This is a genomic window from Mycolicibacterium insubricum (assembly GCF_010731615.1).
In the GTDB taxonomy this organism is placed as follows: domain Bacteria; phylum Actinomycetota; class Actinomycetes; order Mycobacteriales; family Mycobacteriaceae; genus Mycobacterium; species Mycobacterium insubricum.
In genome coordinates, this window is the sequence record NZ_AP022618.1 from 4,003,640 (window position 1) to 4,118,982 (window position 115,343).

The window sequence follows — 115,343 nt, forward strand, 5'->3', positions numbered from 1 at the left end:
CGACAACGAATCCCCACCCAGGTCGAAGAACGAGTCATCCACACCGACGCGCTCCACACCCAAAACCTGAGCGAAAATCCCAGCCAACAACTCCTCAGTCGCCGACGACGGCCCCCGATACCCCAGAGACCCGCCATAATCCGGCGCCGGCAACGCCCGCTTATCCAACTTCCCATTCACCGTCAACGGCAAAACATCAAGCACCACAACAGCAGAAGGCACCATATAACCGGGCAACCGCTCACCCAACACCGACCGAACACCAACCGGATCCACCACACCCGGGGCCGACTCAGTCACATAACCCACCAGGCGCTTATCCCCGGGCCGATCCTCCCGAACAATCACCGCAACCTGATCAACCCCATCACAAGCCGACAGCGCAGCCTCAATCTCCCCCAACTCAATCCGATACCCACGAACCTTCACCTGCTCATCGGCACGCCCCACATACTCCAACTCACCGGCCGCATTCCACCGAACCAAATCCCCCGTCCGATACATCCGCAACCCAGACCCAACACCCTCACCACCAAACGGGCACGCCACAAACCGCGACCCCGTCAACCCCGAACGACCCACATAACCCACACCAACACCAGCACCAGCCACATACAACTCACCAACCACACCCACCGGCACCGGACGCAACCAACCATCCAACACAAACGCACTCAAGTGAGTCAGCGGAACACCGACCGGGCTAACCACACTGTCGGTATCAGCAGCCACCACCTCCCGGAAAGTGACATGCACCGTCGTCTCGGTGATGCCATACATGTTGATCAGCCGCGGCGATTCCGGATGACGCTGCATCCAGCCACCCAATTTCTGTGGATCCAGCGCCTCCCCACCGAAGACCACCGCCTCCAACGCCAACTGCGTCCCCCTCTCGGGATGGGCAGCATCCACCGCCTGCAACGCATAAAACGCCGACGGCGTCTGGCTCAAAACATTGACCCGCTCAGCCACCAACAACGAGTACAGATCCTCAGGAGCACGAACCACCTCGTCAGGGGCCACCACGACCTGGCCCCCGCACAACAACGCACCCCAGATCTCCCACACCGAAAAGTCAAACGCCAGCGAATGGCACTGCGACCACACCTGCCCCGACCCCGAACCCAACTCCGCCTGCAGCGGACCAAGCAACTCCACCACACTGCGATGAGTAATCGCACAACCCTTAGGTTTACCCGTAGTCCCCGACGTGTAAATCAGATACGCCACATCATCGACAACCGGACCACCCTCAACCGGAGTCACCGGTTGCTCGGCGATAACCGGGTCCTCGATATCGATGATCGGCACATCGAACCCAGCGACCCGATCCCGCAACCCAGCAGTAGTCACCACCGCCACCGGACCCGCATCACCAAACACAAACCCGACCCGCTCATCCGGGTGCCCCGGATCAACAGGCACATACGCCGCACCGGTCTTCAAAACAGCCAGAATCGCAGTGATCGCATCAGCCGAACGCGGCAACAACAACCCCACCCGCGCACCCGGACCAGCACCACGAGCAATCAGCACATGCGCCAACCGATTCGACGCCTCATCAAGGCCCCGATACGACACCGACACACCGTCAAAACGCAACGCCACCGCATCCGGACCCGCCACAACCTGACGGGCAAACAACCCCGGAATCGACACCCCACTAGAAGAAACCGGGGTGCCCAACACCGCCCGATTACCGACCTCGTCGAGCCACGAGTACTCAACGTCATCGAGGACATCGATCGCCGAAACCGCCACCGCAGTATCGGCGGTCATCTCCTCCAAAACCCGCCGTAGGCGGTCGATCAGCGTTTCAACGGTCGTTCGGTCGAACACATCCGTGCGGAACTCCACCGACCCGAAAAGTCCCACCGGAGCGCCCGAGGCGCTCCAGTTCTCCTCCAACGAGAAGGTCAGATCAGCACGCGCAGAATGAGTCTCAGCCGTCAACGGCTCGATACCCACATCCCCCAACGCCAGACCTGCAGCCGGCAGATCCCCACCACGCTGCCAGGCCAACATCACCTGCACTAGGGGGTGATGGGCCAGGCTGCGGACTGGATTCAGGTCCTCAACGACGGCCTCAAACGGCACGTCCTGATGCTCAAAGGCCTCCAGGCTGCGAGCCCGGACCCGATCCAGCACCTCGGCCACATCCGGATCACCGGACAAATCAACTCGCAACACCAACGTGTTGACGAAAAACCCGATCAACTCCTCCAGCGCCGGATCCTGGCGACCCGCAATAGCCACACCCACAGCCACATCCGTGGTCCCGGCCAACTTCGCCAACAACACCGACAACCCGGCCTGAACCACCATAAAACTGGTCACACCACGCTCACGCGCCACCCGAGCGATCTGCTCCTGCAACGCCGCCGGCCACTCCACCGCAACACTGGCACCCCGATAATCAGCAACCGCCGGATACGGCCGATCCGCCGGCAACTCCAACCGCTCCGGCAACCCCGCCAACGCCTGACGCCAATACCCCAACTGACGAGAAATCACACTGCCAGGATCAGATTCAGACCCCAACCAGTGGCGCTGCCACAACGTGTAATCGGCATACTGCACCCCCAACGGAGCCCACCCCGGCGCCTGCCCAGCACTGCGCGCCGCATATGCCACACCCAGATCACGCACCAACGGCGCAATCGAAGACCCATCACCGGCAATGTGATGCAACACCGCCGCCAACACAAACTCACCATCACCGACATCAAAAACCTGCGCCCGCAACGGAACCTCAGCAGCGACATCAAACCGATACCCCACGATATCGGCAATCACCTCACCAAGACGCTCCTGCGACCACCCCGAGGCATCAACAACCCGCCAACCGAAATCAACATCCTCCGGCGAAAGCACCACCTGACGCGGCACCCCATCGACCATCGGGAACACCGTGCGCACACTCTCATGACGAGCAACCACATCACCAAGCGCCAACCCCAACGCCGCAGTATCCAAACCACCCGAGAGCCGCAACACCACCGGCATGTTGTAAACCGCAGACGGCCCCTGCAACTGCCCCACAAACCACAACCGCTGCTGGGCAAACGACAACGGCACCACATCCGGACGCTCAACAGCCATCAACGCCGGACGCCCACCCGAACCCACACCAATACGCGGCGCCAACAACGCCACCGACGGCGCCTCAAACAACGTCCGCACCGCAAGCTGAGTATCAAAAGCAGCACTCACCGCCGCCGCAACACGCATCGCCGACAACGAATCCCCACCCAGGTCGAAGAACGAGTCATCCACACCAACGCGCTCCACACCCAAAACCTGAGCGAAAATCCCAGCCAACAACTCCTCAGTCGCCGACGACGGCCCCCGATACCCCAGCCCCCCACCATAATCCGGCGCCGGCAACGCCCGCTTATCCAACTTCCCATTCACCGTCAACGGCAAAACATCCAAAACCACAACAGCAGAAGGCACCATATAACCCGGCAACCGCTGCCCAAGCGCCGCACGCACACCAACCGGATCCACCACACCCGCAGCCGACTCAGTCACATAACCCACCAAGCGCTTATCCCCCGGCCGATCCTCCCGAACAATCACCGCAACCTGATCAACCCCATCACAAGCCGACAGCGCAGCCTCAATCTCCCCCAACTCAATCCGATACCCACGAACCTTCACCTGCTCATCGGCACGCCCCACATACTCCAACTCACCGGCCGCATTCCACCGAACCAAATCCCCCGTCCGATACATCCGCAACCCAGACCCAACACCCTCACCACCAAACGGGCACGCCACAAACCGCGACCCCGTCAACCCCGAACGACCCACATAACCCACACCAACACCAGCACCAGCCACATACAACTCACCAACCACACCCACCGGCACCGGACGCAACCAACCATCCAACACAAACAACGCCGCGCCCGGCGGTGGGCTGCCGATCGGTACCGTGGCCGATACAGCCCCTGCAGTTAGAGGTGCGCTGATCGCTCCCAGAATCGTCGCTTCAGTCGGTCCATAAGCGTTCAGCATCGTGCGGCCCGGTGTCGCCCATCGGTCAACCAGCTCCGGAGGGCAGGCTTCGGCTGCTGCCACCAAAGTGATCGACTCGAGCCCTTCTGGGGACAATGCCCCTGCTGCCGACGGCGTCTGCGTAAGCACGTCGACTTGCTCTGTTACCAGCAACGCGTGGAGTTCTTCTGGAGAAGCGGTCACATCTTCAGGCACCACAACCAAACGCCCACCGTGCAGCAGAGCGTTAAATATCTCCCACGTTGATGCGTCGAAGGCCAGTGAGTGGCACATTGCCCAGACCCCGGGCCGCGGCCATCCTGGATCCAGCGCGACAACTAACTGGGCAAGGTTCCGATGCGCGATTGCCACACCTTTTGGGGTGCCGGTAGTGCCCGAGGTGTAAATCAGATACGCCACATCGTCTGCGGCCGGTCCATTTTTCGGCGGGGTCGCAGGCGCCTGTGCGACTGCCTGGTCGTCGATGTCGATGATCTCGACGTTTCTTCCGGCCAGCCGGTCCCTCTGGTCGGCGGTGGTGATCACGGCGATGGGTTCGGCGTCGTCGAAGACGAAGGCCACCCGCTCATCCGGGTGCGCGGGATCCACCGGCACATAGGCAGCGCCGGTCTTGAGCACCGCCAGGATCGCGATCACCCCGCCGGCCGTACGCGACAGCAACATGCCCACCCGCGCACCAGGCCGCGCACCGAGTCCCGCGAGGATGTTCGCGAGCCGATTCGACGCCTCGTCCAACTCCCGATACGACACCGACGCACCGTTGTAGCGCAATGCCACCACATCTGGGATCGCCGCCACTTGACGTGCAAACAACTCCGGAATCGACACCCCAGCATCAGCACCGGAGACAACCCCGTCGAACAGCACATCCCGGTTACCGATCTCGTCAAGCCACGAGCACTCAATATCATCGAGCAAGTCAATTGACGACAACGCCTGGCTGGTGTCGGCCGCCATCTCAGACAGCACCCGCGCCAATCGCTGTGCGAGCGACGTGACAACTGTGCCGTTGAATTGGGTGGTGTCGTATTCGAATCGGAGGCCGAGTTGAGGTCCGGGTAGGACGGCCAGGGTCAACGGGTAATGGTTGTACTCGGTACCGGTGAATCCGGTGACGGTGAGGTCGGTGGTGGCGCCAGTGAAGGCGCCGGGGTCCAGGGGATAGTTCTCGTAGACGAACAGCGTGTCGAACAGTTCATCGTGGCCGGTGGCGCGATGGACGTCAGTCAGCGCCAGGTACTGATGCTCCAGGGTGTCGTTGCGGGTGGCCTGTAGTTGCTCGAGCAGACCCGCGACGGTGGTGTCGGTATCGACGGTGGCCCGGGCGGGCACCGTGTTGATCATCAAACCGACGATCACATCGGCACCGGGTAGATCCGTCGGTCGACCCGAGACCACGGTCCCGAACGCGACGTCGCGCTGCCCGGTCAAACCCATCAGGATCTGTGACCACGCGGCCTGCAGCACCGTACTCACGGTGGTGTGATGGGTGCGCGCCAACTCGGTGACCGCCTGGGTGGTCTCGGCCGAGACCTGGAAATGCTCCACCCCACGCGGGCCCACACCCATCTTTCTCGACGAGGCGACCAAGGTCGGAGTTTCGAACCCATCGAGCACCGAGCGCCATGCATCCCGCGCGCCCTCATGGTCCTGCTCAGCCAGCCAAGTCACAAACCGTCGGTACGGCACCGGGGGCGGCAGCGGATGGCCGAAGTAGACCGCGAAGATCTCCTGCATCAACACCGGCAGCGACCAGCCATCCATCAGGATGTGGTGGTTGGTCATGATGAACCGGTACCGGTCACCGGGAATGGTCAGCAAAGCGACCCGGAACAACGCCGGGCCACCAAGATCACAGACCGCAACCCTCTCGGCAACGCAGATCCGCTGGACCTGATCCTCCACCTCGGAGTCCGTCCCGGCATCGATATCCATGTCCTGCCAAACGATTTCAGGGTCAGCAGGAATGACCTGTACGGGCTGGTCGTACTCATCGATGAACCGAGCCGCCAAGTTCGGGTGCCGGGCGATCACCGCTTGCACGGCATCGCGAAGGCGTCCGGTGTCGAGGTTCCCGGCAAAACCGACATCCAGCTGCACCGAGTACAGGTCCTCAAGCCCACCCTCGGCACCATCGGTGAGGACCGTGTGGAACAGCAGTCCCTGTTGCAGCGGAGTCAACGGCAGAATATCGGCCACACCGTAGCGACGGTCCAGATCATCGATCTGAGACTGGGTCAGCTGCGCCGGAGCGATGTCCGACGCGGTCAACCCGCCACCGCCACGACGAACCAGGCCGCAGATACCGGTCAACGCCTCGAACCACAGCTGCGACAGTCTGCCGACCTGATCCCCGGTGAGCGCCGAGGGCGCCCAGGACCAGTTCGCCTGCAGGCGCGGACCGGCCTCGGTCTCCAACGTTCCGGCATTGAGTTCCACGGTATGTGCCAACGACATCGGAATCGCCGCAGCCGTCTCCGCAATCGCAAAACTCTGCGGATCGATATCCCACAGACCATCGGCCACTTCACCGCCGCCGAGGCGGCCCAGATAGTTGAACCCGATCACCGGATCAGGACCGCAAAGATCAACATCAGCATTCAGGTAACGAGCCAACCCATAGGTCAACCCATCGGGCAACCCACGCAACTGTTCCTTGAGTCCCTTGACGATCGACCCCAACACCAGATCACCGGCGACCACCCGATCCCAGGCAACCGCATCGACATCCAACGCCACCGGATACTTCGTGGTGAACCACCCCACCGTGCGGGACAGGTCCACACCGGCGAACAGTTCCTCGTTGCGTCCGTGACCCTCGACATCAATGCCCACCGGCCCGACATGACCGGCCAAAAACTCCCGGCACGCCAACCCGAACGCGATCAACAAAATGTCCTGAACCCCGGCGTGGAAAGCCGCCGGGACCACCGTCAGCACCTGCCGGGTCGTCTCGGCATCCAGCGACACCGACAACCGGCCCTCGCTGACAAACGTGTCACGATCAGGATCGACTGCCGGCAACGCCACCGGCACCGCGGCAACACGACGCCACCGCTCAACCTGCCCGACCACCGCATCGGATTCCGCATACTCTGCAAGCAATTCCGACCAGCGAGCGAACGACGTCCCCACCGCCGGCAACACCACCGGCTCACCGTTGCCGTGCTGCACCCACGCAATATTGAGATCCTCAAGCAGGATCCGCCACGACACCCATCAACCACCAGGTGATGGATCATCAGCACCAACTGCCGCGTAGCAGTAGCCCACACCCCCGACACCATCACCCCGGCGCCCGGGTTCAACCGGGACCGAGCCCCAACCACAGCCTCATCAGACAACACCTCGACCGTGCTCACGCACTCCCGGGCATCAACAGCACCCGCCTCGGGAACCCACAACGACCCAGCACCGCCCTCGGTGGCGTTCTCACCGTCGACAACACGGGCCCGCAACATCGGGTGATGATCAATCAAAGCCTGCAACACCGACACCACATCGGCCTCACCCACCCCAGCCGGAGCCTCAATCACCAAAGCCTGATTGAACTCCCGCGACGAACCCTCAACATCGTTGAACCACCGAATGATCGGCGTCGCAACCACCGATCCCAAACCACCATCATCCACACCACCGGAGCCACCAACAGTGGCCACCAGCGCCAACCGCGCCACCGTCTGCTCCACAAACACATCACGGGGCCGAAACACCACACCCGCGGAACGCGCACGAGACACCATCTGCATCGACAAGATACTGTCCCCACCCAGGTCGAAGAACGAGTCATCCACACCGACGCGCTCCACACCCAAAACCTGAGCGAAAATCCCAGCCAACAACTCCTCAGTCGCCGACGACGGCCCCCGATACCCCAGAGACCCACCATAATCCGGCGCAACGCCCGCTTATCCAACTTCCCATTCACCGTCAACGGCAAAACATCAAGCACCACAACAGCAGAAGGCACCATATAACCGGGCAACCGCTCACCCAACACCGACCGAACACCAACCGGATCCACCACACCCGGGGCCGACTCAGTCACATAACCCACCAGGCGCTTATCCCCGGGCCGATCCTCCCGAACAATCACCGCAACCTGATCAACCCCATCACAAGCCGACAGCGCAGCCTCAATCTCCCCCAACTCAATCCGATACCCACGAACCTTCACCTGCTCATCGGCACGCCCCACATACTCCAACTCACCGGCCGCATTCCACCGAACCAAATCCCCCGTCCGATACATCCGCAAACCAGAAGCAACACCCTCACCACCAAACGGGCACGCCACAAACCGCGACCCCGTCAACCCCGAACGACCCACATAACCCACACCAACACCAGCACCAGCCACATACAACTCACCAACCACACCCACCGGCACCGGACGCAACCAACCATCCAACACAAACAACGCCGACCCAGGCAGCGCCGTACCGATCGGCACCGTGGCCGACCCCGCAGACAACGGCGCACTCAGGGTGCTGTAGATGGTTGCTTCGGTCGGTCCGTAGACATTGAGCATCACCCGGCCCGGTGTCGCCCATCGGTCAACCAGTTCCGGCGGGCACGCCTCGGCGCCGACTACCAACGCCATCGACTCCAAGCCCTCCGGGGACAATGCCCCCACTGCCGACGGCGTCTGGTTGAGTCCAGTGACCTTCTCCGCCACCAACAGCGCGTGGAACTCCTCCGGGGAAGTGGTCACCTCCTCGGGCACCACCACCAAACGCCCACCGTGCAGCAGGGCACCCCAGATTTCAGCAACCGACCAGTCGAATGCCAACGAGTGGCACAGCGCCCACACCCCGGGCCGCGGAAGACCCGAATCGAGGCCCTCGAGCAGCCGGGTCACATTGTGGTGCGTAACAGCACAGCCCTTGGGCTTGCCCGTGGTACCCGAGGTGTAAATAATGTGGGCAATATCGTCCTGAGCCGGTCCATTTTTCAGCGGGGTCGCAGGCGCCTGTGCGACTGCCTGGTCGTCGATGTCGATGATCTCGACGTTTCTTCCGGCCAGCCGGTCCCTCTGGTCGGCGGTGGTGATCACGGCGATGGGTTCGGCGTCGTCGAAGACGAAGGCCACCCGCTCATCCGGGTGCGCGGGATCCACCGGCACATAGGCAGCCCCGGTCTTGAGCACCGCCAGTATGGCAATCACACCGTCGGCTGTGCGGGGCAGCAACAACCCCACCCGCGCACCCGGACCAGCACCACGGCTCACAAGAACATAAGCCAACCGGTTCGAGGCCTCATCCAACTCCCGATACGACACCGACGCACCGTTGTAGCGCAACGCCACCACATCCGGGATCACTGCCACCTGGCGTGCAAACAACTCCGGAATCGACACCCCAGCTTCAGCACCGGAGACAACCCCGTCGAACAACACATCCCGGTTGCCCCAGTCATACAGCTCGTCGAATTCGTCGTCTCCCAGCAGATCCAACGCCAGCAGGCGCTGGTCCGAATCAGTGCTCATTGTTCTCCCCCTGCTTGGTGCTCAAAATGCCCAACGCCCGCTGGAATCGTTGTGCGAGTCGCGTGATCGTCTTCGTAGTGAATTGGGTGGTGTCGTATTCGAATCGGAGGCCGAGTTGTGTTCCGGGTAGGACGGCCAGGGTCAACGGATAGTGATTACGCTCCCGAATATTGAATCCGGTGACGGTGAGGTCGGTGGTGGCGCCAGTGAAGGCGCCGGGGTCCAGGGGATAGTTCTCGTAGACGAACAGCGTGTCGAACAGTTCATCGTGGCCGGTGGCGCGATGGACGTCAGTCAGCGCCAGGTACTGATGCTCCAGGGTGTCGTTGCGGGTGGCCTGTAGTTGCTCGAGCAGACCCGCGACGGTGGTGTCGGTATCGACGGTGGCCCGGGCGGGCACCGTGTTGATCATCAAACCGACGATCACATCGGCACCGGGTAGATCCGTCGGTCGACCCGAGACCACGGTCCCGAACGCGACGTCGCGCTGCCCGGTCAAACCCATCAGGATCTGTGACCACGCGGCCTGCAGCACCGTACTCACGGTGGTGTGATGGGTGCGCGCCAACTCGGTGACCGCCTGGGTGGTCTCGGCCGAGACCTGGAAATGCTCCACCCCACGCGGGCCCACACCCATCTTTCTCGACGAGGCGACCAAGGTCGGAGTTTCGAACCCATCGAGCACCGAGCGCCATGCATCCCGCGCGCCCTCATGGTCCTGCTCAGCCAGCCAAGTCACAAACCGTCGGTACGGCACCGGGGGCGGCAGCGGGTGACCGAAGTAGACCGCGAAGATCTCCTGCATCAACACCGGTAGTGACCAGCCATCCATCAGGATGTGGTGGTTGGTCATGATGAACCGGTACCGGTCACCGGGAATGGTCAGCAAAGCGACCCGGAACAACGCCGGGCCACCAAGATCACAGACCGCAACCCTCTCGGCAACGCAGATCCGCTGGACCTGATCCTCCACCTCGGAGTCCGTCCCGGCATCGATATCCATGTCCTGCCAAACGATTTCAGGGTCAGCAGGAATGACCTGTACGGGCTGGTCGTACTCATCGATGAACCGAGCCGCCAAGTTCGGGTGCCGGGCGATCACCGCTTGCACGGCATCGCGAAGGCGTCCGGTGTCGAGGTTCCCGGCAAAACCGACATCCAGCTGCACCGAGTACAGGTCCTCAAGCCCACCCTCGGCACCATCGGTGAGGACCGTGTGGAACAGCAGTCCCTGTTGCAGCGGAGTCAACGGCAGAATATCGGCCACACCGTAGCGACGGTCCAGATCATCGATCTGAGACTGGGTCAGCTGCGCCGGAGCGATGTCCGACGCGGTCAACCCGCCACCGCCACGACGAACCAGGCCGCAGATACCGGTCAACGCCTCGAACCACAGCTGCGACAGTCTGCCGACCTGATCCCCGGTGAGCGCCGAGGGCGCCCAGGACCAGTTCGCCTGCAGGCGCGGACCGGCCTCGGTCTCCAACGTTCCGGCATTGAGTTCCACGGTATGTGCCAACGACATCGGAATCGCCGCAGCCGTCTCCGCAATCGCAAAACTCTGCGGATCGATATCCCACAGACCATCGGCCACTTCACCGCCGCCGAGGCGGCCCAGATAGTTGAACCCGATCACCGGATCAGGACCGCAAAGATCAACATCAGCATTCAGGTAACGAGCCAACCCATAGGTCAACCCATCGGGCAACCCACGCAACTGTTCCTTGAGTCCCTTGACGATCGACCCCAACACCAGATCACCGGCGACCACCCGATCCCAGGCAACCGCATCGACATCCAACGCCACCGGATACTTCGTGGTGAACCACCCCACCGTGCGGGACAGGTCCACACCGGCGAACAGTTCCTCGTTGCGTCCGTGACCCTCGACATCAATGCCCACCGGCCCGACATGACCGGCCAAAAACTCCCGGCACGCCAACCCGAACGCGATCAACAAAATGTCCTGAACCCCGGCGTGGAAAGCCGCCGGGACCACCGTCAGCACCTGCCGGGTCGTCTCGGCATCCAGCGACACCGACAACCGGCCCTCGCTGACAAACGTGTCACGATCAGGATCGACTGCCGGCAACGCCACCGGCACCGCGGCAACACGACGCCACCGCTCAACCTGCCCGACCACCGCATCGGATTCCGCATACTCTGCAAGCAATTCCGACCAGCGAGCGAACGACGTCCCCACCGCCGGCAACACCACCGGCTCACCGTTGCCGTGCTGCACCCACGCAATATTGAGATCCTCAAGCAGGATCCGCCACGACACCCCATCAACCACCAGGTGATGGATCATCAGCACCAACTGCCGCGTAGCAGTAGCCCACACCCCCGACACCATCACCCCGGCGCCCGGGTTCAACCGGGACCGAGCCCCAACCACAGCCTCATCAGACAACACCTCGACCGTGCTCACGCACTCCCGGGCATCAACAGCACCCGCCTCGGGAACCCACAACGACCCAGCACCGCCCTCGGTGGCGTTCTCACCGTCGACAACACGGGCCCGCAACATCGGGTGATGATCAATCAAAGCCTGCAACACCGACACCACATCGGCCTCACCCACCCCAGCCGGAGCCTCAATCACCAAAGCCTGATTGAACTCCCGCGACGAACCCTCAACATCGTTGAACCACCGAATGATCGGCGTCGCAACCACCGATCCCAAACCACCATCATCCACACCACCGGAGCCACCAACAGTGGCCACCAGCGCCAACCGCGCCACCGTCTGCTCCACAAACACATCACGGGGCCGAAACACCACACCCGCGGAACGCGCACGAGACACCATCTGCATCGACAAGATACTGTCCCCACCCAGGTCGAAGAACGAGTCATCCACACCGACGCGCTCCACACCCAAAACCTGAGCGAAAATCCCAGCCAACAACTCCTCAGTCGCCGACGACGGCCCCCGATACCCCAGAGACCCACCATAATCCGGCGCCGGCAACGCCCGCTTATCCAACTTCCCATTCACCGTCAACGGCAAAACATCAAGCACCACAACAGCAGAAGGCACCATATAACCGGGCAACCGCTCACCCAACACCGACCGAACACCAACCGGATCCACCACACCCGGGGCCGACTCAGTCACATAACCCACCAGGCGCTTATCCCCGGGCCGATCCTCCCGAACAATCACCGCAACCTGATCAACCCCATCACAAGCCGACAGCGCAGCCTCAATCTCCCCCCAACTCAATCCGATACCCACGAACCTTCACCTGCTCATCGGCACGCCCCACATACTCCAACTCACCGGCCGCATTCCACCGAACCAAATCCCCCGTCCGATACATCCGCAACCCAGACCCAACACCCTCACCACCAAACGGGCACGCCACAAACCGCGACCCCGTCAACCCCGAACGACCCACATAACCCACACCAACACCAGCACCAGCCACATACAACTCACCAACCACACCCACCGGCACCGGACGCAACCAACCATCCAACACAAACGCACTCAAGTGAGTCAGCGGAACACCGACCGGGCTAACCACACTGTCGGTATCAGCAGCCACCACCTCCCGGAAAGTGACATGCACCGTCGTCTCGGTGATGCCATACATGTTGATCAGCCGCGGCGATTCCGGATGACGCTGCATCCAGCCACCCAATTTCTGTGGATCCAGCGCCTCCCCACCGAAGACCACCGCCTCCAACGCCAACTGCGTCCCCCTCTCGGGATGGGCAGCATCCACCGCCTGCAACGCATAAAACGCCGACGGCGTCTGGCTCAAAACATTGACCCGCTCAGCCACCAACAACGAGTACAGATCCTCAGGAGCACGAACCACCTCGTCAGGGGCCACCACGACCTGGCCCCCGCACAACAACGCACCCCAGATCTCCCACACCGAAAAGTCAAACGCCAGCGAATGGCACTGCGACCACACCTGCCCCGACCCCGAACCCAACTCCGCCTGCAGCGGACCAAGCAACTCCACCACACTGCGATGAGTAATCGCACAACCCTTAGGTTTACCCGTAGTCCCCGACGTGTAAATCAGATACGCCACATCATCGACAACCGGACCACCCTCAACCGGAGTCACCGGTTGCTCGGCGATAACCGGGTCCTCGATATCGATGATCGGCACATCGAACCCAGCGACCCGATCCCGCAACCCAGCAGTAGTCACCACCGCCACCGGACCCGCATCACCAAACACAAACCCGACCCGCTCATCCGGGTGCCCCGGATCAACAGGCACATACGCCGCACCGGTCTTCAAAACAGCCAGAATCGCAGTGATCGCATCAGCCGAACGCGGCAACAACAACCCCACCCGCGCACCCGGACCAGCACCACGAGCAATCAGCACATGCGCCAACCGATTCGACGCCTCATCAAGGCCCCGATACGACACCGACACACCGTCAAAACGCAACGCCACCGCATCCGGACCCGCCACAACCTGACGGGCAAACAACCCCGGAATCGACACCCCACTAGAAGAAACCGGGGTGCCCAACACCGCCCGATTACCGACCTCGTCGAGCCACGAGTACTCAACGTCATCGAGGACATCGATCGCCGAAACCGCCACCGCAGTATCGGCGGTCATCTCCTCCAAAACCCGCCGTAGGCGGTCGATCAGCGTTTCAACGGTCGTTCGGTCGAACACATCCGTGCGGAACTCCACCGACCCGAAAAGTCCCACCGGAGCGCCCGAGGCGCTCCAGTTCTCCTCCAACGAGAAGGTCAGATCAGCACGCGCAGAATGAGTCTCAGCCGTCAACGGCTCGATACCCACATCCCCCAACGCCAGACCTGCAGCCGGCAGATCCCCACCACGCTGCCAGGCCAACATCACCTGCACTAGGGGGTGATGAGCCAGGCTGCGGACTGGATTCAGGTCCTCAACGACGGCCTCAAACGGCACGTCCTGATGCTCAAAGGCCTCCAGGCTGCGAGCCCGGACCCGATCCAGCACCTCGGCCACATCCGGATCACCGGACAAATCAACTCGCAACACCAACGTGTTGACGAAAAACCCGATCAACTCCTCCAGCGCCGGATCCTGGCGACCCGCAATAGCCACACCCACAGCCACATCCGTGGTCCCGGCCAACTTCGCCAACAACACCGACAACCCGGCCTGAACCACCATAAAACTGGTCACACCACGCTCACGCGCCACCCGAGCGATCTGCTCCTGCAACGCCGCTTACCACTCCACCGCAACACTGGCACCCCGATAATCAGCAACCGCCGGATACGGCCGATCCGTAACTCCAACCGCTCCGGCAACCCGCCAACGCCTGACGCCAATACCCCAACTGACGAGAAATCACACTGCCAGGATCAGATTCAGACCCCAACCAGTGGCGCTGCCACAACGTGTAATCGGCATACTGCACCCCCAACGGAGCCCACCCCGGCGCCTGCCCAGCACTGCGCGCCGCATATGCCACACCCAGATCACGCACCAACGGCGCAATCGAAGACCCATCACCGGCAATGTGATGCAACACCGCCGCCAACACAAACTCACCATCACCGACATCAAAAACCTGCGCCCGCAACGGAACCTCAGCAGCGACATCAAACCGATACCCCACGATATCGGCAATCACCTCACCAAGACGCTCCTGCGACCACCCCGAGGCATCAACAACCCGCCAACCGAAATCAACATCCTCCGGCGAAAGCACCACCTGACGCGGCACCCCATCGACCATCGGGAACACCGTGCGCACACTCTCATGACGAGCAACCACATCACCAAGCGCCAACCCCAACGCCGCAGTATCCAAACCACCCGAGAGCCGCAACACCACCGGCATGTTGTAAACCGCAGACGGCCCCTGCAACTGCCCCACAAACCACAACCGCTGCTGGGCAAACGACAACGGCACCACATCCGGACGCTCAACAGCCATCAACGCCGGACGCCCACCCGAACCCACACCAATACGCGGCGCCAACAACGCCACCGACGGCGCCTCAAACAACGTCCGCACCGCAAGCTGAGTATCAAAAGCAGCACTCACCGCCGCCGCAACACGCATCGCCGACAACGAATCCCCACCCAGGTCGAAGAACGAGTCATCCACACCAACGCGCTCCACACCCAAAACCTGAGCGAAAATCCCAGCCAACAACTCCTCAGTCGCCGACGACGGCCCCCGATACCCCAGCCCCCCACCATAATCCGGCGCCGGCAACGCCCGCTTATCCAACTTCCCATTCACCGTCAACGGCAAAACATCCAAAACCACAACAGCAGAAGGCACCATATAACCCGGCAACCGCTGCCCAAGCGCCGCACGCACACCAACCGGATCCACCACACCCGCAGCCGACTCAGTCACATAACCCACCAAGCGCTTATCCCCCGGCCGATCCTCCCGAACAATCACCGCAACCTGATCAACCCCATCACAAGCCGACAGCGCAGCCTCAATCTCCCCCAACTCAATCCGATACCCACGAACCTTCACCTGCTCATCGGCACGCCCCACATACTCCAACTCACCGGCCGCATTCCACCGAACCAAATCCCCCGTCCGATACATCCGCAACCCAGACCCAACACCCTCACCACCAAACGGGCACGCCACAAACCGCGACCCCGTCAACCCCGAACGACCCACATAACCCACACCAACACCAGCACCAGCCACATACAACTCACCAACCACACCCACCGGCACCGGACGCAACCAACCATCCAACACAAACGCACTCAAGTGAGTCAGCGGAACACCGACCGGGCTAACCACACTGTCGGTATCAGCAGCCACCACCTCCCGGAAAGTGACATGCACCGTCGTCTCGGTGATGCCATACATGTTGATCAGCCGCGGCGATTCCGGATGACGCTGCATCCAGCCACCCAATTTCTGTGGATCCAGCGCCTCCCCACCGAAGACCACCGCCTCCAACGCCAACTGCGTCCCCCTCTCGGGATGGGCAGCATCCACCGCCTGCAACGCATAAAACGCCGACGGCGTCTGGCTCAAAACATTGACCCGCTCAGCCACCAACAACGAGTACAGATCCTCAGGAGCACGAACCACCTCGTCAGGGGCCACCACGACCTGGCCCCCGCACAACAACGCACCCCAGATCTCCCACACCGAAAAGTCAAACGCCAGCGAATGGCACTGCGACCACACCTGCCCCGACCCCGAACCCAACTCCGCCTGCAGCGGACCAAGCAACTCCACCACACTGCGATGAGTAATCGCACAACCCTTAGGTTTACCCGTAGTCCCCGACGTGTAAATCAGATACGCCACATCATCGACAACCGGACCACCCTCAACCGGAGTCACCGGTTGCTCGGCGATAACCGGGTCCTCGATATCGATGATCGGCACATCGAACCCAGCGACCCGATCCCGCAACCCAGCAGTAGTCACCACCGCCACCGGACCCGCATCACCAAACACAAACCCGACCCGCTCATCCGGGTGCCCCGGATCAACAGGCACATACGCCGCACCGGTCTTCAAAACAGCCAGAATCGCAGTGATCGCATCAGCCGAACGCGGCAACAACAACCCCACCCGCGCACCCGGACCAGCACCACGAGCAATCAGCACATGCGCCAACCGATTCGACGCCTCATCAAGGCCCCGATACGACACCGACACACCGTCAAAACGCAACGCCACCGCATCCGGACCCGCCACAACCTGACGGGCAAACAACCCCGAAATCGACACCCCACTAGAAGAAACCGGGGTGCCCAACACCGCCCGATTACCCCATGACTCCAGCTGCTCGCACTCACCCCCGCGTAAGGTGTCAAACGACGACAGCGAGCGGTCCGGGTCGTCTGCCATCGCCCGCACGATGTGCTGCAACCGGTCTGCGAGGTCCGCCACCTCGAAGTCGGCGAATGGTTGGCCCGCACCCGCGGTGCTGAGAATCAGCTCGTCGCCGGAGCCGAGGAAGAAGAGACCGAAATGTCCCAACGGCCCGTGGTTGGTGTAACTAGCGGTAACAGGTGTGCCGGCCAGATCCAGGGTGAGTCTGCCCGGGATGAAGTTGACTGCGACCCGATTGGTGACATGCGAGAATCCGGAATGACCGCCCTGTGCACTTTCTAGCGTGTGTACGGGAAACCGCTGGTGCTGGAGCAGTTCCCGGATCCGAGCATCGACGTGTCGGCACAGTTCGGCCACCGTGCAGTCCGGTGGCGTCTTCAGTACCAATGGCACAACTCCGGCGAACATGCCGGGCAGCGTCTTGGTTTCCTGACGCACCCGCCTGCTGACCGGGAAGTCGAGGGCGACTTCGGAAGTGTTAGCTGACCAGGCCCGCACCAATAGCGCACACGCCGCGGTGATCACCGAGTAGCGCCGGACTCGCAGACTCTTGTTCAGCTCACCGATCTTCTTGATTACAACGGAGTCCAGTTGCGCGGTGGCAGAGGACGAGTACGCATCCCGGCTGCCCGCGGAGCCGGACAGCCGGGCGTCCAACCCGCTGTCCGGAGGAAGATTGGCGCTCCAGTACGCCCGATCCTCTTGATAATCGTCCGATGCTTCGTATTCCGCCTCGGCATCGACAACGTCTCGCAATGATCCGAAAGCACTTGTTGGGATAGGCTTGCCTAATGCGAGGGCGGTGTAAACAGATGCGATCCGACGGCTCACCAAGGCCATGCTGAGTCCGTCTACCGCCATATGATGCCCCAGGCCAAATAGATAAAATTCGTCGGGCTGCGTTTGAAACAGCGCGAATTTAATCAACGGTCCCGACAATGACATCGGCACGGATTGAATTGAGGCCGCCAATTCGCGAACATCACGCGCTGGATCTTCCGATCCAGTTAGATCGTGCAGGTCCAGCTTCAAATCAGCATAGTCGAATGCCTTTTGACGGACCTCGCCCCCGGATTCGAAAAATACGGCCCGGCCAGGTTCGGCGTCGCTCAATGCCTGCCGAATCGCCAGTTCGAGCAGATCGTGCTTAACTGGGCCGTCGATCTTGCCGAGCAGGCCAAGCTGCCATTCAGTGCCTACCAAACCGGTCTGCTGCGACAGCCAGATGTCCAGCTGTCCCCGCGTCAACGGTTGGAATTCTCCCCCTGATTCCACCCCGTATCCCCCTTTATTTTGTTAGGCCCCAGTGGCTCCGGCACGCTCTAGTCTGTCGCGCAAGGACTTTGGTCGAATATCCGGCCAGTTCTGTTCGATGAATTCCAAGCAGGCGGCACGATCGGCTTCCCCGAATACCGAACGCCAGCCCGCCGGAACATCCGCGAAGCTCGGCCACAGGCTGTGCTGCTCTTCGTCATTCATCAGGACAATGAACCTGCCATTGTCATCATCAAATGGATTAACCGCCATATCCCATATCCCTCCCTAAGCGATGGGACCGTCACTCTATCGAAGCCTAGCGGAGCCCGGAGCAATGATCAATACCTGTGGATGAGCCTCGGTGTGGGGGCGTGAAAATGGGCGCACCTTCCCGAGGATGATCATTACGGAATCAGGTATTCGATCAAGACCGGCGTTGGCGCGCTGGTTGGGAAGGTACGCCCATGCTCACCGTAGTTCACGATGGCCAGGAGACCAACGACGAAACCGGCGGACGCTCATTGCTCGATGAGATCGTTCGCGACGGCGCTCGGCAGATGCTGGCCACGGCGTTGCAGGCTGAGGTCGCTGCCTACGTGGCTCAGTACGCCGACCAGCTTGATGACAACGGTCACCGACTGGTGGTGCGCAACGGCTACCACCAAGCCCGTGAGGTGCTGACCGCGGCCGGCGCAGTCGAGGTGAAAGCTCCGCGGGTCAACGACCGCCGCCTCGACCTGGACACGGGCGAACGCAAGCGGTTCTCCTCCGCGATCCTGCCGGCCTGGGCGCGCAAGTCTCCGCAGATGAGTGAGGTCCTGCCGCTGCTGTACCTGCATGGCTTGTCGACCAGCGATTTCACCCCGGCCCTGGAGCAGTTCCTCGGCTCCGGTGCCGGGCTGTCGGCATCCACGATCACCCGGCTGACGTCGCAGTGGCAAGACGAGGCCGCCGCGTTCGGTCGCCGCGATCTGTCGGGCACCGACTACGTCTACCTGTGGGTTGACGGCATCCATCTCAAGGTCCGTCTGGACCAGGAGAAGCTGTGCCTGCTGGTGATGCTCGGTGTGCGCGCCGACGGGCGCAAGGAACTGGTGGCGATCAGCGACGGCTACCGTGAATCGGCCGAGTCGTGGGCCGATCTGCTGCGCGACTGCAAACGGCGCGGCATGACCGCCCCCGTGCTCGCCGTCGGTGACGGTGCGCTCGGGTTCTGGAAAGCGGTGCGTGAGGTGTTCCCGGCCACCAAAGAGCAGCGGTGCTGGTTCCACAAGCAGGCTAATGTTCTTGCCGCACTGCCGAAATCAGCACACCCGTCGGCCCTGGCGGCACTCAAGGAGATCTACAACGCCGAGGATATCGACAAGGCCCAGCTCGCGGTGAAAGCGTTCGAGGTCGATTTCGGCGCCAAGTACCCCAAGGCGGTCGCCAAGATCACCGACGACCTCGATGTGCTGCTGGAGTTCTTCAAGTACCCGGCCGAACATTGGATCCACCTGCGTACGACCAATCCGATCGAAAGCACCTTCGCCACAGTGCGTTTGAGGACCAAGGTGACCAAGGGGCCGGGATCGCGGGTGGCCGGTCTGGCCATGGCCTACAAGCTGATCGATGCCGCCGCGGCCCGTTGGCGGGCTGTCAACGCCCCGCACCTGGTTGCCCTGGTGCGCGCTGGCGCGGCCTTCCACAAAGGCAAGCTGCTTGAGCGTCCCGCCGACATCACGCCGCAGACACCGCCCTCAGACGACGATCAGCACGCCGGGACGGAGGTCGCCTGAAACACCCCGATCCACAGGTATTGACAATTCCTCCGGAGCCCGCAGACGGAACCCATCGTTCGTACGAAAAATGTTTGCAATTGCAACATGTTCTCGTTATTGATTTGATTGCATATGCAACCGTTACCGCCGAGTATTGTTTGCATTCGCAAGGGGGTACGGCGGCGAAATGGCGGGTGAACCGCTGGTCAGCGGCATCCCAGTCCCCGTAACTCGAATTACCGTGTGCTACTGGGGAACTTTGGTCCAGGTGCCCGCGTCGCCGACGATGCCGACCGGAACCGCACCCGTCAGGCTCACGCCCTGTACCGACGGGCCGGCCGCGACGATGGTGGTGTCCTGGATGATCGGCAGCACCACCGACAGGTCCCACAGCTTCGGCTCCACGGCCGCCAGCACCTCGTCCAAGCTGCCCGAACCGCGCAGCGCAGCCTCGATGCTGGGCTGAATGTCGTGATCGCAGATCTGGGTCAGGTTCGACGGCGCCTGCACCAGCTCCCCCGGTGACGGCGCGGGCACCGAGGCACTGGTCTGCGCGGTCGCTGTCGTTGTACTGGGAGTGTGCTGGGAGACAGTGGTTTTCGGTGTTGGCGTGGTCTTCGGCGCCGAGGTTGCCGTCGTCGTCGAGACCGGGCTGGTCGTCATCTGCGGTGCCCCGGAGGTGACCACGGTCGTTGTCTCCAGTGACCGGCAGCCGTACCGCGACGCCAGTGACGTCGCCAGGTCCCCGCCGGCGGCATGCCAGCCCATGATCGCGTCGACCCGGTTGTTCACCAGTGCGTCCCCGTAGAGCGCCACTGGGTCCAGCGCCGACACCGAGGCGTCGATCCCGACGTTGCGCAGCTGGTCGGCCGCGGTGTTGGCCACCGCCACCGCCGTCGGGTCGTTGGCCGCCGCCCCGATCACCAGCGTCAGCTGCTTGCCGTCCTTACTGATGGTGCCGCGCGTCGGCGTCGCCCCCGGCTCGGCCGGCTTGGACTCGTTGGTCACCGTGTAGCCGGCCTTGGCCAGCAGCTCGAGTGCCGCCGGCTTGCCGATCTTGGGCGGCGCGGTCGGCACGTAACCCGGATCCGAGGGCGAGCGCACCTGTGCCTGCGCCAGTGTCACCGTGTTGTCGCTGCCGGCGCCGACGGCGGCCAGCAGGTCGGTGTCCAGCAGCCCCATGATCGCCTTGCGCACCAACAGGTCGTCGAGATGCGGCTGACCGCCGCGCAGGGTCAGCTGCATGACCCGCGGTGTCACGATGCGGTTGGTCCGCACATCCGGGATGGCCGAGAGCTGCGCGAACGCCGCCGCCCCGCCGTGCACCTGGGCGACCTGGGTGTCCCCGATGCGGATCGAATCGGCCAGCGCCGCCGTCGCACCGGCGCGGCGGAACAGGATCAGGTCCGGCACCGCGGGCGGCCCCCAGTACCGGTCGTTGCGGGCCAGCAGGATCTCGTCACGCTGCGGGTCGATGGTCTCCACCCGGAACTGGCCGCCGGTCACCGGCATCACCCGGGCCAGCCCCGCGCCGAAGCCGCCCGGAATGTCCTTGACGATGTGGGCCGGCAGCAGGTCGGCGAACAGCTCGCGCCACGCCGGATAGGGCTGGGAGAACGTCACCACCGCGGTCTTTCCGCCCTCGATGGACTGCACCCCGGTGATCAGGTCATAGCCCGACGGGTCGACCACCCCGGGCTGGCTGACCATCTGGCGCCACAGGTACCAGAAGTCGTCGGCCACAATCGGGGCGTTGTCGGTCCAGGACGCCTCGGGGCGGATCTTGTAGGTCACCGTGAAAGGTTCCTGCGAGGTCACCTCCGCCGACACCAGCAACGTCGGGTCCATCTCCCAGCGCGACCCGGTCGACGTCTTGGGGTCCGGGATCGGCCGGAACGCACTGGGCAGCACCAGGGCGCTGATCGCGGCGCTGACCGGTGACTGGTCGGACAGCAGATGCGGATTGAACCCCGGCCCGATGTTGTCGATACCGACGATGATCTGCGTAGCCTTGGGCTTCGGGGTGGCCGTGCTCACCGGCGTATCGGTGCTCTGCGGGGCCGGCGGCGGGTTGACGGTGCACCCGACCAGCAGCGCCACCGACACCATCGCCGCGGCTCCACGAGCGCGGCGGGCGACGTTTGGCACGGCTATCAGGGTATCGGCACCGCGGCGGGCCCCCCGACCTGGAGGTACCGGCCGTCGCGGCGGCTCGCAGCGGGACACCGACGGGTCCGCTACGCCTTGGCGGCCTGCTTGGCCCGGTTGCGGTTGCGGGCCCGGGTGTTGGCGTCCAGGTCGACCTTGCGCACCCGCACGATCTCCGGGGTCACCTCGACACACTCGTCGGAGGCGCAGAACTCCATCGCCTGCTCCAGATCCAGCGTGAGCGGCCTCGCCAGGGTCTCCATCACGTCGGCCGTCGAGGACCGCATGTTGGTGAGCTTCTTCTCCCGGGTGACGTTGACGTCGAGGTCCTCGGCGCGCGGGTTGATGCCCACCACCTGGCCCTCGTAGGTGTCCTCGCCGGGCTCGACGAAGAACTGCCCGCGGTCGGCCAGCTGGATCATGGCGAACGGGGTGATCGAGCCCGAGCGGTCAGACACCAGCGAGCCGGTGTGCCGGGCCCGGATCTCCCCGGCCCAGGGCCGGTAGCCGTCGAACACGGCGTTGGCGATGCCGGTGCCGCGGGTCAGGGTGAGGAAGTCGGTGCGGAAGCCGATCAGGCCGCGGCTGGGCACGATGAAGTCCATCCGGACCCATCCGGCGGCGTGGTTGGTCATCTCCTCCATCCGGCCCTTGCGCGCGGCCATCAGCTGGGTGATGGCGCCGACAAACTCCTCGGGGCAGTCGATGGTCATCGCCTCGAAGGGCTCGTGCACCTTGCCGTCGATGGTGCGGGTGACCACCTGCGGCTTGCCGACGGTCAGCTCGAAGCCCTCGCGGCGCATCTGCTCGACCAGGATGGCCAGCGCCAGCTCACCGCGGCCCTGCACCTCCCAGGCGTCCGGGCGGCCGATGTCGACGACCCGGATCGACACGTTGCCCACCAGCTCGGCGTCCAGGCGGCTGCGCACCATCCGGGCGGTCAGCTTGTGCCCGGACACCTTGCCGGCCAGCGGCGAGGTGTTGGTGCCGATGGTCACCGAGATCGCCGGCTCGTCGACGGTGATCCGGGGCAGCGCGTGCGCATGCTCGGGGTCGGCGAGGGTGTCGCCGATCATGATCTCCGGCAGCCCGGCGACTGCGACGATGTCGCCCGCGACGGCCTCGCTGGTCGGGGTGCGCTCGACGCCCTCGGTGGCCAGCAGCTCGGTGATCTTGGCGCTGGTGATCACCGGGGCGCCGTCGACCTCGCGCATCCAGGCGACCTGCTGGCCCTTCTTGAGCCGGCCGTTGTAGATGCGGATCAGTGCGAGGCGGCCCAGGAACGCCGAGGCGTCCAGGTTGGTGACCAGTGCCTGCAGCGGGGCCTCCGCGTCGCCCAACGGTGCGGGGATGTGCTCCATCAGCACGTCGAAGAGGGGGTCCAGGTTCTCCCCGTCGGGGTTCTCGCCGTTCTGGGGTTGGCTGGTGCTGGCGATGCCGGCGCGGCCCGAGGCGTACAGGGTCGGCAGGTCCAGGGCCTTCTCGGCGGCGGCCTGGGCTTCCTCGTCGAGGTCGGAGGCCACGTCGAGCAGCAGGTCGTGGGATTCCTCGACGACCTCGGCGATGCGGGCGTCGGGCCGGTCGGTCTTGTTGACGACGAGGATCACCGGAAGGTGCGCGGTCAGGGCCTTGCGCAGCACGAACCGGGTCTGCGGCAGTGGGCCCTCGGAGGCGTCGACCAGCAGCACCACGCCGTCAACCATCGACAGGCCGCGCTCCACCTCGCCGCCGAAGTCGGCGTGGCCGGGGGTGTCGATCACGTTGATGACGGTGACCGTGCCGTCGGGGTTGTGCCGGTGTACCGCGGTGTTCTTGGCCAGGATGGTGATGCCCTTTTCCCGCTCCAGGTCACCGGAGTCCATGATGCGCTCGGTGGCGTCGTCCCCCCGGTGGTGCAGAGCGCCGGACTGCCGCAGCATCGCGTCGACGAGAGTGGTTTTGCCGTGGTCGACGTGAGCGACGATCGCGACGTTTCTAAAGTTGGGGGCAGCAGTCACGGCCCAATTGTCGCAGCGCGGGCCCCCGATCACGAAAACGAGACCCCCGGCCCGTGAAACCCAGCAAGCTCGCCAAGCTCAAGCCGAAGAAGAAATGCTGCCGTTCCAGCACCCGTTGCGGCCGCTGCCCGGTGGTGGTCAGCAAAGTTAGGCGGGCGTCGGAGGCCGGTATCACGGGCAAGGAATTGGAGCGGGTTTTCAAGCAGTCCCGCAAACGCTGAGCCCGCTCGCGTTAGGGTCGACGTCGTCGCACACCGACGGTTTTACCAGGACTGACCTGGCACACGAAACGATGACGAACACGAGGAGGACTCGTGAGCCCGCGCACGCACCGCGACCCGGCACCCTCCCTGCGCGAACGGGTGCTGCGGCCTTGGCGCAGCATCGAACCGGCCGTCTTCGTCCCCGCCTCGGTCATCATCGTGGGGCTCATCGCGTTCGCGGTCGTCTACTCGGCCTCGGCCGCCGACGCGTTCGGCAAGCTCAACCGTGTCATCACCGGCGGGGTCGGCTGGTGGTACGTCCTGGTGGCGACGGGGTTCGTGGTGTTCGCCGTGTACTGCGGGGTGTCGCGCGTCGGCACCATCCGTTTAGGCCGTGACGACGAGACACCGGATTTCAGTTTCCTGGCGTGGCTGGCCATGCTGTTCAGCGCCGGGATGGGCATCGGACTGGTGTTTTACGGTGTCGCCGAACCACTTTCGCACTACATCAGGCCGCCGCGATCGTTGGGCGTGGAGGGCGCCACGGATGCCGCGGCCAACCAGGCGATGGCGCTGACCCTGTTCCACTGGGGCCTGCACGCCTGGGCCATCTACATCGTCGTCGGCCTCGGCATGGCCTACATGACCTACCGGCGCGGACGGCCGCTGTCGATCCGCTGGCTGCTGGAGCCGCTGCTGGGCAAGGAACGTGTCGAGGGCTGGATCGGGCACGCCGTCGACGTCATCGCCATCGTCGGCACCCTGTTCGGCGTCGCCACCTCGCTGGGCTTCGGCATCACCCAGATCGCCGCGGGGCTGGAGTACCTCGGCTGGATCACCGTCACCAACTGGTGGACGGTGATCCTGATCGCCGCGATCACCGCGTTGGCGACGTTCTCGGTGGTCAGCGGCGTCAGCCGCGGCCTGAAGTGGCTGTCCAACATCAACATGATGCTGGCCGGGCTGCTGGCCGGATTCGTCATGCTGGCCGGGCCGACCCTGTTCCTGATGCAGGCCTGGGTGCAGAACCTGGGCAACTACCTCACCTCGCTGCCCGAATTGATGCTGCGCACCGGACCGTTCACCGACGGCCAGTGGCTGGGCAGCTGGACCATCTTCTACTGGGGCTGGTGGATCAGCTGGGCGCCGTTCGTCGGCATGTTCATCGCCCGGATCTCCCGGGGCCGAACCATCCGCGAGTTCGTCGCCGGTGTGCTGCTGGTGCCGACGGTGATCGGCTCGCTGTGGTTCACCGTGTTCGGCGATTCGGCGATCCTGCGCCAGCGCAACCACGGCGACATGCTCGTCGACGGCGCCGTCGACACCAACACGTCGCTGTTCCAACTGCTGGGCGGTCTGCCGCTGGCGACGGTGTCCAGCGTGCTGGCGATCTTCGTGATCGTCTTCTTCTTCGTCACCTCCTCGGATTCCGGGTCGCTGGTGATCGACATCCTGTCCTCGGGCGGTGAGCTGGAACCGCCGGTGGCCACCCGGGTCTACTGGTCGTTCCTGGAGGGCATCGCGGCGGCGATTCTGCTGATCGTCGGCGGCGCCGGGTCGCTGGCCGCGTTGCAGACCGCGGCGATCGCTACCGCCGTGCCGTTCTCGGTGATCATGGTGATCGCCTGCGTGTCGATGCTGCGCGCGTTCCACTACGACCTGGCGACCACTCCGCGGCTGCTGCGCATCTCGGCCCCGGATGGCCTTGTGCCCAAGGCACATTCGTTACGCGATGCGTCCGCAACGCTGGCCGGCCTGGTGGAGGTGCGACGGGTCGCCCCCGGTGACTGTTCGGTGTCCCCGGACACCGGGGAACTCGTCATCATCGAGCGCACCGACCCGCTCGGCGATTCCCGCGGGACGTAGCGGCGTTTTCGCTGGGGTTCCCGGAAATCCGGCGTTGAAGCCGCCCACAACGATCGGAGGGCAGGCGTAGCGTTGAAGTGTCCATTGGAGGTGCAGGTCATGACCGGTTTGGAAGTCGTTGGACTCTTCACAATCACCGTGGTGGGCGCCTTGGCGGTCGGCGCCCTGTTCCTCGGGCTGGCCAACTGGGTCGGCGCGTTCTATATGGTGCACTGCCGGCGATGTCACCACCTGACCGGATCGAACCGCGACCAGCCGGTGGACACCTGCGTGCACTGCCGCCACCCGGTACTCACCCACCCGCTGTATGCGCTGGCACACCGGACGGCGCCGATCCAGGTCCGCCCGGATCCGCTGCACTACTGACGATCGGCAGCCTTTTGGGTGGACAACGCCCGGCGCAGTTCCGGTAACCAGGCCGTGTCGGCGGGCACCCAGTCCAGCCCGTCGAGTTCGGTTGCGCTGACCCAGCGCAACGATCGGTGGTCATGCGGGTACATGGCGCCGGCGGTCCAGGTGACGCGGTAGGCGCGTAGCACCGTCGTCGCATTCAGCGGCACATCGGCGCCCAGGCGCTCCCCGACGGTGACCGTGATGCCCAGTTCCTCGTGCAGTTCCCGTGCCAGCGCCAGCTGGTCGGTCTCCCCGTCGGCGACCTTGCCGCCGGGCAGCTCCCAGCACCCGGCCAGCTCCGGGGGCCGGGCGCGCTGGGCGACCAGCAGGGCGCCGTCGGCGATGAGTGCCCCGGCCACGACGATCACCCGGGGCACGCTACCGGGCGTAGGGTTTGCACATGACTGTGTTGACCGACGCGCAGATCGATGCGGCACTGGCGTCGCTGCCCGGTTGGGTGCACGACGACGGCATGTTGCGTCGCTCGATCACCTTCGACTCGTTTCTCGACGGCATCGCCGCGGTGGACCGGGTGGCCGTACTGGCCGAGGCCGCCGATCACCATCCGGATATCGATATCCGTGGGCGCACCGTCACTTTCACTCTGGTGACGCATTCGGCCGGCGGGATCACCGATAAGGACGTCGCTATGGCGCGTGACATCTCGGCGAGCGTGAACCGCCCGGGAACCTGAACGGCGCCGCGGCCATCCACGCCAGGGTCACCAGCGTCGCGACGATGTACACCAAACCCGCCCAGGCCAGGTACCACGGCCGGTGGACCTCCCAGATGGTCGGCTGGGCGAAGCTGAGCAGCCACGGGATGCCGACGACGATCAGCACCACCCAGATCCAGCCGAGCACCCGCGCCTCGGTGAGGTAGCGGTAGGGGCCGTTGAACAGCCAGATCAGCAGCGGCAGTAGCCACACCCAGTGATGGGTCCAGGAGATCGGCGACAGCAGCAGCCCGAACAGAGTGACCACCAGGATCAGGCCGAGCCGGTCCGGTTCGCCGGGGATTTCGGCCACCGAGCGCCAGGCCCGCCAGGCCAGCAGGGCGGTGAGTGCGATCGCGATGAGCAGCAGCGGCGTGTTTCCGACGTCGTGACCGAGGATCCTCGACAGTCCGCCGCGCCAGGATTGGTTGAACGAGGTGCCGACCGGGCCGATGCGTTTGGCGTCACCGAGCAGGTGGGTGAAGTAGAAGCGCGCCTGCTCCCCGATCACCAGGATCGACACGCCGATCGTTGCGGCGAACGTGACGACGGTGAAAGCCGCTGCCGCCCAGCGTCGTCGGCCCAGCAGGTAGAGGATCGCAACCAGCGGGGTGAGCTTGATTCCGGCCGCCACACCGATCAGCAGCCCGGTGAGCCAGTTGCGGCTTGACCAGATGCCGCCGGGCCTCGTGCTCGCAGAACTGCACTGCTCGCCGAACCCGTCGGTGTAGACCGCGGCCAAGACCATGAGGGTGATCAGCACATTGATCTGGCCGTAGTCGAAGTTGCTGCGCAGCGGTTCGGACCAGATGCCCAGCGCGGTCCAGGCCATGGCGGTGCGTTGTCCGCCGCCGATGCCGAGCAGTCGTTGACTCAGCCGCACCACGCCGTAGAGCGCGGCCATGGTGCCCAGGGTCCAGCCCAGCGCCACCACGCCGAACGGCAGCAGGGTCAGCGGGTAGAAGACCAACGCCGCGAACGGCGGATAGGTGAAGGGCAGCGGGAAGTCCGGGGTCTGGTCTCCGTAGACGTAGTCGTAGAGGGTGCCGGGGTGGTTCAGCGCCTCGGCGCCGCCGAGGTAGACGTGCAGGTCGACGAAGTTCGCGCCGTTGGGCAGCAGGTAGGTCCAGGCCAGCCGCGCGGCCACGCTGAGCACCAGCAGCGCCGGGCCGAGCCGGACCAGCAGCGAGGCGCGGCCCGGTGCCGGGGCGGTTTGCGTGTCGATACGTCAAACCCTATCGGGTCGGTGTGCCGGTCTCGATGGACGCGAAAGCCGGTGCAGTGTAAGCGGGGCGCGCTGTGTCGGTCGTCTCTCGCTTCAGTAACGGTCCCATAAATGCCACACGTGTCACTTGAGTCCCACCAGTAACGCCGTAGCTTCGGCTGCAGACCGCCAAAAACCACGAACTGGGAGAGTCAATGTCACGTATCAAATCGCTGTTCGCCGGGTCCGCCGTCCTGGCGGGTGCGTCGTTAGCCCTGCTCGCCGGCGGTATCGCCAAGGCCGACCCGGAGCCCGCACCGGCCCCGGCCGTGCCCGACCTGAGTGTGATCCAGCAGTTCCTGGATCCGAGCAAGGCTCCGGCCCTGCTGCAGGCCGTCAGCTCGACGCTGGCCGGTGGCGCGCCGAAGGCCACCACCCCGGCGACCACCGGGTTGACCCCGGCCGCCACCACCCCGGCGGCGACCACTCCGGCCGCCACGACCCCGGCCACTCTCGGCATCCCCGGCCTCACCACCCCGGTGGCGACCACCCCGGCCGCCACGACTCCGGCTGCCACCACCCCGGCGACCACCGGCGCCGCCGCGCTGTTGCCGTCGGCTGAGGTGAACCTGCCTCAGGTGCCGGGCCTGCCCGTTCCGCTGCCGCAGACCGTCAGCGTCCCGGGCACCCTGGGTGGGCTGTCCCCCGTCGTCAACCAGGTGACCGCCCCGGCGACCACCGCCGCGACCGTTGCGGCTCCGGCCGTCGCCGCTCCCGCCGCCGTCGCGCCCGCTGCGGCTGCGGCCGTTCCGAGCCTGCCGGCCGCCGGCGCGCTCAACCTGATCTCCGGCCTGCCCTGATCAGTCACCTCGGAATAGCAACCCCTACAACCGGATTGGATACCCCGATGTCCCGGACCAGGAACCTGCTCGCAACGACGGCCGCCGTCGTCCTCGGCGCGGCGTCCACGCTCGCCAACACCGGCGTCGCGTCGGCCGACCCCGCCCCGGCGGCGCCGATCGGCAGCGAGCAGGCTCCTGGGCTGCCGGCCATCGAGGGGCTGAGCCCGATCATCCAGCAGGCCGCGGCCGATCCCAGCGGGGCCGCGTCCCTGCTGATGGCCGCCGCCCGCGCCTTCACCTCCAAGAACGGCGCCAGCGACGACACCAAGAACGTCGCCAACGCCGTCAACACGTTCGTCGAGCCGCAGGCGCACCTGAGCGGCCCGGACGTCATGCCCCCGGGCGTGCCCGCCTCGCAACCGCACGAGATTCCCGCCGGCGTCGTCGCGGGCGCCGAGAGCCACCTGCCGCCGGGCATCAACCCGGCCAACGCCGCCGGCCCGACGGACCCGGCCCCGCAGGCCGCCGCCGAGACGCCGTCCCCCACACCCGCTCCGGCACCTGCTCCGGCACCCAATGCCGTGCAGCCGGTCGCCGCGACCACCCCGGCCCCCGACGGCGCCCCCGCCCCGGCCGCGGCTCCCGCCGCCCCGGCGGCCGCCGACGACGCGCCGGTGACCCAGGACTTCATGTACCCCTCGATCGGCAACGGCTGCCTGGCCGACGGCGGCAACTCGCTGGCCACCGCACTGACCGTGGCCGGCCCGGCGAAGATCCCGACCCCGGGCCCCGGCCCCGGCCAGGCCGCCTACGTGTTCACCGCGGTGGGCACCTCCGCCCCCGCGGAGGTGCAGAAGCTGCCGCTGAACGTGACCTGGGTGAACCTGACCACCGGCAAGTCCGGCACCGCGACACTCAAGCCGCAGGCCGACATCAACCCGCAGGGCCCGACCACGCTGACCGCGATCGTCGACACCGGCTCGGGTTCGATCATGTCGACGATCTTCGGGCAGGTCACCACCACCGAGAAGCAGTGCCAGTTCATGCCGACCATCGGCTCGGCCGTCATCCCCTGACGGCCCTTGAACTAGGGCTTCCCCATCGCAGAACGTGAGGCTGGGCCAACCCCCGCAAGAAGTAGCCCCCACGGTCGGCGGGAGCTCAGCCCTTTGCGGCTTTGGCGGCGGCTTTCATCTGCTTCTTGTAGCTGCGCACCTCATCCAGTGACGCGCGGTCGCGCACGTCGGCCACCGACATGTGCACACCGTCGCGACCGTAGTCCCCGGCCGCCTCGCGCCAGCCCGGCGCGGTCAGGCCGTACTGCTTGCCCAGCAGGGCCAGGAAGATCCGGGCCTTCTGGTCGCCGAACCCGGGAAGCGCCTTGAGCCGCTTGAGGATCTCCCGGCCGTCGGGATCACCGGCGGTCCAGATCCGGGACGCGTCGCCGTCGTACTCGTCGACGATGATCCGGCACAGGTCCTGGGCCCGCGTGGCCATCGACCCCGGAAACCGGTGCACCGCCGGGGTTTCGGCGAACAACGCGGCGAACGTCGCCGGGTCGGCGTCGGCGATCGCGGCCGCGTCCAGCCCACCCATCCGGTCATACAGCTTCTTCGGCCCGGCGAACGCCACCTCCATGGGTATCTGCTGATCCAGCATCATCCCCAACAACAGCGCCAACGGGTCGGCGGTCAACAACGCGTCGGCGTCGGGATCCTGGGTGAGCTGCAGGCGAGACATTCCGCCAGTCTAGATCCGGGCTCACGCGACCGCGGCGAGCTGTCACACTGGGGACAATTACTCAACGGAGACCGCCATAGGTTGACTCCCATGCCCGCATTCACGCGTTTCCCCAGCCCCGCCGAGGTCGCCGCGCAGACCCCGCCCGACCGCGACCGCGCGATCGACGTCATCCGCATCGTGTCGCTGATCGGCGTGGTGCTCGGCCACACCATCATGGCCACCAGCGCCATCGAGGGCCAGGTGTTCCACTGGGACAACCTGCTCACCACCTCGACGGTGTTCCAGGCGCTGACCTGGGTCCTGCAGATCATGCCGCTGTTCTTCTTCGCCGGTACCGCCGCCAGCGTCGGATCCTGGACGCCCGGTTCGTCCTGGGGTGGGTTCCTGCTCAACCGGTGCACCCGGCTGTTCCGGCCGGTGTTCTACTACCTGGCGTTCTGGGCGGTGTGCCTGACGGTGCTGCACCGGCTGCTGCCCGACTACGTCTACCGCCCGATCGCCGGCATCTCCACCCAGTTGCTGTGGTTCCTCGGCGCCTACGTGCTGGTGTTGGCCGCGATCCCGCTGCTGGCCCGGATCACCACGGTCCGGCGGCTGGCCGTCGCCGTCACGATCGGCTACCTGATGGTCGCCGTCGTCGACGCGGTGCGGATCAACGTCGAGGGCACCGCGATGCTCGGGTACCTGAACATGGCGGTCTGGCTGATTCCCGGCATGTTCGGCGTGGCCTACCGGCGCAAGCTGCTCAGCGGCCGCCACGCCCTGATGCTGGCCGCGATGATGTTCGTCGTCGACCTCGCCCTACTGCGGTTCGGCCCCTACGAGCTGAGCCTGGTGGGTATCGACGGCATGCGGCTGCCAAACATGACGCCGCCGTCGCTGCTGCTGGCCGGACACGCAATCGTGTTGTGCCTGTTGGCGATCGCCGCGGCCCCGGCCATTAACCGCTGGGCGCAGCGGCCCCGGGTGTGGCAGCTGACGGCGATCGGCAACTCCGGCGCGATGACGCTGTACCTGTGGCACATGCCGGCCCTGCTGCTGATGCACCTGGCGTTCGACTACGCGGGCCTGCCGCGGCATCCCGGACACCCGTACCTGGCGGAGCTCAGCGTCCTGCAGTCGCTGATCATGCTGGTCGCCGTCGGGGTGCTGTTCGTGGCGCTGCGACCGCTGGAGAGCCGCCCTCTGCCGGGCTGGGACGGCGGCGTGGTGCGCGAACCCGGGCCGCGCAGCGCCGCCGTCGGGACCCTGCTGTGCCTGGCGGGGCTGGCGCTGCTGGTGTCGATCAAGTGGGGCCTCAAGGACGACGGCGTGTACTGCACCGCCGTCATGCTCGCCGCGCTGTGCGGGGCCCGGTTGCTGGCTCGCCCGACCGTCGCCGATTCATCGGGACACGCGGCCCTCCGGGCTGAATCGGGGAGCACGTCGCGTTAGGCTGCGCCTATGGCCAAGCATGAGATGCCCGAGCCGGAATCCCAGCGCAAGTTCCGCGAAGCGCTGGAACGCAAGAACGAGAAGTCCGCCTCGGGTACCGCGCACCAGGACGCCGGCGCCGGTCACAACAAGGCCCACGGCCCGGTGGAGAACCGCCGCAACTTCCGCCGCAAGAGCGGCTAGCGGCGCCCCGGGGGCATCCCGTACAGGTGCGTAATCGGCAGCCTCAGCAGCACCCGCCGGTCGGTCACCATCGCCTGGCGGTACTCGTCCCAGTCCGGATGCTCACCGCTGATGTTGCGGTACAGCTCGACGAGCGCCTCCACGGTGGCGTCGTTCGGGTCGGCGGCCGGGGCGCTGAGCACCGCATCCCCCTCGGCGACCGCATAGGCCCAGCCGTCGTCGGCCGACACCAGGATCGAGGCCCGCGGATCGCGGCGCAGGTTGCGCGTCTTGGCCCGCGGCTCGGTGATCGACACCGCGATGGTCGTCTCCCGCGGATCGAAGTAATACGACACATTCGACAGCTGCGGGCGGCCGTCGCGTTTGATGGTCGCCAGCACCCCCAGCGAGTTCCCGCCGATCACGGCCAACAGCTTGTCGTCGAACACGTCGCGGCTCATGCTTCGAGCCTACTGACCCGCAGGCGACCCCACTAGCATCGTGGGAGAAGGAGTCGCGATGACCAGATACGTGGCCTTCCTGCGCGGCGTCAACGTCGGCGGGGTCAACCTCAAAATGGCCGATGTGGCCGGAGTTTTCACCGATGCCGGGTTCACCGGCGTCGCCACCGTGCTGGCGAGTGGGAATGTGCTGCTGGAATCCGGGACCGACGCTGCGGACGTACGCGCGACGGCCGAGCGGTCGCTGCGAGAGGCCTTCGGCTACGACGCCTGGGTGCTGGTCTACGACGTCGACACACTCGCCGCGATATCGGCGGCCTTCCCGTTCCCCCGCGAGGTCGAGGGCTCCCACTCCTATGTCACCTTCGTCGCCGACCCCGCCGTGCTCGACGAACTCGCCGCGCTGACCGCGGGCCCCGAAGAACAGATCGCGCCCGGCGACGGGGTGCTGTACTGGCAGGTGCCCCGGGGATCCACGCTGGACTCGCCGATCGGCAAGACGATGGGCAAGCGCGCCTACAAGTCCTCGACCACCACCCGCAATCTGCGGACGCTGGCCAAAGTGCTCGCCCGGTAGTCTCGGTGGGGATGACCGAGAAGACCACCGCCGATTTGACCGGCGTTTCCGAAACCGCCCTGCTGACGCTGCACTCCCGGGCCCGCGAGGCCGGCCGGCCCGACGCCATCATCGAGGATCCGATGGCCGTGCAGCTGCTGGAGAGCATCGACTACGACTTCTCCCGGTTCGGCCGCACCCGCCAGGATTTCGCCATCCGGGCGCTGACCTTCGACCGGGAGACTCTGACCTACCTGGCCCGCCACCCCAAGGCGACGGTGGTGGCCCTCGCCGAGGGGCTGCAGACCAGTTTCTGGCGCGTCGAGACGGCCGTCACCGATCCGCAGTTCCGTTGGCTGACCGTCGATCTGGAACCGATCGTCGAATTGCGCCGACGGCTGCTGCCGGCATCGGACCGGGTCGAGCTGTGTGCCCAGTCGGCCCTGGACTACCGCTGGATGGACGGCCTGGACCCGGGCCCGGGAGTGTTCATCACCGCCGAGGGTCTGTTGATGTATCTGGAGCCCGACGCCGCGCTGGACCTGATCCGGGAGTGCGCCAGCCGTTTTCCCGGCGGCGCCATGATGTTCGACCTGCCGCCGTCGTGGTTCACCGCGTTGGCCCGGAGCGGCTGGCTGAAAACCTCGTGGCGTTACACCGTTCCGGCGATGCCGTTTTCGATGTCACCGTCAGAAGCCGCGACCCTGGTGGACATCCCCGGGGTACGGACGGTCCGCGACGTCCGGCACGCACCCGGGCGCGGATCGGTGACCAATGCACTGCTGGCCGCGACGCGGCTGTCCCCGCTGCTGGATCCGCTGCGCGGGGTGACCGTGCTGCTGGAATTCGGCTGACAACCGCGACCGATCAGCCCAGCATCCCGATCAGCCGCGGCAGCAGGGTGGGCAGCGCGTCGCCGGCGCTTTCCCGCACCACCGCGGTGACCTGGCCCGACAGTGGTGTTTCCTCGGGGTTCACCTCGATCACCGGTATCCCCCGCCGCAGCGCCAGCTCGGGCAGGCCGGCGGCCGGGTAGACGATCCCCGACGTGCCGACCACGATCATCACGTCCGCGTCCTGCACTGCCTGCACCGAGGCGTCCCACGGGCCCTCGGGCAGGTTCTCGCCGAACCAGACGATGTCGGGGCGGATCAGTCCACCGCAGCCGCAGGCCGGTGGGGCGGCCTCCAGCTCGGGCTCGGGCATGTCGGGGATGTCGCCGTCGTAGCGTGAATCGCAGCGGTCGCAGCGGAATTCGAACAGGCTGCCGTGCAGGTGCTGGACGTTGCCGCTGCCGGCGCGTTCGTGCAGGTCGTCGACGTTCTGGGTGATGACGGTGACCTCGGCGATGTCCTGCCAGTCCGCGACCGCGCGGTGCCCGTCGTTGGGCTCGACCTCGAGCACCAGGTGATGGCGCCACAGGTACCAAGCCCAGACGCGTTCGGGGTGCCGGCGCCAGCCGTCGGTACTCGACAGTTCGTAGGGGTCGAATCGGGCCCAGAAGCCGTTGCGGTCGTCGCGGAACGTGGGGACGCCACTTTCGGCCGAGATCCCCGCTCCGGACAACACCGCGATATGCACGCTCCAAAAATAGCCCTCACCGGTGTGATACTCGTCGGGTGGAGTCGGTGGAGTGGTTGCAGGTCGACGCGTCGTCGACCGTGCCGATCTTCGAGCAGCTGCGGACCCAGGTCGTCGCCGCGGTCCGCGACGGCCGGCTCGCCCCGGGCACCCGGTTGCCGACGGTGCGTGACCTGGCCGGGCGCCTGGATCTGGCGGTCAACACGGTGGCCCGGACCTATCGGGAGCTGGAGTCGGCCGGGGTGGTGGAGACCCGGGGCCGCAAGGGCAGTTTCGTCGCCCGTCCGGATGCCGCCGATGCGACGATGGCCGCCGCCGCGCAGGCGTTCGTCGCCGCGACCCGCTCGGTCGGTCTGGGGCGCGATGACGCGGTGGCGTATCTGGACGCGGCGTTCGCCGACTGAGTCTGCGCTACGCCGGGCGGACGGCGCGGCCGATGGCGAATTCGGACACCGGCAGCGGTGCCCAGCGGGGCAGGGTCCACAGCCGGCGACGGCTCTGCACCTCGAATCCGGCGGCCTCGATGACCGATTCGGTGTCGCGGTGGGTGTGGCAGTTGCCGAACAGCCGCGGCCACACGGTGGCGTCGGCCGCCCGCTGCACCCGCCCGAGCGCCCCGGCGCTGGCCACGTGTTCCAGGTAGCGCAATTCACCGCCGGGCTTGAGGTGGGAGAGCGCTTGGCTCACAACGAGATCCGGATCGTTGACGGTGCACAGCACCAGCGAGCAGACCACCGCGTCGAACGGTTCCTCGCCGGCCGGGTCGTTGGCCAGTGCCTCGCCGGTCTTCTCGGTGACGCTCACCGGGACCGGAGCCGCCGCCGCGGCCCGCTGGCCGTGCTCGAACAGATGCTCTTCGGGCTCGATGGCCACCACCTGCTCGACGGTGTCGGGGTAGTAGGCGAAGTTGTTGCCCGCACCGGCGCCGATCTCCAGCACCCGCCCGGTCAGCCCGTCCAGGTTCTCCCGGCGCAGCCGGGTGATCAGCTCCGTCTCGTGCGAGGACATGGCGACCCACAGCCGGGCGAACATCGGGTGGTGAACCGTCTGGGTCGTGCTCATCTGCATGCTCCTGGTTTAGGTGCCGGACCGCCGCGGGTCACTGCGGCCCGTCGGCGTCCTTCATCATGCCTTGCGCATCATGCCTCGTGCACCGGCCACCCAGTCCAGGAACTGCTCGCCGGTGGCGTCGCGGCCGACGACGTCGAGGACGATCCGGCCCGCGCACACCGACCTGAGCACCCGGTCGGCGAACTCCTCGACTCCGCCGAACGGCAGGTACGGCTTGGACACCATCAGCGCGGCGACGCCGTGGGCGGCCGCCCACAGTTCCAGGGTGACCACCGTCGGGTCGTCGGCGGCGTAGATACCCACGTCCATGAGCGTCTGTACCGAGTCGCGCAGGTGGATGAACGCCGAGCTGGCCAGCGCGGCGTCGGTGTCGCTGCCCGGCCGGACCTCGCTCATCGTCGCGATCCGGTACAGCTCCGGGTTCTCCGCGGCGAAGCGCACGTAGGCCAGGCCCTGGGCCCGCAGCGCATCCAGCGGGCCCGCGGCCCCGGCGCCGGCGGCCTGCATCCGCTCGTCGAGGGATTCGAAGTAGCGGGCGCACACCGCGTCTAGCAGCGCGTCCTTGTCGGCGAAGTGCAGGTAGATCGACGGCGGGGTCACCCCGACGTGCTGGGCGACCGCCCGGATGGACATCGCCTTGGCGTGACCGCTTTTCAGTAGCAGCCCGGTGGCGGCGTCGAGGATCTCCTCGCGCAGCTGCTCGCCGGACCCGCGGGCGTTGCGCCGGCGACGGGCCGGCCCGGTCACGACGGCGCCTGGGCCGTCGCCGGATCCGCATCCTGCACCTTGGCGCGGGCCTTCTTGTCACCGGCCTTGTTGCGGGCCTTCTTGTCGGTGGCGGGCTCGTCGGGGGCCGGCTCGTCCCCGGATTCACTGATGCCGAACCGGCGGTGCAGCGCGGCCAGCGGCGTGGGCGCCCACCAGTTCCACCGGCCCATCACCTTCATGAACGCCGGCACCAACACCACCCGCACCACGGTGGCGTCGACCAGCACGGCCAGCGTCAGCCCGACGCCGAACATCCGCATGAACGACACCTGCGCGGCCATCAGCGCGGCGAACGAAATCGACATCACCAGCGCGGCGGCGGTGATCACCCGGCCGGTGCGCGCCAGGCCGAGCGCCACCGACTCGTCGTTGTCCGCGCTGGTCTTGCCGCTGGCCAGCCAGAACTCCCGGATCCTCGCGATGAGGAACACCTCGTAGTCCATGGACAGCCCGAAGGCGATGCAGAACAGCAGCACCGGCATGTTGGCCACCAGGGTGCCGGTCGCCGTCGTACCCAGCGCACCGAGATGTCCCTCCTGGAAGATCCACACCAGCGCGCCGAACGCCGCCGACAGCGACAGCACGTTGAGCACCAGTGCCTTCAGCGGCAGCACCACCGAGCCGGTGAGCAGGAACAGCAGCACGAAGGTAATGACCGCGATGACGCCGAGCACCAGCGGCAGCCGGGAGGTGATGGCGTGCACGCTGTCGGAGTTGATCTGGCTGAGCCCGGTCAGCTGGATCGGTCGGTCATCGGGGGTGGGCAGGGCGCGCAGCGCGTCGAGCTGATGGTAGGACGCCTCGGAGTACAACGGTGCGGTGCTCGCGACGGTGAGGAACGCCTTGCCGGCGGCGAATCCGGTGGACGTCGTCGGCGCCGAGGTGCGCAGGCCGTGCACGAAGGTGCCGGTCGGCGCGGTGACGGCGGTGACGTCGGCGACCTTCGAGGAGATCTGCGAGGCGTAGGTCTCCAGGCTCCCCTCGTTGAGGCCCTCGGCGTCGGGGAACACGATGGTCACCGCCGACGGCGAGTACGACGGGAACTCGTCGCGCAGCTGGTCGCCGACCTGATGTGCGCTGGCCGAGGTGGGCAACACCCGGTCGTCGGGGAAACCCCACTTGACGCCGAGGAACGGGGCGCCGAGGAACAGCAGCAGGACGACGGCGGCGGCGCCGATCGGGATGGCCCGGCGCATGACGAACTTGGTGGAGCGGTAGAAGAACACCTGCTCGACGGGTTTGACCGCCGGCTGCGGGCGCCCGGTCAGCCGGCGCAGCATCCGGCGGATGTCCAGGGCGTCCAGGCGCGGTCCGAGCAGCACGATGGCCGCCGGGGTGACGATGATGGCGGCCAGCGCCGCGAACACCACGACGGCGACCCCGGCGTAGGCGAACGAGCGCAAAAAGTACATCGGGAACAGGGCCATCGCCGACATCGACAGGGCGACTGTCACCGCGGAGAACAGCACCGTGCGCCCGGCGGTGGCCATGGTGCGCACCAGCGCCCGCTCGGGCGGCTCGCCGGCGTTGATCTCGTCGCGGTAGCGGCTGATGATCAGCAACGTGTAGTCGATGGCCAGCGCCAGGCCCATCGCGGTGGTGAGGTTCAGCGCGAAGATCGACACGTCGGTGGTGTAGGTGATCAGCCGCAGCACCGACAGGGACCCGACGATGGCCAGGCCGCCGACGGCCATCGGCAGCGCGGCGGCGAGCAGCCCGCCGAACACCCAGACCAGCACCAGGAAGCTCAGCGGTACGGCGATGCTCTCCATCAGCAGCAGGTCGCGTTCGGTCTGGGAGTTGATCTCGGCGTAGATCATCGCCGAGCCGCCGGGCTTGGCGGTGACGTCGGGATGCTTCGGCAGCACCTCGGTGTCGATCCGTTCGGCGAGCTGGCGGGCGTATTTCTGGGCGTTGTTCTCGCCGCCGTCGAGGCTGGCGACGATCAGCGCGGTGTTGCCGTCGTCGCCGATCATGGTGGTGGCGACGGGTCCCGCCGAGGTCCACGGCGTCAGGACGCTCAGCGAGCGGCCGGATTCCTTGATCGCGGTGACGATGTCGGTGCCGGCGGCGCGCACGGCCGGGCCGTCGTACCCGCCGGGGCCGGTGATGGTGTAGAGCAGCTGCATGTCGCTCTGCCCGAAGTTCTTGGTCATGATCTCGCTGGCGGCGGCCGACTGCGAGGTGGGGTCCTGGAACCCGCCGGCCGAGAGGCTCTTGGCGGCGGGGAAGCCGAACACGGCGGCGCCGATGAAGATCAGTAGCGCGGCGGCGAGCACGGCTTTCGGGGCCCGCAGGGCGAGGTGCGCGATGCGATGGAGCACGTCGTGCCTTCCGGTCGGCGGCGGTTGCGATGGGCAAAGTTAACATCGGTAAGTTATCGACGTCAACAGATGCGTGCGGCAGAAAAGGGGCCGCTTCCCTACCGCAGGGTAATAATTGCCAATGTTTTCCGAATCGTGACTCACTGATTCCTTAGAGCCGGGCCATACGCTCAACTTCATGTGGATCGACGACACCAACGCAGACGTCATCAAGGTCGATTTCGAGGCCCTCTACCACGGCGATTTTCTCGTCGAGGGTGACACCTCCGAGCAACTCGAAGACACCCAGCCCATCGCCAGCTGAGCGGTCGGCTCACCCGCTGCACGCCGTGACGCGTGTGCGGTGAGCCGATGCCAGCCGGGCCTGCCCGTTTAGCGCGCCACGCGGTGCTCTGAGCAAAGGTGCCTGCCCTGCCGTTTCCCGGCAGGGCAGGCATTTTGCGTTGCCGGGTCTAGCGGGTGACCAGACCGGCCAGCTGGTTGGTGATGATGTCCTCGGCCTCGGCGACCATCCGCGCGATGAGGTCACCGCAGGTGGGGATGTCGTGGATCAGGCCCTGGGCGGTGCCGACGGTCCAGATACCGGCATCCAGGTCACCCTCGTCGAACACCCGGCGGCCGCGCACACCGGCCACCAGGTCGCGGACGTCCTCGAACTGGCCGCCGTCGTCGAGGATCTTGACGACCTCGCGCGAGACCGTGTTGGACGCGACGCGGGCGGTGTTGCGCAGCGGCCGGAAGATCAGCTCGGTGCCGCGCTCGTCGCCGGCGACGATCGCCTCCTTGACGTTCTGGTGGATGCAGGACTCCACGGTGCACATGAACCGGGTGCCCATGTTGATGCCGTCGGCGCCCAGCGCCAGCGCGGCGACCAGCCCGCGGGCATCGGCGAAGCCGCCCGAGGCGATCATCGGGATCTCGATCTGCTTGGCGGCGGCCGGGATCAGCACCAGGCCGGGGATGTCGTCCTCACCGGGATGCCCGGCGCACTCGAACCCGTCGATGCTGATGCCGTCCACCCCGAGGGACTGCGCCTTGACGGCGTGCCGCACGGCGGTGCACTTGTGCAGCACCTTGATGCCGTTGTCGTGGAACATCGGCAGGTGCGGCGCCGGGTTGGAGCCGGCGGTCTCGACGATCTTGACCCCGGAGTCGACGATGACCTGCCGGTACTCCTCGTACGGCGGCGGGTTGATCGACGGCAGGATGGTCAGGTTCACCCCGAACGGCTTGTCGGTGAGATCCCGGGTCTTGGCGATCTCGTTGGCCAGATCGGCCGGCGTCGGCTGGGTCAGCGCGGTGATGAAGCCGAGCCCGCCGCCGTTGGCGACGGCCGCCACCAGCTCCGCGCGGCCGACCCACTGCATACCGCCCTGGGCGATCGGGTGCTCGATGCCGAACACCTCGGTGAATTTCGTTCTGATTCCCACTGCTTCCCTTTCTGAGATGGCCCGGTCCGATGCGATGCGGTGCCGGCCTGAAGCTTCTGGCCGCGAAACTCTTCCGTTGCGCGGAGTCAGTCCCGCGCGGTCCACTCCGCGAGCACGGCCTCGACGTCCTGCCCCGGAATCCGCGGCGGCGTCGGAGTGTCGGTGACACTGCGGGAGAACCGCGGTGCCGGCGACGGCTGCAGGCCGTTGACCACCGAGTCGTAGAAGGTGCCGCGCTCGGCGATGTGCGGCTCGTCGAGCACCTCCCCGAACGCCAGTACCGGTGTCACGCAGGCATCGGAGGTGGCGAACACCTTCGCCCAGTGGCCACGATCATGGCGGGCGAAGGTCTCGGTGAACACCTCGCGCAACCGCGGCCAGCCGCTGACGTCGTTCTGATCGGGCAATGTCGCCGGATCCAGCTCCAGCTTGGCCAGCAGTTCGGCGTAGAACTGCGGTTCGATCGCACCGACGGCCATGTAGCGCCCGTCGGCGCACTCGTAGGTGTCGTAGTAGGGCGCGCCGGTGTCGAGCATGTTGGTCCCGCGCTCGTCCGACCACAGTCCGTTGGCGCGGAACGCCCACATCATCTGAATCAGCACGCTGGACCCGTCGACCATGGCGGCGTCGATCACCTGGCCCTTGCCGGATGCCTGCCGCTCGTACAGTGCGGCGAGGATGCCTACCAGTAGGAACATCGAGCCTCCGCCGAAGTCACCGGCGATGTTCAGCGGAGGGACCGGCTTTTCGCCCTTGCGCCCGACGGCGTGCAGCAGGCCGTTGAGCGAGATGTAGTTGATGTCGTGGCCGGCCTGCTGGGACCGCGGCCCCTGCTGACCCCAGCCCGTCATCCGGGCGTAGATCAGCCTCGGGTTGACCGCCGCGCAGTCGTCGGGTCCCAGCCCGAGCCGCTCGGTGACACCGGGCCGGAAGCCCTCGATGAGCACGTCGGCATTGGCGACCAGCCGCAGCACCAACTCGCGACCCTCGTCGGACTTCAGATCCGCGGTGACCGACCGGCGGTTGCGCAGGATGGCATCCCCGGAGGGGGTGGTGCTCTTAGACGGCCGATCCACCCGAACGACGTCGGCACCTAAATCACCGAGGATCAGTGCGGCGTGCGGACCAGGACCGATACCGGCCAATTCCACAACCCGCAAACCGTGCAACGGTCCCGCCACGATGGCCACCTTTCGTCTTTTTGCTGACCATACAGGTGAGATTTTTTCCCCCTTTTACCAACCCACCGGTGGGTCGGTTTTTGGCGACAGATAGAGAGTTCTATCGTGTAGCACTATGGCGCAATCCAAAACCGGGCTCGACGCCCTCACTCCCGTAGACGGACTTCAGGTGAAGCTGACCGGAGGCGTCCTGTCGGTGACGCTGGACCGCCCCGACAGTCTCAACTCGCTGACCCCGGAGGTGCTCGCCGGGGTCGCCGACGCATTCGAGGCCGCCGCCGCCGATCCTCGGGTCCGGGTGGTACGCCTGGGCGGGAACGGTCGCGGCTTCTGCTCGGGCGCCGGGATCGGCAAGGAGGAGACCGGCGACGGGCACAACCCGATGGACACCCTGCTGCACGGCAACCGCGCCATCCAGGCCATCGTCGCCATGCCGCGTCCGGTGGTGGCCGTCGTGCACGGGCCGACCGCGGGCATCGGGGTGTCGCTGGCCCTAGCCTGCGACCTGGTGCTGGCCTCCACCGAGGCGTACTTCCTGCTGGCCTTCACCAAGATCGGCCTGATGCCCGACGGCGGCGCCACCGCGCTGGTCGCCGCCGCGATCGGGCGCGCCCGGGCGATGAAGATGGCGCTGCTGGCCGAGCGACTGCCGGCCGCCGACGCCTGCGAGCACGGGTTGATCGCCGCGGTGTACCCGCCGGAGGAGCTCGCCGAGGAGGCCACCAAGGTCATCGACCGGCTGCTGACCGGGCCCGCGGTGGCCTACGCGCGGACCAAGTCGGCGATCAACGCGGCCACCCTCGGGGACCTGGATGCCACCCTGCACCGCGAGACCGCCGGCCAATACCTGCTGCTGGACGCCCCCGACCTGGACGAAGGCATCAAGGCCTTCCAGGAACGCCGCGCCCCCAAGTTCACCGACTCCTGAGCGCTCGTCGCCATCCCATCGTCGAACGTGAGGCTTGGCCAACCCCGGCGGGAAGTAGCCCCCACGGTCGACGAGGAGGGCGGGACGCTCGCCGAGGTCAGGTGACGGGTTCGGCGGCGCGGTGCATCTCGGCGAGGTGCTGGTAGACCTGCCCGTTGGTGCGGTTGGCGGTGATCTCGGATTCGGACAGTTCCCGACGGATACGCCCCGGCACGCCGGCGACCAGCGAGTTTGGCGGTACGACCATCCCCTGCGGGACCAGTGCGCCGGCCGCCACCAACGAGCCGTCGCCGATCACCGCTCCGTTGAGGACGACCGCGCCCATGCCGATCAGCACGCCGTCGCCGACGGTGCAGCCGTGCAGCACCGCGTTGTGCCCGACGCTGACCCCGGCCCCCACCGTTGCGGGGTATTCGGGGTCCACGTGAATGGTCACCCCGTCCTGGATGTTGGTGCCGTAGCCGATCCGGATCGGTTCGGCCTCGGCCCGCAGCGTGGCGCCGTACCAGACACTGGCCCCCTCGGCGAGCGCGACGTCGCCGATGATCGCGGCGTTGGGCGCGACCCAGGACTCCGGATGCAACTGTGGGGCTCGGCCGCCGACGGCCAGGATGAGGGGTTCGGGCATGCGGGCAATGGTAGAGCCCGGCCCTCCGCAGCCGTCTCAGCCGGGTGGTTCGGCGAGGCTCGGCGGAGTGGACGGGAGCGAAGCGAGTGGCCGCGGAGCCGAGGGGAAGCCGGGGCCACCGGCATTTAGCTGCTCGTTTTGGGCTCCGCCGCAGGCTGCGGCTACCCTTTGAAGTGCTTCGATGCGCTCCCGAGCAGCCGCATCGGTGGGAATCGGCGTGAGCCGGTCAACAAAATTCAGTGAGCGTACGCCGTAACACTCCATGGGCGTCGTTCCGACGTACCTAGAAGGTACGTACCAATAAGGAGACAGTACGAGTATGTGGAATACCTCCCGTAAGACCCTCGGCGCGTTCGCCGCCGTCGCCGCGCTGGCCGTGGCCATCCCGACCGCCGGCATCGCCTACGCCGACGATCCGACCACCACGGTCAAGCCCCCGCGCGACCCCGAGGGCCCCGGCTGCGACGCCTACAAGGCCGCCCACCCGTCGGGCTCGGCGTCGTTCCCGTCGATGGCGACCGTTCCGGCTTCGCAGGCCATCGCCAACAACCCCGACCTGTCGACCTTCAGCTCCGCGCTGTCGGGCTCGATGAACCCCGAGGTCAACGTGGCCGCCGTGCTGGACAACGGCCCGTACGTGGTGTTCGCGCCCACCAATGAGGCGTTCGAGAAGCTGGACCCGGCCAAGCTGGCGTCGCTGAAGACCAACGCCGCCGAGCTGACCTCGCTGGTCTACTACCACATGGCGCTGGGTCTGCTGACCCCGAAGTCGGTGGCCGGCAAGATGACCTCGCAGGAGGGCCCGCAGCTCACCATTACCGGTTCCGGTGGGAACATCACCGTCGATGACGCCAAGGTCGTCTGCGGCGGCATCACCGCGGCCAATGCGCAGATCTACATGATCGACACCGTGCTGGATCCGGCCGCCTCGCAGGGTGCCATCGCGGCCGCCGAGACCACCACGACCACCACCAGCTCGGAGGCGACGCCGACGAGCACCTCCGAAAGCACTCCGACCAGCGCCTCGGAAGCCACCCCGAGCAGCGGTTCGGAGGCCACTCCGAGCAGCGAGCGGGAACAGCCGCACAACTGACGCAATCACCACGGGCCGGCACCCTCTTTCGAGGGGCCGGCCCGTTGTGATTTTCCAGCGTGGCTTTCGGCTCCGGTCAGCGGGCCTTCCACACCGGCGGGCGTTTCTGCGCGAACGCGATCGGCCCCTCCATGGCGTCCTCGGTGCGCAACAGGGCGAACATCTCCCGGTTGGAGCGCTCCCAGCGTGCGGCCTCGCCGGCGATCTCGCCGTCGTCGACGCTCATCGCGACCCGCTTGCTGGCCTGCACGGCCAGCGGGGCGTTCACGGTGATCCGCTCGGCCAGGGCCAGGGCGGCGTCGAGCACGGTGCCGTCGGGCACCACCTGGTTGATCAGGCCCCAGCGCAGGGCGTCGGCCGAGGTCAGCGACTCACCGGTGAGGATCAGCTCCATGGCGACCTTGCGGGGCAGGTGGTCCATGATGCGGAACACCCCGCCGGCGGCCGCCAGCAGTCCGCGCTTGACCTCGGGCAGCCCGAACTGGGCGCGCTCCTCGGCGATGACCAGGTCGCTGGCCAGGGCGAGCTCCGAACCGCCACCGAGTGCGGTGCCGTTGACCGCGGCGATGGTGGGCTTGTCGATGAAGTGGCTGACGTAGCCGCCAAAGCCCCACTCCGGGTGCGTCGGGTGAAAGAGGTTCTCACCCTTGGATATCGCCTTCAGGTCCGCACCCGCGCAGAACGACTTGTCGCCGGCCCCGGTCAGTACGACGGCCCACACGTCGGGATCGTCCTGGGCGGCCTGCAGCGCGTCGCCGACGGCCGTGCTGACCGCCCCGTTGACGGCATTGCGGGCGTCGGGCCGGTTGATCGTGATGACCATGACGTTGCCGCGCCGGTCGACCAGTGCGCCGGGTTCTGGGGTGTCGCTCATGCAGCCTCCTGCTGTTGTCGGTCGGGCCAGCCTACGACGCCGTCCACCTCGGGTCCGGATGCACCGGCACCGCGTCGTCCCAGGGTTGGCGGTTCACCGCGTCGGCGACGCTGATGTAGCCACTCTCGAACTCACCTGTGGCGGCGTCGACGAGCCGATAGCGTTGCGCCTGAACGTGAATGGGCTGGGCATCCAGCAGTACCACCCGGACCTCGCCGGGTTCGAAATGACAGCGCTGGTGCAGGGCGGCGATGAGTTGTTCGTTGTGCATGTGGCCGTCGCCGAAATTCCAGCCGATCGCCGTCGAGCACAGTCGTTCCCCGTCGGTCATCACGTACTCGTCCTCCGCGTCGGTGCCCGACGGGCCGCGCTTGGCACGGTGGGCCAGGGTGTACATCATCCGGCCGTGGGTGTTGAAGCAGCGGAACGCGTAGCCGAGGTACTGCAGCACCTGCGCGGTTTCCGGGCTGCCGTAGAACTTCTCCAACTGTGCGGCGGGCATCGCGGCGATCGCGACGATGTGCTCGGTGATCTTCGCCGACGCCGACGGTTTGAGGCACCACAGCGAGGTGTCCCAGTTCCCAGCGTAGTAGCGCATGCCGGGCAGAAAGGAAACCTTGCGCGGGAACATGTTTCCCACCGCGACGACGGTGATCAGCACCGCGGTCAGCAGCAACGGCCCGACGGTGGTCAAGTCGCCAAGACCGATGCCGGAATGGCCGACGAACAATTCCAGCACGCAAAAGATCATGAAGACGTTCCACTCCAGCGGTACGCCCATTGGGATCGCGGTCAGGATGCCCAGGTGGAAGCAGATCATCACGAACGCGGCGATGGCTGTCGGCCAGCCACCGTGGCTGAACAGCAGCGCGAGAGGAATGAGCAGTTCCACCGCGGTGGAGAAGTGTGCGACGAACCGGGACAGCCGGCCGGGCCGCAGGTCGTCGGGAAAATGCTCGAAGAACCGGCGCTTGAGCGCCCGGGGCCGCACGACCGGGCTGTTGGACATCATGGTGGAGATGACGAACGGGAAGTGCCGGTTGAACTTCGAGACCGCCGCGCCCATCCAGATCATGATGCAGATCAGCTTGGCCGCGATCAGCATGTCTACGCCGTAGCCGGCGAACAGAAAGGCGACGGTGAAGGATCCGTACACCTCGCCGCGGGCCGCCAGGAAGATCACCTTGTCGCGCAGGCCGGCCAGTGTCAGGACGATCAGGATCGCCCACACCAGCAGCATCGGCAGCACTCCGATGTCCGTCGACAGGCCGGGCACCGATCCGGTGCCGTCGGAGAACATGGCCACCCCGAGCAGGATGAGCAGCGCGCCGTAGAGCGCGATGTCGACCGGGCCACGGTTGTCCCCGGCGGTCAGCGGGACCCGGCCCGGCCACGGTGGCAGGCGAATGGTGTTGGGGCGCAGCCAGTACAGGATCGAGCCCATCGGCGGCAGGTAGCGGTGGTTGAGCGGACCGAAGCCGCAGCCAAGCCCGATGACCTCGAACGCCATCGTGTACAGCACGACCTTCTGGAAGACGATCGGCTCGGTCCACCACTGCCCCACCGCGGTGATGCCGTCGATACCCGAGGTGGACAGCACCACCAGCACGGCGCCGAGGATGTAGAGCGCGATCTTGCCGACATAGAACAGGTGCATCAGCACCGGGGTGCCGAAGCCGACCTCCGCCCAGTGCCGGGCCATCGGGCGGATCTTCTCCGCCCAGCTGCCTTGGCTCCATTCGTCGACGTCGACGACGGGAAGTTCGGGCTTGCGGAATCCCATACCCTCAGACTAGAACGTGTTCTAGTCGCAGTGGGCTATTTGGCCGGCGGGCGGTAGAAGATCGCCAGCTGGCCGATACCGCCGAGCAGGCCCAGACCCAGCCCGATCGCCAGGCCGCACCAGCCGTACAGCAGGTAGGAGAGGTCGCAGGTGTCCTTGAACAGCAGGTAGTCGAGGCTGAACCGGCCCGCGCCGGTGGCCGCGATCGCGACGGCCCCGGTGGCCAAGACTAGGTTGTACTCCCAGCCCTCCTTCACGATGAAGAAGCCGTTGCGGCGGTGCACGGTCCAGGCGGCGACCAGCATCAGCGCGACGAACCCGGCCGCGGGGACGGGGGTGAGCAGCCCGGCGGCCAGGCCCAGTCCGGCGGCGATCTCGGTCGTGGCGGCCAGCCGGGCGTGCAGGACACCCGGCTTCATGCCGATGCTCTCGAACCAGGCGGCGGTGCCGGCGATCCGCCCTCCGCCGAAGAACTTGTTGTAACCGTGGGCGGCCATGGTCAGGCCGAGCACGACACGCAGCAGGAGCAGACCGAAATCGAGCGCATAGTTAGTGGCAACCATGTAACAGAATCTAGGCCATGTGTCACGCCGACGGGAGGGCGAGGGCCAATCTGGACAGATAGTCGTCCAGATCGATCGACGACGCGGCGTGCACGCTGAGCGCGACGGTGTCCCCGAGCCCGTGCACCCCGTGGGTGAGGCCCATCATCGGCGACAGCGCCGGATACCCCGCGGTGAACAGCACCGGGCACCCGCCCAGGCGTAGATCGGCGGGGCCGCGGTTGATGCTGGAGACGACGGTGTGGCCGGTGACCGTCGGCGCACGGGCCGCCGGATCGAATCGGTCGGTACCCCAGCGCAGCAGTGCCGGCGGCACCGCGGCCAGCGCCCGGTCCTCGGCGAGGGCGGCCGGGTGATCGGCGCGACGGCGGGCGGCGGCCAGTTCCGCGGCGATCCGCTGCTCCCGTTCCTGCCGCGGCAGATCCGGATGCAGTCCGACGCCGACGTTACGGAAGTGGTTGCGAGCGTTTGTGTTTCCCGATTTGCGCAGCGGCACCTCGGCGGCGAGTCCGGACGCGTCGGCGCCGCGGTCGGCCAGATAGCCGGCCAGCGCCGTCGAGATCGCCGACAGCGCGGCGACGGTGACGGTGCTCTCCCCCGCCAGGGCCGCGCGATCGGCGATCAGCGTGCGAATGCGGTGCGGCCCGGGCGGGCAGGCGTTGGTGGGCAGCGGTGGCCGCGGCGGCGGCGCCGGGCTCAGGTCACCGGCGGCGATCGCGGCGCTCAGGTCGCGGTGGACCCGGCCGGCGGCGATGCTGCGCAGCAGCAGGCTGCCGCGCCGGGTGCACCGGATCGGGCCGGGCTGGTGCGGGCGGCCGAACAGCCAGCCGGCAAGCTCGGCCGCCCGGGTCCCGTCGGCCAGGGCGTGCGCGATCTGCACGACGGCGACCGTCGCCGGTCCCGACACTCTCGGGACCCCGGAAACCGGTGCGAAAAGGTTCACCCGCCAGGCTGATTCACGGGGTTGGAGCTGGTCGACGGCGAGCGCCGCCACCGCATCCAGGCAGCCCGGCCAGTCGAGGGGGGCGTCGTGGCGGCGGAACCGACCGTCGCGCACAGGCGCCGGGGCCCAGCGCGGGTAGCGCCACCGGTTGTCGTCGACGATGCGCAACTTCAGATCCGGGCAGCTTTCCGCGCGTCCGGCGAGCTCCCGGATGAGGACATCGAAATCGGCGGGTACGCCGTCGAAGGCGTACAGCAGGAACTGGTCGCTGGGCATCTTCGACGCCATCCAGTAGGTCTGCGCGTCGACCGCGGCGAGCGGCTCGACGGTCACCTCAGACCCGGCGCATGTCCGAGATGAGCCACCGGCCGCCCACCAGGTCCAGGGTCACCTCGAACCGGGAGGAGACCAGGGTTTCCGGCCCGTCCCCGACGGCATACATCTGGTTGACGAACAGCAGCGTGGTCACCCGGTTCGGGCTCGCCGAGATCACCGATGAGGCAAGCGCTCTCGCCTCGGCGGAGATCTTCTGCTTCTGGGTCTCCGGGATGATCTTGTCGTTGATCTCCTTGGAGTAGATGGTGCGGAAATCGCCGGTGAGCAGGTCCTGCGCGGAGGCCAGCTGCTCGGCGACGGCGAACGGTTGATAGCTCAGCAGTTTGGCGATCGAATCATTGGCGGTGTCAACGGCTTCCACGCGGGCGGTTTCGGTCGCCCGATACTTGGCGTTCTCGTACTTGAGGTATCCGGCGCCACCCGCCAGGGCGATGATCACGGCCGGCAGAACGCCGAGCACCACGATCCGGGCACGACGAGACGGTGGGCCGTCCTGGTGCGACGGGTCCTCGGGCGCCTCTTCGTCGGCGGGGTCGGGGTCGTCGTCTTGCGCCGCGTCATCGATATCGATTTCCGACTCATCGGATTCGTCGTCCGCTTCGACTGTTTCATCGACATCGGGGGATTCGTCCGACTCAAGGGTTTCGGATTCCACTTCGATGATTTCGGGTTCCACCTCCGCACCCGTTTCGGGCGACGGGGCGGACTCGGGCCGGTTCTTCCAGCGGCGGCCGATCATTGGACGAACTCCACTCGCGAGGCCTTCACGTCACCGGGGGCGACCTCACGCAGCATCACCCGCATCCGCCACGGATCGGTCTTCTCTTGCGGCAGAGTCTGATTGGTCCACACGACGTTGACCGCGACCAGCACCTGCGCGCGGGTGTCGTCGATCGATTCCACCCCCGCAGAGATCACCTTGCCCGAGGCGATGCCCTGATTCGCCCGAGCCACCTCCGGAAAGGTCCCGGTGCGCTTGGACAGATCGTTGTAGAGGTTGTCGGTGGCGTGATCGAGGATGCGCTGCAGATCGGCCTCGGCGGAATCGAACCGGACCGAGGTGAGGTCGACCGCGACCTGCTCCCCCACGGCCAGGAAACGATCGCGCTGCTGCTGGGCCACATGCTCCTGATACCGCACGTAGCCGAGGTAACCGGCCACACCGCCGAGCGCCAGGGCGATCAGCAGGAAGGTGATGGCGGTTTTGGCCAGCGCCGATCTCGGCCGTCGCGCCGCCTTCTGCCGTTTGTCGTCCGGTTCCTCCCCGCCGGAATCCGCCGCCCCGTCGTCGTCATCGTTGTCGTGGCCCACAACGAGTGCAGCGGCTTCGGGTTCGTCGTCGGACTCTGCGGCTTCCAGGACGGCCGCATCGTCGTCGTCGGCCGTCAGTGCAGACGCGTCCGGCTCGTCGTCGGACTCTGCGGCCTCCAGTACCGCCGCGTCGGACTCTTCATCCGCGTCGAGCTCGTCGTCGGCCATATCTTCTCCTCGGCGGACCAGGTCGGCTCGCGCAAGCCGCCACGTCCGGGTCTGGTGGCACAAATTACGTCGCCAACCTACCGGCTACCGCTGAGGACGGTACCGCAGTCGCGCGTCGAAGCCGCCGCGGTAACGTCGTTCCCTAGCAGTTCGTCGAGAGGAGTCCGCACGTGGCGGCAGACGGCACCCCCACGGACAACGCCGCGGGCCCAGCGCCCGAGCAGGTGCAGTTCCGCGGCGTCGACAACATCACCCTGGTCGGCGACTCCTGGCCCGGTGACGGCCCCGCCGTCCTCATGCTGCACGGCGGCGGCCAGAACCGTCATTCCTGGAAGAAGACCGGGCAGGTTCTGGCCGATCGGGGTTTCCACGTGGTTGCCGTGGACACCCGCGGGCACGGCGACAGCGACCGCGCACCGGGCGCCGACTACTCCATCGGGTCGCTGACCGGCGACGTCTTCAACATCCTCGACGCGATCGGTCGGCCGGTGACCCTGATCGGGGCGTCGATGGGCGGGCTGACCGGCATCATGGTCGCCGCCGAGGCCGGGCCGACCAAGGTGAACAAGCTGGTGCTGGTCGACGTGGTGCCGCGGGTCGAGGAATCCGGCACCCGGCGCATTCGCGAATTCATGGCCGGCCACGTCGACGGGTTCGCGTCCCTGGAGGACGCCGCCGCGGCGATCTCCCGCTATCTGCCCCATCGCACCAAGCCGCGCAGTCACGAGGGTTTGAAGAAGAACCTGCGATTGCGCGGGGATCGCTGGCATTGGCATTGGGATCCCGCGTTCATCACCGTGCCGAAGGAGAACCCGTTCGGCCGGGTCGAGCGGATGGAGCAGGCCGCGGCCGGGCTGCAGATCCCGATCATGCTGATCCGCGGCCGACTCTCCGACGTGGTGAGCGCCGAGGGGGTCCGCGACTTCCTGGCGAAGGTCCCGCAGACGGAATTCGTCGAACTGTCCGCCGCCGGGCACACCGCCGCCGGTGACGACAACGACGCTTTCAGTGAGGTCGTCGTGGAGTTCGTCAGCCGCTGACGCGGTGGGCGAGCGTTCAGCGCCGAGGCAGTTTCCGCTTCGCCTGCATGGTGACCCCGAGGACGGTGTCCGCCAGATCCGATCGGGCACGGGAGAATCCGCGCATCGCGCGGTAGAACGCCAACAGCTGACGCGGCGACGGGATCTTCGGGACCCAGGCCAGTTCCCAGTGAATGCCGTTGATCGGATCGTCGAAGAACACCGCGTAGTACCCGGGAACGTACTGCGGGTAGTCCTTGGGCACGTCGGTCACCGGGATCCCCTGCGGCAGCAGGAAATCCCGATAGAAGCGGTCCACTTCCCTGCGGCTGCAAGCCCACAACGCAATGTGGTTGATGCCGACGGCCTGATCGCTGTGGGTGAGCTTCTCCCCGGTGCGAGCCGGCTGAATTCCGATGTAGCTGTGCGGGTTCACGTACCGCGTCATGTAGTAGATCGACTGGTACTCCATGTTCATCGACGAGAAGCTGCTGTAGCCGAGCCAGCCCAGCATCGCGTCGTAGAACGCAATCGACTCGTCGTAGTCCAGCACCGCGAACTCGACATGACTAACCCCGCGCCACCGCATCAGCCAATCCCCTCGGCATCACTACTATGGACAGTAGTAGCAAGTTTCTCGTTGTGAAAGGGAAAGCGGTCATTCCGCGTCCCACAGTTCACGGTAGAACCGGATGCGATCGATGTCGGGCTGCACGCCGTAGACCTCGAAGAACAGGTCGTCGTAGCTCCTGCCGAAGTTCACGTCCCAGCTGATGCTGTAAGTCGCGATTGCCAAGTCTGACCAGCGGTCCGCCACCCCGAGCCTGGCCAGGTCGACATGCGCGGCGAACGCGCCGTCGTGATCCAGCAGGGTGTTCGGCACGCAGGGATCTCCGTGGCACACGACCAACTGCCCCTGTCCCCCAGGTTTCACAGGTCCGCACCAGGACCCGCCGTAGGGGCAGCCGGCCACCGGAAGCGCGTCGTGCAGGCGTCGCAGACCAGTGGCGATGGCCCGCACCGCGGCCTCCGGATTCGCCCGCCACCTATCGGCGAAGGCCGGCGTCGCATCGATGGCCTCGGTGATCAACCAGGCCCCCTGGCTATCCGAACCACAGTCGAGGACACCCGGCACCGGCACGAATCGGCCGGCCCAACGGAGCTTCTCCGCCTCCGCGATCAGGTCCACATCCGCACGCCTGGCCGGATCGAGGCCGATATCGGGTTGCCACTTGATGTATCTCATTCGACATTCGTCGGTCAGACGAAAGGTTGTTCCGCCCAGCTCGTTTCGCCAAACAAGCTCGACGGTCCCCGTCCCGGCGAGTTCAGCCACCTTGTCCGGGACACCCGAGCAGTCCCCGCTGGAGCTCACGAATGACAGCGTAGCTGCGCAACGCCGGCGGACTTGCTATGCGCGGTCGGCACCCGAGGCGTCACCGCAACACACCAACGATCAGGATGACCGTCGCTGCGATGATCGCGGGCGCCAGCGAGGCAAGCAGAAAATCGACGACGCCCTCCTTCGCCGGCGACGCGGTGTGCTCGCCCGCGGCTGCCGGCGCGAACCTCCGGCCGGCACCCCAGATCGCCGCCAACTGCGTTGCCAGCCAGTTGGCGTAGGTGCCATAGGTCAGCAGCGCCACGGTAACGATCTGCCAGACGTGCCCGAGATGGACATACGGCCACAGCAGACCGATGACGATGAGAAGGGGGCCGTTGGTGATGCCCTGCAGGTGACTGGCCACACCCATCCGCGGGTTCTTCACCGCCGGATTCAACAGCCCGGTCAGCAGACCGAGCAGAAAGAGAACGAGACCCAGTACGAACAGGAGAACCTGCACAGTCGGACTATACGACCGCGAATGGCGCCCCGGCGTCGGATCTACGTACGTACTCGGTAGTCGCCCCTTCAGCCCGGCAACTCGCACACAAGGAGATGGAAGGCGCCGTCGCCAGCGCCGACGCGCCTGTCGTCGACCTGGCCAAAACCCGCCTCGCGGATGACCTGCACGATTTCGTCGATGGGGCGCAACCGGAATCCATGTCGGGTAAAAGGCATTTTGGCCATCTGATGCGGATCACCGACCCCGAGCACCAGCCGGCCACCCGGTCGCAGCACCCTGGCCAGCTCACGCAGAGCCGCGGCGAGGTCCGCGACGAAATAGATCGTGTTCGTCGAGATGATTGCGTCCAGCGCGGAGTCGTCGAGAGGCAGGCTCTCCATCCGACCGGAATTGAGCTGCAAACGCCCGCTCAAAATCGGATCGGAGAACCGGCGCTTCGCTTGTGCGAGCATCGTTTCCGACATCTCGATGCCGTGGACCATCGTGCCGTCGCAATCCAGTAGGAGCTCGAGTCCGACGCCTCCCCCGAACCCGATGTCGGCGACCCGGACTCCTGGTACACAACCCGCGGCGGCGACCGCCGCGACGACAATCGAGCGATTCCCACGATTGAGCAGCCGTGAGACAACTCGGCCTGCAAACCCGGTGGGTTTACCGAGCTGGCGAGCCAGCGCGGTGAGGGCCCGTTCGACAAGGGGCATGGCGATCATCAGACCAACCCCCGCTGTTCGTTCACGGTGGCGAGCGCGGCCTTCAGCCCGACACGGTGCCCGTCGGGGTCGCACACGATCGCGAAACGCTGACCCCATGGCATATCCGCGGGGGTCTTGAGCACCACCACACCGTCGACCCGAAGTCCGTCGACCACCGCGTCCAGTTGCGCCGGGCTGTCCAGTTCAAAATCCATCTGCGGCCCACCCGGCGACGGTTGCGGTTCGGATTCGTCCCACCACGACGCGAACCCCGTCGAATGCAACACCACGGAGATACCCGTATCGACCGAAACCCAGGCCTCCGCCGGCCCCGCGCCATGACGGTTCCTCGGGATGAACGCGACCCCGAGCCGTTCGTAGAACTCGCGGCTGCGCGCAAGATTCGCCACGATGAGGTTGACCTGCACGACGGCGACCATCTTCACAGCCTCCGGCTACCGCGTCGTCACGTCAACAACGCGCTGCGCCCATCGGGCTGGAAGTGCGAATTCGCCGTCGTCATGGGACGTCTTTCGGCCCGCAGTCAGGCAGCGCCCGTCGCGCCCGGTGCGATCACGTCGAGTCCCAACGAGCGGGCTGCATCCCCAAGCCGATGGTCGTAGGTGAGAATCGCCGCGGCGTCGAGGCGCACCGCGGACTCCAGATGCACCGCATCGAGCGTGCGCAGGAACGGCATCGGCAACAGGCCGACGCTGCGGTACACGGCCCGGTCAAGGGCGGCGAGCGCGACGCCGTCGAGGACAAGGGTGACGTCAGCCTGTTCGAGGCCTTCTCGGACGGCGATGCGGCGCAACTCCGTCTCGGTGAGATCACTGGAGACCAGCACCGCCGACGTCTGATCGAGCCATTCCACCAGTGCGGCACTCTCCGGCTGTTCGATCAGCAGAGCTCCAAGAGCGGAGGTGTCGACATAGATGACCAGGCGGCCCGTCACAGCCGGTCCGCGCGCAGATCGTCAAGAGTCTCCGAAACACTCTGCGTCGCAGGCTTTCTCTTGATGGCCAGGGCCGCCCATCCTCCGTCTCGCTTCGCCGGGCGGACAATGGTCAGCGTCGGCGCGGGGGCGTCGATCGGCACGATCTTTCCCACGGGCACACCGCTGTTCGTCACAACGAACGAGCGTCCCTCGCTCACCGCCCGGAGCACACGCCCGGACTCGTTGCGCAACTCCCGTTGCGACAAGCTTTCCATCTGAGGGTCTGCGCTCACGCCATCTAACGTAGCACGCATGCTACACGCTCACCGGGAATGAACGACCGGATCGCGCTCGAGCTGCGGGCGTTGAACCAGCCGGATCGGCGCGGCAGGCCGGTGCGCGCCCTACCCTGAGGCCACAGGAATGGGGGACCTGCCCCAGAGGCCACGGGCACGGCATCGACTTTTACGACGACTGACTCAAGACCCGCTCGTCGTGCAAGACCGTCCGCCGGTCACCGGCGCCAGGAATCGATCACCGCGACCCCGGTGTGATCGAAGTCCTTCACGTTCCTCGTCGCGCAGGACGCTTCGCGCGCCAGGCAGATCGCGGCGATCTGGGCGTCCGCCACCATCGGGAGTGCACTGGGAGGTGGTTTTCGGATCGGGAGTGCACTGGGCGTGGCGTTTTCGCCCGAATCGGGGTTTACGAGCAAGCTCACTGCACTGCCGATCCAGAAACCACGGCTGAGCGCACTGTCGACGCCCTGTCGACGCCCGAACCCCGTTCACCGCACTCCCGATCACGCTCAACGCACTCTCGACGGCCAAGAACCGGCCCGATGCACTCCCGACCGCACGCCGATACCCCACAAACAACACCGGCTACTTTCGTAACAGGACCTACACGTTGAACCGGAACTCCACCACGTCCCCGTCGGCCATGACGTAGTCCTTGCCCTCCATCCGGACCTTGCCGGCGGCCTTGGCGGCGGCCATCGAACCGGCCTCCAGCAGATCGGCGAACGACACGATCTCGGCCTTGATGAAGCCCTTCTCGAAGTCCGTGTGGATCACCCCGGCGGCCTTGGGCGCAGTGTCACCCTGGTGAATGGTCCACGCGCGGGCCTCTTTCGGACCTGCGGTCAGATAGGTCTGCAGCGACAGGGTGTGAAAACCGGCGCGGGCCAACGCATCCAGACCGCGTTCGGTCTGCCCGATCGACTCCAGCAGCTCCAGTGCCGACTCGTCGTCGAGTTCGGCGAGCTCCGCCTCGATCTTGGCGTCGAGGAACACCGCGTCGGCCGGCGCTACCAGCTCGCGCAACTCGGCGATCTTGTCCTCGTCGCCGAGCACCGACTCGTCGGCGTTGAAGACATAGAGGAAGGGCTTTGTGGTCAGCAGGTTCAGCTCGCGCAGGGCGGCGCTGTCGACGGCCTTGCCTGCTGCGAACAGTGTCTTGCCCGAGTTCAGGATCTCCTGGGCGGCCAGCGCGGCATCGAGCACCGGCTTGCGTTCCTTGTTGTTGCGGGCTTCCTTCTCCAGCCGGGGCACCGCCTTCTCCAGGGTCTGCATGTCGGCCAGGATCAGCTCGGTCTCGATCACCTCGATGTCCGAGCGCGGATCCACCCGGCCGTCGACGTGCACCACGTCGTCGTCGGCGAAGACCCGGACCACCTGACATATGGCGTCGCACTCGCGGATGTTGGCCAGGAACTTGTTGCCCAGCCCGGCCCCCTCCGACGCCCCCTTGACGATGCCGGCGATGTCGACGAAGCGCACCGGGGCGGGCACCAGCTTCTCCGAACCGAAGATCTCGGCGAGCTGCGCCAGCCGCGGATCGGGCAGCGCCACCATGCCCTCATTGGGCTCGATGGTGGCGAACGGGTAGTTCGCAGCCAACACGTCATTGTTGGTCAACGCATTGAACAAGGTTGACTTGCCGACGTTGGGCAGGCCGACGATTCCGAGGTTCAGGCTCACGGGGTCGAAAGTTTACCGGTCTCCGGCGCGGGGTATCCCCCGCCGACGACATGCGCGCGCCATCCATGACGGCTGCCCTCAGGCGCAGCCGTTACTGTCTACCTGTGTCAGCGCAGCGATCCGGCTCCGAAATGGCGCCCGAGGAGCTCTCCGCATACCCGTCGTTGCGGGGCGTGCCGTGGTGGGCCGCGGTGCTGACCGCCGTCGGCGCGACATTGCTGGGAATCGTGTACGACGCCGTTATCGACGGTAATAACCTCTCCTCGGTATTTGCTGTGCTGTATTTCCTGGGCTGTGTGGCCGCGGTCCTCGTGGTGCGCCAGTCCAGCGTGTTCACCGCGGTGGTCCAACCGCCGCTGATCCTGTTCGTCGCGGTTCCCGGCACGTACTACCTGTTCCACCGCGACGAGATCAAGGGCATCAAGGACATCCTGATCAACTGCGGCTATCCGTTGATCGAGCGTTTTCTGCTGATGTTCACCACCTCGGTCGTGGTGTTGTTGATCGGCATGGCCCGCTGGTACTTCGGCTCGGCGTCGCGCCGGCCCGCGCGCGCCGCCGCCGAGACCGATACGACGGCCGCCGGCACCGGCGTCGGCGCCAAGGTCGCTGCATTGCTGGGCCTGGCGGGCGCCGCCGGAGCCAAGGCAATGGGCGCGATCCGCGGCGGTGGCGACGACGAGGAGACCGCGGCGCGGCGCGGCCGGTCGGCCCGCGAGGAGACCCCGCCCCGGCGCCGTCCGCAGCGCAGCACCGAACACGCCGCCCACGCCCGCCCACCGGCCGATCCCAACGCGCCGCGGCGCCGCCGGCCGGTTCCCGAGGGTTACGAGGACGCCGTCGCCCGACGCCGTCGCCCAGCGCCGGAGGGTTACGAGGAGGCGGTGGCCCGTCGGCGCCGCCCGGCTCCCGAGGGCTATTCCGAGCCGCCGCCGCGCCGTCGGCCGCCGCGTGAGGGCGATCCGAACGCGCCGCGCTACCGTGACGCACCGCCGCCGCGGCGCCGCCCGGCCGCCGAGGACGGGCGCCGGCCCAGCGGCGACGGGCCGCGTCGTGAGTACCTGGCCGACCGGCCGCGCTACGAGGGCGGCCCGGGATATCGCGGCGAGGATCCCCGCCGCGACGGCCCCCGTGAGCAGGGTCGGCCGCGGCCGCGCCCCAACCCGTATGCCGAAGAGCGCCCGGAACCCCGTCAGCGTCCCGCACCCGGTGGCACGCATCACCCGGTGTCCCGGGTCCGCTACCGCGGCGAGGAACCCGGCGACGACGGCTACCACCCCCGCCCGTCACGGCACAGCCGGGACTGACCGGGGCTAGGTCCGGCGGGCCCGGATCTCGCGCGGCAGCGCGAACACCAGCGTCTCGTTGGCCGTCGTCACCGGCACCACAGTGGTGAAGTCGTGATCGGCCAGGCGCTCCAGCACCCCGCGAACCAGCACCTCCGGCACCGACGCCCCACTGGTCACCCCGACCGTCGTCACCCCGTCCAGCCAGGCCGGATCGATATCGGCGGCGTAGTCGACCAGGTAGGCCGATCCGGCACCGGCGTTCAGCGCCACCTCCACCAGCCGCACCGAGTTCGACGAGTTGCGCGAACCCACCACGATCACCAGGTCGCACTCCGTGGCCATGGCCTTCACCGCGACCTGGCGGTTCTGGGTGGCGTAGCAGATGTCGTCGCTGGGCGGATCCTGCAGCTTGGGGAACTTCTCCCGCAGCCGGCTGACCGTCTCCATCGTCTCGTCGACGCTCAGCGTGGTCTGCGACAGCCAGATCACCTTGTCCTCGTCACGCACCACGACGGCATCGACGGCGTCGGGCCCGTCGACGAGCTGGACGTGGTCGGGGGCCTCACCGGCGGTCCCGACCACCTCCTCGTGGCCCTCGTGGCCGATCAGCAGGATGTCGTAGTCGTCGCGGGCGAACCGCTTCGCCTCGTTGTGCACCTTGGTGACCAGCGGACACGTCGCGTCGATGACCTTCAAATCCCGCTCGGCCGCCGACTCGTGCACGGTCGGGGCCACGCCGTGCGCGGAGAACACCACGGTGGCTCCCTCGGGCACCTCGTCGGTCTCGTGCACGAACACCGCACCGGCGTTGGCCAGCGTCTCCACGACGTGGCGGTTGTGCACGATCTCGTGGCGCACGTAGACCGGTGCACCGAACTTCTCCAGCGCCCGCTCGACGGTCTCGACGGCGCGATCCACGCCCGCGCAGTACCCGCGGGGTTCGGCAAGCAGCACCCGCTTGCCGTTGGTGGGGGCGGCCACCGAGCGCGATGCACCGGGAATACCCATGTTCACTGATGGCGGCATGCCTCCAGCCTACTTTCCGCACCGCCGCCGACACGACTCGTGCACTGGGACCGACCCCGGACGGCGGCCGTCGTAGTCTTGCAGCCATGTCTACTGCACCATATGGGGTTCGACTGCTGGTCGGGGCGACCGTGATCGCCATCGAGGAGACCAGGCGACTGCCACAGACGATCCTCATGTACCCGATGACCCTGGCCAGCCAGGTGGCCCAGCTGGTGATGAAGATGCAGCAGGACGTCGCCGAGCTGGCGATCCGCGGCGACGAGACCCTCGATTCCCTGTTCCCGCCGAAGGACGAACAGCCGCCCTGGGCGACGTTCGACGAGGACCCGGTAACCCCGGAGGGCGCCGGCAACGGCGAGCGCCTCACCGAAGGCCGCTTCGCCCTGTACTCGGTGACCGAGGACGAGGCGCGGGCCGCGGTGGCCGCCGAGCAGCCCGACGAGCCCGCCGCACCCGCCGGCAAGGCCGCACCTGCGGTCGCCACCGAGATCGACTACGACGAGCTGACCCTGGCTCAGTTGCGCTCGCGGTTGCAGTCGCTGTCGGTCGACGAGCTCGAGCAGCTGCTGAGCTACGAGGAGGCGGGGCGCGCCCGCGCTCCGTTCCAGACCCTGCTGGCCAATCGGATCACCCGCGCCAGCGCCAAGTGAGCACCCCGGCCGCCCAGGGCCAATCCGCCGAACACCCGTTTCCCGTCCGGTCGGTCGCGATCCGGGTGGCCGGCTGGATCGAGAAGCTGGGAAGCGTCTGGGTCGAGGGCCAGATCGCGCAGATGACGGTGCGCCCGAACACAAAGACGGTGTTCATCACGCTGCGTGACCCGGCCGCCGAGATGTCGCTGCCGTTGACCTGTTCGCGCGATCTGGTGGTCAACGCCCCGGTGAAGCTGACCGAGGGCACCCGGGTAATCGTCTGCGGCAAACCCAGCTTCTATACCGGACGCGGCACGTTTTCCTTGCGGGTCAATGAGATTCGCGCCGTCGGCATCGGTGAACTGCTGGCCCGCATCGAGCGGCTGCGCCGGCTGTTGGAGGCCGAGGGCCTCTTCGACCCGCGGCTCAAGCGGCCGGTTCCCTTCCTGCCGGGGACCGTCGGGCTGATCACCGGCCGGGCCAGCGCCGCCGAGCGCGACGTGGTGTCGGTGGCCGGCACCCGCTGGCCGGCGGTGCGGTTCGCCATCCGCAACACCGCGGTGCAGGGCCCCACCGCCGTCGCGCAGATCGTGGCGGCGCTGGCCGAGCTCGACGCCGACCCGGCCGTCGAGGTCATCGTGCTCGCCCGCGGCGGCGGCAGCGTGGAGGACCTGCTGCCGTTCTCCGACGAGACCCTGTGCCGGGCCATCGTGGCGGCGCGCACCCCGATCGTCAGTGCCATCGGCCACGAACCCGACACCCCGCTGTGCGACCTGGTCGCCGACCTGCGCGCCGCGACCCCGACCGACGCCGCCAAGCGCATCGTGCCCGACGCCGCCGCCGAGTCCGCGCTGATCGTCGACCTGCACCGGCGCTGCACCCGGGCGCTGCGCAACTGGGTGGACCGCGAGGACGCCGTCGTCGCCGGGCTGCGCCGCCGCCCGGTGCTCGCCGACCCGCTGGCCGCGGTGGCCGCCCGCGCCGAGGAGATCGGCCGGGCGCGGGCGGCGATCCGTCGTGATATCGACCGGCGGGTGTCGGTGGAGTCCGAGCGCGTCGGGCATCTGGCGGCGCGGCTGGCCACCCTGGGCCCGGCCGCGACCCTGGCCCGCGGTTACGCCGTCGTCACCGCCGGTGACCGGGTGCTGCGCTCGGCCGCCGACGCCCCGTCCGGCACTCCGCTGCGGATCCGGCTGGCCGACGGCGCGGTGACCGCCCGCAGCGACGGCCCCGACCTATCGACAGGAGAAACCGATGAGCAGTGAGCCCGATGCGATACCCATTAGTTCCCTGGGTTACGAGGCCGCCCGCGACGAGCTGATCGAGGTGGTGACCACCCTGGAACGCGGGGTCGGCTCCCTCGACGAGTCGTTGCGATTGTGGGAAAGGGGCGAAAAGCTGGCAAAACACTGCGAGGCGGCACTGGCCGGAGCCCGGCGGCGCATCGAGGACGCGCTGGCCGCCGCCGACGAGGACCGCGGCGACGACGAGGTCTGAGGGCCCCGCACCACTTTCAAACTGGAACACGTTTCAGTTATGCTCGGCGCATGGGTGACCCCGCACTGACCACCGAGCTCGGCCGGGTACTGGTAACCGGCGGCTCCGGCTTCCTCGGCGCCAATCTGGTCCGCGAACTTCTGAAGTCCGGGCATCAGGTCCGCTCGCTGGACCGCGCCCCCTCGCCGCTGGAGGACCAGCCCAACCTGGAGAGCGTGGTCGGCGACATCACCGATCCCGACGACGTCGCACGCGCGACCGCCGGGATCGACACGATCTTCCACACCGCGGCCATCATCGAGCTGATGGGCGGCGCGTCGGTCACCCCCGAGTACCGCGAGCGCAACTTCAAGGTAAATGTCGGCGGGACGCAGAACCTGCTGACCGCCGGGCAGAACGCCGGGGCGGCGCGGTTTGTCTACGTGGCCTCCAACAGTGTGGTTATGGGCGGGAAGCCGATTTCCGGCGGCGACGAAACCCTGCCCTACACCGACCGTTTCAACGACCTGTACACCGAGACCAAGGTCGCCGCCGAGAAGCTCGTGCTGTCCCAGAACGGCGTCGAGGGGATGCTGACCTGTTCGGTGCGGCCCAGCGGGATCTGGGGTCAGGGCGATCAGACGATGTTCCGCAAGCTGTTCGAAAGCGTCATCGCCGGGCACGTGAGGGTGCTGATCGGCGGCAAGGACGCCAAGCTGGACAACTCCTACGTGCACAACCTGACGCATGGAATGGTGCTGGCCGCAGAGCATCTGGTGCCCGGCGGTACCGCACCCGGGCAGGCGTATTTCATCAATGACGGCGACCCGATCAACATGTTCGAGTTCGCCCGACCGGTGATCGAGGCGTGCGGTCGCCGGTGGCCGAAGCTGCGGGTTCCCGGCAAGCCGGTACACGCGGCGCTGACCGGTTGGCAGCGGCTGCATTTCAAGTTCGGCATCATGGCCCCACCGCTGGAACCGACTGCGGTGGAACGACTCTCGGTCAACAACTATTTCTCGACGGACAAGGCCCGCCGCGATCTGGGTTACGTTCCGGTATTCACCACCGCCGAGGCCACCCAACACTGCCTGCCGTACTACACGGAGATGTTCCACGAGATGGAACGCCAGGCGCGCTGACGGCACTCCCGCTGGTCCCGTGAGCGTGCGCGTCCCTGGTCCGACACGCCCATCATCTCGCCGAACGTGAGCGTCAAACAACCTTCCCGGGTAGTAACGCTCACGGTCGGCGAGAAGGGTGGGCCGGCAGCTCCAGCAGAGCGCGGGTCAGCGCCACAACCATGCCGGCGAACGTTACCGTCCAGACCGCCAACGCAATCCAGCTTCCGCAATCACCGATCCGGGTGATGAGCGACAGCCCGTCGGCCTCGCCGAGCTCACGCCCGGCGGCGGCGTACATCCCCAGCGGGAAGACCATGCTCCACAGTGCCGGCGTGTAGGTCAACGGCACCCGCCGCACCAGGTGACGCCAGATGCCCGCGGCGATCAGTGGCGGGATCAACCAGGTGCCGAACGACCAGAACGCCAGCGAGGCGCCCGCGATCAGTCCACCCGCCACCGTGGTCACCGGCGATTCCGCCAGCCGTGCAATATGCGCGCCGGCCAGCACGGTGATCGCGGTGGCGCCCATGGCGATCCAGTACGGCGGGGTCAGGTCGTTGACCCCCGGCGGATGGATCAGCATCCTGGCGGCAACCAGGATCGCGGTGACCAGATACTGGAAAATCCCCACCGACCAGCAGAAAACGGCCAGCAGCGCCATTTCCTGGCCGCCGGTGTGCAGTTCCGGCGCCACCACGGCGGCCAGCGCCGCAACCGACTGGCTGGCCACCGCCCAAACGAACCAGGTGCCGTCGACCTTGCGCAGCGCCGATCGGTACCGGCGCCCGGCAACCACCAGCCCGGGGACCAGATAGCCCAGCACCAACCAGGCCACGACGCCGATGGCCAGCAGCACGCACGCCGCCGTCGTATGTCCGTCGTCGTTCAATCGCACGCCCACCACGTCGGTCGCGGCGACAAAGGTGAACATGGCGAAGCCACGTCGCGGGTCGGCGACATCGGCACGGAACTCGGTGGGGAAAGCAATGATTCGCGCGATGGTGGCTAGCGTCAGCACGACGTGGGCGATTCCGGCCAGCCACAGCAGCACCACCGAGACGGCCGTCATGCCGTGGGCGAGCATGCCGATGGAGATGATCCCGGTTGCCATCACCAACGCGAAATAGCCGGGATCGAGGGTGCGGACGCCTTCGCGGATCCGGCCGCTGACCGTCATCGGCGATCGGCTCATCACACTCCGTAGGGGCTGTACGGCGACGGGCGCCGGGGACCGGCCACCCCGCCAAAAGTACCCACCGCGGAAATCGGGCATCCGCGCGCCCTAGGCCCCCGTCAATACACCGCTCTCAGAATCAGCCGCTCCGGGTATGCGAGACTGCGGTAACGCCATTTTCGCGCTGAGGGAGTGACATGACCGTTCTGGTGACCGGTGCATTCGGTCTGGTGGGTTCGGCGACGGTCCGCCAGATCGCCAGCGAGGGCCGTCGGGTGGTGGCCACCGATCTGGACGTGCCGGCCAACCGCAAGGCCGCCGCGGAGCTGTCCGGGGTCGAGGTGCGCTACGCCGACCTCACCGATCCGGCGGCGATCGAGCGGCTGGTCGCCGAGGTGGCACCGACCGCGATCGTGCACCTGGCCGCCGTCATCGCCCCGTTCTGCTACGGGCGCCGGGCTCTGGCCCGCAAGGTCAACGTCGGGGGCACCGCCAACCTGCTGGCCGCGGCGGCGAAGCTGCCGACCCCGCCGCGGTTCGTGCACGCCTCGTCGATCGCGGTCTACGGCCCGCGTAATCCCTACACCGTGACCGGGGTGTTGAGCGCCGATACCCCCGCCACGCCCGGAGACCTGTACGGCAGCCAGAAACTGGCGGCCGAGGAGCTGGTCCGGTCCAGCGATCTGGACTGGTCGGTGCTACGCCTGGGTGGGGTGATCAGCGTCGGCATCAGCCTCAAACAGCCCGAGGAAATGCTGTACTTCGAGTCCCTGCTCCCCACCGACGGCCGGCTGCAGACCGTCGACGTGCGCGATGTGGCCTCGGCCTTCTCGGCGGCGACCGTGCGCGACGGCGCGATCGGCAAGATCCTGCTGATCGGCGGTGACAACACCACCCACCGCAAGCTGCAGGGCACGGTGGCCGAAGAGGTGGCCGAGGCGATGGGCATGACCGGCGGCCTGTCCCCGGGCCGGCCCGGCAACCCCGACAGCGACGTCGACTGGTTTGCCACCGACTGGATGGACACCGCCGAGGCGCAGGAAATCCTCGGGTTCCAGAATCACGGGTGGCCGCAGATGCTCGCCGAGGTGCGGGCGCTGACCGGCGCCAAGCGCCCGCTGTTCAAGCTGGCCGGACCCGTCGCGCGCGCCTTCCTCACCCGGCGCTCCGCCTACTACCGCTGGCCGGGCAAATACGCCGACCCGTGGACGGCGATCCGGGCGCGACTGGGAGACCCGGCTCCGGACTGACCCGCGCACACCCGCACCCGGCATTAGGGTCCGAATATGTTCGATGAGTTCAGCGTCATTCAGAAGCGTTGGCTGACCACCCTGACGATCATCGCGCTGGGCTTCGGCGCCTACTTCCTGCGCAATTATCTGGAACTGCTCGCCATCGGGGCGGTGCTGGCGTATCTGTTCAACCCGGCCTATCAGCGGCTGCGGGCCAGGACGAATGCCGGGGTGGCGGCGGCGGGGACCTTTGTGCTGGCCACGGTCGTCGTGCTGGTCCCGGTCGCCGGGATCGCAGCGCTTGCCGTGATGCAGATCGGTGAGATGGTGGCCGGAATCGGCCGGTGGATGCAGAACACCGATCTGTCGGATCTGGCCGAGCGCTGGTTGGCGACGGCCAACGACGCTCTCGCCCAGGTGCCGTTTCTGCACATCACGCTGACCGAGGACAGCATCCGCTCGGCCCTGACCAACGTCGGACAGAACGCCGGGCAGATGGTACTGAGCGGGGCCCGGGAGTCGGTGGGCGGCGCCGCGTCGGCCATCGCCGCGGGCATCATCTTCCTCTACGTGTTCCTCGGGTTGCTGACCAGCGGCGACAAGGTCCTCGACCTGTTCCGGGATCTGAACCCGCTGGGGCCGCAGGTCTCCGAGATCTACCTGGACAAGGTCGGCGCCATGGTCACCGCCACGGTCCGCGGCCAGTTCATCATCGCGGCCTGCCAGGGTGTGGCCGCCTCGGCGTCGCTGTACATGGCGGGGTTGCACCAGGGCTTCTTCATGTTCGTCATCTTCTTGACTGCCCTGTCGTTCATCCCGCTGGGTGCCGGAATCGTCACCATCCCGATCGGCATCGTCATGGCGCTGTTCGGCAACGTCGGCGGCGGAATATTCGTCGTGGTGTTCCACCTGCTGGTGGTCACCAACATCGACAATGTCCTACGCCCGTTCCTGGTGCCCAAGTCCGCACATCTGCATCCGGCGCTGATGCTGCTCTCGGTGTTCGCCGGGCTGCAGATGTTCGGTTTCTGGGGAATCGTGCTCGGGCCGGTGCTGATGATCATCATCGTCACCACGATCAGCGTGTACCGCACGGTGTATCGCGGTGCGGACTTCGACGACGAACCCGCTCCCCCACGCCGGCATCGACTACGACGGCGCAAAGCCGCGGCCGGCGGAGGCGCCGCCGCGACCCTGGACACCGAGGACGGGGAGGACCTCGTCGATGAGCTGGCCGACGGCGCGGACGACGCCGAACCCACCGAATCCGGGTAACAGAGCCGTCGAACCAGCCGCGAGCCCGGGCGTCCCCGCGACGAGCCCGGGGTCCCGGTTACCCGGCCAGGCGCTCCCGCAGGAACTCGACCACCCGCTCGCGGGCCCGGTAGGTGGGATGATTCTCGTCGTAGACCACCTGATCGGTGATCACCGAATGGGCAAACCGATTGAGCCCGTAGGGGTTTCCCGGACCGGAATCGATTTCGATGACCTCGAACGCGTCACCGAGCCGGTCCTTGAGGGTCTGGAACCGCTCCCGCGGCGCCATCTGGTCCTCGGAAAACCGCAGCCCCAGCGCGCACAGCCCGTCCTCCTCGGCGCGGCGGGCGACGATCGACAGCTCCCCCTCGGACAATCCGGGGTCACGGCGACGCGCCGGGGTCAGCCCGATCGGCAACGACGGCTGGGACATCACCGGCGCCAGCACCGCGTCGTCGACGGCGGCGGCCAGCGCGAAGCCGCCGGTGAAACACTGCCCGATCACCCCGACGCCGGGTCCCGGGGTCGAGTCGTTGAGGTCACGCGCCAACGCACGCAGAAAATCGGTGACCGGGCGCTTCTTGTTGGTGGCGAAGGCGGCGAACTCGCGGGCCACGCAGGCCTTGGCCATCACGACCGCCGCGTCGGGGCCGATTCCCGCGCCCGGGGTGCCGAACAGCGACGGCGCCGCGACCGTGAAGCCGTTGGCCACCAGGTGGTTGCCGAGCTCCCACACCCCCGGGTGCAGACCCGGCATCTCCGGAATGAGCACGACACCCGGTCCGGTGCCCTTGCGGTAGACGTCGTAGGTGAAACCGCCGCCGGTAAACGGGGCGCAGGTCCAGCCGGGGAAGGTGGCGGCGGCCATCGGCGATCTCCTGTTCGCGTTACTTCGCGGGCATTCGGTTATTTCGCGGGCAGCGGCGACTGGGTGCCGACCGCCTCGGCCAGGGTACGGAATTCATCGGTACTGCCGGTTCCGGTCAGCGCGATCTGGGTGGATCCGGCGCCCGGGGTCTGGAGTCGGGTGGTCCACACCGGCTCGGCGGTACCCGCGCCCTGATAGACCACCCACCGGGTGCCCGCGACGTCCTGGGTGCCGGTCGGATAGACATCGGAGTGCACGGACGCGACGAGTTTCTCCTCGTCGGCGTTGCTCTGGGTCAGGCTCAGGTAGGTGCCGCGCGGGGTGACGTAGCCGACCCGCGAAGTCAGCGCCCGGACCCGCTGCCCGGACACCGGGTCGACGCGGCCGCCGTCGATGCCGTCGCGGGCACCGGAGTTGGGCTGCCAGCCGTCGGGCAGCGCGGGCTGGCGGATGGGGAAGCCCAGCGTGGTGGCATCGGAGTGCAGGGCGGCACCGGCGTCGTAGAACGGCACAGGGCCGGCCTTGGGTCCGGTCGGCTGGAACGAGCACTGGCCGAGCAGCCCGGCCAGCACGATGCAGGCGATCACCAGCGGCGCCATGGACCAGAACATGTCGCGGCCGTCCTGCAGCAACCGCGCCTTGGCCGGCCGGGGTGCCGGCAGCACCACCTCGGTCTCAGCGGGCGGTTCCGGTCGCTGGGTGCTCACCCGTCCAGTATCCAGGGCCCGCCGGTCCCGGCCCACAGCGCCCCGGCGCCGCTGTCCGGCCCAGCTCCCCGGGCGCCGCGGGCTTCTGGGACAATCACGCCATGAGCGACGCCGCTTCCTCCAGCCCTGTCAGCACCAAGCGCCGCGAGGCACCCGACCGCAACCTCGCCCTGGAATTGGTCCGGGTGACCGAGGCAGGTGCGATGGCCGCCGGACGCTGGGTCGGCCGCGGCGACAAGGAGGGCGGCGACGGGGCCGCCGTCGACGCCATGCGCGAGCTCGTCAACTCCGTGTCCATGAAGGGTGTCGTCGTCATCGGCGAGGGCGAGAAGGACAACGCCCCGATGCTCTACAACGGCGAGGAAGTCGGCAACGGCGACGGACCCGAGTGCGACTTCGCCGTCGACCCGGTCGACGGCACCACCCTGATGAGCAAGGGCATGCCGAACGCCATCTCGGTGCTGGCCGTGGCCGAGCGCGGCGCCATGTTCGACCCGTCGGCGGTGTTCTACATGAACAAGATCGCCGGCGGCCCCGACGTCGCCGACTTCATCGACATCACCTCGCCCATCGCGGCCAACATCCAGCGGATCGCCAAGGTGCGCAAGGCGTCGGTCTCCGACGTCACCGTCTGCATCCTGGACCGGCCGCGGCACGCCAAGCTGATGGAGGACGTCCGCGCCGCCGGAGCTCGGATCCGGCTGATCTCCGATGGCGACGTGGCCGGCGCCATTTCGGCCTGCCGTCCGGAGTCCGGCACCGACCTGCTGGTCGGCATCGGTGGCACCCCGGAAGGAATCATCGCCGCGGCCGCGATCCGCTGCATGGGCGGTGAAATCCAGGCCACCCTGGCACCGACCGATGACGCCGAACGCCAGCGGGCCATCGACCGCGGTTACGACCTGGACCGCGTGCTGACCACCCGTGACCTGGTGTCCGGGGAGAACGTCTTCTTCTGCGCCACCGGTGTCACCGACGGTGACCTGCTCAAAGGTGTGCGGTTCTTCGGCGGCGGCTGCACCACGCATTCCATCGTCATGCGCTCGAAGTCCGGGACGGTCCGGATGGTCGAGGCCTACCACCGGCTGTCCAAGCTCAACGAGTACTCGGCGGTGGACTTCACCGGCGACACCAGCGCCGCCCACCCGCTTCCCTAACTCCTACCCGGATCCACCTCCGCTCCACCGCTGTTTGCAGTTCCTGTTCGACCGCTTCCTGTTTTCACACTGTTCCACCGACCACCGACAACTCCGAAGGACGACGATGACCGACGGCGAATACCGCATCGAACACGACACCATGGGCGAGGTCCGGGTTCCGGCCAAGGCACTGTGGCGGGCCCAGACCCAGCGTGCCGTGGAGAACTTCCCGATCTCCGGCCGCGGTCTGGAGCGCACCCAGATCCGCGCGCTCGGTCTGCTCAAGGGCGCCTGCGCCCAGGTCAACAAGGACCTCGGGCTGTTGGACCCGGCCAAGGCCGATGCCATCATCGCCGCGGCCGCCGAGATCGCCGACGGCCGCCACGACGACCAGTTCCCCATCGACGTGTTCCAGACCGGGTCGGGCACCAGCTCTAACATGAACACCAACGAGGTCATCGCCTCCATCTGTGCGGCCAACGGCGTGACCGTGCACCCCAACGACGACGTGAACATGTCGCAGTCGTCCAACGACACCTTCCCGACGGCCACCCACATCGCCGCCACCGAGGCCGCGGTACGCGGGCTGATCCCCGCGCTGGAGATCCTGCACGAGTCGCTGGCCGCCAAGGCCCGGCAGTGGCGCACCACGGTCAAGTCCGGCCGCACCCACCTGATGGACGCCGTCCCGGTCACCCTGGGCCAGGAGTTCGGTGGCTACGCCCGCCAGGTCGAGGCCGGCATCGAGCGGGTCAAGGCGACCCTGCCGCGCCTGGGCGAGCTGGCGATCGGCGGCACCGCCGTGGGCACCGGGCTCAACGCCCCCGACGGGTTCGGCGCCAAGGTGGTCGAGGTGCTGCGCACCGAGACCGGTGTCGCCGAATTGCGCACCGCCGTCGACCCGTTCGAGGCCCAAGCCGCCCGCGACGGGCTGGTGGAGGCCTCCGGCGCGCTGAAGACCATCGCGGCGTCACTGACCAAGATCGCCAACGACATCCGCTGGATGGGATCGGGCCCGCTGACCGGCCTGGCCGAACTGCACCTGCCCGACCTGCAGCCCGGCAGCTCGATCATGCCCGGCAAGGTCAATCCCGTCATCCCCGAGGCGGTGACCCAGGTGGCCGCGCAGGTGATCGGCAACGATGCGGCTGTCACCGTGGGCGGCCTGTCCGGCGCCTTCGAGCTCAACGTTTACATCCCGATGATGGCCCGCAACGTGCTGGAGTCCTTCACGCTGCTGACCAATGTGTCGAAGCTGTTCGCCGCCAAGTGCATTGACGGCCTGGTCGCCGACGAGCAGCGGCTGCGCACCCTGGCGGAGTCCTCGCCGTCCATCGTGACGCCGCTGAACTCGGCGATCGGCTACGAGGAGGCCGCCAAGGTCGCCAAGCAGGCGCTGGCGGAGAAGAAGACCATCCGCCAGACCGTCATCGACCGCGGCCTGATCGGCGACAAGCTCTCCGAGGAAGAGCTGGACCGGCGCCTCGACGTGCTGGCCATGGCCAAGGTGCGCGACGGCGACTGACACCGGGCGTAACCGGCAAGCTCGATTTCGGCGAGTCTGAGGGTGGCCATTCACCCTTAGACTCGCCGTAGTCGTTTTCCGGAGGGGGCGATCGTGACTCACGGCGATCAGCAGGACAACCGCGGCGACCCCGCTCGGCCCGTCGAGATCCTCAGTTCCTCGGCCGAGAAGCCGGCATCCAGGCAGGCGATGCGTCGATCGCGTTGTTGCACAAGTAGATTCGTTGTACCACTGCTGCTCGCAGTGGTGGCCGGTGCCGTGCTGCTGGCCCAGAACTTTTCCAACACGCCCGACCCGAGCGCTCAGGCCTTGGCGTACACCGCGAGCGCTCAGGACACCATCAACGTCGGAGGCGGGGCGAACGGCGTCACCGTCGACCCGAAGGCCCGGCGCCTCTACGTCGCCGGAACGTCCCCCAGCACCGGCCGCGGCACCCTGTCGATCATCGACCCCGAGTCCAAAACCGTCGACGCCACAATCGAAGTCGGTAAGTATCCCGGCAAGATCACCATCGGCCCGGATGGCAGGACGGTGTACGTCGCCGTCGATACCGGGGTGGCCGTCGTCGACACCCAGGCCGGCGTCGTGAGCAACACCGTCGAGCTCGGCGGGCACCCGCGGGGCCTGACGCTCGTCGGCACCGACCTCTACGTGGCCCACCCGTCGTCGTTCGACCCGACCAAACTGCAGCCCGGGGACAAACTCGGGGACAAGATGCCCAACATCTCGGTCATCGACACGAAGACCAACACGGTGACGAAAACGCTGTCCGCCGGTTTTCAGGACCCGCTGGCCATCGCCGCCGACCCGGCGTTCCTGACGGTCTACGTCGTCAACATCGCCAATGAGCTCACCCAGATCGACACCCGCCTCAAGGCGCCCGTGAAGACGTCGCAGATCGATCCCGGAAAGATCGTCGCGATCATGGGCCTCGCCGTGCAGGGCGGCCGCCTGCATGCCGCCGGGGCCGACCCGACACAGGGGATGCTGCGCGATATCACCGGCGGTGTTGCCGGCCGGGCTATCTCGCTGCCCGGGCAACCCGGTCAGGTGGTCATCGACGGCAAGACGGCCTACGTGATCATCCCGGACGTCATGGCCACCGAGGCGGTGCCGGATGTGCCCGCGCGCGGCGAGTTCCCCGGCATCACCGGACATCCGGCACGGCAGGCCCGCGACGGCGGGCTGGCGATTGTGGACCTCGATGTGCGCGCGGTCACCGACGTCGTCCAGGTCGGAGCGTCCCCGCTGGGTGTGACAGTCGACCCCGATACCCACACTGTCTACGTGGCCAACGAGGATGCCACCGTCTCGGTGATCAAGCGCTCGTCGTAGATCCATAGGATTATGAAGATGGACTTCCTGGACGCAGTTGATGAACTCGCCCGACGGGGAGACAGTTCGCCGAGGAGAACCTCGCCACACTTCGTGGCCTCGCAAACGCATCTCCGGCGTCGGCCTAACGGAGTGCACCGCAAAGTCGCGCTGAAGGTGCTGCCGGTCATCCACAGGCCACGTTCCAGCTGACTACCGCCGGGAGGCCGCACCGGCGACACTCCGTCCATGAACAGTCAACTGCGCACCTTGTTCGCGGCTCACAACGGTGTCGCCTGCTTCCGACAGCTCAACGCTTTGCTGACCCGTCGCGAGATGCGGCGCATGTTGGGTAACCGCCAGCTGACGAAGGTCCTTCCAGGCATCTACGCGCTGGGCAGCCCGGACAGGCGCATTCTGCTCAGTGCGCTCGACTTGCTTTGCGGCAAACCAGTTGTCGCCTGTCTTTCCACCGCGGCGGCCGTCTTCGGGTTCGACACCGAAGACGTCGCCGAACTTCATGTGCTCAACCCCGACGGGAATCGGCTGCGCGCTCGTCCTGGCCTCGTCGTACATCGGCGCCACGGCGCCCCGGTGATCACGTTCCACGGCAGGCCGGTCACCGAGCCCTCATGGACAGCCGTCGAGGTGGCGTGTTCGCTGCCCCGACCGCGAGCGCTGGCCACCCTGGACGCGGCGCTGCGCAGCAAGACCTGTGACCGCGCCGGTCTGGAGGCGGCGGCCGACGCGCAGCGCGGACGCCGTGGCATCGCCGTCGTCCGCGGGCTGATTCCGTTGGCAAGCCCAGTGGCCGAATCACCGATGGAAAGCGAGGCGCGGCTCGTGATGATCGATGGCGGGATCACCGATTTCGTCGAGCAACACGAGGTCATCGGCCGCGACGGAAGGCTGTGGCGGGTGGACTTTGCTTTGCCGGAGTGCAAGTTGGCCATCGAGTACGACGGCTTCGACCACCACAAGTCTCCCGCTGATCTCGCCCACGACCGCGAGAAGGACAACGCGCTGCGAGAAGCCGGATGGACTGTCCTGCACATCACCGCCGACGACGTTCGACGCCAACCGGAGGTAATGCTCCGGCGAATTCGCCGGCATCTCGTCGCCACCGCGGCGTAGTGGGCGTGCCGGTCCCCTGTCCAGCTGCCGATTTCCACCCGCAGGCCGCGTGAGCGACCAGTTTCTGCGCGCAGACCTCCGGCGAGGGGCCAATTTCTGCGCGCAGGCCTCCCGCGAGGGGCCAATTTCTGCACGCAGGCCTCCCGCGAGGGGCCAATTTCTGCGCGTAGGCCTCCGGCGAGGGGCCAATTTCTGCGCGAGCGCTCCTACAGGAACACGAAAGCCCAGGACGGGTCTGAACGAGGCGTACACCATGGAGCTCTCGCGCACTAGGTGGCCGCTCGCGCACTAGGTGGCCGCTCGCCCACCAAGTGGCCCCTCGCGCAGCACTCGTGCACGAAGTGGCCGCTCTTGCAGTACAAGGGCGGGCCCCCGACCGTCGCCGCACGGGCCTGTGTATGACCGATCCGACCCGAAGCCGACGCCGCGTTACCGTCACGACTGACAGGTCAGCGTCTCCCAGGGGCAAGCGATGGGCGTTCTCGACGAGTTCGACCGGGTGTGGTGCTCGGCGCGCGCGCTGCTCGGCGACCCGGCCCCCGTCGGCGCCACTCTGAGTCATCCGCTGCCGGCCGTCCCGCCCGCCGGTGCGGCACGCGGCTGGCACGGTGACGGCGCGGACCGCTATCGCGTCGAAGCCGGGGTGCACCGCAGGGTCCTGGTCTCTGTCGGCGCGTTGGACAGCGCCGCAGACCGCGGTGTGCACCAGGCCATGACGACGGCCGAACACGCTCGGCGGGAACTGGATTCGGTGCGTGCGCGGGTGCACCGGGCCGCCGCGGCGATCCCTCGCGGCAACCAGCGCATGCTGGCCTCAATCGCCGGGCTCGGTTGTCGCGACGTCGCCATCACCGTCGACCGGGCCCGGAGCGAGCTCAGCGGCATCAGCGGCAACCTGGCGGGTACCGGCGCCGACTACCGGAGCGTGACCGGCCGCACCCTCCGAGAAGCCGGACCCGGCCCTACGCCCGGCCCCGCACCAGATCCCGAGCGGGCCCCGGATCCGGTCACCGATCCCTCAGCCCAGGACAACACAGTTGCCGGCACCCCGGGCCGTCCGCTGGGCAACGAGTTGACCGCGGCTGAATGGCGCATCGCCCGACTGTCCCCGCTGCTGCTCGACGAGTGGGAACAGGCCGAGGGCCAGGGCTGGCGGATCACCGCGGAGGCCGGTATCGGAACCTTCACGCGGCACGGCGACAAGGTGATCAACATCGATCCGGGGTTGGCCGCCGAGGGACCGACCCACCGGGTGAACGCGCTGGCCCACGAACTGGGTCACGCGCTGTATCAGCCCGAGGTCGACCGGCGGACCCGGGACGGCTACGTGACGTCCTACCTGGACGGCGAGGGGGCCGCGGTATGGAACGGCATCCGGATCGAGCGGGAGATCCTGGCCGGCGGCGGCGCCGATATCATCCCGCCGAATCACAACGACGACTATTTCGAGCGCATCTACGACGCGGCCGGCGACGACCCGCAGTCCTATCGCGACGCCATCCACCAGATCGGCCAGGTGTACGCCGATCTGACGCCGTCCAACGATGTCACCAAAAATTACCGCGACTACTATTCCGGGGAATACCGTTGCTCATTCCTGCGCGGGCTGATCGGAAAGTGCGAACGTCCCTGACGTCCAATCCGCTTGCTATGCCCCGTTGTTGGGGCCGCCGGAGTTGGCTCCCGGAATGTCGGTGATCGGGAAATTCGGCATCGGCGGCGGCGATGGGGTGGCCGGCAACGACGGGATGTCCTCCGGTGGAATGTCTTTCAGCTCGTTGACCGGGGGTCCGTTTTCCCGGCTGCCGTAGCTGGTGCCCGGTTCCCGCTCGCCGAGCATGTGCGACACCGTCACCAGGTGATAGCCGTTGGCCTTGAGCACGGGGATGAACTGGTACACCAGATCCACGGTCGAGGAATACACGTCGTGAAACAGCACCACCGAATTCGGTTTGATCTGGGTCATCAGCATGTAGCGGGTGGCCGCGGTGTTGGCGTCGTTGGCCCAGTCGAACGGGATGACGTCCCAGTTGATATCGGCCAGGCCCTGCTTGCGCGCCTCGGCGAGCACGTTGTCGTCGACCAGACCGCCGGCGGTGCGTACCAGTTTCGGTCGGGTCCCGGTGGCCTGTTCGATCGCGTCACTGGCCCTGCTGAACTGCGCCGGGATGTCGTCGACCGGGATGGTGGTCATGTTGGGGTGTTCCCAGGTGTGGCTGCCGATCTCCATGCCGGCCTCGGCGATGCGCTTGGCCCCGTCTGGATTGGCCGCCACCTTGTTGCCGATCAGGAAGAACGTGGCCTTGGCGTCGTTGTCGGCCAGGATCTTCAGCAGCCGGTCGGTGTAGGGGCCGGGGCCGTCGTCGAAGGTCAGGGCGATGCATTTGACCACCGCGCAGTCGACGTCGGTGGCCGCCTCCGAGCGGGAGTCCAGCTTGACCTTTCCGGCCAGCGCCCCGATCACCAGGACCAGCGCGGCGGCGACGGCACCGATCACCGTCCGCCAGTACGGCCAGGTCGGGGTATCGCGTGCAGACACCCGGCCAGTTTACCGGCCCGGGGCCGGTGGGCCGCCTACGCGACCACTCAGGCGGTTCGGCGAGGGTAGGCGGAGTTGGTGGGAGCGCAGCGAGCGCCGGCGGAGCCGGACCGAAGGCGGGACCGCCTGCGACTGAACCCGGTCTCACCGGCACCAGGCGGGCTACGGCAGTGCGTTCGGGCTGATCTCTTCGAGCATCTCGGTGACCAGCGCGGCGATGGGCGACCGTTCGCTGCGCATCAGGGTGATGTGGGCGAACAGCGGGTGGCCCTTGAGTTTCTCGATCACCGCGGCCACACCGTCGTGCCGGCCGACCCGCAGGTTGTCGCGCTGGGCGACGTCGTGGGTGAGCACCACCCGCGAACCCGAGCCGAGCCGCGACAGCACGGTCAGCAGCACGTTGCGTTCCAGCGACTGCGCCTCGTCGACGATGACGAACGAATCGTGCAGCGACCGGCCGCGAATGTGGGTCAGCGGCAGCACTTCCAGCATGCCGCGGGAGGCGACCTCGTCGAGCACGGCCGGGCTGGCCAGGCCCTCCAGGGTGTCGAAAACGGCCTGGGCCCACGGGCCCATCTTGTCGCTCTCGCTGCCCGGCAGGTAGCCGAGTTCCTGCCCGCCGACGGCGTACAGCGGCCGGAATACCACGACCTTGCGCTGCGTGCGCCGCTCCAGCACCGCTTCCAGTCCCGCGCACAGTGCGAGCGCGGATTTGCCGGTACCGGCCTTGCCGCCGAGTGAGACGATCCCGACCGACTCGTCCTGCAGCAGATCCAGGGCGATGCGCTGTTCGGCCGAGCGGCCGCGCAGGCCGAAGACCTCCCGGTCACCGCGGACCAGCTGTACCCGCTTGTCCGCGTTGACCCGACCGAGGGCGTGCGAGCTGCCGCCGAGCAGCCGAACTCCGGTGTGGCACGGCAGGTCCCGCGCCTGCGCCAGGTCCAGGTCCCCGTCGGCGAACAGCGTGTCGATGTCTTCGCCGGACACGTCGATCTCGGTCATTCCGGTCCAGCCCGACGGGACGACGTCCTGCGCGCGGTACTCGTCGGCGGCCAGGCCGACCGCACCGGCCTTGACCCGCAGCGGAATGTCCTTGCTGACCAAGGTGACTCGCTTGCCCTCGGCAGCCAGGTTCGCCGCGCAGGTCAGGATGCGCGAGTCGTTGCTGTCGTTGCGGAACCCGGCCGGCAGCACCGCGGGGTCCTGATGGTTGAGTTCGACGTGCAGCGTCCCGCCTTCTGTCCCAACGGGAATCGGGCGATCCAGCCGACCGTGCTGCAGGCGCAGGTCGTCGAACAGTCGCAGTGCCTGGCGGGCGAACCAGCCCAGCTCGTGGTGATGGCGTTTGGCTTCCAGTTCGGTGATGACGACGAGAGGAACGACGACTTCGTGTTCGGCGAACCGAGTACAGGCCCACGGATCGGACAACAGGACCGACGTGTCGAGCACGTAGGTTGCGATGTTGTCCCGGGAAACCGACGGTGAATCACTCACGTGGCGCTCCTCGATCCCGCGCGGCCCCGCGCGGACGGTTCGGCGGGCGCAGCGGCACTCGGACCGGGGCCGGTCCTTCCGTCGCAACGAGAGGTACCGCCCGGACAGCAAAGCGGGATGCTAGCCATCACCGGCGACGCTACTCCCGCAACGCGCACCGCGCTCTGCAGGCGCGCCGGGCCGAATCAAACGCCGTGAAACGACGACGGTGCCGCCGAGAATCCTCGGCGGCATCGTCGTTAACGGGTGGTTACGCGAGGGGAAGCGGGGACCACCCGCATCTGCCCAGGTAATTACGCGGTGACGAATTCCTTCAGCTCGGGCTCTTCGGCTAGGCCCCAGGCACCGATCCGCTCGGAGATGACGTCGGCCAGGATGTCGGCGTTGAAGATGCCGGCGGCGGCGACGCTGGCGCGCTTGTCGCCGTAGGCCTTGATGTCGGCGCCGACCACGTCGAGTTCGCGGGCGCGGGCCGCGATCGCCGCGATCATCTCATCGCGATGCGTGGCCAGAAGGTGGATGACCAGGTTGGCGAAGAACAGCTCGTGGCGTTCCTCGTCTCCGGCGATCCGCTCCAGCAGCGACTTCAGCGTCGGGTCGTCGACCTGAGCGGCCAGGTTGCGGCAGAACTTGGCCCGCGAGGCCTCGAAGAACGCCATGTAGGCCAGGGTCTCGCACTGGCTGTACTGGTCGGCCCGGTAGCCGGTGTTCATCACGTGGTCGATGCGGACGTCTTCGTTGGCATTGGCGTCGCAGTTGCGGGTGACCATCAGGTAGTTGCGCAGCACGATGGCGTGCAGGTGCTCCTCGGCGGTCCAGCGACCGATGAAGCGGCCCCACTGTTCCTGCAGGATGAAGTGCTCGACCAGCTCGCGGTGCACCCCGGACAGGTTGTCCTTGTCGATCAGCAGGATCTCCAGCGCATCGACGACGGGCTGCGGCAGGGTCTGCTGGGACGGATCCCAGTCCACACCGTCGAGCATCGCGAAGTTGCGGCCCTCATCGAAGGGCACGTAGTCGTGCGCGAACCAGATGTCTTCGGTTCCGAGGTGGCGCACCATGTTCTCTGCGACCACGGGTTCGAGTTCCAGCGTCAGCGCATTGGGTTCGGGAAAGACAGCCATGGAAGTAACTGTAACCCGAGTTCACATGTTTCCCGAAATCTATCCGGGCACGTTGCGCCGAATTGTGACTTTCGTCCCTAAACGACGAGGTGAAGCGCCACCGCCGACGCGCTGATCAGCGACGATACTGCGTCAGAGGGTGAGCCCGGGGTACAGCGGATTGGCGGCCAACAGCTCCGCGGACGCGCCGCGGACCCGGTCGGCGACTCCGTCGGCGAGGGTGTACTTGGCCTTCGACGACCCGTCGGCGGTGGTGTTGGTCAGTACGTCGATCACGAGTTCGGCGACCCGGTCGAAGTCGTCGGCGCCGAAGCCGCGGGTGGTCAGCGCCGGGGTGCCGAACCGGATGCCGGAGGTGTACCAGGCGCCGTTGGGGTCGGCCGGGACGGCGTTGCGGTTGGTGACGATGCCGGCGTCGAGCAGTGCCGACTCGGCCTGGCGGCCGGTCAGCCCGAACGAGGTGACGTCCAGCAGCACCAGGTGGTTGTCGGTGCCGCCGGTGACCAGGTTGGCGCCGCGCTTGAGGAACCCGTCGGCCAGCGCGTGCGCGTTGTCGGCGACGTTCTGGGCGTAGACCCGGAACTCGGGGCGACGGGCCTCGGCCAGCGCGACGGCCTTGGCGGCCATCACGTGCGACAGCGGGCCGCCGAGGACCATCGGGCAGCCCTTGTCGACGGCCGGGGCGAACTCCTCGGTGGCCAGTACCAGGCCACCGCGCGGGCCGCGCAGCGACTTGTGCGTGGTGGTCGTGGTGACGTGGGCGTGCGGCACCGGGTCCTCGTCGCCGGTGAACACCTTGCCGGCCACCAGGCCGGCGAAGTGCGCCATGTCGACCATCAGGGTGGCGCCCACCTCGTCGGCGATCTCGCGCATCTTGGCGAAGTTGACTCGCCGCGGGTAGGCGGAATACCCGGCGACCAGCACCAGGGGCTTGAACTCCCGGGCGGCGGCGGCGACGGCGTCGTAGTCGATCAGGCCGGTGCCCGGATCGGTGCCGTAGCTGCGCTGGTGGAACATCTTGCCGGAGATGTTGGGCCGGAAGCCGTGGGTGAGGTGGCCGCCGGTGTCCAGCGACATGCCCATCAGCCGCTGGCTGCCGAGGCGGGCGCGCAGGGTCTCCCAGTCCGCCTCGGACAGGTCGTTGACGTGCTTGGCGCCGAAATCGGCCAGTCCGGGGGTCTCGACGCGGGTCGCCAGGATCGCCCAGTAGGCGACCAGGTTGGCGTCGATGCCCGAGTGCGGCTGGGCGTAGGCGTAGGGCGCGCCGAACAGTTCGCGGGCGTGCTCGGCGGCCAGCGCCTCGACGGTGTCGACGTTCTGGCAGGCGGCGTAGAACCGGTGCCCGACGGTGCCCTCGGCGTACTTGTCGGAGAACCAGGTGCCCATGGTGAGCAGCACGGCCGGCGACGCGTAGTTCTCGCTGGCGATCAGTTTCAGCGAGTCGCGCTGGTCGGTGAGCTCCTGCCGGGTGGCCGCGGCGATCCGCGGTTCGACCGACTCGATGACCGCCAGGATGTCGCGGTAGGCCTCACTTGCGGTTTCGGCGTATTCGGCACCCAAAGCGGCGGTCGAGTCAGCAGTCATGGTCCCTAGGGTAACGGGGCCTGGTCGGCCGCGGACTCCCCGGGCCGACCGGGAAGAGTGGACGGAATCAGCGGCTCGTCGAGCAGCACACCGAACCGCTCGATCATCCCGACGCCCTCGGGTCGGTCGTCGAGCCAGCCGCGCAGCAGCCGGTAGCCCTCGACGTAGGTGGAGGTGTAGGCGCGCCACAGCGGCGAGGACAGGAACTTCATCATCTGCCGGGCGCGGGCGTCGTCGACGAGCAGCCAGCGCGACAGGTAGGCCACCACGTCGTCGGGGTCGCGGTGCTCGTCGTGCAGCATCAGCGCGGCGTCCTGGCGCACGTCGGCCAGACCCGCCATCGCCGCCGAGATCGCCTCCGCGCGGGCACCGTCGAACCGCAGGCCCAGATCGGCGTAGATGTCGGCGGCCCAGGCGCCCCAGGCGGGCCCGACGGCGGCGTGCAGCGCCAGGTCGGCCAGGCCCTCGGCCATCAGGCACTGCGGGGTGTTGACCAGGAAGATCGTCTGCTCGGTCTGGCCCAGTCCGTTGACCAGCCGAAGTTCCTTGCGGCAGTGCTCGGTGTGATGGCCGGGATAGGACTCGTGGGCGACCAGTCGCGGCAGGTTGGCCATCTGTTGTTTGAGGTCGGCGTTGACGGCCACCGTGGAGGCGTAATTGCCGCGGTAGTAGTTGAATCCCGACCACGGTTTGTCGGTGACGATCTCGTAGTCGATGGTCTCGGTGTCGGGCAGCGGGTAGCTGGCGCGCACCCGGTCGCGCAGCGCGCTGGAGAACGCGTCGATGGCCGCCGCCAGGCGTTCCGGCGGGATCTCGGTGCTGCGGCGGTAGTCGGCGACCCGCTCGGCCAGCGGTCCGGTGCCGCCCAGGGCGGCCTCCAGGGCGCGGTGGGCGTCGGCGTAGTGCTGCGGGTCGCCAGGGCCGATCTGGACGTCGAAGTAGGCGCGGACCTCGTCGACGAATCCGACCTGTTCACCGGTGAATTTGCGGGCCGCGCACTCCAGGGCCACCAGGTGTGCCCGCAGGTATTCCGCGCGCAGCTCGGTGAAGCCGTCCTCCCGAGGCACCGACGGCAACTCGGCAAGCAGGGTCCGGGCCGTGCGGGCCAGATCCGCGGGATCGGGGGCGGGCTCGTCGGCGACCTGGGCGCGCAGCGCGGGGTCGCCGGTGAAGGAATCGACGTAGCCGTCCTGGATGCGGTCGAACCTCAGGCCCAGCAGCAGGAACTCGCGGATCAGCCGTTCTGGAGACACATCCGCCACCGTATCCGCCTTTGTGGCCCCACGGCTCAATTGGCTGCTCCGGCCGCGCGCACGGCCCCACGTGGTCGGCGGCCGATCCTGCCTGCAAGACTTGGGGTCATGGCCCGGCTGAGCGAGCCCAGTCCGTACGTGGAGTTCGACCGAACTCAGTGGCGTGCACTGCGCAAGTCGACGCCGCTGCCGCTGACCGAGAACGAACTCGTCGGGCTGCGCGGCCTGGGTGAGCAGATCGACCTGCGCGAGGTCGAAGAGGTGTACCTGCCGCTGGCCCGGTTGATCCACCTCCAGGTCGCGGCCCGGCAGCGGTTGTTCGCCGCCACCGCGGAATTCCTCGGTGAGACCACCGATATTCAGCTGAACCCACAGCGCCCGGTTCCGTTCGTGATCGGGGTGGCCGGCAGTGTGGCGGTCGGAAAGTCCACCACGGCCCGCGTGCTGCAGGCGCTGCTGGCCCGCTGGGAGAACCATCCGCGCGTCGACCTGATCACCACCGACGGTTTCCTCCATCCCAACGCCGAGCTGTCCCGTCGCAATCTGATGCACCGCAAGGGCTTCCCGGAGAGCTACGACCGCCGCGCCTTGATGCGGTTCGTGACGGCGGTGAAATCCGGAGCCCCGTCGGCGTCGGCGCCGGTCTACTCGCATCTGCTCTACGACGTGGTGCCGCGCGAGCGGATCGTCGTGCGCCAGCCCGACATCCTGATCCTGGAGGGCCTCAACGTCTTGCAGACCGGGACGACGCTGATGGTCAGCGACCTGTTCGACTTCTCGGTGTATGTCGACGCGCGTATCGAGGATATCGAATCCTGGTACGTGTCACGGTTTTTGGCGATGCGGGAGGGGGCGTTCTCCAACCCGGCCTCGCACTTCCACCACTATGCGACGCTGACCGACGACCAGGCGCTGTTCGCCGCCCGCGACATCTGGCAGGCGATCAACCTGCCCAACCTGGTGGAGAACATCCTGCCCACCCGCCCGCGCGCGACCCTGGTGCTGCGCAAGGACGCCAACCACTCGATCAACCGGTTGCGCCTGCGCAAGCTGTAGGTCTCACGCCAGGCGGCGCAGGCCGATCCACTGCAGCGCGGCCAGGACGGCGGTGTAGACGCCGCTGCCCAGCACCGCGGCGATGCCCAGGCCGGTCAACGGCCACACCCCGAGCACGACGACGGCCAGCGCCGCGACCGTGAAGATCTCGTTTGCTGCGATGGTCGCCCACGCGCCGGCGGTGACACGATCACGCCCGGCCAGCCAGTACACGTCGACCCCGTACACCAGGAAGAACACGCCCAGGCCCAGAACCCAGCCGGCGGGGATCCCGGTCCACTCCGCGATCGGCCGGCTCGCCAGCACCACCGGTAGGCCGAGCAGGCCGACCAGGATCGCGTCGACGCGCATGGCCTTGCGCACCAGGGTGTCCTCGCCGGAGCGGGCGGTGGTGTCGAGAAGTTGAGCAGTCATCGGTGGTCCTTTCATCGATTCCGTACCCGCGGAGCTCGCGGGTCACCATCGATGCTGGTCAGCGATTACTGCCAGGTCGATCCTGCGTACTGCCAGACACTGCCAACCCGTCGCGCAGATCCGCCGCGATCACCCGGGCGGCGGCGTTCTGCCAGTTGTGCAGGGATCGCTGGGGCACCTCGGTCACCAGCCACTGCCAGGCACGCCGCGCCGTCGGGTCCAGTCCGGCGGCGGTGGCGTTCTGGGCGTAGGCCCGCACCCCGACGACGTAGGGGAAGTACAGCGAATTGTAGTAACGCCACTCCTCGGAGGTGCCGAAGTCCTCGTCGCCGCGGGGTTTGAGCGCGGCGATGCGTTCGGCCAGCAGCGACTTGAGTTCGTTTGCCCGTTCCAGCGGCTGGTCGGGCAGTCCGTGCTCGGCCAGCCGGGTGCCGAGTATCGGCAGGGCGGTCAGCGGGCTGGCCACCAGTTTGGACAGGTTGCCGTAGTGGCCCAGCGCCCGACGGGTCAGCCGGGTGAACGTCTCGTCGTCGACGTCGTCGAGGGGGTTGGGGCGGCGCAGCGGCAGCGCGGCCTCGGTGTCCCGCAGGAGGGCGCGGTCGGCGCGCAGACTCGGCGACCGCGCGAAAGCCAGCCGGTCCAGCAGCCCGGCCAGCGGGTCGGCGAGCGTCGTCATCGCGATGGCCACCCCCACGCTGGTGAACATCAACACCGTCACCACGATGCGGCCGCGGCCCTCGGTCAGGGTGACGCCGACGATGCCCTGGGCGGCGAACAGCACGGCCACGGCCATGGTGCCCACGAATGACCGCCGCATATCGGCCCGCAGCGCCTGGCCCTCGTCGAACGCGTCCCAGATGGCGACGGCCAGACCCAGCAGCAGGATGTCGAAACCCGTCGAGGCCAGGGCGAGCCAGCTCGGCAGGATGCCCAGCGGGATCACCAGGATGGCGTTGGCCAGCGCGAAGAACAGGGTCGCCACGACGAGCACACCGATCACCGAGCCCGGTCGGGGCGCCCGGCGCACCGCGTACAGCATGGCGATCAGGGTCGAGGCGGAGATCACCGAGAACATCAGCGCGTGGCCGAAGCGGATCGGCGGCTGCACCCCCTCGGTCAGCGCCGCACCGGTGATCGCCACCGCGGCAACGACGGCCACCGAGACCCACGCGCCCCGCCGGTCCCGCCACCGCCGGGAGGGCCGCGCCAGCTCCAGCAGTACCGCCAGCCACGCCACGCCGGGCTCGATGACCAGAAAGATCTCCAGTCGGCCCAGCGATTCGGGGCTGCCCGCGGTGAGCCGGATCGCGTCGAGTGCGACCACCAATGCGAATCCGCACAGTCCGAGGGCGGCCAGCACCAGGACCGACTTGTGCGGATCGCGGGCCAGCAGGTACAGGCCCAGCCACCAGCTCAGCGCGAACGTCAGCACCGATAGCGCGGCCATCTCGCCAGTGTGGCACGCCACCGACGGCGGCCAACGGTGATCAGGACGCGATCGGCAGCCCGCGCCCTCCCCCGACGGTCAGCACGTCGTCGACCCGGCCGAACCACGCGCGGGCGCGGTCCAGCACGGCCCGCAGTTGCCGGGGATCGCCGACGTCCGCGGCGACGGCGGCCACCCGGTCATGCGGGTAGCCGTGCATGCTGCGGACCATCGCGGTGGCCTGGCGGTCGACCAGCAGCACGCGGTGCCCGGCTTCCAGGAGTCGTCGGGCCAGGTCGGCGCCGGCGTCGGATCCGGCGCCCAGTACGACGATCGCGCCGCAGCCGCGGATGTTTTCACCGGTGTGCTGGACGACGCTGACGATGCTGCGGGGCGCGTTGCGGTTCATGGTGTGTAGTCAACGCCGGCCCGCTGAGTGCCCGATGTGAGCCGACTTTGGCGTCGCTCAGCGTTGGCGGGCGTGGGTTTCGCCGGCGGCGGCCACAGCCGCCCGGGCGATCTCGCGCACCCGGTCCTTGGCGATCTTGGCGTTGTGGGTCAGCGGCAGCGCACCGGCGAACACCACGTGGCGCGGTCGCTTGAACGGTGAAATCTGGTGCCGGACATAGTCGATGAGGTCATCGGCAGTCGGCGCCGATCCCGGATGGGTCACCACGACCGCGCAGATGGCCTCGCCCCAGTAGTCGTCGGGGACGCCGACGACGGCGACCATGTCGACGTCGGGATGCCGGGACAGGGCGTCCTCGACCTCGCGCGAGCTGACGTTCTCCCCACCGGTGATGATGACGTCCTTGCAGCGGTCGACGATGGTCAGCCGGCCGAGGTCGTCGAGTCGGCCGATATCCCCGGTGTGCAACCAGCCGTCGGTCAGCGCGGCGGCGGTGGCGGGCTCGTCGAGCCAGTAGCCGGTCATCACCTGCGGTCCGCGCACCAGGATTTCACCGACTTGCCCGACGGCAGCGAACCCGCCTGGACCATCGACGGCAATACCAACCTCGACGCCGCTGTGCGGTCGCCCGGCACTGCGCAGCACCTCCGGGCCCATCCGGTGTTCTTCGGGGCCCAGAAAGGTGACGGTGCCCGCGGTTTCGGTCATGCCGTAGCCCTGGTGGAACTCGGCGCCCAGGATCCGGGTCGCCCGCTCGATCAGGTCGGCGGAGATGGGAGCCGAGCCGTAGGCGATCTGGTGCAGTGTCGGCATCGTCTCCCCGGTGGCGGTCACGTGGGCGACCAGCGCGTGCAACATGGTCGGTGCCATCGAGCAGGAGCGCACGCCGTAGCGGTTCACCGTTGCGACGAATTCGTCGGCCCGGTACCGCGACGGCAGCACCACCGTGGATCCGGTGGCGTGCCGGGCCAGGATGTTGTATCCGGCGATGTGGCACAACGGATACGGGGTGAGGTACACATCGGCGGGTTCGACGGATCGTCCCTCCACGGTCCCCCAGGCGCCGGCGGTCAGCGACCGGTGGGTGTGCACGGCGGCCTTCGGGTGCCCGGTGGTGCCGCTGGTGAACACCAGCCAGGCCGGGTCCTCGGGTGTCGGGGTGGCCCCGTCGTACGGCGGATGCCGCAGTGCGCGTTGCCAATCCGGGCCGTCGACGGCGATCACCGTCTCCGCAACATCCGATGGCAGCGCGTTGAGGTAGCGCGGGTCGCCGATGAGTACCCGGGCACCGGCCGCGGCGATGGCCCGGGCCTGTTCGTCGGGGTTCAGCCGCTGGTTGATCAGCGTCAGGATGCGCCGGGACCTTGGCACCGCGTAGTAGAGCAGCGCATACGGCACGCCGTTGTCGGCGACCACCGCGACCCGGTCTCCCGGATCGGTGCGGGCGGCCACCGCGCCGGCCAAGGCCAGCGAATACTGCTCCAGCTCAGCGAAGTTCACCGATGTGGTGTCGTCGATCACGGCGGCGCGTCGCGGCGCGTCGGCCACCGCCGGCGCGATCAGGCCGGCAAGCAGCTCGGTGCGCTCGCCGTCCGGACCGGTCGCCACGTTCAGGTTCCGAATCGGCGATGCCGGCGGGTGTAGTCGCGCAGCGCCCGCAGGAAGTCGACGCGGCGGAATGCCGGCCAGTGCGCCTCGGTGAACCACATCTCCGAATATGCGCTCTGCCACAGCAGAAAACCGGACAGGCGCTGTTCGCCGGAGGTGCGGATCACCAGGTCGGGGTCGGGCTGGCCGGAGGTGTAGAGGTTCTCCGAGATGCCTTCGACGGTGACCGCCTCGACGAGCTGTTCGCCGGTGCCCCCGGCCGCCAGTTCCTTGCGCAGCAGCGCGCGCACGGCGTCGACGATCTCCTGTCGTCCGCCGTAGCCGACGGCGACGTTGACGTGCAGGGCATCCGGGGAGGCCTCCGGGGCGCCGTCGACGGCCTGGCGCAGCCGCCGCGCGGGTTCGGCGCCGAGCAACTCCAGGTCACCGACGATGCGCACGCTCCACCGGTTGGCCGGGGCGCAGATCTCCTCGACGACGTCGGTGATGATCTCGATCAGTGCGGCCAGCTCGTCGGGGTCGCGCTGCAGGTTCTCGGTGGAGAGCAGGTACACGGTGGCCAGTTCGATGCCGGCGGCCCCGCACCAGCGCAGCATCTCGGCGATCTTCTCCGCGCCCATCCGGTAGCCGACGCTGACGTCGTCGTATCCGGCATCGCGGGCCCAGCGCCGGTTGCCGTCGCACAGCACGGCGATATGTCGCGGCAGCTCGGAACGAGCCGCCGCGAGCTCCTGACGCAGCCGTAGCTCGTAGATCCGGTACATCGGGTCCTTGAGCCGAGGCGGAATGATCTCCACGAGAAATCAGACTACTGTGGGCGCTCGAGCCACCCGCTCAAGATCCGCACCGTGGCCACCGTGATCGGAGGAAGCAGTGACCGCACGTGCCAGCCTGGGCGACACCGACACGCCCCGCAAACGCCCGCTCACCCAGCTCGACCTCGACGGCGACGGCATCGACTCCGACGGCATCGACCTGCCCGAGGCGATCGCCGACAGCGTTGCGCGGCTGATCGGCAAGCCGCGGGCCCGCGGCTGGATCCACGTCTACTCGGCGATCATCGCCATCTTCGCCGGCGCGGCGCTGGTAGCGGTGTCCTGGGCGATGAAGGGCACGCAGGCCGGCCTGGCCACCCTGCTCTACACGTTCACCATTGTGGCGATGTTCACCGTCAGCGCCGTCTACCACCGGGTGAACTGGACCTCGACGACCGCCCGGACCTGGATGAAGCGGGCCGATCATTCGATGATCTTCATCTTCATCGCGGGCTCCTACACCCCATTCGCGTTGGTGGCGCTGCGCAATGACGGCGGCTGGGTGCTGTTCTGGATCGTCTGGGGCGGCGCGCTGGCCGGGGTGGCGCTGAAAATGCTGTGGCCTTCGTCACCGCGCTGGCTGGGCGTACCGCTCTACATCCTGCTCGGCTGGGTGGCGGCCTTCTACATCGTGCCGATCATGGACCACGCCGGCGTGGCGGCGATGGTGCTGCTGATCGTCGGCGGTGCGCTGTATTCGATCGGCGGCGTGCTGTACGCGCTGGGCTGGCCCAACCCCTGGCCGACGACGTTCGGTCACCACGAGTTCTTCCACGCCTGCACCGCGGTCGCGGCGATCTGCCACTACATCGCGATGTGGTTCGCGGTGTTCTCCACCGGCTGACGACGATCAAGCGGCGAGGCGCCGTCAGAGCATGGTGACGTTGTCCTGGGACCAGTAGGCCTTCATCGCGGTGATCTGGCCGTCGCGGTCGAAGCTCATCACCTCGATGGGTTCGATGCGCATGGCGCCACCGACGTTGATGGCGAAGACGAACGCGGCCTCATGCCCGCCGGAGCGGAAGGTGAGCAGTTCGGTGGTCAGGTCGGCGGCGTCCATCGCCTGGTAGAACCCCTCGATGGCGTGCCGGCCGATGTGCATCTGGCCGCCGCCGACCGGGTCCTCCAGCGTGGCGTCCTCGGCGTACAGCGCGGCGACATCGGCCGAAGTGCCGTTGGCCACGGTATCCAGGTAGCGCTTGACGAGGGCCTCGGTGTCCACGACGTAGGTCATGCCCGGCAGGCTACACGGGCCCGGATAGCCCGGCCGCCAAATCCTCGACCGTCGTCACCGGGAGCCCGCAGACCTGGCCGCGACACACATATGCCGCGTCGGCGCCGTCGATCGGGGGCCGGGCGGCCAGCAGCGGCTGGGAGTCGGGGGTGCCGATGACGACGACGGCCCCGCCGGGTGCCAGCCGTCGTGCGGCACGCCCCAGATCCGACGACGACGGGTCCCCCGTGGTGGCCACCGCGATCTGCAGCGGGCCACCCAGTGCCGCCTCGGCGACGGACAGCCAGTGCCCGGCCGCCCGGGGCGCGCGGGACAGCAACACCGAATAGCGCTGCAGGCTCGCCGCTGCCGCATCGGCGTAGCACTGACCGTCGTCGACCAGATGCCCCGCGGTGAGCAGCGCCTCGGTGATCAGCGATGCGCCCGACGGGGTGGCGTCGTCGGTGGCACCGGCCGGCCGCAGCAGCAGCGCCTCGGCGTCGTCCGGGGCGTCAAACCATCCGCCCAGATCATCCGGGTCATCTGGGTAGGTGAAATGCGCGAGCGCGGTGTCCAGCAGGCCCGTCGCCGCGACCGACCGGCGCGGGTCGCCGCTGTGCTGGTAGAGCGTCAACAGCCCGGTGGCCAGCGCGGCGTAGTCCTCCAGCATGCCGACTCCGCTCCCTACGACGCCGCCGTTGCTGGTACGCCGCAGCCGCCCGTCGACCAGGTGGCGGTCCAGCAGCGCGTCGGCGCAGTCGTCGGCCGCGGCGAGCAGATCGGGACGCTCCAGCGCCACCGAAGCCTCGGCCAGGGCGATGATCGCCAGCCCGTTCCACGCGGTGACGATCTTGTCGTCGCGGCCGGGCTGGACCCTATTCACCCGCACGGCCAGCAGCGCCGCTTTGACCCGCGCCAACCGTTCGGCGTCGTCGGGGTCGGCGGGCAACTGCAGCACCGACTCGCCGTGCTCGAACGTCCCCGCCGCGGTGACACCGAAAACACCTGCGGCCCAGGCACCATCGTCGGCGCCGAGGACCTCGATGAGTTGCTCGGGAGTCCAGACGTAGGTGGACCCCTCCCGTCCGTCGGCGTCGGCGTCCAGCGACGAGATGAACAGCGGGCCGTCGGAGAGGTCGCGGAGCAGGAAATCGGCGGTCTCCCCGGCGATCCGGGCCGCCAGCGCCGAGCCGGTGCGCCGGGCCCAGTGCGCATACGACCGTAGCAGCAGGGCGTTGTCGTACAGCATCTTTTCGAAATGCGGTACCACCCAGGCATTGTCGACGCTGTAGCGGGCGAATCCGCCGGCCAGCTGGTCGTAGATGCCGCCAGCCGCCATGGCACTCGCGGTCCGCTCGACGGCACGCAGGGCCTGCGCCGAACCGGTGCGTTCGTGGTGGCGCAGCAACGCTTCCAGAAGTGCCGAGGGCGGGAACTTCGGTGCCCCGCCGAAGCCGCCGCGCGTGACGTCCTCGTCGGCGAGCACCGTCGACACCGCGTGGTCGCACAGCTGCGGGCTGACCGGTGGTCCGCCGGGCAGCCGCCCGGTGCGCTGCCGCAGTTCGTCGGCGATGCGTCCGGAAACCCGTTCCACCTCGTCGCGGCGCGTCGTCCACGCGTCGGTGACCACGGAAAGCAGTTCCAGGAAGGCGGCTTTCGGGTAGTAGGTGCCGCAGAAGAAGGGGCGTCCGTCCGGGGTGAGGAAGCAGGTCATCGGCCAGCCGCCCTGGCCGGTCATGGCGACGGTGGCGTCCATGTAGATCGCGTCGAGGTCCGGGCGTTCCTCCCGGTCGACCTTGATGCACACGAATCCGGCGTTGGCGACGGCGGCCACCCCGTCGTCCTCGAAGGATTCATGGGCCATCACGTGGCACCAGTGACAGGCCGCGTATCCGATGGACAGCAGGATCGGGACATCGCGGCGGGCCGCCTCGGCCAGCGCGTCGGCATCCCATTCCCGCCAGGACACCGGGTTGTCGGCGTGCTGACGCAGGTACGGACTGGTGGCGCCGGCGAGACGGTTGACCATGACCCGCTGATTCACTCCGCGTCGCGGGGCGGCGGCGCGTCCGGGGCGTCGGCGGGCGGTTCCAGGGTGCCGTGCAGGGCGGCCTCGATCTTCTGGTGATCCTCGGCGATATCTTCGGCGATGCGTTCGCGGTGCAGCTTTTCCGCCCGCTTGCGCAGCGCCGGGTCGGCGGCCGGGACGTCGTCAAAACTCTTGGGCACCTTGCGCAGCTGCTTGTTCATCGACCAGCCCAGCAGGAACACCGCGATCAGCAGCAGCACCAGGATCAGCAGGCCCAGCGGGCTGGCCTTGCCGAAGTCCGGGCCGGAGTTGTGTGGCGCCTCGGTCTCGGCGAGCAACATCACCGGGTAGGTCATCGGATAGCTCATCGCACTCCCTCGAATAGGTCGGTCTCCGGCAGGCTGACCGGGACCCGGGATCGGGCCAGTTCGAATTCCTCGGTCGGCCACAGTCTGCGCTGCCACTCGATGGGCGCGGTGAAGAACTCCGAGTTCGGGTCGATCTGGGTGGCGTGGGCGCGCAGGGCGTCGTCGCGCTGCGGGAAATAGTCGGCGCACTCGACGCGGGTGGTGACCCTCGCGGCAAAGATGTCCTGGTCGGCGTCCCAGTGCTCCAGCCACTTGGCGAACGGCCCGGTGCGGCCGTTGCGGGCGAACTCGTCCTGCAGCAGCTGCATGCGGGCCCGCAGGAATCCATGGTTGTAGTAGAGCTTCGCGACACTCCACGGGTCGCCGGCATCGCTGTAGCGGTGGTGGTCGGCGGCGGCCTCGTAGGCCGCGACCGACACCTCGTGGCAGCGGATGTGGTCGGGGTGCGGATAGCCGCCGTTCTCGTCGTAGGTGGTCATGACGTGCGGTCGGAACTCCCGGATCAGCCGGACCAGCCGGCGCACCGGCTCGTCGAGCCCGATGGCGGCGAAAGACCCGGCCGGTACCGGCGGCGGCGGGTCGCCCTGCGGCAACCCGGAGTCCTCGAATCCCAGCCAGCTGTGCTCGACACCGAGGATCTGCGCGGCGCGAGCCATCTCCTCGCGGCGCACGTCGGCGATCCGGCCGTGCACGTCGGGGCGGTCCATCGCCGGATTGAGGATCTCGCCGCGTTCCCCGCCGGTCAAGGTCACCACCAGCACCCGGTGTCCCTCGGCGGCGTAGCGGGCCGTCGTCGCGGCTCCCTTGCTGGACTCGTCGTCCGGGTGGGCGTGCACCGCCATCAAACGCAGTCCGCTCACCTGCCCCTTCGCTCCTGTTCCGGCTGCATGCCTATAGTTCTGGCCAGTGTCTTGGTTCCAATAGTTCCACTCCCGGCGGCTCCGGACAAAAGTCCGCCGCCGGAGCCGGGACCCGAATTTCCCAGGAGTGCCCGCCCGATGGCAGAGGACATCGCGACGCGGCCGGCGGACCGCTACGGCCGGCAGCGCTGGTCACCGAAACGGCCCGGACGGCTGGCTCTGGTGCTGACCCTGCTGGTCGCGGCGCTCGGCGTGCTGATCGCGACGCTGGGCTACCAGCGCCTCGGCGACGGCGAGGTCAGCGGCAAACTGGCAGGGTTCGATCTGATCGATGACCACACCGTCGAGGTAATCATCACGGTGACGAGAAAGGATCCGACGCGCCCGGTGGTGTGCATCGTGCGGGCCCGCTCCCGCGACGGCAGCGAAACCGGTCGTCGGGAGATCCTGGTGGGGCCCGCCCAGGACGTCACGATTCAGACGAAAGCCCTGGTCAAGACCGGTCACCCGCCGGTGACCGGCGATGTCTACGGGTGCGGAACCGACATTCCGTCCTATCTCGTCGCACCCGGCTGACCGTTCGGCGCCGCGGCAACCGGCACGGACCAGTGCGGATGCCGTGTCACTTTCCCACCCGCGCGATCAACCGGAAAACCGAATTTGGTGACGGTGGTAACATGGTGAACAGCACGGCTCCAGCTGGGGCCGTGTATTGCGTATCTGGCGCGTTTCCGATTCCGCGCCACGGATCGCAATGCACGCCACGGGCGATGTCACCCACACCCGGGGGCGACATACCCAGACGGTCCGCAAGGACATCGCGAATCAATGAAGAGGAGCGCGACGATGACGGATACCCAGGTCACCTGGCTCACCGAGGAGTCCTACGAACGGCTCAAGGCCGAGTTGGATCAGCTGATCGCCAATCGTCCCGTCATCGCCGCCGAGATCAACGACCGGCGCGAGGAGGGCGACCTTCGCGAGAACGGTGGCTACCACGCCGCCCGTGAAGAGCAGGGGCAGCAGGAAGCGCGGATTCGCCAGCTGCAGGAACTGCTCAACAGCGCCAAGGTCGGCGAGGCCCCCAAGCAGTCCGGTGTGGCTCTGCCCGGCTCGGTGGTCAAGGTCTACTACGACGGCGACAGCTCCGACACCGAAACCTTCCTGATCGGCACCCGGGAGCAGGCCCTCAACGACGGCAAGCTCGAGGTGTACTCGCCGAACTCGCCGCTGGGCGCCGCCCTGATCGACGCCAAGGTCGGCGACACCCGCGAATACACCGTGCCCAACGGCCGCACCGTCAAGGTGACTCTGGTCAGCGCCGAGCCCTACCACGCCTGATGTGATAGCCGGTTCGCGCGGCCTGCCGGTTGCGCGAACCGTTTTCGACGTACCTATGTCCACCATCGCAGGTGCCCTGATGCAGGTGTTGCTCGACAACGCCTCGGCGCAGCCGCTGCTCGACGTCACCCGGCGACGCAGGATGCTGGCTGCGGCAACCCTGTTGGATCTGGCCCTGGCCTGCCGGCTGCGTCCGGCGACGCCCGAGGATCCGGTTCCCGAGGACACCCTGGTGGTGCTCGCCGGTCCGTCGCTGTCCGAGGACCCCGTGCTCGGCCCGGCGCTGGATCTACTGGCCCGCCGTCCGCTGACGGCACCGGCGGCCGTCGGGCGCCTGGCCCGGCGCACCGAAGCCCGTCTGCTGACCGCCCTTCGCGACAGCGGACAGGTCACGCCGATGCGACTGGCACCGTCGCCGTCGTCCCCCGCGGTGATCAGCGGGCGGCGCCCACGCCGCTCGGACCGCCGCGCCTGGCTGCTGACCGACCGCACCCAGGCCGCCGCCGTGCGCGCCGAGCTGCTCGCGGTACTCGTCGACGGCGCACCGGTGCGGCCACCGGTCGCCGGGCTGATCAGCGTGCTGCATGCCGGCGACAGTGTTCGCGAACTGCTGTCGCTGGATCCGCGGGCGTGGCCGCGCGTGCTCGACGTCTCGGCCGAAATCGCCGCCGGCTCTTGGTTGTTGAACCGGTCCGACGACAACGAACCGGACGACGAGCCGACGCTGGCTGAGGTCAACCTCGCGGTGACCTCGGCGCTGGTCTGCGCCGCGATCTAACGTGCCGTACGCGCTGCGGTTCAGCCCAGCGCCTGCCGCAGATCGGCGATCAGGTCGGCGATGTCCTCGATCCCGACGGACAGCCGCACCAGGTCGTCGGGTACCTCCAGCTGGGAACCGGCGGTCGAGGCGTGGGTCATCGCACCCGGGTGCTCGATCAGGGACTCCACTCCACCCAGCGATTCGGCGAGGATGAAAATCTCCGTGCGCGAGCACAATTGGCGGGCCGCCTCGGCTCCCCCGCGCATCCGCACGCTGACCATCCCGCCGAAGCCGCGCATCTGCCGCGCGGCCACCTCGTGGTTGGGGTGGCCGGTCAGTCCCGGGTAGAGGACCTGCTCCACCGCCGGGTGCGACACCAGGAATTCGGCCACCGCGGTGGCGTTTTCGCAGTGCCGGGCCATCCGCAACGGCAGGGTCTTGATGCCGCGGACGGTCAGGTAGGCGTCGAACGGGCCGGGAACCGCTCCAGCGCCGTTCTGTAGGAACGCGAAGGCCTCGTCGAGTTCACCGTCATTGGTGACCAGCGCCCCACCCACCACATCGGAGTGCCCGCCTAGGTATTTGGTGGTGGAGTGCAGCACCACGTCGGCGCCGAGGTTCAGCGGGTTCTGCAGGGCCGGGGACGCGAACGTATTGTCCACCAGGGTCTTCACTCCGCGGTCGGCGGCGATAGCCGCGATGGCGGCGATGTCGGCGATCGACAGCAGCGGATTCGTCGGGGTCTCCACCCAGATCAGCCGGGTGTCCCCGGTGACCGCCGCGGCGACGGCGTCGAGATCGGCCAGCGCGACGGGCGTGTGGCGCACCCCCCACCGGGAAAACACCTTGTCGATCAGCCGGAAGGTCCCACCGTAGGCGTCGTCGGGAATGATCAGGTGGTCGCCGGGGCGAAGGATCGCGCGCAGCGCGGTGTCGGTGGCCGCCATCCCGGAGGAGAATGCACGGGCGTACCTGCCGTCCTCGACGGCGGCCAGCGCGGTTTCCAGCGCCGTCCGGGTCGGGTTGCCGGTGCGGGCGTATTCGTAGCCGCCGCGCATCCCGCCGACCCCGTCCTGGGCGAAGGTCGAGCTGGCGTAGATCGGCACGTTGACCGCGCCGGTGGCCGGGTCCGGCCGGAATCCCGCGTGAATTGCCTTGGTGGCGGGCCCGATCCCGCGGTGCGACTCGCTCATGCTGTGCTGCTCGCTCATGAGAAACGAGCCTAGTACTCGCGCAATCAGCGCCAGGACCAGGCTCGTTCAGATTGCAGGCTACGGAGTCAGCGGTGCGATCGGACCGCCGCTCATCCGCCGCCAAGAGTACACCAGGAACAACATCGCCACCGGCATAGCCACTAGGAAACCCACGCCACAGGCAAGTATGCCTACTAGCATGATCGCCGTCCCTACCAGGTAAACCAGTATCGCCGACGCGACATTGCTCTTCACGGTTTCGAAGCTCATCTTCACCGCATCGATCGGCGAGATTTCACGGTCCAGCAACGCGTACGGCGCGAACAACAGACATACCGCAACGACGACCGCGCCGACAAAGCAAGCAAGCACGCCCACCGCAATCCCGACAAAAACCATGAGCATCACCAGAATGAATTCCCCGGCGCGCCGCGGCCTGAGGAACGAAGCAAAGGTCACGGGCACGCCGTTGGCAATGTCCAGCACTCCACCCGCAAACCCGGATGCCAGCACCGAGCCGACCACGAGCCATACCAGGCGCCCGAAGAAGGAAATCGCCACCGAAAGCGCCTCGGAGCCCCCAGTGGGGCGTCCGTAGCGGTCATAGTCCGGCCCGACCGCCGCCGCCATTAGCTCAAAAACGCCATAGACGACCGCCCCGCAGGCGAGGATCACCAGCGCTCCCACGATCAGCGGTCCAGCGTTCTTGGTGAACTTGTTCCACGCCCAGTTGAAGGCGTCACCGATGCTCAGCTGCGGGGCTGCGCCGTATCCCGGCGGGGGCGGCGGATAGCCACCAGCGGCCGGCGGGGGCGCGTATCCGCCCGCGGCCGGTGGGGGTGGCGGATAGCTACCAGCAGCCGGCGGGGGCGGCGGGTAACCACCCACATTCGGCGGCGGCCCCGCAAAACCACCCGCACTCGGCGGCGGCGCGTAGCCACCCGGCGGGGGCGGGTAGCCACCCGGCGGGGGCGAGTAGCCACCCGGGGGCGGGTAGCCACCCGACACCGGAGCGCTGCTGATCGGAGGGTCATGAGGCGCCCCCGGCGGCGGCCCCTGTGGCGCTCCGGGGGGCGGTCCGTGCGGCGGCACGTCGCCGGGCGGCGTCTGTTCGGTCATGGCACCTTCCACGTCATCGGTGTTTCAACTCGTCGAGAATGCAGTGGAACCCTACTCGCCGGCATTTACATCGGCAGGCTGTTCCGGACAAGAACGAGCCTGGCCCCCATGCGCTATGCACGGGTGCCAGGCCGACCAACAGTCGGTCGTTGAACTACCGTTCATCGGCCCATGCCACCCGCGACCATGATGATCAAGTAAATGACCAGGAACACCGCGCCGGTGGCCAGGTCGGGTCGGAATCCCCCGTGAATTGCCTTGGTGACGGCCCGATCCCGGTGCGACTCGCTCATGCTGTGCTGCTCGCTCACGGAAAACGAGCCTGGTCCTTGCGCAATCAGCACAAGGACCAGGCTCGTTCGGTGTTACGTGCTACGGAGTCAACGGAGCAACAGCGCCGTTGGTCAGCCGCCGCCAGACGTATGCCAGGAACAGCAACGCAACCGGGCCGCCCACGATAATGCCGATACCGCACACCATGGCGCTGACGGACACGATGACGCCTGCCACCAGCCAGGTCAGGATCGAGTCGCCGAAGCGGTTCTTCACCAGATCGAAGCTGGCCTTGAAACCATCGACCGCCGAGATGTTGCGATCGACCACGGCGACGGCGACGAACAGCGAGAAGATCGACACCACCGCGGCACCGATGACCACCAGGGAACCGACCGCCGTGGCGATGCCGACCAGCAGCGCCGCCACGATGACGGCACCGAGGTTGCGCGGCTTGAAGAACGTCCCGATGGTGACCGGCTTGCCGTCGGTGATGTCCAGCACCCCGCCGATATAGGCCGACATCATCGCCGCGGCTGCCACCAGCAGCACAACAACGCCGATCAGGTACACGATGATGGACCAGGGTGCGATCTCGACGGCGCTGCTGTAGGAGTCGTAGTCGTAGCCGGACGAGTACTCGCTGACTGAGGTGATCCCCAAGCCCGCGACACCGAAGAACACCGCACCCACGACCGCCAGGATCACCCCGTAGATCAAGGCCGGGACGATCAGTGGGCCCACGTTCTTGGTGAACTTGTTCCACGCCCAGCTGAGGCCGTCACCGATGCTCAGCGAGTCGGGTGCGCCGAATCCCGGTGGCGGCGGTGCATATCCGCCGGCGGCCGGCGGGGGCGGCGGGTAGCCGCCGGGAGGGCCCTGCGGCACTCCAGGCGGAGGTCCTTGTGGCGCTCCGGGAGGAGGCCCCTGCGGCGGCACGTTTCCGGGCGGCGTCTGTTCGGTCATGGCACCTTCCACGTCATCGGGGTTGCTGTGATCCAGAAATGTAGTGAAACCCTACCTGTACGTTCGCTCGGAAGCAGGGGTTGTTCTGATCAGCGGAACAGACCCGCCGGCTACCGCCGGGGGCTGCCTTCGGACAGGAACCCGAGCAGGTCGTGGCGGGTGATCACGCCGACCGGTTTGCCGCCGTCGATGACCATCAGCGCGTCCTGGTCGGCCAGCGCGGCGGCCACCGCACCCACCGGTTCGCCCGCGCCGATGAGCGGCAGCGGCGGGCTCATGTGTAGTGCGACGGCGTCGGCCAGGGCGGCGCGGCCCTCGAAGACCGCCGACAGCAGTTCCCGCTCGGAGACACTGCCGGCCACCTCGCCAGCCATCACCGGCGGCTCGGCGCCGACCACCGGCATCTGCGATACCCCGTACTCCCGCAGAATGGTGATGGCGTCCCGCACGGTTTCCGACGGGTGGGTGTGCACCAGGTCTGGCAGGTCACCGGACTTGCTGCGCAACATGTCCCCGGCAGTGGATTCGTGCGCCGACCCGTCGAGCCGGCTGCGCAGGAACCCGTAAGAGGACATCCACGCGTCGTTGAAGATCTTGGACAGGTAGCCGCGGCCGCCGTCGGGCAGCAGCACCACCACCAGACCGTCGGGCCCGATCTTCTTGGCGACCTCGATGGCGGCGACGACGGCCATCCCGCAGGACCCGCCGACCAGCAGGCCCTCCTCCCGGGCCAGCCGCCGGGTCATGTCGAAGGAGTCGGCGTCGGAGACCGCGATGATCTCGTCGGGAATGGCGGCGTCGTAGGCGGCCGGCCAGAAGTCCTCGCCGACGCCTTCCACCAGGTAGGGCCGCCCGGTCCCGCCGGAGTACACCGAGCCCTCCGGGTCGGCGCCGACGATCTGCACCTTCCCGTCGGAAACCTCCTTGAGGTAGCGCCCGGTGCCGGTGATGGTGCCGCCGGTGCCGACGCCGGCGACGAAATGCGTGACGGTGCCGTCGGTGTCCGACCAGATCTCCGGGCCCGTGGTCTCGTAGTGGCTGGCCGGGCCGTTGGGGTTGGAGTACTGGTCGGGCTTCCAGGCGCCCGGTGTCTCGGCGACCAGCCGGTCGGAGACGCTGTAGTAGGAGTCCGGGTGCTCGGGCGGCACGGCCGTCGGGCACACCACCACCTCGGCCCCGTAGGCTCGCAGCACGTTCCGCTTGTCCTCGCTGACCTTGTCGGGGCAGACGAAGATGCACTTGTAGCCGCGGCGCTGGGCCACCAGCGCCAGCCCGACCCCGGTGTTCCCCGAGGTCGGTTCGACGATGGTGCCGCCGGGCCGCAGGTCGCCGGAGGCCTCCGCGGCGTCGATCATCTTGACCGCGATGCGGTCCTTGGAGCTGCCACCGGGGTTGAGGTATTCGATCTTGGCGACCACGGTCGCCCCCCCCGGCGGGACCACGGAGTTCAGCGTGACCAGCGGGGTGTTGCCGATGAGATCGGTGATGTGCTCGGCGATGCGCATGCCTACATCGTCTCAGGCGGCTGCGACGGCCCCGCGGGGCACCGCGAGACCGGGACTATCCGGTCGCCTCCCGGATGTACTCGCCGATCTGGCGCAGTGAGCGGTCGGACTCCGGGATGATCGGCGCCGCCAGCTGGAAGTCGTGGATCTGGCCGCGCCACACGCGCACCTCGGTTGGCACGCCCGCGGCCGCCAACCGCCGGGCCGCCAGGCGCGCGTCGTGCAGCAGCACCTCCGAACCGGAGACGTGGATCAGGGTGCGCGGCAGGCCCGGCTCGATGTGGTCGAGCGGTTCGTAGATGCCCTCCGGTTCGCCGTCGACGATGCGTTTCGCGGCGGCCCGGGCGATTAGGTCCAGCAGTGCGTCGAAGGCGCGCGGCGGGAACATCGCGTCGGTGCGGGCATTCGGGTGCGCCTGCTTGCCCTCCTTGGCCAGCTGCATCAGCGGTGAGATGCCCACCAGCGCGGCAGGCTGATCGCCCTCGGCATGCAGCCGCTGGGCCAGGGTCAGCGCCAGGTAGCCGCCCGCCGAGTCTCCCGCGATGACGATCTGCCCGGGGTCGTAGCCGCGCAGCCGCAGCCAACGGTAGGCGTCGTAGCAGTCGTCGACGGCTTCACCGACCGAGTGCTTGGGGATGAGCCGGTAGTCGACGACGAGCACCGGGGTGTCGGCGTATTTGGACACCGCCGCCACGATCCGGCTGTGCGAGTTGACCCCGCAGGTCAAAAACGCGCCGCCGTGGATGTAGAGGACGATGCGCCGACGGCCGTCGGCGGGCAGCACCCCGGGCGCCCGGACCAGCTGGGCGGTGGCATTGGGCAGCCCGATGGTGGCCCGCACCGTGCCGGCCTCGGGAACCAGTGCGCGGCCCAGGTAGTCCACGACGCCGAACGGCCACGGCAGGTGCGGTACGTGGCTGCCGACCGACAGTGCGGGGCGGATGGTCAGTCGACAGGCCAGCGAGGCGAGCCGGCCGGCCAGACTGGTCCCGGTTTCCACCACCTCGACCGGCGCACCGTCACTGACCGGATACTTGCGCGTGCTGCGCAGCGGGCCGCTGCGGTATCGCACCGACGGGCGGGCCGCATTGCTCAGTGCAGTCATCTCGAACACTCCCCTACGCCGTTGTAGTACTGGAGCCCGGGCCAGACCTCCCCGGTGAATTCAGCGTGTACAGCTCTATGACGTTTAACAATCGGTGTAGTGAAAGTGTTACCCGATCCGGTACGGGACCGTGATCGCAGCGGTGGAGTTATGCACAGAGGGATTCACCGATCGCGGATAAACTCCCCGACGTGGGTATGCGCTCTCCGAGCCGGTCCACCGTCGCTGCGACGGCGGTGGGCATCGCCGCGTCCACCGGGGTGGGACTGCTGGGCGCCCGAAATCTGTTGACCGGACAGGCCGATCAGGTCCGCAGGGTGATCCCCAAGTCCTGGGATGTGCCACCGCGCGCCGACGGCATCTATCTCGACGACGGGCCCGCCCGACGCTGGCAACGGGGAACCCCCGTCGATTTACACCTGATGGTGTTCGGCGATTCCACCGCCACCGGCTACGGCTGCTTGGATGCCGAAGAGGTGCCCGGAGTGCTGCTTTCCCGCGGCCTGGCGCAGCGCACCGGAAAGCGAATCCGGTTGAGCACCAAGGCGATTGTCGGGGCGACATCCAAGGGACTGTCCGGCCAGGTGGACGCGATGTTCGTCGCCGGACCCCCGCCGGACGCCGCGGTGATCATGATCGGCGCCAACGACGTGACGGCACTGAACGGCATCAGCCAGTCGGCGCGGCGCCTCGGCGACGCGGTGCGGCGGCTGCAGGCCGCCGGGGCGGTCGTCGTAGTCGGCACCTGCCCGGATTTCGGGGTCATCACCGCGATTCCGCAGCCGCTGCGGTGGGTGACCCGCGACCGCGGCCTGAGGCTGGCCCGCACCCAGGCCCGCGCGGTGGCCGCCGCCGGCGGAATCCCGGTCCCGCTGGCCGACCTGCTGGCCTCGGACTTCCGTCAGTCTCCGGAGCTGATGTTCTCCGCCGACCGCTATCACCCGTCGGCGGCCGGCTATCGGCTCGCGGCGCAGCAACTGCTGCCGGCGTTGTGCTTCGCGCTCGGGGAGCCGGACGACGAACTGCCCTGGCAGATGCCCGCGGCGGCGTCCCGGTCGCTGGGTTCCCGGCTCGGGTTTCTGCCCGAGACGTGGCGCCGGCCGACCACCGGCGTGCCCGCTCCGGTGGTCCTGACCGCCGAGTAGCACCGAATCGGCCGTTTGCTGCTCCGCCCGCGGAGCGGTCCGGCGAATCGACTAACGTCACCGGAAAGCACGCACAAAGGAGTCGTCATGCCCGAAGCCGTCATCGTTGCCACCGCCCGCTCCCCGATCGGCCGCGCCGTCAAGGGATCCCTGGCCACCATGCGTCCCGACGACCTCGCCGCCCAGATGGTCCGCGCCGCGCTGGCCAAGGTGCCCGCGCTGGACCCGCGCGAGGTCGACGACCTGATGATGGGCTGCGCGCAGCCCGCCGGTGAGGCCGGCTACAACGTCGCCCGCGCCGTCGCCATCGAACTCGGCTACGACTTCATGCCCGGCACCACGGTGAACCGGTACTGCTCATCGTCACTGCAGACCACCCGGATGGCCTTCCACGCCATCAAGGCCGGTGAGGGCGACGTGTTCATCTCCGCCGGTGTGGAGACCGTGTCGCGCTTCGGCGTCGGTGCCGCCGACGGCGCCCCGAACAGCAAGAACTCGCTGTTCGACGAGGCCCAGGCCCGCACCGCCAAGCAGGCCGAAGGATCGAGCGAATGGCACGACCCGCGCGAGGACGGCAACATCCCCGACGTCTACATCGCGATGGGCCAGACCGCCGAGAACGTCGCGCTGTACACCGGCATCAGCCGTGAGGACCAGGACCGCTGGGGCGTGCGCTCGCAGAACCGCGCCGAGGAGGCCATCAAGAGCGGCTTCTTCGCCCGGGAGATCGTCCCGGTGACCCTGCCCGACGGCACCGTGGTCTCCACCGACGACGGCCCGCGCGCCGGCACCACCTACGAGAAGATCAGCCAGTTGCAGCCGGTGTTCCGCCCGGGCGGCACCATCACCGCCGGTAACGCCTGCCCGCTCAACGACGGCGCGGCCGCCGTGGTGATCATGAGCGACACCAAGGCCAAGGCGCTGGGGCTGACCCCGCTGGCCCGCGTGGTGTCCACCGGCGTGTCCGGCCTGTCGCCGGAGATCATGGGCCTGGGCCCGATCGAGGCCGTCAAGAAGGCGCTGGCGAACGCCAAGATGGCGATCGGCGACATCGATCTCTACGAGATCAACGAGGCCTTCGCCGTGCAGGTGCTGGGCTCGGCGCGCGAGCTGGGCATGGACGAGGACAAGCTGAACGTCTCCGGTGGCGCGATCGCGCTGGGGCACCCGTTCGGCATGACCGGTGCCCGAATCACCGCCACCCTGCTGAACAACCTGACCACCTACGACAAGACCTTCGGCATCGAGACGATGTGCGTCGGTGGCGGCCAGGGCATGGCCATGGTGCTGGAGCGGCTCAACTAAAGACTCCGTCTCCGATTCGCCCACCCGGTGCCAGGTGTACCGGGTGGGCGAATTGCTGTTGGGCTATCGGTACAGCGAGAACTCGGGCGCCCGCCGGTTCAGGATCCAGTCGCCCACCTCGCGGGCCTTGTAGACCACCGGGTCGTGCAGAGTGTGTGTGCGCAGGTTGCGCCAGTGCCGGTCGAATCCGTAGGCACTGGTGGTGGCTCGCGCACCCTGGATTTCGAACAGGCGCCCGGCCACGTCCAAGCCGACCTTGGTGGTCAGGTACTTGGCTTCGTACACCGCGACCGCGGCTTCGGCGCGCTCCTCCTCGGTCAGTGACGCTCCGATCCGGATGGCCTTTTGCAGCGCCTCGCCGGCCCGGTCGGACAGCAGCGCCGCGGCGCGCACCTGGCTGGCCAGCTCCCCGACGGTCGCCAGGATGTACGGGTCGTCGGACGCCCGTGCCACCTCGGAGCTCTCCCACGGTGAGGCGTAGCTGCGGGTCCAGTCCAGCGCCTCGGCCAGCGCCCCCTGGGCCGTGCCGATGTAGAAGTTGACGAACGCCAGCTGCCAGTGCGGGGTCACCAGGGTCTGATACGGGGTGGGCGCGCCGATCACATAGGGCTCCCGGCCCAGGATCTCGTCGCGCTCGATGCGGGCGTCCTGCACGTGCACGCCACCGGAGTCGGTGAGCCGCTGGCCGATGTTGTCCCAGTCGTTCAGGAACGTGAAGCCCTGCCGTCCGCCGCGCACGTCGAGCGACAGGAACACCAGCCCGCCGTCCAGCGACGCGGTGACCGAGAGTTGGTCACCGGTGCTGGCCCCACTGGCGAAGGTGCGGCGCCCGTTGAGCCGGAACCCGTCGCCGTCGGGCGTCAGCACCAGATCGGTGCCGCCGCGCGGGTTCTGGATGCCGCCCCAGAACAGTTTCTCCGCGGCGTTGCGCCGGGACAGCGCCGCGGCCTGCTCGGGCGTCCCGAACAGTGAGGCGATCCGGGTCTGGGCGTAGTGATAGCCGATCAGGTGGGCGATCGAGGTGTCGCCGCGGGCGATGCGGCGGGTGACCTGTGACGCCTGTGCGTAGTCGAGTCCGGAACCGCCGTATTCCGCCGGTTCCTGCACCTGCAGCAGATCGTTCTCGCGCAACAGCTCGATCTCGTCCCGGGGGCTGCCGTTGGCCCGGTCCCGACGGGCGGCGGTGCTGCGCAGTTCGTCGGCCACCCGGTCTGCGGTGGCCAGCACCCCGGCCAGGGTCGCGTCGGCGGCTGGGCGGGTATCGGATACGGCGGTCATGGAAACGCTCCTCGGCTGATGGTCGGTCGGACTGCCGGCGCGACCGGTGGACGCTGCACAGATGAAAACCCGGTGGCGATATCGGCACAATCCCCCCGGTTATCCGCACCGACACGGGGCCACCGCCATGACCAGCAATTTCCCTGCCACAGCGCAATACGTGCGGGGTGATCCGAACTGCGGCGGACGCGGCCATGCGTCTTCGGATCGCGGCGAGTCCAACCGTTGCCACCCGCGCAGCGGTACCCACATCCTGGAACCCAGTGCCCTACAGCCATTTCCACGCCGACGGGCGACCCGCGCCCGCCACCCGGACCCGACGAAGGAACCGAATGTCCACCGAACGCATTGCCGACCATGTGAAGTTCGCCTACTGGGTGCCCAATGTGAGCGGTGGTCTGGTCACCAGCGATATCGAGCAGCGCACCGACTGGAACTACGACTACAACCGGAAGCTTGCCCAGACGGCAGAGAACAACGGATTCGAGTACGCACTCACCCAGGTGCGCTACGAAGCCAGCTACGGCGCCGAATTCCAGCACGAATCAACCAGTTTCAGTCTGGCGCTGCTCTTGGCCACCGAGCGGCTGAAGGTGATCGCCGCCGTTCATCCCGGACTGTGGCAGCCGGCGGTTCTGGCCAAGCTGGGCGCCACCGCCGACCACTTGTCCGGCGGCCGGTTCGCAGTCAACGTGGTGTCGGGCTGGTTCAAGGACGAGTTCACCCACCTCGGCGAACCCTGGCTGGAGCACGACGAGCGCTACCGGCGCAGCGCGGAATTCCTCCAGGTGCTGCGCAAGATCTGGACCGAGGACGACGTCGATTTCCGCGGCGACTTCTACCGGATCCACGACTTCACCCTCAAACCCAAACCGCTGAACACCGTCGACCGTCCGAATCCCGAACTCTTCCAAGGAGGTAACTCCACCGCCGCACGACGCAACGGCGGCCACCACGCGGACTGGTACTTCTCCAACGGCAAGGATTTCGACGGTGTCACCGAGCAGTTGCTGGACGTCCGTGGCCACGCGCGTGATGCCGCCCGGGAGGTCAGGTTCGGGCTGAACGGGTTCATCATCGCCCGGGATACGGAGAAGGAGGCGAAGGAAGTGCTCCGCGAGATCATCGCCAAGGCCAACCGGCCCGCCGTCGACGGATTCCGCGATGCGGTCCAGCAGGCGGGCAGTTCCACCGGCGACGGGAAGGGCATGTGGGCCGACTCGTCGTTCGAGGATCTCGTTCAGTACAACGACGGGTTCCGCACCCGGCTGATCGGCACCCCCGAGCAGATCGCCGAGCGCATCGCCGCCTACCGCCGGCGCGGGGTGGACCTCATTCTCGGTGGCTTCCTGCACTTTCAGGAGGAGATCGAGTACTTCGGGCGCCGCGTGCTGCCCCTGGTCCGCGAGATCGAGGCCACCGAATCGGCCGACGGGGAACTGGAGATCGCCTCGTGACCGTCAGACTGCACTGGTTTCTGCCGACCTACGGTGACAGCCGCGCGATCGTCGGCGGCGGCCACGGAACCCCCGCCGGCGCAGCCGGCGGCGACCGGGAGGCCACCATCGACTATCTGGCGTCCATCGTGCGATCCGCCGAACAGTTCGGGTTCACCGGCGCCCTGATCCCCACCGGCGCCTGGTGCGAGGACGCCTTCATCACCGCGGCGCTGCTCGCCCGGGAGACCACCACGCTGGCGTTCCTGGTGGCGTTTCGCCCCGGCCTGGTCAGTCCCACCCTGTCGGCGCAGATGGCCGCCACCTTCGCTCGTCACGCCCCGGGCCGGATCCTGCTCAACGTCGTGGTGGGCGGTGAGGATCACGAGCAGCGGGCCTTCGGCGACCACCTGAACAAGGATGCCCGCTATCGTCGTTGCGACGAGTTCCTCGAGGTGGTGCGAAGACTGTGGGCAGGCGAAACCGTCACGCACAGAGGCGATTACCTCGATATCGAGGAGGCGGTGCTTGCGGCTCCGCCGAATCCGGTGCCACCCCTGTACTTCGGGGGCAGTTCGCGGGCGGCCGGGCCGGTGGCCGCGCGGCACGCCGACGTGTATCTGACCTGGGGAGAACCGCCGGACGCCGTACGCGAGAAGGTCGAGTGGATCCGCGGTCTCGCCGCGGCGCAGGGACGCGCCGTCCGCTTCGGCATCCGGCTGCACACCATCTCCCGCGACTCCTCGGCACAGGCCTGGCAAACCGCCGATCAGCTGGTGGCCGCCCTGGACGAGGAGACGGTGCGCGCCGCGCAGGCCGGTCTGGCCCGCAGCCAGTCCGAGGGGCAGCGGCGGATGGTGGCCCTGCACGAGGAGAGCCGGCGCACCAGGTCGTGGCGCCACGCCCGCAGCCTGGAGATAGCGCCCAACCTGTGGTCCGGCGTCGGACTGGTGCGCGGCGGTGCCGGCACCGCGCTGGTCGGCAGTCACACCGAGGTGGCCGACCGGATCGCCGAGTACGCCGCCGTCGGGATCGACGAGTTCATCTTCTCCGGCTATCCGCATCTGGAGGAGCTGTTCTGGTTCGGCGAGGGTGTGGTCCCCATCCTGCGCGCGCGTGGGCTTTTCGACGCGGGTGCCCTGGACACCCCGGCGGTGTCGATTCCGTTTGTCGGGGTGGCACGTTGACGGCGCAGACCGCATGGTCGGTCCGGGAACGGACCGTCGCCGCCGACGCGCCGACGGTAGCGGGCACGCTGGCGGCGGCGGGCGCGCTGGCCGATGCGTTCGCCGACAGCGCGGCCGCCCGCGATGCCGAGCGGGAACTGCCGCACCGACAGGTGCGGGCGTTGAAGGACTCGGGGCTGCTCGCGTTGTCGGTGCCGGTCGAACACGGCGGCATCGAGGCACCGGCCTCGGTGATCGCGGAGGTCTTCCGGTTACTGGCCGGCGCCGATCCGTCCCTGGCCCAGATTCCGCATTCCCACTACACCTTGCTGGCGGCGTTGCGGCTGCAGGGAAGCCCGGCGCAGCAGCAGCTCTTCTACGAAAAGGTTTTAGCAGGAGCGCTTTTCGCCAACGCCCAGTCAGAGCGCGGCCCGCATCCCATCGATGTGGACACCACCGTTCTGGTGCCCACGGACTCCGGTGCCCATCGGCTCTCCGGCCGCAAGTACTACTGCACCGGTGCACTGTTCGCCGACTGGGTGATCGTCCGAGCCTCACTGGCCGAGCACCGGGAGGAACAGCCGACGGCCGCCACGCCCAAGGCACTGGCGTTCATCCCGTCCGGGACCCCGGGGCTGACGGTGGTCGACGACTGGGACGGGATGGGCCAGCGCACCACCGCGTCCGGCACGGTGACCCTCGACGACGTCGAGGTGCCCCGCTCCCACGTCGTGCCCTTCACCCCGATCTTCGACCGCCCTACCCTCTACGGTGCCCGGGCACAGCTGTTCCACGCCGCCATCGACGTCGGGATCGCGACCGGTGCACTCGAGGAGGGGGTTGCCCAGGCCGCGCGGGCGCGGCCACACTTCGAGGCCGGGGTGCCGACCGCTGCCGAGGACCCCACCCTGGTGCAGGTGGCCGGGGAGGTGACGGTGACGGTTCGCGCCGCCCAGGCCCTGTTGGCCGAGGCCGGGCGCGCCGTCGATACAGCCGCCGCGCAGCTGACCGCCGAGAGCGCGGCCGCCGCCTCCATCGCGGTGGCCGTGGCGAAGGTCGCCGCCGCCCGCGCGGCGCTGGAGGCCGCCGGCGCGCTGTTCGAGCTGGGCGGCACCCGCAGTGCGACCGCGACCGCGAACCTGTCGCGGTACTGGCGCGACGCGCGCACCCACACCCTGCACGACGCGACGCGATGGAAGCTGCAGCACATCGGCCGTCATACCCTCACCGGGGCGCTACCGCCGCGCCACGGCCAACTGTGAGAACTCGGACGTCGCGGTCGGTCGGTGGGGCGGGGGTCCTAAGGCACGGGGTTCGGTGCCACGGGCGTTCGAGCCCTCCCGCTGACTAGACTCTTGCCGCGATGATCACCATCGGAACTCCGCTGTCGCCCAACGCGACGAAAGTCATGCTGCTCGGCTCCGGCGAACTCGGCCGGGAGGTGGTGATCGCCCTGCAGCGCCTGGGCGCCGAGACCATCGCCGTCGACCGGTACGACAACGCGCCGGCCCAGCAGCTGGCCCACCACGCCCGAACCATCTCGATGACCGACCCCGACCAGCTCAGGGCGCTGATCGAGGCGCAGCGCCCCGACATCGTCATGCCGGAGATCGAGGCGATCGCCACCGGGGTACTCCAGGAGCTGGAGGACGCCGGCGCGGTGCGGGTGATCCCGACGGCCCGGGCGGCCCGGCTGACCATGGACCGCGAGGGCATCCGCCGGCTGGCGGCCGAGGAACTCGGGGTGCCCACCAGCCCGTACAGATTCTGCGATTCGCTAGCCGAACTGCAGGAGGCCGCCGACGCGATCGGTTACCCGTGCGTGGTCAAGCCGACGATGAGCAGTTCGGGTAAGGGCCAGAGCTATCTGCACGGTTCCGACGACGTGGCCAAGGCCTGGGAATACGCCATGGCCGGCGGCCGGGTCACCCAGAACCGGGTCATCGTCGAGGGTTTCGTCGACTTCGACTACGAGATCACGTTGCTGACCGTTCGCGCGCGCGGCGCCGACGGGCAGATCGAGACCCGGTTCTGCGAACCAATCGGGCATCGTCAGGTCGCCGGCGACTACGTGGAGAGCTGGCAGCCGCACCCGATGCCGGCCGCCGCGCTGCGCAACGCGCAGCAGGTGGCCCGGACGGTCACCGACAACCTCGGCGGACAGGGGGTTTTCGGGGTGGAGCTGTTCGTCAAGGGTGACGACGTGTGGTTCTCCGAGGTGAGCCCGCGGCCGCACGACACCGGTATGGTCACCATGATCACGCAGTGGCAGAACGAGTTCGAGCTGCACGCCCGCGCCATTCTGGGCCTGCCGGTGGACCCCTCGCTCAAGAGCCCGGGAGCCAGCGCGGTGATCTACGGCGGCGTCGACGCCGCGGGCATCGTGTTCGACGGGGTCGACGAGGCGCTGCAGATCCCGCGCACCGACGTGCGGATCTTCAACAAGCCGGAGAGTTTCGTCAACCGCCGGATGGGGGTGGCCTTGGCCCGCGACGAGGACATCGCCGTCGCCCGGGCCAACGCCGCGGAAGCGGCGACCCGGGTCAAACCGCGGGCGCTGTAGCGGGAAGCAGTACCGAAACATCACCGCACAGCGCCTTCGTGTGGATAATCCGCGCGAAGGCGCTCACCGGTAACACTTTTGTACCGACGACCGCAACGAAAAAGCCCGGCTCCACCTGGCTTTCGCCAGGGGTGCCGGGCTCATTCGCGTCCGGGTCAGTTGCGGTTGAAGTAGCTCAGCAGCCGCAGGATCTCGATGTACAGCCAGACCAGGGTCACGGTCAGGCCCAGGGCGATGCCCCAGGCCGCCTTGGCCGGCGCGCCGGCGCGGATGGCCTGGTCGGCGGCGTCGAAGTCGATCAGGAAACTGAACGCCGCGATGCCGATGCACACCAGCGAGAAGATGATGGCGACCGGACCACCAGCGCGCAGGCCCAGGCCCTCGCCTCCGTTGACGCCGAACAGCGCCAGCACGAAGTTGCCGAGCGCCAGGAACAGCACGCCGAACAGGCTGGCGACGACCATGCGGGTGAACTTCGGGGTGACCCGAATGGCACCGGTCTTGTAGACCACCAGCATGCCGAAGAACACCCCGATGGTTCCGAGGACGGCCTGGCTGATCAGCGTGCCTGCGCTGACACCGGAGACCATGAAGTTGGCGAAAATGAACGAGATCGAGCCGACGAACAGGCCCTCGAGCGCCGCGTAGCTCAGCACGATCGCCGGGTTGTCCTGCTTGCGCCCGAAGGACGCGATCATTACCAGCGCCAGACCGCCGAGGCCGCCGATCAGTGCCAGCGGACTGGCAAGTGCGACGTTCGTATCGACGAGCAGGTAGCTGATGACCGCGAAGATGGTCACCAGGCCCAGCGTCATGCCGGTCTTGGTGACGACGTCGTCAATGGTCAGCGGGCGGGTGTCGGACCGCTGGTCGAGGTAGGGCTGGGCATCGCGCTGATGCACCTGCTGGGTGGCCGCACCGGCGACGCCGGTACCGAACGTGGCGTATCCGCCCTGCCCCTTGGGCAGGTTACGGAGTACCGGGTTGCTGGTCTCGCGCACCGTCGGATTCCTCTCCTGATGTCGGGCCCCACGCCGGGGCCCGGTGCCTGGTCTCAGGTCACGATCACCCGGACAACGACTGCCGACCGGATTCGGTTCCCCGAGGTTCCAAGTAACTTCACAGGCAAGCCTACCGGGCGGACCCCGGGCTCGGCGCTCCAATGCCGCGCCGCATAATTAGTTGGACATCCAAGCTTCCGGGTATATCCAAACTTCCAGGCGCAGACAGGACCCCACCGTGACGGACGACCTCCTCACCCGCGTCGACAACGGCGTCGGCATCGCGACCCTCAACCGGCCCAAGGCGATCAACTCGCTCAACCAGGCGATGGTCGACGCGCTCGCCGAGGTGCTGCCCGTCTGGGCCGCCGACGACGCCATCCGCGCCGTCGTCCTCGACGGGGCCGGGGAACGCGGCCTGTGCGCCGGCGGGGACGTCGTCGCGATCTACCACAGCGCCCGCGCCGGGGGCGCCGAGGCGCGCAAGTTCTGGTTCGACGAGTACCGGGTGAACGCCCTGATCGGAGCCTTCGGCAAGCCGTACGTGTCACTGATGGACGGCATCGTGATGGGCGGCGGCGTCGGCGTCGGCGCGCACGGCAATGTCCGCGTCGTCACCGAAACCACCAAGATGGCCATGCCCGAGGTCGGCATCGGGTTCATCCCCGACGTCGGCGGCACCTATCTGCTGTCCCGCGCTCCCGGGCGCATCGGCCTGCACGCCGCGCTGACCGGCTCCCCCTTTTCCGGCGCCGACGCCATCGCGCTGGGCTTCGCCGACCACTTCGTCCCGCACGACAAGCTGGCCGAGTTCACCGCCGACATCATCGCCACCGACGTCCCGACGGCCCTGGGCCGGCACGCCGTAGAACCGCCCCCCTCGGCGCTGGCCGCCCAGCGCGGCTGGATCGACGAGTGCTTCGCCGCACCGACGGTCGCCGGGATCATCGCCGCACTGCGCGCCCACGACGCCCCCGAGGCGCACGCCGCGGCCGACGTGATCCAGACCCGCTCGCCGATCGCACTGACCGTCACGCTGGAGGCGGTGCGCCGCGCGGGTGAGCTGGCTACCCTGGCCGACGTGCTGGTGCAGGAATTCCGCGTCTCCTGCGCCTCGCTGCGCAGCCACGACCTGGTCGAGGGCATCCGCGCCCAGCTCGTCGACAAGGACCGCAACCCGCAGTGGTCGCCGGCCGATCTGGCCGCGGTCACCACCGCCGACGTCGACGCCTACTTCGTCGACGCCGACCCCGATCTCACCTTCTGACCCACCCGCAACCCCTCCAGGAGCAGCCATGACCGAATACGACACCATCCTCGTCGCCCGGGAGGGCCGCGTCGGCCAGATCACCCTGAACCGGCCCCAAGCCCTCAACGCACTCAACAGCCAGGTGATGCACGAGGTCACCGCCGCGGCGAAGGAGTTCGACAACGACCCGGAGATCGGCGCGATCCTGCTGACCGGCTCGGAGAAGGCGTTCGCCGCCGGCGCCGACATCAAGGAGATGGCCGAGCTGAACTTCGCCGACGTCTACGACGCCGACTTCTTCGCGACCTGGGCGCAGTTCGCCGCCACCCGCACCCCGACCATCGCCGCGGTCGCCGGCTACGCCCTGGGCGGGGGCTGCGAGCTGGCGATGATGTGCGACATCCTGATCGCCGCCGAGAACGCGAAGTTCGGCCAGCCGGAGATCAAGCTGGGCGTGCTGCCCGGCATGGGCGGCAGCCAGCGGCTGACCCGCGCCATCGGCAAGGCCAAGGCGATGGACCTGATCCTGACCGGCCGCAACATGGAGGCCGCGGAGGCCGAACGCTGCGGGCTGGTGTCCCGGGTGGTGCCGACGGCGGATCTGCTCAGCGACGCGATGGCCGTCGCGCAGACCGTGGCGGGGATGTCCCGGTCGGCGGCGCGGATGGCCAAGGAGGCCGTCAACCGGTCGTTCGAGACCAGCCTGACCGAGGGTTTGCTGTTCGAGCGGCGGGTGTTCCACTCGGCGTTTGCCACCGCGGACCAGAAGGAAGGCATGGCCGCGTTCGCCGCCAAGCGGGCACCGGAGTTCCGGCACCGCTAGCCTGTCCGGGTGACGGAAACCGAACCCGACGGGAAGGTCCCCGAGACCTCGCCGACCGATTCCGCGGCCGAAGCAGCACCCGCCGAGCAGAACGACGAGCCCGCCGGCCCGCCAGACACCTCCGGCAAGGCCCAGGGAAAACCCGCGAAACTGCTGCGTGAGGGCGCCACCGCGCTGACCGAGGGTGCGGTCGCGCTCGGCGAGGGTGCCGTCGCACTCGGTGAGACCGCGGCCGAGACCGCGGTGGTGGCCACCGACGACGTGGTCCGCTGGTGGGCCAAGCGCTACACCTTCTTCGGGACCACCGTGGGCCTGGTGTTCGTCTACTTGTCGCTGACCCCGTCGCTGCTGCCCCGCGGACCGCTGTTCCAGGGCCTGGTCAGCGGCGCCTCCGGGTCGATCGGTTACATGCTGGGCGTCTTCGGTGTCTGGCTGGTCCGCTTCATGCGCAGTCAGGATTCCAGCCCGCGCGCGCCGCGTTGGGCTTGGCTGACACTGCTGGGCGTGGGTCTGCTCGGCATGATCGGCATGCAGTTCCTGTTCGCGGCATGGCAGGACGACGTCCGCAACCTGATGGGCGTCGATCATCTGCGCTGGTACAACTACCCGCAGGCCGCCGTGATCAGCATCATCGTGCTGTTCCTGTTCGTCGAGCTCGGCCAGGCCGTCCGCAAGGGCGTGCTGTTCCTGGTCCACCAGCTCAACCGGGTCGCCCCGCCGCGTATCTCGGCGGTGGTATCCGTCGGCCTGGTGGTGTTCCTGACCGTCGCCCTGGCCAACGGCGTGATGTCGCGGGCCGTGGTGCCCTGGATGAACAGCACCTTCGATTCGGTCAACAACGAGCAGCTCGCCGACCGGCCCGCACCCACCACCGCCCTGCGATCCGGCGGCCCCGGCTCACTGGTGTCCTGGGACTCCCTCGGCCGGCAGGGCCGGATCTTCGTGGCCGGCGGACCGACCGTCGCCGAGCTCACGGAGTTCAACGGGAAACCGGCCGTCGAACCGATCCGCACCTATGCCGGGCTGCACTCCGCCGACGGAATCAAGGCCGCCGCCGAGCTGGCGGCCCGGGAACTCCAGCGCACCGGCGGGCTGAACCGCAAGGTGGTGGCGGTGGCCACCACCACCGGCACCGGCTGGATCAACGCCGCCGAGGCCGCCGCCCTGGAGTACATGTACAACGGCGACACTGCGATCGTGTCGATGCAGTATTCGTTCCTGCCCAGCTGGCTGTCGTTCCTGGTGGACAAGCAGAACGCGCTGGCCGCCGGGCAGGCGCTGTTCGAGGCCGTCGACGCCCTGATCCGGCCGATGCCGCTGGCCAGCCGCCCGAAGCTGGTTGTGTTCGGTGAGAGCTTGGGCTCGTTCGGCGGCGAAGCCCCGTTCCTGAGCCTGAACAACCTGGTCGCTCGCACGGACGGCGCGCTGTTCTCCGGGCCCACCTTCAACAACACCATCTGGACCGTGCTGACCGCCGACCGCGATCCCGGTTCGCCGATGTGGCTGCCGATCTATGACGACGGCCGCAATGTCCGGTTCAGCGCGAAGGCGTCCCAGGATCTCAGCCGGCCGGACCAGCCCTGGGGTCACCCGCGCGCGGTCTATCTGCAGCACGCCTCCGACCCGATCGCCTGGTTCACCCCGGACCTGCTGTTCCACAAGCCCGACTGGCTCAGGGAGAAGCGCGGCTACGACGTCTCGCCGCGGATGCAGTGGATCCCGGTGATCACCTTCCTACAGGTCTCCGCCGATATGGCGGTGGCCGTCGACGTCCCCGACGGCCACGGTCACGTCTACGTTCGCGACGTGGCCAACGCCTGGGCGGCGATCCTGGAGCCCCCCGGCTGGACGCCGGAAAAAACCGAGCGGCTGCGGCCGCTGATGCGGTCCGACGAAAGCCTCTAGCCGCATGTTCCCCGGCGGCACCACACCGTCGGGGACATCAGGCAGCGCCGACCGGGTGAGCCGTCAGTTCGGTGCGCCGGTGGCGCAACCAGCCCCGGCCCGTGATGTCGTAATAGGACATCACGGTCAGCGGTGGGGAGAACGCGTGCACGCTGAGTGCGGAACCGGCCGTCGGCTCGGGCCGCACGTCGTGCACCCAGCCCACCGGGATCCCGGCCTGGTCCCCGGCAGCCAGCCGACGATCCCGGAGTTTCTCTCCGTCCCAACGTGATTCGATCAGCTCACCGGACAACACGGTGATTGCACCCTGCACCTCGCCGTAGTCGTGCAACCCGACGGAACCGTGCGGGGACCACCCGACCAGCCACACGTCGAGGTCGTCGTCACCGCCGAGCCAGCTAAATCCGTCGGCGCCCAGCGAAGGCAGCAGATCGTTGTAGCGGCCGTCGAGCACCTCGCCGGCGGCCAGGTCGGTGGTGTGCAGCAACTCGGCCACACCGAGGCGCGCCGGGCGTGAGGGGCGGGAGCCGGCGCGCGCAGGCGGGCGCAGCAGGGAAACGGACATCGGGAACACTCCTGGAGGGGATCGGGTCTGCGGGTGGACGGGTCAGCGAAGCCGACAGCCGCCGTGCCGTACCGAGATCCCACGCATGCCGCCAGTGTGCCATGAACGCCCGGGATCGCGCCGGCATTTATTTCGGGCTGAATCTGACGTCGCTGTGCCGTGCATCTTGGCCGTTCGGGCCGAACCTCTAGAGTGGGTGATCATGGGCAACTACCCGATCGCCGTCGCGCTGTGCGCGGTGGGGCTGCTGCCGCTGGCAGCGTGCTCGTCGCGGCACGAGGGCACCCCGTCGACCCCGACATCGTCGACCACCGACCAGGCCGAGACGGCGGCACCGGCGCAGACCCCCGCCGACGGCATCGAGGTGTCCCCCGGCGGGGTCACCACCGGTGTCCAGGCGACACCGGACGCCACCGAGTCCGGCTACGGCCAGGCCTGCCTGGCGGCCAAGAGCTGGTTCGACACCCGCGGCACCGAGCCGAAGCCTCTGGTCGAGGAGTACCTGAAGTCCGTCCAGGATCCGGGATACACCGGCCCGGGCACCTTCGGGAAGACCTGGTCTGTGCTCACCGCCGGCGAGCAGTCCGCGGTGATCATGGCGGCCAACGGCGCCGCCGACGGGCTGTGCGGCTGACGCCGCCGACAGCCGGGAGATAACCATGCGGGTGGCTTTGGCGCTGGGCAGCGGCGGTGCGCGCGGCTACGCGCACATCGGTGCGATCGCCGAACTGCGTGCGCGGGGACACGAGATCGCCGGAATCGCCGGCTCGTCGATGGGCGCACTGGTCGGCGGGTTGGAGGCTGCGGGCCACCTCGACGACTTCACCGCCTGGGCGCAATCGCTGACCCAGCCCGCCGTCCTACGATTGCTCGATCCGTCACTCGGGGCGGCCGGGATCCTGCGGGCCGAGAAGATCCTCAACGCCGTCAAAGAGATCGTCGGCGATGTCACCGTGCAGGAGTTGCCGATCCCGTTCACCTCGGTCTCCACCGATCTCATCGCCGGCCGTTCCGTCTGGATCCAGCG

99 protein-coding genes and 1 pseudogene (2 of these 100 running past the window's edge) are annotated in these 115,343 nt (G+C 67.7%); 44 read left to right on the plus strand and 56 right to left on the minus strand.

The window, feature by feature from the left end; all coding sequences use genetic code 11:
- Positions 1 to 18,601: pseudogene (locus tag G6N16_RS21880) on the minus strand (amino acid adenylation domain-containing protein) (its annotated part extends 2,894 nt beyond the left edge of the window); the annotation flags it as partial.
- A 21-nt stretch (positions 18,602 to 18,622) separates the two neighbouring features.
- Positions 18,623 to 18,853, minus strand: a complete 231-nt coding sequence (locus G6N16_RS18820) for an MbtH family protein (RefSeq protein ID WP_083033568.1) — start codon at positions 18,851 to 18,853, stop codon at positions 18,623 to 18,625.
- A 194-nt stretch (positions 18,854 to 19,047) separates the two neighbouring features.
- Here G6N16_RS18820 and G6N16_RS18825 point away from each other — a divergent pair, with 194 nt between their 5' ends.
- On the plus strand, positions 19,048 to 20,361 hold the full coding sequence (locus G6N16_RS18825) for an IS256 family transposase (protein ID WP_083033565.1): 1,314 nt from the start codon (positions 19,048 to 19,050) through the stop codon (positions 20,359 to 20,361).
- A 228-nt stretch (positions 20,362 to 20,589) separates the two neighbouring features.
- On the opposite strand, the gene G6N16_RS18830 is transcribed toward G6N16_RS18825, so the two are convergent.
- Positions 20,590 to 22,497 (minus strand): ABC transporter family substrate-binding protein, encoded by a 1,908-nt coding sequence (locus G6N16_RS18830; protein ID WP_407663701.1) that lies wholly within the window; start codon positions 22,495 to 22,497, stop codon positions 20,590 to 20,592.
- Positions 22,498 to 22,580: 83 nt separating this feature from the next.
- Positions 22,581 to 24,488, minus strand: coding sequence for a translational GTPase TypA (gene typA / locus G6N16_RS18835; RefSeq protein ID WP_083033574.1), 1,908 nt, complete (start codon positions 24,486 to 24,488; stop codon positions 22,581 to 22,583).
- Between the two features lie 53 nt (positions 24,489 to 24,541).
- On the opposite strand from typA, the gene G6N16_RS21565 reads away from it, so the two are divergent.
- The 3 genes from G6N16_RS21565 (at position 24,542) to G6N16_RS18845 (ending at position 26,923) form a co-directional block, all read left to right on the plus strand.
- A complete protein-coding gene (locus tag G6N16_RS21565) occupies positions 24,542 to 24,709 on the plus strand; it encodes a hypothetical protein (RefSeq protein ID WP_165756845.1) in 168 nt (55 codons plus the stop codon).
- Between the two features lie 129 nt (positions 24,710 to 24,838).
- Positions 24,839 to 26,557, plus strand: coding sequence for a BCCT family transporter (locus G6N16_RS18840; RefSeq protein WP_083033572.1), 1,719 nt, complete (start codon positions 24,839 to 24,841; stop codon positions 26,555 to 26,557).
- A gap of 99 nt (positions 26,558 to 26,656) precedes the next feature.
- Positions 26,657 to 26,923 (plus strand): hypothetical protein, encoded by a 267-nt coding sequence (locus G6N16_RS18845; RefSeq protein ID WP_083033570.1) that lies wholly within the window; start codon positions 26,657 to 26,659, stop codon positions 26,921 to 26,923.
- Here G6N16_RS18845 and G6N16_RS18850 read toward each other — a convergent pair.
- Positions 26,917 to 27,327 carry a (deoxy)nucleoside triphosphate pyrophosphohydrolase gene (locus G6N16_RS18850; protein ID WP_083033561.1) on the minus strand — a complete coding sequence of 137 codons (411 nt, stop codon included), beginning with the start codon at positions 27,325 to 27,327 and terminating at the stop codon, positions 26,917 to 26,919. The two genes, G6N16_RS18845 and G6N16_RS18850, sit on opposite strands and share 7 nt — an antisense overlap.
- A gap of 23 nt (positions 27,328 to 27,350) precedes the next feature.
- Here G6N16_RS18850 and G6N16_RS18855 point away from each other — a divergent pair, with 23 nt between their 5' ends.
- The gene (locus G6N16_RS18855) at positions 27,351 to 27,644 is read left to right on the plus strand and encodes a 4a-hydroxytetrahydrobiopterin dehydratase (protein WP_083033559.1); all 294 of its coding nucleotides are present in this window, start codon (positions 27,351 to 27,353) and stop codon (positions 27,642 to 27,644) included.
- On the opposite strand, the gene G6N16_RS18860 is transcribed toward G6N16_RS18855, so the two are convergent.
- Positions 27,598 to 28,890 carry a mannosyltransferase gene (locus G6N16_RS18860; protein ID WP_179961275.1) on the minus strand — a complete coding sequence of 431 codons (1,293 nt, stop codon included), beginning with the start codon at positions 28,888 to 28,890 and terminating at the stop codon, positions 27,598 to 27,600. The genes G6N16_RS18855 and G6N16_RS18860 overlap by 47 nt on opposite strands.
- Positions 28,891 to 29,084: 194 nt before the next feature.
- Here G6N16_RS18860 and G6N16_RS18865 point away from each other — a divergent pair, with 194 nt between their 5' ends.
- Positions 29,085 to 29,729 carry a hypothetical protein gene (locus tag G6N16_RS18865; protein WP_083033555.1) on the plus strand — a complete coding sequence of 215 codons (645 nt, stop codon included), beginning with the start codon at positions 29,085 to 29,087 and terminating at the stop codon, positions 29,727 to 29,729.
- A gap of 47 nt (positions 29,730 to 29,776) precedes the next feature.
- Complete coding sequence (locus tag G6N16_RS18870; RefSeq protein WP_163787925.1) at positions 29,777 to 30,787, plus strand: Rv1157c family protein; 1,011 nt, start codon at positions 29,777 to 29,779, stop codon at positions 30,785 to 30,787.
- Between the two features lie 85 nt (positions 30,788 to 30,872).
- On the opposite strand, the gene G6N16_RS18875 is transcribed toward G6N16_RS18870, so the two are convergent.
- Positions 30,873 to 31,451, minus strand: coding sequence for an HhH-GPD-type base excision DNA repair protein (locus G6N16_RS18875; protein WP_083031707.1), 579 nt, complete (start codon positions 31,449 to 31,451; stop codon positions 30,873 to 30,875).
- Between the two features lie 90 nt (positions 31,452 to 31,541).
- Here G6N16_RS18875 and G6N16_RS18880 point away from each other — a divergent pair, with 90 nt between their 5' ends.
- Both G6N16_RS18880 and G6N16_RS18885 read left to right on the plus strand, forming a co-directional pair.
- Complete coding sequence (locus G6N16_RS18880) at positions 31,542 to 32,888, plus strand: acyltransferase family protein (protein WP_083031709.1); 1,347 nt, start codon at positions 31,542 to 31,544, stop codon at positions 32,886 to 32,888.
- A gap of 9 nt (positions 32,889 to 32,897) precedes the next feature.
- The gene (locus tag G6N16_RS18885; protein ID WP_163787926.1) at positions 32,898 to 33,071 is read left to right on the plus strand and encodes a DUF5302 domain-containing protein; all 174 of its coding nucleotides are present in this window, start codon (positions 32,898 to 32,900) and stop codon (positions 33,069 to 33,071) included.
- Here the strand turns inward: G6N16_RS18885 and G6N16_RS18890 are convergent.
- Positions 33,068 to 33,511 (minus strand): PPOX class F420-dependent oxidoreductase, encoded by a 444-nt coding sequence (locus G6N16_RS18890; RefSeq protein ID WP_083031710.1) that lies wholly within the window; start codon positions 33,509 to 33,511, stop codon positions 33,068 to 33,070. The genes G6N16_RS18885 and G6N16_RS18890 overlap by 4 nt on opposite strands.
- A 58-nt stretch (positions 33,512 to 33,569) precedes the next feature.
- On the opposite strand from G6N16_RS18890, the gene G6N16_RS18895 reads away from it, so the two are divergent.
- Together G6N16_RS18895 and G6N16_RS18900 are read left to right on the plus strand one after the other, a co-directional pair.
- The gene (locus tag G6N16_RS18895; protein WP_083031712.1) at positions 33,570 to 34,088 is read left to right on the plus strand and encodes a DUF1697 domain-containing protein; all 519 of its coding nucleotides are present in this window, start codon (positions 33,570 to 33,572) and stop codon (positions 34,086 to 34,088) included.
- An 11-nt stretch (positions 34,089 to 34,099) separates the two neighbouring features.
- The gene (locus tag G6N16_RS18900) at positions 34,100 to 34,921 is read left to right on the plus strand and encodes a class I SAM-dependent methyltransferase (protein ID WP_083031713.1); all 822 of its coding nucleotides are present in this window, start codon (positions 34,100 to 34,102) and stop codon (positions 34,919 to 34,921) included.
- 13 nt (positions 34,922 to 34,934) lie between these two features.
- Here the strand turns inward: G6N16_RS18900 and G6N16_RS18905 are convergent, their stop codons facing one another.
- Positions 34,935 to 35,648: an NAD-dependent deacylase gene (locus tag G6N16_RS18905; protein ID WP_083031715.1), complete on the minus strand. Its 714-nt coding sequence runs from the start codon at positions 35,646 to 35,648 to the stop codon at positions 34,935 to 34,937.
- 38 nt (positions 35,649 to 35,686) lie between these two features.
- Here G6N16_RS18905 and G6N16_RS18910 point away from each other — a divergent pair, with 38 nt between their 5' ends.
- A complete protein-coding gene (locus tag G6N16_RS18910; protein ID WP_083031716.1) occupies positions 35,687 to 36,052 on the plus strand; it encodes an Rv1152 family transcriptional regulator in 366 nt (121 codons plus the stop codon).
- A gap of 7 nt (positions 36,053 to 36,059) precedes the next feature.
- Here G6N16_RS18910 and G6N16_RS18915 read toward each other — a convergent pair whose 3' ends face one another.
- The 3 genes from G6N16_RS18915 to G6N16_RS18925 form a co-directional block, all read right to left on the minus strand.
- A complete protein-coding gene (locus G6N16_RS18915) occupies positions 36,060 to 36,710 on the minus strand; it encodes a class I SAM-dependent methyltransferase (protein ID WP_110810888.1) in 651 nt (216 codons plus the stop codon).
- A 63-nt stretch (positions 36,711 to 36,773) separates the two neighbouring features.
- A complete protein-coding gene (locus G6N16_RS18920) occupies positions 36,774 to 37,466 on the minus strand; it encodes a TetR/AcrR family transcriptional regulator (RefSeq protein WP_083031719.1) in 693 nt (230 codons plus the stop codon).
- Positions 37,463 to 39,811, minus strand: a complete 2,349-nt coding sequence (locus G6N16_RS18925) for an MMPL family transporter (RefSeq protein ID WP_083031721.1) — start codon at positions 39,809 to 39,811, stop codon at positions 37,463 to 37,465. The genes G6N16_RS18920 and G6N16_RS18925 overlap by 4 nt, the downstream gene beginning before the upstream one ends.
- Before the next feature lie 178 nt (positions 39,812 to 39,989).
- Between G6N16_RS18925 and G6N16_RS21995 the strand changes: the two genes are divergently transcribed.
- On the plus strand, positions 39,990 to 40,115 hold the full coding sequence (locus tag G6N16_RS21995; RefSeq protein ID WP_264026427.1) for a hypothetical protein: 126 nt from the start codon (positions 39,990 to 39,992) through the stop codon (positions 40,113 to 40,115).
- A 148-nt stretch (positions 40,116 to 40,263) separates the two neighbouring features.
- On the opposite strand, the gene G6N16_RS18930 is transcribed toward G6N16_RS21995, so the two are convergent.
- On the minus strand, positions 40,264 to 41,241 hold the full coding sequence (locus G6N16_RS18930) for an NAD(P)H-dependent flavin oxidoreductase (RefSeq protein ID WP_083031722.1): 978 nt from the start codon (positions 41,239 to 41,241) through the stop codon (positions 40,264 to 40,266).
- Between the two features lie 86 nt (positions 41,242 to 41,327).
- A complete protein-coding gene (locus tag G6N16_RS18935; RefSeq protein WP_083031772.1) occupies positions 41,328 to 42,422 on the minus strand; it encodes a CaiB/BaiF CoA transferase family protein in 1,095 nt (364 codons plus the stop codon).
- Positions 42,423 to 42,537: 115 nt separating this feature from the next.
- Here G6N16_RS18935 and G6N16_RS18940 point away from each other — a divergent pair, with 115 nt between their 5' ends.
- The gene (locus G6N16_RS18940; RefSeq protein WP_083031724.1) at positions 42,538 to 43,350 is read left to right on the plus strand and encodes an enoyl-CoA hydratase; all 813 of its coding nucleotides are present in this window, start codon (positions 42,538 to 42,540) and stop codon (positions 43,348 to 43,350) included.
- A gap of 97 nt (positions 43,351 to 43,447) precedes the next feature.
- On the opposite strand, the gene G6N16_RS18945 is transcribed toward G6N16_RS18940, so the two are convergent.
- Positions 43,448 to 43,978: a gamma carbonic anhydrase family protein gene (locus G6N16_RS18945; RefSeq protein ID WP_083031725.1), complete on the minus strand. Its 531-nt coding sequence runs from the start codon at positions 43,976 to 43,978 to the stop codon at positions 43,448 to 43,450.
- A gap of 319 nt (positions 43,979 to 44,297) precedes the next feature.
- Here G6N16_RS18945 and G6N16_RS18950 point away from each other — a divergent pair, with 319 nt between their 5' ends.
- Positions 44,298 to 45,071: a fasciclin domain-containing protein gene (locus tag G6N16_RS18950; protein ID WP_083031727.1), complete on the plus strand. Its 774-nt coding sequence runs from the start codon at positions 44,298 to 44,300 to the stop codon at positions 45,069 to 45,071.
- A 76-nt stretch (positions 45,072 to 45,147) separates the two neighbouring features.
- Here the strand turns inward: G6N16_RS18950 and G6N16_RS18955 are convergent, their stop codons facing one another.
- The 6 genes from G6N16_RS18955 to G6N16_RS18980 are packed head-to-tail and all read right to left on the minus strand — an operon-like array spanning position 45,148 to position 51,049.
- Complete coding sequence (locus tag G6N16_RS18955; RefSeq protein ID WP_083031728.1) at positions 45,148 to 45,945, minus strand: crotonase/enoyl-CoA hydratase family protein; 798 nt, start codon at positions 45,943 to 45,945, stop codon at positions 45,148 to 45,150.
- A gap of 31 nt (positions 45,946 to 45,976) precedes the next feature.
- Positions 45,977 to 47,728 carry a DUF3556 domain-containing protein gene (locus G6N16_RS18960; RefSeq protein ID WP_083031730.1) on the minus strand — a complete coding sequence of 584 codons (1,752 nt, stop codon included), beginning with the start codon at positions 47,726 to 47,728 and terminating at the stop codon, positions 45,977 to 45,979.
- A 35-nt stretch (positions 47,729 to 47,763) separates the two neighbouring features.
- A complete protein-coding gene (locus tag G6N16_RS18965) occupies positions 47,764 to 48,291 on the minus strand; it encodes a DoxX family protein (protein ID WP_083031731.1) in 528 nt (175 codons plus the stop codon).
- Between the two features lie 22 nt (positions 48,292 to 48,313).
- Positions 48,314 to 49,522, minus strand: coding sequence for a WS/DGAT/MGAT family O-acyltransferase (locus tag G6N16_RS18970; RefSeq protein WP_179961276.1), 1,209 nt, complete (start codon positions 49,520 to 49,522; stop codon positions 48,314 to 48,316).
- Between the two features lie 46 nt (positions 49,523 to 49,568).
- Positions 49,569 to 50,246, minus strand: a complete 678-nt coding sequence (locus G6N16_RS18975; protein ID WP_133052956.1) for a hypothetical protein — start codon at positions 50,244 to 50,246, stop codon at positions 49,569 to 49,571.
- A 59-nt stretch (positions 50,247 to 50,305) separates the two neighbouring features.
- Positions 50,306 to 51,049, minus strand: a complete 744-nt coding sequence (locus G6N16_RS18980) for an Rv1363c family protein (RefSeq protein WP_083031736.1) — start codon at positions 51,047 to 51,049, stop codon at positions 50,306 to 50,308.
- A 170-nt stretch (positions 51,050 to 51,219) separates the two neighbouring features.
- On the opposite strand from G6N16_RS18980, the gene G6N16_RS18985 reads away from it, so the two are divergent.
- Positions 51,220 to 52,089, plus strand: a complete 870-nt coding sequence (locus G6N16_RS18985) for an alpha/beta fold hydrolase (RefSeq protein ID WP_234805897.1) — start codon at positions 51,220 to 51,222, stop codon at positions 52,087 to 52,089.
- Positions 52,090 to 52,105: 16 nt separating this feature from the next.
- Here G6N16_RS18985 and G6N16_RS18990 read toward each other — a convergent pair whose 3' ends face one another.
- The 8 genes from G6N16_RS18990 to ychF form a co-directional block, all read right to left on the minus strand.
- Positions 52,106 to 52,657, minus strand: coding sequence for a VOC family protein (locus G6N16_RS18990; RefSeq protein WP_083031737.1), 552 nt, complete (start codon positions 52,655 to 52,657; stop codon positions 52,106 to 52,108).
- Between the two features lie 69 nt (positions 52,658 to 52,726).
- On the minus strand, positions 52,727 to 53,404 hold the full coding sequence (locus G6N16_RS18995) for an aminoglycoside 3'-phosphotransferase (protein ID WP_234805898.1): 678 nt from the start codon (positions 53,402 to 53,404) through the stop codon (positions 52,727 to 52,729).
- A gap of 100 nt (positions 53,405 to 53,504) precedes the next feature.
- Positions 53,505 to 53,912 carry a styrene oxide isomerase gene (locus tag G6N16_RS19000; RefSeq protein ID WP_083031740.1) on the minus strand — a complete coding sequence of 136 codons (408 nt, stop codon included), beginning with the start codon at positions 53,910 to 53,912 and terminating at the stop codon, positions 53,505 to 53,507.
- Between the two features lie 68 nt (positions 53,913 to 53,980).
- Complete coding sequence (locus G6N16_RS19005; protein ID WP_083031741.1) at positions 53,981 to 54,625, minus strand: class I SAM-dependent methyltransferase; 645 nt, start codon at positions 54,623 to 54,625, stop codon at positions 53,981 to 53,983.
- Positions 54,625 to 55,047: a VOC family protein gene (locus tag G6N16_RS19010; protein ID WP_133052957.1), complete on the minus strand. Its 423-nt coding sequence runs from the start codon at positions 55,045 to 55,047 to the stop codon at positions 54,625 to 54,627. The genes G6N16_RS19005 and G6N16_RS19010 overlap by 1 nt, the downstream gene beginning before the upstream one ends.
- Positions 55,048 to 55,151: 104 nt before the next feature.
- Positions 55,152 to 55,562: a type II toxin-antitoxin system VapC family toxin gene (locus G6N16_RS19015; RefSeq protein WP_083031744.1), complete on the minus strand. Its 411-nt coding sequence runs from the start codon at positions 55,560 to 55,562 to the stop codon at positions 55,152 to 55,154.
- Positions 55,559 to 55,837, minus strand: a complete 279-nt coding sequence (locus G6N16_RS19020) for a type II toxin-antitoxin system Phd/YefM family antitoxin (RefSeq protein WP_234805899.1) — start codon at positions 55,835 to 55,837, stop codon at positions 55,559 to 55,561. Before G6N16_RS19020 ends, G6N16_RS19015 begins: the two co-directional genes overlap by 4 nt.
- A 609-nt stretch (positions 55,838 to 56,446) precedes the next feature.
- Complete coding sequence (ychF, locus tag G6N16_RS19030) at positions 56,447 to 57,526, minus strand: redox-regulated ATPase YchF (RefSeq protein WP_083031747.1); 1,080 nt, start codon at positions 57,524 to 57,526, stop codon at positions 56,447 to 56,449.
- A 104-nt stretch (positions 57,527 to 57,630) separates the two neighbouring features.
- Here ychF and G6N16_RS19035 point away from each other — a divergent pair, with 104 nt between their 5' ends.
- Positions 57,631 to 58,833, plus strand: coding sequence for a DUF6542 domain-containing protein (locus G6N16_RS19035; RefSeq protein ID WP_133052958.1), 1,203 nt, complete (start codon positions 57,631 to 57,633; stop codon positions 58,831 to 58,833).
- 6 nt (positions 58,834 to 58,839) lie between these two features.
- On the opposite strand, the gene G6N16_RS19040 is transcribed toward G6N16_RS19035, so the two are convergent.
- Positions 58,840 to 59,841, minus strand: coding sequence for a 4-hydroxy-3-methylbut-2-enyl diphosphate reductase (locus G6N16_RS19040; RefSeq protein ID WP_083031750.1), 1,002 nt, complete (start codon positions 59,839 to 59,841; stop codon positions 58,840 to 58,842).
- Between the two features lie 86 nt (positions 59,842 to 59,927).
- Here G6N16_RS19040 and G6N16_RS19045 point away from each other — a divergent pair, with 86 nt between their 5' ends.
- The 4 genes from G6N16_RS19045 to G6N16_RS19060 are packed head-to-tail and all read left to right on the plus strand — an operon-like array spanning position 59,928 to position 63,094.
- Positions 59,928 to 60,494 carry a lipid droplet-associated protein gene (locus G6N16_RS19045; protein WP_083031752.1) on the plus strand — a complete coding sequence of 189 codons (567 nt, stop codon included), beginning with the start codon at positions 59,928 to 59,930 and terminating at the stop codon, positions 60,492 to 60,494.
- Entirely contained in the window at positions 60,491 to 61,741 is a 1,251-nt protein-coding gene (gene xseA, locus G6N16_RS19050) for an exodeoxyribonuclease VII large subunit (protein ID WP_083031754.1), read from the plus strand. Before G6N16_RS19045 ends, xseA begins: the two co-directional genes overlap by 4 nt.
- Positions 61,731 to 61,973 (plus strand): exodeoxyribonuclease VII small subunit, encoded by a 243-nt coding sequence (locus G6N16_RS19055; RefSeq protein ID WP_083031755.1) that lies wholly within the window; start codon positions 61,731 to 61,733, stop codon positions 61,971 to 61,973. Before xseA ends, G6N16_RS19055 begins: the two co-directional genes overlap by 11 nt.
- A 50-nt stretch (positions 61,974 to 62,023) precedes the next feature.
- Entirely contained in the window at positions 62,024 to 63,094 is a 1,071-nt protein-coding gene (locus G6N16_RS19060; RefSeq protein ID WP_083031757.1) for a 3-beta-hydroxysteroid dehydrogenase, read from the plus strand.
- 100 nt (positions 63,095 to 63,194) lie between these two features.
- On the opposite strand, the gene G6N16_RS19065 is transcribed toward G6N16_RS19060, so the two are convergent.
- Positions 63,195 to 64,268, minus strand: coding sequence for a tellurite resistance/C4-dicarboxylate transporter family protein (locus tag G6N16_RS19065; RefSeq protein WP_234805900.1), 1,074 nt, complete (start codon positions 64,266 to 64,268; stop codon positions 63,195 to 63,197).
- Between the two features lie 179 nt (positions 64,269 to 64,447).
- On the opposite strand from G6N16_RS19065, the gene G6N16_RS19070 reads away from it, so the two are divergent.
- Together G6N16_RS19070 and G6N16_RS19075 are read left to right on the plus strand one after the other, a co-directional pair.
- Positions 64,448 to 65,500, plus strand: coding sequence for an NAD-dependent epimerase/dehydratase family protein (locus tag G6N16_RS19070; RefSeq protein ID WP_083031760.1), 1,053 nt, complete (start codon positions 64,448 to 64,450; stop codon positions 65,498 to 65,500).
- A 36-nt stretch (positions 65,501 to 65,536) separates the two neighbouring features.
- The gene (locus G6N16_RS19075; protein WP_083031762.1) at positions 65,537 to 66,757 is read left to right on the plus strand and encodes an AI-2E family transporter; all 1,221 of its coding nucleotides are present in this window, start codon (positions 65,537 to 65,539) and stop codon (positions 66,755 to 66,757) included.
- Between the two features lie 58 nt (positions 66,758 to 66,815).
- Here the strand turns inward: G6N16_RS19075 and G6N16_RS19080 are convergent, their stop codons facing one another.
- Positions 66,816 to 67,607, minus strand: coding sequence for a dienelactone hydrolase family protein (locus tag G6N16_RS19080; RefSeq protein ID WP_083031763.1), 792 nt, complete (start codon positions 67,605 to 67,607; stop codon positions 66,816 to 66,818).
- Between the two features lie 38 nt (positions 67,608 to 67,645).
- Positions 67,646 to 68,314 carry a DUF4245 domain-containing protein gene (locus G6N16_RS19085; protein ID WP_234805901.1) on the minus strand — a complete coding sequence of 223 codons (669 nt, stop codon included), beginning with the start codon at positions 68,312 to 68,314 and terminating at the stop codon, positions 67,646 to 67,648.
- A gap of 101 nt (positions 68,315 to 68,415) precedes the next feature.
- On the opposite strand from G6N16_RS19085, the gene glpX reads away from it, so the two are divergent.
- The 5 genes from glpX (at position 68,416) to G6N16_RS19110 (ending at position 75,059) form a co-directional block, all read left to right on the plus strand.
- Entirely contained in the window at positions 68,416 to 69,471 is a 1,056-nt protein-coding gene (gene glpX, locus G6N16_RS19090; RefSeq protein WP_083031766.1) for a class II fructose-bisphosphatase, read from the plus strand.
- 106 nt (positions 69,472 to 69,577) lie between these two features.
- A complete protein-coding gene (locus G6N16_RS19095; RefSeq protein ID WP_083031768.1) occupies positions 69,578 to 70,978 on the plus strand; it encodes a class II fumarate hydratase in 1,401 nt (466 codons plus the stop codon).
- 246 nt (positions 70,979 to 71,224) lie between these two features.
- Positions 71,225 to 72,313, plus strand: a complete 1,089-nt coding sequence (locus G6N16_RS19100) for a YncE family protein (protein WP_133052959.1) — start codon at positions 71,225 to 71,227, stop codon at positions 72,311 to 72,313.
- Positions 72,314 to 72,541: 228 nt separating this feature from the next.
- The gene (locus G6N16_RS19105; protein WP_083031771.1) at positions 72,542 to 73,426 is read left to right on the plus strand and encodes a type IV toxin-antitoxin system AbiEi family antitoxin; all 885 of its coding nucleotides are present in this window, start codon (positions 72,542 to 72,544) and stop codon (positions 73,424 to 73,426) included.
- A gap of 472 nt (positions 73,427 to 73,898) precedes the next feature.
- Positions 73,899 to 75,059 carry a hypothetical protein gene (locus G6N16_RS19110; protein WP_083029301.1) on the plus strand — a complete coding sequence of 387 codons (1,161 nt, stop codon included), beginning with the start codon at positions 73,899 to 73,901 and terminating at the stop codon, positions 75,057 to 75,059.
- 15 nt (positions 75,060 to 75,074) lie between these two features.
- On the opposite strand, the gene G6N16_RS19115 is transcribed toward G6N16_RS19110, so the two are convergent.
- The 5 genes from G6N16_RS19115 to G6N16_RS19135 form a co-directional block, all read right to left on the minus strand.
- Positions 75,075 to 75,965, minus strand: coding sequence for a polysaccharide deacetylase family protein (locus G6N16_RS19115; RefSeq protein ID WP_083029302.1), 891 nt, complete (start codon positions 75,963 to 75,965; stop codon positions 75,075 to 75,077).
- 162 nt (positions 75,966 to 76,127) lie between these two features.
- Positions 76,128 to 77,459, minus strand: a complete 1,332-nt coding sequence (locus G6N16_RS19120; protein WP_083029303.1) for an RNA 5'-3' helicase PhoH2 — start codon at positions 77,457 to 77,459, stop codon at positions 76,128 to 76,130.
- A gap of 293 nt (positions 77,460 to 77,752) precedes the next feature.
- A complete protein-coding gene (locus G6N16_RS19125; protein ID WP_083029304.1) occupies positions 77,753 to 78,583 on the minus strand; it encodes an acyl-ACP desaturase in 831 nt (276 codons plus the stop codon).
- 132 nt (positions 78,584 to 78,715) lie between these two features.
- Positions 78,716 to 80,167, minus strand: a complete 1,452-nt coding sequence (locus G6N16_RS19130; protein ID WP_083029305.1) for a glycine hydroxymethyltransferase — start codon at positions 80,165 to 80,167, stop codon at positions 78,716 to 78,718.
- Between the two features lie 5 nt (positions 80,168 to 80,172).
- Positions 80,173 to 81,420: a DUF885 domain-containing protein gene (locus tag G6N16_RS19135; RefSeq protein ID WP_083029419.1), complete on the minus strand. Its 1,248-nt coding sequence runs from the start codon at positions 81,418 to 81,420 to the stop codon at positions 80,173 to 80,175.
- Positions 81,421 to 81,528: 108 nt separating this feature from the next.
- On the opposite strand from G6N16_RS19135, the gene coaA reads away from it, so the two are divergent.
- The gene (gene coaA, locus G6N16_RS19140) at positions 81,529 to 82,476 is read left to right on the plus strand and encodes a type I pantothenate kinase (RefSeq protein WP_083029306.1); all 948 of its coding nucleotides are present in this window, start codon (positions 81,529 to 81,531) and stop codon (positions 82,474 to 82,476) included.
- A gap of 3 nt (positions 82,477 to 82,479) precedes the next feature.
- Here coaA and G6N16_RS19145 read toward each other — a convergent pair whose 3' ends face one another.
- From G6N16_RS19145 to G6N16_RS19165, 5 genes are read right to left on the minus strand one after another with little or no spacing between them, the layout of a single operon-like run.
- Positions 82,480 to 82,890: a hypothetical protein gene (locus G6N16_RS19145; protein WP_083029307.1), complete on the minus strand. Its 411-nt coding sequence runs from the start codon at positions 82,888 to 82,890 to the stop codon at positions 82,480 to 82,482.
- A gap of 58 nt (positions 82,891 to 82,948) precedes the next feature.
- A complete protein-coding gene (locus G6N16_RS19150; protein WP_083029308.1) occupies positions 82,949 to 84,337 on the minus strand; it encodes a hypothetical protein in 1,389 nt (462 codons plus the stop codon).
- Positions 84,338 to 84,377: 40 nt separating this feature from the next.
- Positions 84,378 to 84,725 (minus strand): SDR family NAD(P)-dependent oxidoreductase, encoded by a 348-nt coding sequence (locus G6N16_RS19155; RefSeq protein ID WP_083029309.1) that lies wholly within the window; start codon positions 84,723 to 84,725, stop codon positions 84,378 to 84,380.
- A gap of 57 nt (positions 84,726 to 84,782) precedes the next feature.
- Positions 84,783 to 86,333 (minus strand): AMP-binding protein, encoded by a 1,551-nt coding sequence (locus tag G6N16_RS19160; protein WP_234805720.1) that lies wholly within the window; start codon positions 86,331 to 86,333, stop codon positions 84,783 to 84,785.
- A gap of 2 nt (positions 86,334 to 86,335) precedes the next feature.
- A complete protein-coding gene (locus tag G6N16_RS19165) occupies positions 86,336 to 87,130 on the minus strand; it encodes a (2Z,6E)-farnesyl diphosphate synthase (protein ID WP_083029310.1) in 795 nt (264 codons plus the stop codon).
- A gap of 157 nt (positions 87,131 to 87,287) precedes the next feature.
- Between G6N16_RS19165 and trhA the strand changes: the two genes are divergently transcribed.
- The gene (trhA, locus tag G6N16_RS19170; protein WP_179961278.1) at positions 87,288 to 87,992 is read left to right on the plus strand and encodes a PAQR family membrane homeostasis protein TrhA; all 705 of its coding nucleotides are present in this window, start codon (positions 87,288 to 87,290) and stop codon (positions 87,990 to 87,992) included.
- A gap of 24 nt (positions 87,993 to 88,016) precedes the next feature.
- On the opposite strand, the gene G6N16_RS19175 is transcribed toward trhA, so the two are convergent.
- Genes G6N16_RS19175 through mca form a run of 4 tightly spaced genes read right to left on the minus strand, consistent with a single transcriptional unit; the run spans position 88,017 to position 91,618 of the window.
- Positions 88,017 to 88,382, minus strand: a complete 366-nt coding sequence (locus G6N16_RS19175; RefSeq protein WP_083029311.1) for a nuclear transport factor 2 family protein — start codon at positions 88,380 to 88,382, stop codon at positions 88,017 to 88,019.
- A gap of 10 nt (positions 88,383 to 88,392) precedes the next feature.
- Complete coding sequence (locus G6N16_RS19180; protein ID WP_083029422.1) at positions 88,393 to 90,390, minus strand: thioredoxin domain-containing protein; 1,998 nt, start codon at positions 90,388 to 90,390, stop codon at positions 88,393 to 88,395.
- 11 nt (positions 90,391 to 90,401) lie between these two features.
- Entirely contained in the window at positions 90,402 to 90,758 is a 357-nt protein-coding gene (locus G6N16_RS21655; protein WP_197913128.1) for a hypothetical protein, read from the minus strand.
- A complete protein-coding gene (mca, locus tag G6N16_RS19190) occupies positions 90,755 to 91,618 on the minus strand; it encodes a mycothiol conjugate amidase Mca (RefSeq protein ID WP_083029312.1) in 864 nt (287 codons plus the stop codon). Before mca ends, G6N16_RS21655 begins: the two co-directional genes overlap by 4 nt.
- A 138-nt stretch (positions 91,619 to 91,756) precedes the next feature.
- Between mca and G6N16_RS19195 the strand changes: the two genes are divergently transcribed.
- The 3 genes from G6N16_RS19195 (at position 91,757) to G6N16_RS19205 (ending at position 93,737) form a co-directional block, all read left to right on the plus strand.
- Positions 91,757 to 92,194 (plus strand): DUF4307 domain-containing protein, encoded by a 438-nt coding sequence (locus G6N16_RS19195; protein WP_083029313.1) that lies wholly within the window; start codon positions 91,757 to 91,759, stop codon positions 92,192 to 92,194.
- 270 nt (positions 92,195 to 92,464) lie between these two features.
- A complete protein-coding gene (gene greA, locus G6N16_RS19200; protein WP_083029314.1) occupies positions 92,465 to 92,959 on the plus strand; it encodes a transcription elongation factor GreA in 495 nt (164 codons plus the stop codon).
- Between the two features lie 55 nt (positions 92,960 to 93,014).
- Positions 93,015 to 93,737: a GPP34 family phosphoprotein gene (locus G6N16_RS19205; protein ID WP_083029315.1), complete on the plus strand. Its 723-nt coding sequence runs from the start codon at positions 93,015 to 93,017 to the stop codon at positions 93,735 to 93,737.
- A 20-nt stretch (positions 93,738 to 93,757) separates the two neighbouring features.
- Here the strand turns inward: G6N16_RS19205 and G6N16_RS19210 are convergent, their stop codons facing one another.
- From G6N16_RS19210 to G6N16_RS19230, 6 genes are all read right to left on the minus strand, one after another.
- Positions 93,758 to 94,912 (minus strand): cystathionine gamma-synthase, encoded by a 1,155-nt coding sequence (locus tag G6N16_RS19210; RefSeq protein ID WP_179961279.1) that lies wholly within the window; start codon positions 94,910 to 94,912, stop codon positions 93,758 to 93,760.
- A gap of 78 nt (positions 94,913 to 94,990) precedes the next feature.
- Positions 94,991 to 95,599, minus strand: a complete 609-nt coding sequence (locus G6N16_RS21885; RefSeq protein ID WP_235674087.1) for a DUF2189 domain-containing protein — start codon at positions 95,597 to 95,599, stop codon at positions 94,991 to 94,993.
- A gap of 593 nt (positions 95,600 to 96,192) precedes the next feature.
- Complete coding sequence (locus G6N16_RS22000) at positions 96,193 to 96,324, minus strand: hypothetical protein (RefSeq protein ID WP_264027046.1); 132 nt, start codon at positions 96,322 to 96,324, stop codon at positions 96,193 to 96,195.
- A 79-nt stretch (positions 96,325 to 96,403) separates the two neighbouring features.
- On the minus strand, positions 96,404 to 97,192 hold the full coding sequence (locus G6N16_RS19220) for a hypothetical protein (protein WP_234805721.1): 789 nt from the start codon (positions 97,190 to 97,192) through the stop codon (positions 96,404 to 96,406).
- Between the two features lie 188 nt (positions 97,193 to 97,380).
- Positions 97,381 to 98,775 (minus strand): cystathionine beta-synthase, encoded by a 1,395-nt coding sequence (locus G6N16_RS19225; RefSeq protein ID WP_083029319.1) that lies wholly within the window; start codon positions 98,773 to 98,775, stop codon positions 97,381 to 97,383.
- A 55-nt stretch (positions 98,776 to 98,830) separates the two neighbouring features.
- A complete protein-coding gene (locus G6N16_RS19230; RefSeq protein WP_083029423.1) occupies positions 98,831 to 99,880 on the minus strand; it encodes an alpha/beta hydrolase fold domain-containing protein in 1,050 nt (349 codons plus the stop codon).
- Between the two features lie 197 nt (positions 99,881 to 100,077).
- Between G6N16_RS19230 and G6N16_RS19235 the strand changes: the two genes are divergently transcribed.
- Complete coding sequence (locus G6N16_RS19235) at positions 100,078 to 101,025, plus strand: SGNH/GDSL hydrolase family protein (RefSeq protein WP_179961280.1); 948 nt, start codon at positions 100,078 to 100,080, stop codon at positions 101,023 to 101,025.
- An 87-nt stretch (positions 101,026 to 101,112) separates the two neighbouring features.
- Positions 101,113 to 102,330: an acetyl-CoA C-acetyltransferase gene (locus G6N16_RS19240; protein ID WP_083029321.1), complete on the plus strand. Its 1,218-nt coding sequence runs from the start codon at positions 101,113 to 101,115 to the stop codon at positions 102,328 to 102,330.
- Positions 102,331 to 102,393: 63 nt separating this feature from the next.
- On the opposite strand, the gene G6N16_RS19245 is transcribed toward G6N16_RS19240, so the two are convergent.
- Positions 102,394 to 103,608, minus strand: coding sequence for an acyl-CoA dehydrogenase family protein (locus G6N16_RS19245; RefSeq protein WP_083029322.1), 1,215 nt, complete (start codon positions 103,606 to 103,608; stop codon positions 102,394 to 102,396).
- A gap of 332 nt (positions 103,609 to 103,940) precedes the next feature.
- Here G6N16_RS19245 and sfnG point away from each other — a divergent pair, with 332 nt between their 5' ends.
- The 4 genes from sfnG to purT all read left to right on the plus strand — a co-directional run bounded on the left by sfnG (position 103,941) and on the right by purT (position 108,773).
- Positions 103,941 to 105,065, plus strand: coding sequence for a dimethylsulfone monooxygenase SfnG (gene sfnG, locus G6N16_RS19250; RefSeq protein WP_083029323.1), 1,125 nt, complete (start codon positions 103,941 to 103,943; stop codon positions 105,063 to 105,065).
- Positions 105,062 to 106,231, plus strand: coding sequence for an LLM class flavin-dependent oxidoreductase (locus G6N16_RS19255; RefSeq protein ID WP_083029324.1), 1,170 nt, complete (start codon positions 105,062 to 105,064; stop codon positions 106,229 to 106,231). The genes sfnG and G6N16_RS19255 overlap by 4 nt, the downstream gene beginning before the upstream one ends.
- Positions 106,232 to 106,299: 68 nt before the next feature.
- Entirely contained in the window at positions 106,300 to 107,472 is a 1,173-nt protein-coding gene (locus G6N16_RS19260) for an SfnB family sulfur acquisition oxidoreductase (RefSeq protein WP_083029424.1), read from the plus strand.
- 101 nt (positions 107,473 to 107,573) lie between these two features.
- Positions 107,574 to 108,773, plus strand: coding sequence for a formate-dependent phosphoribosylglycinamide formyltransferase (gene purT, locus G6N16_RS19265; RefSeq protein WP_083029325.1), 1,200 nt, complete (start codon positions 107,574 to 107,576; stop codon positions 108,771 to 108,773).
- Positions 108,774 to 108,928: 155 nt separating this feature from the next.
- Here purT and G6N16_RS19270 read toward each other — a convergent pair whose 3' ends face one another.
- Positions 108,929 to 109,774: a Bax inhibitor-1/YccA family protein gene (locus G6N16_RS19270; protein ID WP_083029326.1), complete on the minus strand. Its 846-nt coding sequence runs from the start codon at positions 109,772 to 109,774 to the stop codon at positions 108,929 to 108,931.
- A gap of 238 nt (positions 109,775 to 110,012) precedes the next feature.
- On the opposite strand from G6N16_RS19270, the gene G6N16_RS19275 reads away from it, so the two are divergent.
- The 3 genes from G6N16_RS19275 (at position 110,013) to G6N16_RS19285 (ending at position 113,751) form a co-directional block, all read left to right on the plus strand.
- Positions 110,013 to 111,041, plus strand: coding sequence for an enoyl-CoA hydratase/isomerase family protein (locus G6N16_RS19275; protein ID WP_083029327.1), 1,029 nt, complete (start codon positions 110,013 to 110,015; stop codon positions 111,039 to 111,041).
- 28 nt (positions 111,042 to 111,069) lie between these two features.
- On the plus strand, positions 111,070 to 111,846 hold the full coding sequence (locus G6N16_RS19280; protein ID WP_083029328.1) for an enoyl-CoA hydratase: 777 nt from the start codon (positions 111,070 to 111,072) through the stop codon (positions 111,844 to 111,846).
- Between the two features lie 174 nt (positions 111,847 to 112,020).
- Positions 112,021 to 113,751, plus strand: a complete 1,731-nt coding sequence (locus tag G6N16_RS19285) for an alpha/beta hydrolase (RefSeq protein WP_083029425.1) — start codon at positions 112,021 to 112,023, stop codon at positions 113,749 to 113,751.
- Between the two features lie 37 nt (positions 113,752 to 113,788).
- On the opposite strand, the gene G6N16_RS19290 is transcribed toward G6N16_RS19285, so the two are convergent.
- Complete coding sequence (locus G6N16_RS19290; RefSeq protein WP_083029426.1) at positions 113,789 to 114,316, minus strand: cupin domain-containing protein; 528 nt, start codon at positions 114,314 to 114,316, stop codon at positions 113,789 to 113,791.
- Positions 114,317 to 114,518: 202 nt separating this feature from the next.
- Here G6N16_RS19290 and lpqV point away from each other — a divergent pair, with 202 nt between their 5' ends.
- Both lpqV and G6N16_RS19300 read left to right on the plus strand, forming a co-directional pair.
- On the plus strand, positions 114,519 to 114,950 hold the full coding sequence (gene lpqV, locus G6N16_RS19295; protein WP_083029427.1) for a lipoprotein LpqV: 432 nt from the start codon (positions 114,519 to 114,521) through the stop codon (positions 114,948 to 114,950).
- Between the two features lie 25 nt (positions 114,951 to 114,975).
- A protein-coding gene (locus G6N16_RS19300; protein WP_083029329.1) for a patatin-like phospholipase family protein crosses the window boundary here: on the plus strand, positions 114,976 to 115,343 show its 5' end (the start). 598 nt of this gene lie beyond the right edge of the window; 368 of the gene's 966 nt are visible here — the first part of the coding sequence; its start codon is at positions 114,976 to 114,978; its stop codon lies off the right edge, out of view.

Bases quoted from the DNA above. Each gene is read 5' to 3' on its own strand.
- G6N16_RS19055 (WP_083031755.1), top strand. From the start codon at position 61,731: ATGAGCAGTGAGCCCGATGCGATACCCATTAGTTCCCTGGGTTACGAG.
- G6N16_RS18820 (WP_083033568.1), bottom strand. From the start codon at position 18,853: ATGGCGGTTAATCCATTTGATGATGACAATGGCAGGTTCATTGTCCTG.
- G6N16_RS19060 (WP_083031757.1), top strand. From the start codon at position 62,024: ATGGGTGACCCCGCACTGACCACCGAGCTCGGCCGGGTACTGGTAACC.
- G6N16_RS18970 (WP_179961276.1), bottom strand. From the start codon at position 49,522: ATGGCGTCGAAGATGCCCAGCGACCAGTTCCTGCTGTACGCCTTCGAC.
- G6N16_RS19095 (WP_083031768.1), top strand. From the start codon at position 69,578: ATGACCGACGGCGAATACCGCATCGAACACGACACCATGGGCGAGGTC.
- G6N16_RS19230 (WP_083029423.1), bottom strand. From the start codon at position 99,880: ATGACTGCACTGAGCAATGCGGCCCGCCCGTCGGTGCGATACCGCAGC.
- G6N16_RS19205 (WP_083029315.1), top strand. From the start codon at position 93,015: ATGTCCACCATCGCAGGTGCCCTGATGCAGGTGTTGCTCGACAACGCC.
- G6N16_RS19010 (WP_133052957.1), bottom strand. From the start codon at position 55,047: ATGGTCGCCGTCGTGCAGGTCAACCTCATCGTGGCGAATCTTGCGCGC.
- G6N16_RS18875 (WP_083031707.1), bottom strand. From the start codon at position 31,451: ATGTCTCGCCTGCAGCTCACCCAGGATCCCGACGCCGACGCGTTGTTG.
- G6N16_RS18965 (WP_083031731.1), bottom strand. From the start codon at position 48,291: ATGGTTGCCACTAACTATGCGCTCGATTTCGGTCTGCTCCTGCTGCGT.
- G6N16_RS19040 (WP_083031750.1), bottom strand. From the start codon at position 59,841: ATGCCGCCATCAGTGAACATGGGTATTCCCGGTGCATCGCGCTCGGTG.
- G6N16_RS19125 (WP_083029304.1), bottom strand. From the start codon at position 78,583: ATGGCTGTCTTTCCCGAACCCAATGCGCTGACGCTGGAACTCGAACCC.
- G6N16_RS19235 (WP_179961280.1), top strand. From the start codon at position 100,078: ATGCGCTCTCCGAGCCGGTCCACCGTCGCTGCGACGGCGGTGGGCATC.
- G6N16_RS18990 (WP_083031737.1), bottom strand. From the start codon at position 52,657: ATGCGGTGGCGCGGGGTTAGTCATGTCGAGTTCGCGGTGCTGGACTAC.
- G6N16_RS19070 (WP_083031760.1), top strand. From the start codon at position 64,448: ATGACCGTTCTGGTGACCGGTGCATTCGGTCTGGTGGGTTCGGCGACG.
- G6N16_RS19045 (WP_083031752.1), top strand. From the start codon at position 59,928: ATGTCTACTGCACCATATGGGGTTCGACTGCTGGTCGGGGCGACCGTG.
- G6N16_RS21655 (WP_197913128.1), bottom strand. From the start codon at position 90,758: ATGAGCTATCCGATGACCTACCCGGTGATGTTGCTCGCCGAGACCGAG.
- G6N16_RS18825 (WP_083033565.1), top strand. From the start codon at position 19,048: ATGCTCACCGTAGTTCACGATGGCCAGGAGACCAACGACGAAACCGGC.
- G6N16_RS18885 (WP_163787926.1), top strand. From the start codon at position 32,898: ATGGCCAAGCATGAGATGCCCGAGCCGGAATCCCAGCGCAAGTTCCGC.
- G6N16_RS18915 (WP_110810888.1), bottom strand. From the start codon at position 36,710: ATGAGCACGACCCAGACGGTTCACCACCCGATGTTCGCCCGGCTGTGG.
- G6N16_RS19240 (WP_083029321.1), top strand. From the start codon at position 101,113: ATGCCCGAAGCCGTCATCGTTGCCACCGCCCGCTCCCCGATCGGCCGC.
- G6N16_RS22000 (WP_264027046.1), bottom strand. From the start codon at position 96,324: ATGAGCGAGTCGCACCGGGATCGGGCCGTCACCAAGGCAATTCACGGG.
- G6N16_RS18955 (WP_083031728.1), bottom strand. From the start codon at position 45,945: ATGAGCGACACCCCAGAACCCGGCGCACTGGTCGACCGGCGCGGCAAC.
- G6N16_RS19075 (WP_083031762.1), top strand. From the start codon at position 65,537: ATGTTCGATGAGTTCAGCGTCATTCAGAAGCGTTGGCTGACCACCCTG.
- G6N16_RS18895 (WP_083031712.1), top strand. From the start codon at position 33,570: ATGACCAGATACGTGGCCTTCCTGCGCGGCGTCAACGTCGGCGGGGTC.
- sfnG (WP_083029323.1), top strand. From the start codon at position 103,941: ATGTCCACCGAACGCATTGCCGACCATGTGAAGTTCGCCTACTGGGTG.
- G6N16_RS19195 (WP_083029313.1), top strand. From the start codon at position 91,757: ATGGCAGAGGACATCGCGACGCGGCCGGCGGACCGCTACGGCCGGCAG.
- G6N16_RS19105 (WP_083031771.1), top strand. From the start codon at position 72,542: ATGAACAGTCAACTGCGCACCTTGTTCGCGGCTCACAACGGTGTCGCC.
- G6N16_RS18960 (WP_083031730.1), bottom strand. From the start codon at position 47,728: ATGGGATTCCGCAAGCCCGAACTTCCCGTCGTCGACGTCGACGAATGG.
- G6N16_RS21995 (WP_264026427.1), top strand. From the start codon at position 39,990: ATGTGGATCGACGACACCAACGCAGACGTCATCAAGGTCGATTTCGAG.
- G6N16_RS19155 (WP_083029309.1), bottom strand. From the start codon at position 84,725: ATGAACCGCAACGCGCCCCGCAGCATCGTCAGCGTCGTCCAGCACACC.
- G6N16_RS19145 (WP_083029307.1), bottom strand. From the start codon at position 82,890: ATGACTGCTCAACTTCTCGACACCACCGCCCGCTCCGGCGAGGACACC.
- G6N16_RS19290 (WP_083029426.1), bottom strand. From the start codon at position 114,316: ATGTCCGTTTCCCTGCTGCGCCCGCCTGCGCGCGCCGGCTCCCGCCCC.
- G6N16_RS18890 (WP_083031710.1), bottom strand. From the start codon at position 33,511: ATGAGCCGCGACGTGTTCGACGACAAGCTGTTGGCCGTGATCGGCGGG.
- G6N16_RS18940 (WP_083031724.1), top strand. From the start codon at position 42,538: ATGGCGCAATCCAAAACCGGGCTCGACGCCCTCACTCCCGTAGACGGA.
- G6N16_RS19210 (WP_179961279.1), bottom strand. From the start codon at position 94,912: ATGAGCGAGTCGCACCGCGGGATCGGGCCCGCCACCAAGGCAATTCAC.
- G6N16_RS18865 (WP_083033555.1), top strand. From the start codon at position 29,085: ATGTCACGTATCAAATCGCTGTTCGCCGGGTCCGCCGTCCTGGCGGGT.
- lpqV (WP_083029427.1), top strand. From the start codon at position 114,519: ATGGGCAACTACCCGATCGCCGTCGCGCTGTGCGCGGTGGGGCTGCTG.
- G6N16_RS18900 (WP_083031713.1), top strand. From the start codon at position 34,100: ATGACCGAGAAGACCACCGCCGATTTGACCGGCGTTTCCGAAACCGCC.
- G6N16_RS18845 (WP_083033570.1), top strand. From the start codon at position 26,657: ATGACCGGTTTGGAAGTCGTTGGACTCTTCACAATCACCGTGGTGGGC.
- glpX (WP_083031766.1), top strand. From the start codon at position 68,416: ATGAGCGACGCCGCTTCCTCCAGCCCTGTCAGCACCAAGCGCCGCGAG.
- greA (WP_083029314.1), top strand. From the start codon at position 92,465: ATGACGGATACCCAGGTCACCTGGCTCACCGAGGAGTCCTACGAACGG.
- G6N16_RS19150 (WP_083029308.1), bottom strand. From the start codon at position 84,337: ATGGCCGCGCTATCGGTGCTGACGTTCGCGCTGAGCTGGTGGCTGGGC.
- G6N16_RS19280 (WP_083029328.1), top strand. From the start codon at position 111,070: ATGACCGAATACGACACCATCCTCGTCGCCCGGGAGGGCCGCGTCGGC.
- G6N16_RS18950 (WP_083031727.1), top strand. From the start codon at position 44,298: ATGTGGAATACCTCCCGTAAGACCCTCGGCGCGTTCGCCGCCGTCGCC.
- G6N16_RS19005 (WP_083031741.1), bottom strand. From the start codon at position 54,625: ATGATCGCCATGCCCCTTGTCGAACGGGCCCTCACCGCGCTGGCTCGC.
- G6N16_RS19175 (WP_083029311.1), bottom strand. From the start codon at position 88,382: ATGACCTACGTCGTGGACACCGAGGCCCTCGTCAAGCGCTACCTGGAT.
- G6N16_RS19080 (WP_083031763.1), bottom strand. From the start codon at position 67,607: ATGGCCGCCGCCACCTTCCCCGGCTGGACCTGCGCCCCGTTTACCGGC.
- G6N16_RS19110 (WP_083029301.1), top strand. From the start codon at position 73,899: ATGGGCGTTCTCGACGAGTTCGACCGGGTGTGGTGCTCGGCGCGCGCG.
- coaA (WP_083029306.1), top strand. From the start codon at position 81,529: ATGGCCCGGCTGAGCGAGCCCAGTCCGTACGTGGAGTTCGACCGAACT.
- G6N16_RS19245 (WP_083029322.1), bottom strand. From the start codon at position 103,608: ATGACCGCCGTATCCGATACCCGCCCAGCCGCCGACGCGACCCTGGCC.
- G6N16_RS19065 (WP_234805900.1), bottom strand. From the start codon at position 64,268: ATGAGCCGATCGCCGATGACGGTCAGCGGCCGGATCCGCGAAGGCGTC.
- G6N16_RS18980 (WP_083031736.1), bottom strand. From the start codon at position 51,049: ATGGCCGACGACGAGCTCGACGCGGATGAAGAGTCCGACGCGGCGGTA.
- G6N16_RS18855 (WP_083033559.1), top strand. From the start codon at position 27,351: ATGACTGTGTTGACCGACGCGCAGATCGATGCGGCACTGGCGTCGCTG.
- G6N16_RS19130 (WP_083029305.1), bottom strand. From the start codon at position 80,167: ATGACTGCTGACTCGACCGCCGCTTTGGGTGCCGAATACGCCGAAACC.
- G6N16_RS18880 (WP_083031709.1), top strand. From the start codon at position 31,542: ATGCCCGCATTCACGCGTTTCCCCAGCCCCGCCGAGGTCGCCGCGCAG.
- G6N16_RS19225 (WP_083029319.1), bottom strand. From the start codon at position 98,775: ATGCGCATCGCCGAGCACATCACCGATCTCATCGGCAACACCCCGCTG.
- purT (WP_083029325.1), top strand. From the start codon at position 107,574: ATGATCACCATCGGAACTCCGCTGTCGCCCAACGCGACGAAAGTCATG.
- G6N16_RS19180 (WP_083029422.1), bottom strand. From the start codon at position 90,390: ATGGTCAACCGTCTCGCCGGCGCCACCAGTCCGTACCTGCGTCAGCAC.
- G6N16_RS18870 (WP_163787925.1), top strand. From the start codon at position 29,777: ATGTCCCGGACCAGGAACCTGCTCGCAACGACGGCCGCCGTCGTCCTC.
- G6N16_RS18945 (WP_083031725.1), bottom strand. From the start codon at position 43,978: ATGCCCGAACCCCTCATCCTGGCCGTCGGCGGCCGAGCCCCACAGTTG.